The following is a 115,343-nucleotide window of genomic DNA, read 5'->3' on the forward strand; positions in this document are numbered from 1 at the left end:
CATTCTTATCAAATACCGCAGAGGCTACGAACAATGCAAACCCCACTGTAAGTAGAACGATAAATATTACGAACACAACGGTGTTGATAGTAGCCTTAAAAAATACCGGATCATTAAACAATGTGGTGTAATTGGCAAAACCCACAAACTTCTCGCTGTCATAATTAATCTGGTATAGACTCAGCCGCATCCCTTCTAAGATCGGATAGACAAGAAAGGCTAAGAATACTATCATCTGAGGTAAAATAAACAGATAACCTGTAATATTCTCTTTTAGGTAATTACTACGTAGTTTCATATCGTTTACCTTTCTAATTAACAGCCCTAGAGTCTCTTCAGACCCTAAAGGCTGTCAATCGTGTATTGTTTATCTGGTCTTAGATTATTGGAAAATTACAGAGCCAGCTTTATTGGTCTCAATCACCTTGTTGCCACTTGCCTGATAATCTTGCACAAACTGTTCCGGTGTCTTAGCTCCCATGTAAAGTGCTTGTAGCTCTGGATATAAGACCTCTCTTAATTGGCTGTATCCTGGAACGTTGCCTGTGAAGTTGAACAAATATTTAGAGTTGGCATCGTAAGCTGCAAACAGTGGATTCTCCGCTTTAAGCGCTTCGGCTACAGAACTTCTTACAGGAATACCATTCTTAGAGGATTTAACTAACTCAGGATCGCTTGAGAAGAACTTCACGAAATCCTTAGCTACTTCAGTCTTCTTAGCATCTTTGGACTTGAATACACTAGCGCCTACTACATAAGTAAAGGATAGAGGATCTCCGCTTTCCGACGGAATATTAGCAAGTCTCATATCGAATTTCGCTGCCGTACCGTCCGCCATATTAGCTTTCGTACCATTAAACAGAATTGGGTTAGTGAAACTGATCGCTAATTGCTGATTTTGGAACATAGCATTGGCATCATTAGAAGAAACAGATTCTGCGCCTGGATTTGTATATCCGCCGTCATATAGGTTTTTCAGCCAAGTTGCAGCTTTAACTCCGTTCTCATCATTCAGGACAATGTTGCCTTGATCATCAAAGAACTTATTGCCGAACATTCTCATATAGGCAAGGTTCCATGTATCGCCCTGATTATTTACAGCGAATAATGCCATTGGATATGCATTGGAATACTTATCCTTCGGCAGATTGTTTTTCAGACCCTCAAGAATTTGTTGATATTCATCCAAGTTCCAAGTTTTGATTTCGGATTCTTCACCCACAAACTTTTCTAAGCCTGCTGCTTTAAACATGTCCGCGTTGTAAACCAAGGTGCCTGGGTTGTGCTGGAATGGATAGAAATAAATATCTTCTCCGAACGTTACAGCGTCCCAGTAGTTTTGAGCAATATCGCTTTTCGCGTCTTCATCAATGATGTCAGTCAAAGGAACCAATGCTCCCCGGTGAACGTAATCCCCCATCGGGAATACACTCTCAAAGAACACATCTGGAGGTGTTCCTCCGCTTAAGTTAACATTAAGCAATTGATCGCGCTGATCTCCAGCAATGACCTCTATTTGAATATCTGCATCGTATTTATCATATTGTGCTTTGAATTTCTCAGCGGCGTGCTTTAGGAAGCTATCATAGTCCGCGCCTGCCTCCGTGGCATCCACAACACCCTTCCACTGTGGAGTCAGCCATACTCTGATCGCCACTTTTTCCTTCCCAGATGCAGAAGAATTATCGGATGTATTAGAACTCGCAGCATTGTTACCTGAGCAACCTGAAATTAAAGAAATAATCACCATTAGCGCAAGCATTGCCGAGAGTAAACGTTTTTTCTTCATTTATAAACCTCCCTAAAAGTTTTGTGAGCATTACCTTCTCTGAATCGCTACGTACAAAACTCGCTTCGAAAGCATAGAACCTTTAATTTAAAATCCGTTTGGCATGGTATTGCACTAAATCGGCCATGCTGCGATGTCCTTGCGGATCAAAATGCATATAATCAATTTCATTCATCGATACATGGTCTCTGGAATCTACAAAGTGGATACCAGTTCCCGTTAGCAAAGCTGCAAGATGCTCAGCGAGCTCCATAGACTTCTCACTACATCCGCTACCCATTGGTTTGCCAATAGGGGTATGAATATACTCTGCTCCAATCGGAGGGGGCGCGATTACTAGAACCTCTGGAGCCTTCCCCTCAGGTCCTGCACCGCTACCTTTAGCTTTAAGAGCCAGCCTAACAATACCTTGTGCGATGTTATAAGAAGTTAATCCAAACCTTTCTTTGGTATCATTGGTCCCAAGCATGATCACAACCAAGTCTAATGGCGAATGTGACATCAGGCAGGGATAGATATAGGAAATTCCAGAAAGTCCTTCAAATAGAGGGTCCTCACTGACACTTGTTCTGCCCGGAAGCCCTTCTTCGATCATACGGTAGGCGTCACCCAATTCTGTATGAAGAATTCCCGTCCAACGAATATCATCCTTAAATCTGCGGTCTGTCTCTGCGTCGTAGCCCCAAGTATTAGAATCGCCAAAGCATACGATGGATTTCTTCATTTGTCTTAACCGCAATATCTTTCAATAGCTTGATCAATCAATTTCATAATGTCTGCGATCGGACCAGCATCTTCAGCGGCTACTGCCTCAAGCGGTGCTCTTACGCTACCAATGTTTACGCCTCTTAATTTTAGAATCTCTTTTATTCCGGCATACATGGCACCTTTGAGCGAACAAAGGGCGATGATAATATCGTTGATATCGCTTTGAATTTGTCCAGCTTCTTCGAACTTACCAGCCTTAACAAATTCATTTGCTTGCAGGAACAGCTCAGGCATAACCGCATAGGTTCCACCGATTCCCGCATCCGCTCCCATGATTCTTCCCGCAACATATTGTTCATCCGGTCCATTAAATACCACTACATCTTTTCCACCCACTCTTTTGAATCTTTCAATATCCATAGTCGGCATGGAGGAGTTCTTCACACCAATCACCTTTTTGTTCGCAAGCAGCTTCTCAAATAGGGACGGAGTCAGTGTATATCCAGTAGTCTGAGGAATGTTGTAGATGATGAAGCTTAGAGGGGTTGCCTCCATAATCTCGCTCCAATATTTATAGACTGCACTATCAGGTAACTTGAAATATATAGGCGGGATTGCGGATAATGCATCGTATCCTAAGGTTGCAGCATGTTTCGCTAACTCAATACTATCTCTAGTGGAAGGGGCACCCACGTGGGCAATCAGTGTCATTTTACCTTTCAGGTTACTAGCTACGTAGCTTAGTACCGCTTTGCGTTCGTCGAGACTCTGGTAAATACATTCTCCTGAGCTGCCTCCCACATATACACCTTGAACTCCTTTTTCAAATAAGTAATCACATAAAGCATGCGTCCGGGATTCCGAAATATTTCCTTGATCGTCATAGCAGGCATAAAAGGCAGGTATAATTCCGTGGAACTTTGTGAGTGTCATTGTTAATCCCCCTTAAGTTGTGAGCGGTTTCTTTTCTACATAAACAAAATATCATTATATTTTGCTTTTGTAAATTATTTTCTCTATTTTTTGAAAAATAAAATTTATTTTCACCAATCTTATTTATGATTAGCAAAATAATGGTTTTCAGTGCAACTCGCAGCTAATAATCATTTATTTTTCCATATTCATTAGAAAATAATCCTGTAAATTCTCCACCCTAAATTTATTTCTTCAGGGCAGTATTTGTTGGATATACGGATGTAAAATAATTTAAAAAAGTGGTACTAATGAGTATCCTTTCAGCTTCGTTAAAAATGTCTCCTACAGGGAGACACTTCTCTCCAGATGAAGCACAAAACCTAAATAACACACAATGTTCACTGAAAAATCTGTGTTTTTCAGACGGACACACCTTTTAAAAAATGGAGTTTAGGATTATAATGAAAGCGTAAACAAAGAACAACAAAATCTATTTTGTTTCTTCGCCAAAGGAGGCTGGAGGAAATGCTAGCAGGACTTAAGGAACTTAAAAATTGGGTGACAGAAAACTGGAATCCAACATTGAATACAGGTAATGAGGACTACCGGAAAATGGAGTACTCCGTGGAGCGCCATCTGCACACTCCGCAATCTCCGAAACCACTTAGCTATGAAGAAGAGGCTCGCATCAAGACCGTTAAATTTCATTAACTAACCCTTCAGATAAAGATTGATTCATAACGAAGACATCAGACCGCCAGTTCTGGAAGCAATTTCAGTGGATGCGGTCTTTTATTATGCCTTGTAGTTGTATACCGAAAAAACCTCCTCCACCCTAAAGGGTGAAGAAGGCTAATAGGTTACTTTCAAGGACATGGCAGTAGGTTATCAATTCAAAGGCCTTGTTTAGTTCATCCTTCGATAAACCTCAGCGCGCGTTCCGATTGATAATCAGCTAGGCCTTGGGCGAATTGTTGATCAGGAAATCCTCTATGCAGCAGCTTTAATCCACCTGAAGTTAAGGAGACATGATGGTGGAATTGATAAAATAACAGCCTATCATGATCCAGAGCATCGTTCTTTAAGTACCGGTAGAAATCCCCAAATCTCATCTGCAAAAAACTATGCTCATGCTCAATATCATAAAACATTGCTCCTTCGATATCGATCAAGAAAGGTTCCAGTTTATCGTTAACCATAACATGGTCAGGACCCAGTTCCCCGTGAATAAACCCATATTGCTGTCTGGGTTGAATTTTTGATTCAAGCTCGTACAACTTATCGAGCAGTTTGCTTTGATTAGACCTGATCTTCTCAATATGTTGGGAGGCATAGGCTAGCTGTACTTTCGCATTTTCCATTTGTAATAAATGACATTGCCCCATGCTGCTCTCGTTAGCATTTGCTTTCCCAAAAACATGCCTCTCGTGGGTATGCATAGCAGTAAGCATCTCCCCCACACGCTGAAAAACTTTATCTTGAACACGTAACTCGGGATGATGAAAATAGGTTTCTGCCATTCTTCCATCTATATATTCAACCAGAGCATAATCGAAAGAGTAACGATCTCTTGCCTTATTCAGATCATAAAGAGCAGGGGTCTGAATTCCATGTTGTGTTAAGTACCTGTTATTTAATTCGAATAAATGACTTCCATAGGATTGTTCATTTATATCTTCATTTGCTTTTTCTTCTTTAAAATAATTCATGGAAAGATCCCACACATACAAAACGCAGGAAAATCCATTACTGCACTCAATCTTGTAGACCACCTTTTGTGCGCCGCCATGCATGCGCGAAACACGAGCAACGAAATAACTGCTGCCAAAAACCCTACTAATATAATCCTGTAAGTCAGCCTTATCGAGATGACAAGTAACGTCCATTAACAACACTCCATTTATTAGGTTTTGCCGGCTTCACAATAGTAAATAAAATCCAGCCGAAAGTATAGACTTATTCTTTCTGATCAATTATGATGTTGAATAAGGTCTTGAAAAAAACAAGCATACAAAAAGCCGTTGGAATTCATTTCAACGGCTTTTTTTTATGAAATATCTAAACAAATATAGAGGAGTACTTTCACAACATGTTCAAACGACTAACTGCACTATTTTCGATTCCCTCTTATGGCTTACTCTTTTTATGTATGTTACTGCAGGGGATGGGGATTTCACTCAGCGCACCCTTTTTATCCATTTATTTTACGGAACAGCTTGGAGTATCTGTCGGGCTGTTTGGTGTTTTTCTGGCCACCACGTTAATTGCCGGGATATGGATCAGTACACTAATCGGAAGACGCTCTGACCTCGGCTTAAATCGAAGAAACATTTACCTTGTCTCCACGCTCTGTAATGCTCTGGCTTATAGCGGATACTTGCTCTTTGGGGATTTTACGATCTTATTCATCTACATGATTGTGTTCACCGCCCTCGGTGCACCAGGGATGCCTCAATTGTTCGCCATAGCTAGAGAAGCAGTGAATAAGAGCGATTTTACGGATACTGCGTTTGCAAATTCTACCTTGCGTTCTGCTTTCTCTCTCGGCTTTATTACAGGTCCTTTAATCGGTACTCTGCTAATTGCTGCTGTTGGGTTTAAGGGGATTTTCTCGGGCACCATCGGAGTATTCCTGCTGGTTGCCTTACTTATTTCGCTATTCCTGAAATCAAATACAGAAGTGAAAAGCAGTACTGCAGAAGTAAAAGTAAAAAGTTTCCGGTTGGGTCAGAACCGTAATGTTCTGCTTCCTTTTCTGATTATGATACTCATGTATGTAGCCCACTGGACGAGTAGCATCAATACTGCCCTCTTTATTACCAACAATCTAGGGGGAACAACAAGCGATGTTGGTTTAGTCAGCAGTATTTGTGCTGCGCTGGAAATTCCTTTTATGATCATGCTGGGACTACTTAGTGCGAAATACAGTAACCGAATCCTGATGATGTGCGGAGCCATTTTCGGAGGAGCTTATTATCTCGTTGTCATTACTTCAGGCGCGATGTGGCAAATGCTTGCAGCCCAAATTTTGCTTGCCTTTTTTGTTGCCGTTATTTCAGCGATTGGCATTAGCTACATTCAGGATCTGCTTCCAAACATGCCTGGGTATGCATCCACGCTCTACTCTAATTCATCCACGATCGGCAGACTGATTGGCAGTCTTGTTGGCGGGTTATTAGCTAGTGTTGTTGGGTACCGGTATTCATTTGTGCTCTGTTTCATACTCGTCATTATTTCTACAATCATGCTTGCGGTAAGCGGACGTTACTCTGTAGATGATCCACAAAAACTAGCGATTTAATCCGCTTTTTCGGGCTTCATTCAGCCCTTGAAACTTCTCCATATTTTCTCGCGACTAACTAACATATCCTTAAAAAGGTGGGGTTAGATGTTAAAAACTATTGCAAGAATGCTCATGTTGATGTCTTTAATCTTTCTGGCAGCATGTGCAGGGGATGTTAAACCCATCGAGGAGCCGAGCACAGGAGCAAATACGCCAACTCATAGTCCAGCGATGAATACGCAAAAGCCGCAAAACACAGAACCCAAGCAGCCAAATGAAACCAGCTTTAAAGCAGAATTGTCAATAAATCTGAAATCATATTCAGATCAATTGACAGAGTATGATCTCCCCGCACTTGAAGTGCTGGAAAAAAACCTAACTGCTTTGGTTGAGCATGACCACACACTTTTCCAATCCGGGTTCGTAAACAAAAAACTAGCAGATGCTATGGAACCTTATTATGACGAACAATATCAGTACAAATTCACAGACATCGAAAGCATCGATTCCATGTTACCCAACGAACATCAGGTGAATATAACGGTGACCGGACAACGCTTGGATATGGCTGCAAAGACAGTTGAAAATGTAAAAATGCTATACGCTATTCGGCCAAACGATCAAGGGGAATGGGTCATTTATATCATTGATTGATTGATTGATTGATTGATTGATTGATTGATTGACTAACTGACTAGCTTATGAAAAATCGTCGTCCGATTCCTGACAGGGAATTTGAACGGCGATTTTTTTGTGAAAAAAACCAATTTCTCCCCTTGCTAGCATTGCGAGATGCGGAGAATGGAATCATGTTTGTGGTAACCTTCTAGCTACCTACCCGATCTAATATTTAAGTAACGTTACGAACATCCTAAGACTTCTAGTCAAGAAAGCAGGTAAATCTTTGCATATAGATCCTATTGTCGTCAAAGCCAAAGCTGGAGACCCTGAAGCATTCGTGCAGTTGATGCAGGAGATAGAGTTACCTTTATACAGAACTGCAAGGTCCATCGTCAACAAAGAAGAAGATTGTGCAGATGCCCTGCAGGAGACGATGCTTAAAGCCTTTAAGAACATCCATACACTCAGAGAGCCCGCTTTTTTTCAAAACGTGGATCTTCCGGATTCTGATTAATGAATGCAATAAAATGCTCAAAAACAACTCAAGAGCCCTCCCTTATGGAGAGCTTCCCGAAGTCCCTTCCACTTCCAAGGATTATGAGAAAATCGAATTATGGGATGCCGTTCAACATCTTGAGGAGAACCTCCGGATTGTCATTCACCTTCATTACCTACAGGACATGCCGATCCGTCAAATTTCCGACATTCTCGAAATTTCTACGGTTGCCGTGAAGACCCGGCTGCATCGCGCCCGCAAAAAGCTAAAGCATTCATCTCAATTCAATCAAGAAATGGAGTTGCGACATGGTAAACACTAAGTTAGAAGAACAGTTAAAGAACTGCCAAAGCCTACTTCCCGCTCAGTTATCGGATATTGCCCGCTCCAAACTGAATGAGACTTACCAAATCATCAGGGAGACCGATAATTCCACTTCCCCCATTCAGAGAAAGATGGATACATCAAGAACTTTTAATAAGTGGTTGATTTCCACTGCAGCCGCTGCAATTCTTGGAGTTACAGTCCTTGCTTCCGGCTTTGTATCGCCCGCAATGGCTGGTGCACTCAAGCAAATTCCGGTTTTGGGACAAATCTATTCATTATGGGGCGAAAAAAACTTAGATCCCGGTGTTCAACAAGCCGGGGATTTCATCACAAACGTAAACCAAAGCGTGACCCATAGCGAGGTGACCATGAATATCCCAACGTTGTTATTTGACGGAACCCGAATTCTTATGAACCTAACCACTCCTGGAAACCGTTTGGCTTCGGAGCCCAATTCGCCGCCTTCAGATGCCAATAAAGGCGCGGTGGATAAGTTTGAGGTTCTCTATAAAGGTCAACCTCTGCTCTGGAGTTACGAACACATGGATGGTGAGACTGCTTCCAGCATAATGGTTCAGGTTTTGAACACTTATTATGATCCGAGCACAACAACACAGACTGTCCAGTTCCCTGATCAGTTTGACTTGACTGTAAATGTAACGTTAAAGGGTTACGATGTCCCGTTCGAATTCGTTCTGCCTGTTACCAAATCAACGCCTGTTACCGCACTAACTTCAGAGGAGACCAAGCATCACGATAACATTAACTTGCAGATCAGTAAGGTAGAAATCACCCCAATCACAACGCAGGTATCCATTGAGTACAAAACCAAACCGGGCCAGAGCGTAGAAGAAATGCTCGCTTCTATCCCTTCGAAATATAAGGGTGCTAACGGGGGCGTCATCGCTCTTCAATTTGACATTGTCGATGAACGTGGCGTTCAACTGAAGCCCATCGGTGCTCACCCCTTAAGCGAATCTTATAATGTTCGTTTTGAACCCTTCAAGACTATACCGAATACCGTAACCATCAAACCGTACTTAGTCGTTTCCGAAGGTCAAGCCCCAGCTGGGACTAAAGGACTGTGGGAAGACAACAATATGGTCAAGGAATATATCCCTGAGCTGGAGACTGTACTTTCGGTCCAATAGTTCATTTGTAAAAGGGTATGCAAAACTACAAAAGACGAAGCCATAATAGGCTTCGTCTTTATATTTAGATGGCTTCAGGTAGGTTCAATCCAATAAGGTTATTTTGATGAAGCCAGCTTCGATAATTTGTCGGCAATATCTTCGGCTTGTAATAAGGAGGAGTATGAATCTGCTGCAAAATATTTTTCCATATCAATCTCAATCATTCGATTGTTTTTGACCGCATCCAACATCTTCCATGTCGCTGGCAACTTAGGCGGTTCTTTGTCCTTTACGGTAAGGACAATAACGTAGTCACTGAAGCTAGAATAAAAAGTGGACAGTAGTTAACAGACTGGCGATAATGAGTCCACGGAGGTGTGTTCACATGGGAGAACATCGACAACGGTATAACGAAGAATTTAAAAAACAGACAGTGCAGTTCATTCAAGAGCAAACAAAGACAGTGGGCGGCTTGGCGGAAGAGCTTAACATCCCAAAAAGTACCCTGCATCAATGGAGTATATGTTGCTGTTTACTCTGTCTACGTATCACATGTTGGCGAATATCCACCAGTTGAACCGTACATTTCACCGTTCCAGCCACTTCAGCTCTTTTCTACGGGATTTATACCGTACACTCTACCGTCCCAGCTATTCATGCAAAATAATTATGAAGTACGCTCGCAACTCCAGTTTTCGTTGCCCTATATAATAAATTCGGCCTCTTGAATGAGAGTCCATTCCCATAGATAACCTACGCAAATTATCTATATCGGCAAGATTTAGGGCCATCCTTTTACAGGATGGCCCTCTCATTGATTAAGTTGCAATTTTGCTAACCTTAATACTCTCCTTTAATTACAAAAAACGAACCCCGAATTGTTCCGGCTAGCTTGGACTTCTGCCTAGCAAACTTAAACTTCTCTTCTAGCTCCTTTGGGATCTCCATCCCCTCAGAAAGCTTAAAACCAACAGCCCGCTTCTTAGGGTCATCCACCGTATACATAACGTTCACCGCAAGACCATCCTCATAAAAGACATAAGCGAATTTAATATTTTCCACTTGAAAACGCGATGTTTCTAAAGGTTTGGCCGCAAACTCAATATCGCGTTCTTCTTTTAAAATTCGGTTCACATAATCAAGGGTCTCCTGACTTTCGCTGGCTCGTACAACCGTAAACTCATGTTTGTATTTGTTCATAAAGTAACGGGCCTCATTAGCACGCAGACCAGCAAGTGCATCTACTACAGGTGAAGATTCTAACCCAACCGTAGACACATTTTTAAAATCAACGATATAGGACATTTTCATCTCTCCTTTTCTCTCATTATTACCAAAAAAACTTATCGTTACTTAGGATACGGTTCGCGTATTGTCTGTAACGGCAAGTTTCTGTGTTAACTGCTGTGCTCTTTTTCTATTAAAGTGACCATCTCACGCTTCCACTTTTCTCGCTCCTCTGGCGGGATCGGCTCCCCTTTGTCATACAGAAATCTAATCATATAGAACCCATCCTTCGTAAGCAGGCTGGTAACAAGTTCATGTTCTAATACATTATTGTTCATCAACTGCGTCTCCACTATAGAGCTATTAACAGTCTGATGCAGTACTTGAGCAGTCAACAAGGTTTCTTGGGAGATATAATCCGCTGTATGCTTCTCTACAGAAGATGCCTCTATCTTATCAAAATAATTAATCGTGAACGTATGCGAAGGTTCGTACCGATGGTATTCTCCTAACGGATAATATCCGATAAATTGACTGTTACTGTAGACATGGAAGGTTGCAGGTACATAGCTATCAAGCTGAAAATACGGGATGAATCGCGCAATGCCTGAATTGATCTCTTCTCCAGGAGGAATGACCGCATCCACACCACTAAGGAAATCACCCTTCTTATCTACAAAAATCGTGCTATAAGAGCTGTACCTCGTAATCCAAATTGAACCATTCTCCTTCACAGCCTCAACGTAATAACTGATAATTTGATTTCTTTTTTCCTCACGTTCATCGGCGGGGTTGATACAGGTATGAATGTGCTTCCGAGTGTATGTAAAGACTGCTTTAGTGGCATCCATTGACAGCAATTCAAATTCGAGAATTTCAGATTTTATATTATAGATTTGAAATGTCATCATTAATTGAAAGTGATTTAAAAAGGACATTCCCCTTTTATCTGGATGAAATCTTTTGCTCAAACCTTCTTCATCCTTATCCATATAAGCCTGCTCCAAGCCTTCAACCAAGGCCTGTAGCTCCTCTTTTGTGATGCCTTTATTTTTTTTAAAGAAAAACATGTCTTCTCTCCCCTCATCATCAATCTACTTCCAATTACTTGCTCCTATTTATTATACGGGCATACCTGTGTACTTTTCTAGTTATGAAGAAACCATCCCTGACAAAGAAATGGTTTCTTTGAGTAGGTATACCTTTCGGTCATCCCTACATTTTTAAAATGTTCACGAACTAACCTAAATTGTTCTTCTACGCTCATGTTTGGTGTTCTTTCTATGGTTTTGATGCCCAGCTTAGTGCATTCTCTCTTCCGGGATAAACGGTAATATAAATTCAGGCATTATTCCTAAATCTATTAGGATTGGTTGGTCATCAGGTAACTTCAGCAAGTCAATAATAAGAATTCCATCATCTCTTCGACCACTTGAAATAACCATTGGCTAGAGATCATCCTGTAATGTTTGAAAACCTAATTCCTCTACAAACTTCTTGGTTTAATTGTTCTTTCAAATAATTATTATTTATCTTCATCCAACACACCCCATTTATATTTCAAAAAGCTTACTCTGACACGTTGGTTGTGAGGGGTTGGCAGATTCTTATCTTTCTAGATAAAAAAAGCCTTCCCCACCCAAAAGGGTGAAGAAAGCTTTAATGTGTATCCCCAAAATATGGGCAGCTATATTAGGTTTTCGTACCTGAGGGTGTCTTAGTCAATTGCTCCTCCAGCCACCTTATCGCCTCAGCCTCTCCAGAGAAGGCGCCTCCGGGGCAGCCGTAGGTTCTTTTAGTGGACAACGCTGTAACTGGCTTGTAGACAGCAAGCAACTTTGCATTCTGCATTACGACCGCGATGCCTGAACAATATTGGGCGATTTCCCGCTTGTTCATCTTGCACCAGTTCATATACAGCTGTGTGACCGCACGCTCTGGACGTGTGTTTTTCTCAGCAGAATGCACCATCAGCAGGCCGAAGGCAGATCGGCGCGCGAGCAGTTCTTCCCAATATGCGATATATTCTTCTACTGTCTCCTGATCAAACGCCTCCCCCAAACTAAGGCTTATGATCGGCCAAGCGGATTCATCCTTTGTTATAGCCATATGTTTCCCTCCTAAAATGTGCCGAGCATTGCCTAAGATGTCATGCGGAATCCAACGGATTGCTGTTGCAGCTTCCAGAGCCGGTCGTACAGTCCGCCGCGCAACAGTAAGGCTTCATGTCGTCCCTGCTCGACCAGCCGACCGTCTTCCAGTACGATAATGTTGTCCGCACCGCGTATGGTTTTCAACCGGTGGGCGATAACAATGACGGTTCTGCCCGTAATCAACGCATCAATTCCTTTCTGGATTTCGGCCTCATTCTGCGGGTCAAGCGATGCAGTAGCTTCATCCAACAGCACAATTGGAGCGTTCTTGAGAATCGCACGGGCAATGGAAATTCGCTGCTTCTCCCCTCCGGACAGCGTACTGCCGCCTTCGCCTACCGGCGTGTCATAACCAAGCGGTAATTTCATGATGAAATCATGGCAGTGAGCCATTTGCGCTGCCTGCTGAATATCCCGCTGCGACGCCCCCGGCCGCCCAAAAGCAATGTTGTTCCCGATGGTATCTTGGAATAGGTACACATCCTGAAACACCACCGATACAGATCCTAGCAGATGTTCTGGATCAATATCCTTGATGTTGCGCCCACCTAGCAGAACGCTCCCTTCTTCAGGATCATAGAAACGTGAGATCAGGCGCAGCACTGTACTCTTGCCGCTGCCTGACGGGCCCACAATTGCAGTCAGTGAACCTTGCGGCATTTCCAGACTTAAATTTTTGAGAACAGGCTCTCCTCCATAGCTAAAGGTTACATTGTCAAACCGAATGGTGCTGCTTTTAGGAAGAGGACTCGTATTACCTGTCATTACCGGCTGGCGTAGCAGGTCTACTATACGTTCACCCGCTTGTTCGTTATAGCGGAATTCGGCATAATTGGCTAGCGCTGTGGTCAATGGATCATAGATACGTGTGCCGACAATAAGGAATACTGCCAACTGCAAAATACCGAGCTCCCCCCCTAATAATAGATGAACACCTACGTATACCATTAAGGTCAGTCCCGCACGAAGAAGAGCCATAGCGGTTAGAATAACCGGACCGAACATCCCTTCCAGCTTCACACTTTCCTTCATCAAAGTTTTAAAAGAGTTATCCAGACGGACAAATCGTTCTCCCGTCAGGTTATAGGCCTTCATTACCCGTATACCATTCAAGTATTCTTGCAAGCGGTTCGCAGCGTTCAGCTTGGCCTTCATATGATCCGCTCCGAGTCTCCGCCGCAGCTTGCCCGATATATACATGATCAGAAGAGCAACCGGCAGCGCTACGAACATGGAAATCGCCATCCGCCAGTCCAAAAACAGTAAACCAGCAAGTGCAAATATCGGCAGGACAAAAGCCCCCGCAAGCTGTGGCAGCAGATGTGATATGCCCGTCTCAACGAGCGTGAAATCGCCCATCATCATATTGGCTAAATCACCTGGGTCCCGGCGAGTCAGGTAACCCAGCGGAAGCTTCCGCAGATGTTCTGCTAATTCCGCACGTCCCTGTGCAGCAACATTGTATGCCCCGCGGTAAGCGGTGCGATAGGCGGGAATCTCACTCAGGAACATCAGCACCATGACGGCGACAAGCCCTGCGCAGATCCACCAAAGGCGTTCTGTCTGAAGTTCTGCGCCTACAGTAATATAAGGAGCAAAAATCAACCGCACCGCCTCAATTACAAGCGCGAACGGAAGCACACTAACTAGATTAGCCAACAAGGAAAAAAGCACAGGCTTCAGCAACTGCTGCGGTTTACCGGCAGTAATATTATGCAATACCTTCATAGCTGATCCCCTCCTTTTTCCATATGCCAATCTCCGGCGTCAGTGTAGGCATGCCACATTTTTGCGTAAAGCCCGTCCGCCTCAATCAAACCTGCGTGCTCTCCACGTTCCACGATTTCTCCATCCCGCAGCACCAGAATTTGTGCAGCTTCACGTATAGAGGAGAGTCGGTGAGCAATGACAATAACCGTCTTGCCGCGCATAAGCTCCGTAAGTGCTAACTGCATATGAAACTCATTTTCCGGGTCGGCAAAAGCGGTCGCTTCGTCGAGCACGAGCACTGGTGCATTTTTGAGAATAGCCCGAGCTACCGCAATGCGCTGCTCCTCACCACCCGAGAGATAGACACCGCCTTCACCAATTAACGTATCGTATCCCTGCGGCAGCCGAGTAATGAACTCGTCGCATTGTGCCGCTCTGGCTGCAGTCTGGACTTCCTCCAAAGTCGCTCCCGGTTTTCCAACAGCAATATTCTCATACAAAGTGTCATAGAACAGGAAGGTTTCCTGAAATACAAAAGCAACTGTATTCATTAATTCATGGATCGCCATATGGCGAATATCGACTCCACCGATACGGATCGCACCCACTTGCGGGTCCCAGAACCGCGGCACCAAGCTGGCCACCGTCGATTTTCCCGAACCTGACGGGCCTACCAGTGCTGTAACCTTCCCTTGTTCCGCACGGAATGAGACTTCGCTGAGCGCCGCTGCAGTCCCTGCATCTTCACTGTAGGAGAAAGTTACATCCACAAATTCAACGTCAAAGGTATGCGGGGATAGCGGTTCTGCTATTTCCGGTACAGGCTGCTGTGCCAAGAGACGGTCCATCCGCTCCACGCCTTCGCCAATATCCCGAGTGCTTGAAGCCAGCAGAAGTAGCTTGTAGAGCGGAGATGAAACGCCGGGTGCCATAATCAGAAAGAACAACAGCACAAGCGCAAAGGACATGGAATCCGGCCGACCGCTTAGCATGAAGACGCCCACCGGCAAAATAAAGGTAAACGGTGACGCAAGCAATGTTTTGAATAAGATATAACCTGTTTGATAACGGTCCGTATACTCCAGACAATAATCGCGGTAGCTGGTCATATCACTGTAGAACTTTCTGAAAGAATGCACCGTCTGCCCGAACACCTTAACCGCGGGCATCCCCCGTACATACTGCACCGCCGAAGTATTGATCTGCTCCAACGAATCATGATACTGCTTCACACTGGCCTTGCCTCTGCTGCTCATCATAAGCGCTGACTGCACACCTAATCCTATAATTATCGGCAGCAGGCAAGCTACCGCCAACGGCGGACTAAGCCAAAACATCGCCACGATCATCAGCACTGTAGAAGCCAGCACGCTGACTAAATCGGGAAGCTGATGCGCTACGAAATTTTCCACCTTGTCGACATTCTGCTCTAGCGTCTTCTTGACCACGCCTGTTGAAGTCCCGTTCAGGAAACCGAGCGGCAATCTGCCCAAATGCTCGGTCATTCGCACACGCAAATTATATTGAATACGAAAAGCCGCAATATGCGAGCACATAATACCACAATACGAAGTCACCAGCCCTCCGATTAACCCTCCAAGTGCAATCCACCCCCAGCGGATCATATACGCACCGTCGACCTGTCCAGGCGATGAAGCATGGCGCAGCAGCTCTGCCAAAATGAAATAAACAGACAAAAACGGAATCAGCATTAATACAGCGCTGACAGATGACAATATTCCGGACAAGAGCAGCAAACCTCGCTTCTCTCCGGCGATCTCCAGCAGCCTTGGCATGCCGGTTTTGGTTTTACTCACAGCTGTTCCCCCACTCTTGGTAATTACGCACAAAAAAAGTGCACTGAGAATGATTCTCTGTGCACTAGTGTATAGGAACGTTGTTCACGATTGCTACCGTTTAAGGGATTATTATTAACCAAATCAGGAGCATCTGTGCAGGATACGGACTTACAACTTAATACCGAAGAGACGCTGCCTGCCGCTGATCAGATATTCTCCTGGACGCACACCGAACTTTTTGCGGAAGGCTGCCGAGAAATGACTCACATTACCGTATCCAACTCTGGAGGCTGCTTCACTTACAGTCATACTCCCTTGTTCCAGCAGCTGCTGTGCTCTCTGCATCCGTTGTTCGATAACGTAGGCATGCACGGTATAACCAAACATTTCCTTGAAGCCCTTTTTCAGCTTAAACTCATTGAGGCATATAATGCGAGAAAGGCCTGCAAGCGTCGGCGGGTGCAAATAATCACGCTGCAAAATCTCCTTAGCGAGCCGCAGGCTCTCCATATCCTCTCTGGACAGCTTGACCGAGCGTGGAATCCGGTCTGCTTCATATAAAGATTCATTGAGATAGACCGCCATAAGCTCCAGCATTTTGCCCTCCAGATAAAGTTCACGCATGCCATGGCTATAGGAACAATCCGCAATCTGCGATAGAATGAAGCGGATGGATGGTGTGATGTTATTTTTTCCAAAAAACAAACCCGCACCAGCTCCGATGCGAAGCCGTGTATCCTCAGTCAGACCACTGGTCATCCGCTCAAATTGTGCAGGGCTCATATCTATGCTGATGAATCGGTACCCCGCTCCACTCAGGTATGTGCAGTTTTCACTTCTTACTCCGCCATGAAACAGCGCAATTTCTCCTGTATCTATAACAAAATAGTCCGATTTCAGCGAGGTCCCCCACTCAATGCCATGCCCCATGCAGAATGCCAGCTCTGTACGCGGAGTGCTAAAATTGCCCTTCGCTTCGATATCCCGATTAAAACAGAGATTAAAATCTGTCATCTGGATATACCCATGGCTAAGCAGGCTACGGCAACTGCCTTCCCCTATTTCGACTGGAGGTTTAATCTCAAAATGAGCCCCATCAAAACGATAATTATAATCCACCCCTTCACATGTAAGCGTCTTATGGGCATCAATCGTTTCTGCTTCTTTCAGTCCATTGCTTCGCTCCATGCACATCCCTGCTTCCTCTTACTTTGGGTTAATTATATATGCAATGAGAATGATTATCAATTAAACATTACGATTTCCTCTTCGTTCAGACTGAGCAGTTGGGCAAATACACTGGATTATAATCAAAAAAACCTTTCCCACCCCGAAGGGTGAAAAAGGCTTATATGTCTCACTTCCGAAGCCGTATCTAGCCTTCATAGCTACTCTCGTTTCTTCCCAACTGCCCCAAGATAGATAACAAACTCTTCATCGCCGTCTAATTCTAAAATCTCATCTATCAACTTTTGATCATAGATTCCAATTGCGCAAGCACCTGCACCGATGGATTCGCTGGCTAAATAAAGGTTCTGGCAGACATGTCCAACATCGATGAGGATTTTTTTGTGAGCAGAAATATCATACTTCCATTCGGAGCGGTAGGGTGTGGTACTCCAGGCAAACAATACAGAAGCCTTTTTGGCAAAGTTAGGGACAAAGGGCTGATCCAAAGTAATAGCATCAATCTTTTGTTCAAGTTGATCTAATTCAAACATAAATAAGAGCTTATGTTCCACAGGCAGGTATCTATAGATCCCTTGCCCAATACCCTCTACACGCATAATCATTAAATAGGTTTCAAAGGTGTGCGTCGCCCCACTGCAGGGTACAGTCCGCAGCGTAAGTCCGTTCTTATTCATGCCGCTAATCCCTTGGGTAGCCCATAATAAATAGGATAACTCCTCCAGACTAACAGTATCCTCAGAATAGAACCGTGTACTTCTTCTTTGATCTATACAATCAAAAATATTATCTTTACTCACAACGTCTTTGCTGACCTTGGGCAAATCAATAATTAGTGAATCTGAATCAAATGGCTTAACAATTGGCGGTTGTGCAATTCCCTTGATCTTATCTGTTTTGATATGTTTGAATTCATGAAAATTGGATTTCAGAAAATTTCTTTGTTGTTCATATCTGGTCATAACAGATCCTCCTGAACTACCTTAATAGCTCTAATTTATCATGCCATAAAAATCATACGGTGATCTAACTCACTCTTCAGTTATTTTGGTGAGTAAACAAAAAACCTCCCTTTGCCCCGAAGGGCAAAAGAAGGCTTAAACGCGTCACTTCCGAAGACATGGCCAGCTATATTTTCAGCTCCCCAAGCTTGATCAGCTCGACAACCGCTTGTGAACGGCCTTTAACGTTTAGTTTTTGCATTACATTGGAAATGTGGTTTCGAACTGTTTTTTCGCTGATAAATAATAAGCCAGCGATATCACGAGTCGTTTTGTCCTGCACGAGAAGCTCAAAAACTTCGCGCTCACGATGAGTCAACAGAAATTTGCTGTGGTGTTCGTTCCCCTTCAATGGTGTCACCCCTCCTTGCCCTGGGTTTGTTTGGTATAACAAGGTAAAGGGATACAGTCAAAACATATTATGTAGTGTTGATGTTAATGGTGCTGTCACAATTATAAAATGGGCTTAGTTCATTCAAATGCAAAAGCCTGAAATTTTCATGAATAAGAACATCTTTTTTCAGGGCAAACTACGGTTTGTTGTTCCTTATTAAAGGAGGTGTATGTATGAGCCATTCAAAAAACAATCAACCTACCAAAGCAGAAGTACAAACAACGAAATTAAACAAATTACCACTCGTAGGTAAATTCGAACCTGAATTTTCTGCAGAGGAAGCTGCAGAAGTGTTCGAAAACCAACCCTCTGCAGATCATGAATCCCATAATGAACGATAAAAAGCGGATGACGCTTTGATCTTATTCTTAAGCAGATCAAACCTTCAAAGAATGGAACTGTCACATTAACAGCTTAATTAACTATAAATGAGACGGTTCCCTTCATTTAAACATCGTAAACGACTTAGAGCAGCGATTCGCCATTAATGGGAATCGCTGCTTTATGTTGTAGGCTGTTGGCTGCCCGCTCCAATAGTGTATTCACCAGCCCCAACTGAGGCTTTCGGACCCAGATGGCGTTATTAACAAATTTATCGCCTTTTGAGCGAAGTTTCGGACTCCAGTGACGCTATTCCTTAGAAACAGGCTCATATTCGGTACTTTTCAAGCCAATAGCGACTATGCGGTCCGATAGCGACTCAAATATCGAATAATGCTGCATGTAGTGTCATCTGGGTCCTTTAGTTACTGCTTATGCGCAAAAGTTTGCTGGGGCGGTTACTGCTGCGTGCGCGCAATGGTTCGCTGGGGCCGTTACTGCTGCGTGCGCGTAAAGGTTCGCTGGGGCTTTACTGCTGCATACACACACTGGTTCGCTAGGTAGGTTACTGCTGCGTGCGCGTAATGGTTCGCCGGGTTGGCTGCCCACTCCAATAGTGTATTCACCAGCCCCAACTGAGGCTTTCGGACCCAGATGGCGTTATTAACAAATTTATCGCCTTTTGAGCGAAGTTTCGGACTCCAGTGACGCTATTCCTTAGAAACAAGCTCATATAGGGTACTTTCTAAGCCAATAGCGACTATGCGGTCCGATAGCGGCTCAAATATCGAATAATGCTGCATTTAGTGTCATCTGGGTCCTTTAGTTACTGTTTATGCGCAAAAGTTTGCTGGGGCCGTTACTGCTGCGTCGCGCAATGGTTCGCCGGGTCGCCGGGTCGACTACCCGCTCCAATAGTGTATTCATCAGCCCCAATTGAGGCCTTCGGACCCAGATGGCGTTATTAACAAATTTATCGCCTTTTGAGCGAATTTTCGGACTCCAGTGACGCTATTCCTTAGAAACAAGCTCATATTCGGTACTTTTCAAGCCAATAGCGACTATGCGGTCCGATAGCGACTCAAATATCGAATAATGCTGCATGTAGTGTCTTCTGGGTCCTTTAGTTACTGGTTATGCGCAAAGATCAAAATATCGGTTACTGCTGCGTTCACGTAAAGCTTCGCTGGGGCGGTTATTGCTGCGTTCACGCAAAGGTTCGCTGAGACTAGAGCTGAGTTCGTTGTTGCTGAATATGCGAAGAGAATAGTTGGGCCCATTACATACTACTGTGTACGTTCACTGGTTTGCTGGCGCGGTTACTATTCTGCTTTTTCAATTGTAATCGGATACATTACTACAAAACACACTCCCGACCCTGGGAGTTTTTTGTCGTGCCATTATTACAATGAGATACATCACATTTTTATATTGACAGTAATTGTATACGGACTTATGATAAGTCCAGCATAATTGATAACGATTATCATTTAGATATAAAAAAAGGGGTGTTTTTTTAATGAAATTTACTTATGCTGTGCCTGCAAGTCTACTTGCGGCCTCCATACTGTTCACTGGATGTGCCAATAACAACAACTCTACAAATACTGCTGCCAACAGCACTACAGCCACCAACGCACCGACGACTGCAGCAGCTACCAACACACCGGAGACTGCCACCGCTGACTTCACGTCAGCTATAGATCAATATCGCACATACGTCATCCAGCAATGTGATGAATTTGTGAAGCAAACAGAGAGTTTCACCAACGCTGTAAAAGAGGACAAGATTGATGAGGCTAAGGCGCTCTATGCTCCTGCCCGCATGTATTATGAACGGATTGAGCCTATTGCAGAAGCCCTTGGTGACTTGGACCCAAATATCGATGCCCGGGAAAATGATGTAGATGCGGCAGATTGGCGCGGTTTCCACAAGCTTGAGAAAGCACTCTGGCAGGACAATACAACTAAAGACATGACAGAAGTTGCTGACCAATTGCTGAAGGATGCACAGCTGCTGCGTGCGAAAGTGGAGACCGTTGAGATCGACGCGAATCTGCTCGTAACTGGTGCTGTTGAGCTGTTAAATGAGGTCTCCTCCTCCAAAGTAACCGGAGAGGAAGAACGTTACTCGCACACAGACCTGTATGATTTCGTCGCAAACGTTGAGGGTGCGCAAAAGATATACGAGCTGTTAAAACCAGAACTAGCTAAAAAAGATGCCGATCTTGAAAAAACCATTGGTGAGCGATTCGCTGCCTTGCAAGCTGAGCTTGCCCCTTTCAAATCCGGAGATGGATATGTTTCCTATGAAGAGCTGAAAGAAGATGAAGTACGTAAACTGAGTCAGAATTTGGACGCCTTGGCTGAGCCATTGTCCAACATGGGAACTATTCTAGGAGTGTGACCCTCATGAATAAACATAACAAGTTCACTGGAGTACCAGGTAATCCTGAAAGTCCCCCTCTTAATGATCAATCGAAGAATGAGCCTATATTTGGTAAAAAATTAAGCCGCCGCGATATGCTGCGGCTTACTGGCGCCACTGGCCTTGGTCTTTTGTTAGGGGGCGGAGGTGTCGGTGGAATTATGGCTGCGCGTAATGCTGTAGCTGAGCCAACGAAATCCGCAGAAGGTGATTCCAGTTCCATTCCTTTTTATGGGAGCCATCAGGCAGGGATTTTGACACCTGCACAGAACTTTATTTATTTTGCTGCCTTTGATTTCACCACAACCAAACTGGCCGATGTGAAAAAACTAATGCAAGCATGGACCACTGCCGCTGCCGCTCTTACTACTGGCGAGCTTATTGGTGACGTAAATGACAACCCCAATCTTCCACCCTCAGACACCGGGGAAGCGGACGGGCTAAACCCTGCACGGTGTACGCTGACCTTTGGTGTTGGCCCTTCCTTTTTTGATGAAAGATTCGGCTTAGCTTCGAAACGCCCAGCCCTATTGACCGATCTTCCGGCATTTGCGGGTGACAATCTTGATCCGAAATGGTGTGGCGGGGATATTTGTGTGCAAGCCTGTGCGGATGATCTGCAGGTCGCATTCCATGCGATCCGTAATCTGGCGCGTATCGCCCGGGGGACTGCTGTACTGCGCTGGACACAGGAAGGTTTTCAACGCACTGGAGCAGCGGATCCCAAGGGGGCTACGCCACGCAATCTTTTGGGTTTCAAAGACGGCACGGGCAATCCCGATACAACCGATAACGCTGAAATGAACAAAGTGGTCTGGAACAGCAGCAGTGACGGTCCTTCTTGGATGAGCGGCGGCACTTATATGGCGGTACGCCGGGTACGTCTGCGTATTGAAGTCTGGGATCGGTCGTCGCTAAGTGATCAGGAGGCTACCTTCGGGCGTTATCGTCACACCGGAGCTCCACTCGGAGCTAAGGATGAATTCGATGATCTGGATCTTTCAGCTGCGGACGCTTCCGGGAAACCTGTCATTCCGGTGAATTCACATTCCGCATTGGCGCATGGTGACGGTACAGTCAAAATGCTGCGCCGCTCCTATTCTTTTTCCAGCGGTTTGGACGTCACCACGGGCCAGCTTGATGCAGGTTTGTTATTCATTAGCTTTCAACGTGATTTAATGAAACAATTCGTTGCCATTCAGCAGCGCCTCTCTAAGACTGATCTTTTGAACGAATATATGACTCACACCGGCAGCGCTGTATTTGCCTGCTTCCCCGGTGTCCGCAGAGGCGGCTTTATCGGGGAAACACTACTAAGCTAAATTTATGGCTGTCCATTATTGAAGGGGGATTATCCCGATGTTATCTCTTACGCATCCTAAACGGCAAATGCCAAAGGTTGCCTTGCTGATTCTGTTTGGCTTTTTGTGTATGCTTTTGCTCTCCAGCCCCGCGGGGGCGGAGGGCGATGGCACGGTCGACGAGCTCCTGCCGCCGGTCGGCAGCGCGCTCGTCGAAGCCGGCCAGAGCCGCTGGGACGCGGCCGCGGCCGATGTAGAAGTGTTCGCTGCGCTGTGGCGCACCGCGAACACAGGCACGCCGGACCCGGCACTCGCCGGTCCGGCTGCTGCCGTTGACGCCGCGCTTGCAGACGCGGCGAAAGCCCTTGCGGCGGGCGGCGGCGAGCCCGCCAAAACCGCACTGTCCACGCTCGCGAGAAGCGTGGACGCGTACGTCACCGCCGCCTCCGGCACGGTCGGCGGTGACACTGGAGCCGCCGGACGCGAGACGGCGGCGAAGCTTTTGCCCGCGGCGGAACGCACGCGGGATGCGGCGCGCAGCGCCGACTGGAGCGCGGCAGCGGCAGCGTACCGCGACATCGTCAGCGGATGGAAGCCGGCGGAGCGCAACATCCGGGCGGACGATTCCGCCGTCTACAGCCTGCTGGAGACGCGAATAAGCCTGCTGCGGATTGCGCTGCAGGCTGAACCGCTTCGCGAGGCATCGGCGAAATCGGAAGCAGAAGCTCTGTATCAACTGCTGGCTGATTACAGTGAAGGCAAAACCATTGACGCTGGGGATACTTCCAGTGAACCAGCTTCTATAGAGGGATTAATCAGCTACCTGAACAAAGCATCCTCCGCTGCCAAAGACAATAACAGCACAGAAGCCGCTAACATCATGGAGCAATTCATCGTAGCCTGGCCTTCTGCCGAAGGGCAAGTCCAGATCGCCTCACCAACAGTCTACAACAATATCGAAAATGAGAGTGCGGCTGTCACAGGTTACCTGCTCTCAAATCCGCCTAAACTGGATCAAGCTTTAACCATCATGGACAATATGCTTAGCGAACTAACGCCTTTGGCTGGTGAAACCACTTATAATGCTTGGGATGCCGCTTTGATTCTGTTGCGCGAAGGACTTGAGGCTATTCTCGTCTTGTCAGCTCTTCTTGCTTACCTGAAACGTGATGGCAACGCCAAAGCGCAAAAATGGATCTGGTCCGGTGCAGCTGTCGGCCTCATCGCAAGTATCGGATTGGCTGTTGTGCTCACTTATACCATTTCTCGGGCAGCTTCCGGGGGAGCACGGGAGATGATTGAAGGGATTACTAGTCTTGTCGCGGTAGTTATGATGCTCACAATCGGACGCTGGTTGCATAGCAAATCAAACACTGCGAATTGGAACAACTACGTGGGTAGGCAAGTTGATGGCGCGCTGGCCAAAGGAAATCTTTGGTCACTGTCCTCCGTTGCAGCGCTTGCGATTTTACGTGAAGGTGCAGAGACTACAATCTTTTATGTGGGCATGGCTCCATCCATCAAGCTGTCTCAATTACTGCTTGGGATTGGATGTGCTCTGATTATTCTTGGTATTGTAGGTTATGCAATTATTGCCTTGAGTGCAAAATTGCCGATTGCCGCCTTCTTCCGTACAGCTACAATTCTGATTTATTACCTAGTATTCCGCTTTCTTGGGGAGAGCATTCACTCGCTTCAGGTCGCCGGCAAACTTCCTGCACATGTACAAGAGGGCTTGCCTTCAATTAACTGGCTTGGCATGTATCCCACTTGGGAAACCTTGCTTCCACAGCTGCTTGTCCTGCTGTTTATTGTGTGGGAGCTGTTTCGGAACAGATCGCCAAAGGCTTCACGAACAGCTTAGTTTTATTAATACAATAGATATACCGGTCCGTCACGCCCTGGTGGTTACGCCGGTTTAGTCCGGTAATCTCTTGCATTTACAGTCTAATTTATGAAATGGATTCCATAGCAAGCTTTTTATTTGGGAGGTAATTTGCGGACAATATGATAAAATAAAATGACTATACACAAGCACCCAAGGGAGGCTGTTGTACTCTAATGGCTAATATTAAAGAAATTGCCCGTATGGCTGGTGTTTCCGTGACAACAGTCTCGCGGGTGCTCAATAATCACCCTTATGTAAGTGAAGTCAAACGAACCGCAGTCCTAAATACTATTGAAAAATTAAACTACACGCGTAATATGAACGCCGTGCATCTGATCACTGGGCGGACTCAAGCTATAGCTGTTATTATTCCGTATACCAACTTATTTTATTTCTCAGTCATTATTGCAGGCTTGGCTCAAGAAGCACTGCTGGCTCAATACCGGCTCGTTCTCTGCCAAACCGATTATCGTACGGAAGAAGAAATTAAGGTGCTTGAGATGCTGCGGAACAAAGAAATTGACGGTGTAGTTATGGTCTCTTCAACAATGAGCTCAGAAGCTATTGAAGAATATACAGCTTATGGTCCTATTGTGGTATGTCAGGATAGGGGAGAACGCCAATTTTCTTCTGTATATATTGAGCATTATTCTGCTTTTCGCAGTGGCCTTCAATATTTGAATGATAAAGGTTACCGCCATATTGGCTACTGTGAAGGAAGACCACACGGCAGCAGCAGCTCTATCCGCCAAATTGCCTTTAGAGACTTTCTAGAAGCTACAGATCAGCCTTACAATGATGAATGGATGATCTATAACTGTCTGACCGAAGAGGACGGTGCCCGCGTACTTCACCAACTGCTGCAGATGAAGAATCGTCCTGATGCCCTGATTATTTCAGCAGGCGATCATATAGCGGCTGGTTTAATCATCGAAGCTTGGAAAAAGGGTATCCGCATTCCTGAAGATTTGGCCGTCATTGGATTTGATGATCAGCCTATCGGCCGAACGTTAGGTCTGACCACTGTAGATAATCAGTTAACTGAAATGGGCATATCCGCTTTTCGGATTATCTATGATCAGATCCAGCGAAATGATGGACAACCCGTTCATCGCAAGCTTGAGTACCGTATTATAGAACGCAATACAGTATAGTATCCTTTTCATCTTATATCTCAGTAATTACATCATTTTAACGGTCCACTTTGCAGCCTTCTGCGAGTAGACCGTTTTTTATTTTTGCATATTCCCCTTTAGTATTCATTTTTATCCCTTGCTTCCGAATGGAATTTGTTTTATCCTAAATATGAAAATAATTTTCTGCATTTAGTTAATAATCATAAAAATAATTTCAATACCCCATTGAAACGAGGTGGATGAATGGATGTCCCCAATACTGCATGCACTCGAGCATGAGAAGGCCAAGCTCTCTCAAATGGAACGAAAGCTGGCTGAACGAATTCTCTCCTCACCAGGCGAAATCGTTCATATGGGCATTACAGAATTAGCAGAACAATGCGGAATAAGCCCGGCAACGATCACACGTTTCTGTAAGGTGCTTCATTTTAAAGGCTTTCCGGATTTCAAGGTGAAGCTGGCAGCAGAAATTGCTCATAGTGATGCCGCGCCGCAGGATGGTGGCTCTTCTTATCAAGATATTGTAGCCGGCAACCCACTCTCCGTGATTGTGGAAGCGATGCAGACGAACCATCTGACCTCCATCCGGGATACTACCTCACTGTTAGATCTGGAGCGATTGCAGGCAGCAGTTAATTTATTGTGCCAAGCACGCCGCGTTGATCTGTACGGGATGGCGACCTCTTCCATTGTCGCTCAGGATTTCTATCAGAAGCTGATCCGCATAGGCGTAAATTGTACTGCTTTTGCTGATTCCCATATGCAGATTACCTCTGCTTCATCACTCTCCGAAGGTGATGTCGTGTTCGCAGTATCCTATTCGGGAGAGACTCCCGAGACCATTGATGCCTTGATGTGTGCGAAGGCTAGCGGAGCAAGCACTATCGCACTAACCTCTTATGGCAGCAGCACCTTGGCTACTCTGGCGGATATCCCCCTATTCTCCTCATCTTTGGAGAAAGGCATGCGACGGGGAGACATGGCCTCACGCATAGCTCAGCTTCACATCATTGATATTTTGTTCACTGGAATGGTCAGCACCCGTTTTGGGGATTTTATTCCTAGACTGGAGCAATCTTATCTCAATGTCCAACAATACCGAAACAAACGAGGAGGACAATCCTAATGAATATTCTAAAGTTCCATAGTGATGAAGATTTCGTACAAACGGGTGCGAATCTTATTGCCAGCCTGTTGCAAAGCAATCCTAAAGCCGTGCTCGGTCTTGCGACCGGAAGCTCCCCAGTTGGGGTTTATGCCAAATTGGTTGAAATGCACCAAAAAGGACTTGTGAGTTTCTCTAAAGCAACTTCCTTTAATCTGGATGAGTATATCGGCTTGCCTGTCGACCATCCACAAAGCTATCGCAGTTTCATGAACGAGCAATTATTTAACCATATAGATATTGATCCAGGACAGACACATATCCCTAACGGAAACGCAGCGGATATGGAAGCAGAATGCCTTGCATACGATAAAATGCTGGAAGAAAACGGACCCGTTGACTTGCAGATTCTCGGTATTGGCAGCAACGGCCACATTGGATTCAACGAACCCGATGCTAACCTCAGCAGCAAAACCCATGTCGTCGACCTGCTTGAAGATACCCGGGAAGCAAATGCTAGATTCTTTGACAGTTTGGATGAGGTCCCTCGGCAAGCGATCACAATGGGCATTGGAGGCATCCTAAAAGCACGCCAAATCCTCTTATTGGTTCGTGGTGCCGGCAAAGCTGAAGCTATCCGCAATGCTGTGGAAGGCCCGATTACAACCCAATGCCCTGCATCCTTGCTGCAGAGCCATCCAAATGTAATCGTTCTCGTAGATGAAGGAGCAGGCAAATGGCTGAAATAAATAAAGAACTAGAACAGTTGCTGTTCGGTAAGGTACTGACTCCCCAAGGTTTAATTGAGCACGGTGTGATTGCCGTATCTGGAGAGCAGATCCACTATGCTGGCGATGCGGCTTGGCTTCCAGAGCGTTACGCGCATTGGCCTGCCAGTGGTCAAGCAACGGATCTCCTGATCCCCGGATTTGTAGATGTACATGTTCATGGTGGAGCTGGCCACGACTTTATGTACAGTGATACTGAATCGCTGAATGCCATCACTAAGTTCCATAGTTCCCAAGGAACAACAACAATGCTGGCTACAACCATGACCGCTTCCAAGTCTGCTATTGACCAAGTATTCTCCGAAGTCAGCGCTTATCGCGCTGCTGAAATGCCTTACACACAAATCGCAGGCATGCATTTGGAAGGACCCTTCATCAGCCCGAAATGGTCCGGCGCACAAAATCCAGAGCATATTGTTCCTGCCAATATTGAGTGGCTAGCACAATGGGAGAACGATTATCCAGGAATGATCCGGCAAGTCACGCTTGCTCCGGAACGTGAAGGTGCCCTCGAAGCTATTCTCTGGCTGCGCAAGCACGGTATAACTGCAGCGCTCGGGCATACGGATGCCTCCTTTGAAGAGGTTATTGCCGCAGCAGATGCTGGACTTAACCAAGCCGTGCATATGTTCAATGCGATGACACCCCTACATCACCGTAAGCCTGGAGCGGCTGGAGCTATTTTGTTCGATAAACGCATTCGCGCAGAGATTATAGCCGACGGGATTCATGTTCATCCCGCAGCCATTTCTATATTGACCCGTCTCAAGAAAGAGAACAATTTATTACTGATTACTGATGCCATGTCTGCAACTGGACTTAGTGATGGTGAATATACAATCGGTGATTTACCTGTACTCGTTCAAGATGGCATCGCTACCCTTAAAGATAATCCCGCTGCTCTAGCTGGAAGCACACTAACGATGATTCGCGGCTTCCGTTATCTGATCCAAGAGGTAGGACTCACCTTGGAAGAGGCCTCCCGCGCTGCAAGCCTTACGCCAGCGGCGTCCATTGGAATGGAACGAAGCATTGGCTCCTTGGAGGCTGGAAAACGCGGCGATATCCTACGCCTTGATGCTGAATTTAATATTCGCGGCGTATGGATCGGCGGACGTCCAATCACCACTTAATAAAATTAGCTCCAAACAAAAAAGCAACAATTCTCTCCAGATGGTGAGATTGTTGCTTTTTTATTTAGATCACAAAAATCATTAATAATTACGAGTTGGGAAAATTCGTTCAACCATGGTGCGGAATTCATCCACAAATCCTTTTATCGGATGACCGGCACGAGCCTCTTCAGCATAAACATTGGCGCGTTCCACGAAGTCAGGATTTGCTGATACGTATACATCCTTAATTCTCGCATCATGTTTTTTAACTTCTGCAGCAATTTTATCTTTAATTGCTTTGGTAACTGTTTCTGTTTCTCTTGTATTTATGGTGTTATTTGTGTTATTCGTGCTATTGGTGTTATACATATGCGTCGAATTACTTCTGTAATTCGTATCATGGGTACTAGGAGTGGTACTGCGCATGCCCATTCCCATTCCAGTTCCCATACCTTTTCCTATCCCCATATCTACATCATGTTTCGAGCCATTGCTGTTCAGCAGAGGACCATTATTATAAGTATGGTTTCTTATCGTACCTGTACCTGTTCCTGTTCCTGTTCCCAACATATCCGCTCCCAAATTACCCATGCCATTGATTCCATTTCTGGTTGCCGGTCCAGTACTTGTTGTACCAGGAACTGTATTTACAGTACCTTTTAAGGCTCCGTTCATACCATTGGTTACGGCTCCAGTATCATTCATTCCATCACGGCCAATTTTCACTCTTCCTGTACCAGACATTACGCCAGTCGGTCCATAATTGTGAGGAGTGGTTGAGGATTTTGCCCGATACGATGGAGTCCCTTTGGCACGCAGGCCAGCAGTTGCATCATTTAAAGTTACTGCTACATACGCGCTTTTTCCTGCAAGCATTACATTCGCTGAGCGGACTTCAGGCATTGCAGCAATCCGGTCTGCAAGCTCCTGACTAACTTCCATCTTAGTGATGTTATGTGTGCCACCGCGTACGGAATTCACACCAATACGCCCATCATTTACTCCCCGGACACTATTGGTTTGCACATTCGATTTTTCTGCCGTATTGGTTCCACACCCCGTAATACTCACCAAGCCGAGAAGCAATGCAGCTAAGACTGACATACTGATCTTGGATCGCAACATGAATTCATCCTCCATCTCTAATGTTGTATGTGTGCAGTGTACGATCGTTAGGATGACCTTCTGAAGAACAAGCTATCCTGAAAGGATTTGGAACTATGCCGCTTTGACCGTCACCCGCGAGTGCAGATCGGCGTATCTTATAAACAGTAAGCCATATCTCAACAAGTCGGTATTACTCCGCAAAAGTCAGGAGGCTTGTGCATGAAAGTTCTATTTACGTTTTATGTACCGAGTGGCGGGGTGGAGACATTAAATAAGCTGCGATGTGAAAGTCTCCAGCGAAGTGGGATCGAATGCCATGTTTTATATCTAATGCCGGGTTCAGGCCAGAATACGACCAATTTTCCGGTATTTGTCTCATCTTCAGATGAAGAAATTAAAAATTTGCTGGAGACCCATAATTACGATGCCATTATTGTTACATCTGATTATTTATTACTGAAACGTCTGCGTGAACTCGGTTACCGCGGTATTATGATATACGAATCTCAAGGCCTTGGAAAACGCAGTCATGCGGAAACTCTGATCAGAGATGCCGTCCCTTATTTACGTTCTTATTGTAATGCGGTACTAATCCCGCCAACCGATCATTTATTGGAGCTGTTTATTGAAATCTGTCCCTGGCTGCATCGTTATGTAATTCCGAATATTGTTGATGTCCAGTCCTTTCAGCATATCCCTGCTGAACCTCCCGCTAATCCGGTTATCGCTTGGGTAGGCCGGCTAGAGAGCAATAAAAATTGGCGGGAATATTTGAGAATCGCCCATGATATTCGCCTTTATAAACCAGATATTCATTTGTGGATGTTCCATGATCCTAATTTAGCCGCAGAGGATCAGAAACAATCCTTTCAGGAAGAGCTACACGCCCTAGGGCTGAATGATCGTCTAAGTACTTTTACCAATATTCCTAATCATGTAATGCCGATTTATTATTCCTCGATCGCTAATTCTGGTGGATTCCTGTTAGCCACCTCCATTACAGAAGGATTTGGATACGCTGTTGCCGAAGCGATTTGCTGCACTTGTCCAGTACTTAGTACAGATTCCGATGGTGTCAGATCCTTTATTGTTCATAATGTCACGGGTAAATTTTACCCGCTTGGCAATATTCCAACTGCTGTCAACGAAGGACTGGAGCTTATGAACAATTTTCCTCTGCGAGAGGGTCTCCGCCAGCAAGGAAGAGGATATATGGTCTCACGCTTCGGAACTGAGAAGTATGCGCAGTCTTTTCGTGAAATGATGAATTCCTATGCCATCTTCTAACCGAAATCATGCAAAAAAACCTTCAAGCCACTTCTCACGTGGTATTGAAGGTTTTTTATATTTTAGGGGTATATTATAAAGAGTTCCGTGATACAATCTCAAACAACGCATTCTGAAACAATTGTGTGCTTTTTTCCCAAGTGAAACGTTGTGAATCCTGTTCACCCCTACGAGCAAGCCGCTGGCGCAAATCAGGGTCTTTGATCAAGGTTATGATATCATCCGCAAGCCGATTCTCAAACCGGTAAGACATTAAGCAGTTGTGGCCATGCCTGCCATATTCCATATTCCCACCGGAGTAAACAGTAACGAGTGCTGCTCCACAACGCATAGCCTCGATGCCTGGTAGCGATCCCGTATCATACGTACTTGAGCTTACAAAAATATCGCTCTCACTATAATGGTAACAAAGCTCAGTATCATTTGCAGGAGTCCTTATATGATATCGTTCGTCCGCTAATAAAGTTTGCAGGGTAGTCGACTCAGCAAATTCACCAGGTGGAATAATCAAATAAAGTTCAACTTCTGGATGAAGTCTTCTGACCCGATTTAACTGTTCAAGCAAATAGTCTTGTTCACGATGGCCTGAGAATCCACCCTCTGGCTTTCGCATAACCGCGGAAACTACAAGCTTATTTTCAGGTTCACGAATGTTCAAATTTCTAAAAACAGGATTCACACCAATGGGCACGATTGTCCCCTTAATGCCATGATTCTTCTGGACGATTTCTTGCTGCCAGCGGGAAAGTACGAGCAGATTGCTAGTTAAACTATAAGATGCAAAAGAGCGGCTATTGTCGGGTAAAAAAGTGGGCTCGTAGCAAAGTGCTAAGCGAATATGAATCCCTTTCCCCTCATTACTTGCCTGCTGCGATACCTCGACTGTGGTATAAAAGTTGGAGACAATCACGTCTCCCACTGGAAAATCATTGGCCGTTAATTCACCATCTGCCGCATAACGCAATTCACAATTCATCTCGTATTCAACGACACCATCGCTGGGTAGGAGAATCGTAATTTCATGACCGATTTCTGACAGACGATTAGCCAGTTCTGCCAGCATCCGTTGTGCTCCGCCCCTAGATAGAGTTAGAACAGGAAATATTAACTTCATTCCCCTCTCTCCTTTAGCAGCAGATGCGATAGAACCCCGTGATGTTTTGCTTGTACCAGTTCTATCTCTCTTTTCTGCGCCTCACTATGAATCACTGAACCCATCTCTTGATGCACTCGATAATCAAGCTGCGGATGCTCAATATAAGACCAGCTAAAATGCGGTAAAATACGCAGCCATAAATCATAATCTTGAGTATATAACAACATCTCATCAAACGTTCCTACGGCACGAAATATATCCATATGAAGAAGAACTGTACTCCCATTCACCGGACACCCCAACATCATAGTCTCAATAAAATGGGCTCTGCTGCTAAAAAGCATACTTACCGTATCTGAGATCCGTTCTCCCTGCTCATTTATATAATAATAGGCTGTATAGTTAAACAAAGTACCCGTACTTTTGAGCTTTTCTATTTGGTTTTTGATTTTATCCGGGTGAAATTGATCATCTGCACTGAGCCAGGCAAAATACGTTCCGGTAGCCACTTCTATCCCTTTGTTCAAAGCAGAAGCCGTCCCTCCATTACTCTTTTGTATATAAATGATTCTGTCACGGAAGGGGGCCAACTTCTCCAGCCATAGGGTAGAACCGTCATCGACTACAATAAGTTCTATATTCGGATAGCTTTGATCCAAGACACTTTGGATGGCGAGATAAACATACGAACAGTTATAAAATGGGATGATCACCGATACTTTAGGTTCTTCACTCATACGCGCTCACCTCCTTCACCCGGAGCTCAACTTTTATACTGTTTTACAAGCAAGCAGGGCATCTACTGGTGCATGGCCCTCCCCGAATGCTTCACGAAACGATGGGTTTTGGGCATGATGGAAACCTTTAAGTACCGTTACCTCATACCCAAGTGCAATAAAATCCTCCGGCTCCCATCCGCTCCGATGCTTTTGAAAATACTCTCCCTGCAAATGATAATGATCCATACCCTCCTGTGGAAAAAAGCCCCGAGGGGTAAATACAACTACTCGGTTATTGGCGATTCTTTCGGCCATCCCTAGCAGAGTCTTCGCTTCATTTTTATTAAAGTGCTCTATTGAATCAATAAAGGTAACCGCTGAAAATGTTTTGGGGAGGAATAATTTATCCATATGACTGGCATCTGCATGTACCGGAATAATATGAGGTGACTTATATTGACGATGCAGCAGGTACGGCCTGTGAATTTCTAATCCAAGCACTACTGCGGCTTCATATCGTTCAAGCAGGGTACCGGTGCCGCTGCCGATATCCAGAATACTCTGGCAGAATTTCAACTGTTCCAGTAAGACTGGCAGAAAGTCATTCACTTCAATTTCCCGGTACATTACCTTCAGCCCCCCATAGAAGAAATCAAGTGCTGCAGCGAATTCTTGTAGCGGGCATTGGTCGCAGCTGCCTCTGCCATAATTACATCAAAATATTTGATCGTTCCCATGCCCTCATGCGTCCGGTAAGCTGTGAGGGATTGATTCAACATCACCGGTGGATATCCGTTCAGAATGGCGCGGAACCATAAGTCATAATCATGGGTGTAAGGAAGTGATTCATCAAAAAGTCCGATGGCTCCAAACACCTCTCGTTTAAACATCACCGTACAGCCATTAATGGGATTACCGTGTAAAAAACAACGTAAGTAATCCAGGTGACTAGGAAACAATGGCGCAGCATTCAGCTGAACCAGCTGCGATTGAGCGTTAATATAATTAAAGTTGGTATAGGAGATTAACAAGTGGTTCTGCTCCATGAACAGAACCTGATTGTTGATCTTATCCCGATAAAATAAATCATCCGAGCTAAGCCAGACCACATAGTCCCCCGTTGCATTCAATATGCCGTGATTCAGTGCGGAGGCGGTTCCCCCATTGCCTTTGCCCAGATAATGAATTCGGGAAAGATACGGTGTAATTAGATTGCTATGGGCATGCGAGCCGTCATCAACAACAATGATTTCGTAAGGTTCCCAAGACTGGGAGAACGCACTTTGCAGGGCGTGCTCAATATAAGGACAATTATAAAAAGGAATCACTACCGAAACCTTCGGTCTCATAACAACCTCCCCTCCCCGCTAACTCGGTAATAATTCAAAATATCCATTAACGATTGGTTAAGCCCAATTTCCGGAAGCCAGCCCAGTGAAGTCACATCAGCCTCAGGGGTTGATGCTTCTGAATGAACCTGCTTATCCGCTGTGGCTGCGATCTCTGAAATAGCCCGTTCAGCATCTGCAGGTCCCCAGTCCATTGGCACTGGACCTACAGAATGACTGAGCAGCTGCTCCGCGATCTCCCCGAGTTCCCGCTGCTTCCCCGAATCGATGCGATAGATGGTTCCATTTGTACCTTTACGCAAAATGTAATCATAAGCTCTAACGGCATCTCTTACATCTAAAAAATCACGCAGCGCATAACGAGAAGAGAGCTTAAATGGAGGTATTTCCTCTTCTGGCTGGCCTTCACTTCGGACAATGTGCTGTGCTAATAAAGAGCAGAAGCCGGTGGAAGGACCGGGACCAATCAGATTACAGGGCTCAGCCAGCAGAACCGGCTGTTTAAATAAGGTGCCCCAAGCGAGGGACACCAGCTCTTCTATTGTTTTGCTAAGACTGTACGGGTGTGGTGGCCCAGCCACCACACCCGGTTTGAACTTAAGTCTGGAGCCTGCCACTAGAATCCGACTGCTCGGCAGGCTTCGCATGGCCTCCAGTAAATATAAGGTGGCCATCACATTGGTCTCCATATAAAGCAAGGGATTAAGCCATGACTCGGGTACGGAGTTCTTCCCAGCCAAATGAAGGACAGCGTCCGGTGCAGTTTGCTTGATCATCTCAGCTACTGCTTTCCGGTCACTTAAATCACAAACATAAATCTTTACTCCTTCTGGAAAAAGAGTGGAGGCAGCTGTCGATTGCGGCCGCAATACAGCGATAACCTCAGCCCCTCCTGCCGAAAATAATCGAACCGCATGTTGCCCGGTAAATCCACCGGCTCCGGTAATCAGAAGTCTTTGACCTGTCATAAATACATCTCTGACTGTTTCATCCAGTCAGCCAGTTCCTGCAGCATTAAAGGATATGAAGGCAGCGGCAAGAGGACATCCGCTCTTGTATTCACTAGTGTACGATCCTGAATATGTTCATCCTCAGGGATGATCTCCACATTTTCTTTATGAAAAGCCGCCTGAATATACTGAAGCAGCTCATATTTACTTACCGGCTCTGGATGCGCTAAATGGATCAGCCCCGATACGGGGGAATCCAGCATTACATCCACTGCTTTGGCTAATTGGAGCGTTGTGACCCCGTTCCACATCACCCGCCGGTATCCTGAAACTTTACCACTCTGCGCCAGGAACCAATCCATCAGACCAATACCGCCTGAGCGGATTTCGGGACCAATAATGGAAGTGCGAATCGTAAGATGCCCGGGTTTTTGCACCTCACCGAGACTTTTCGAAATTGCATATACAGAGGTTCCATCAGGAGCATCCTCTTCGGTGTACCCTCCGCGTGTTCCTTCGAACACGCAGTCGGTACTGATATGGATGAGCCTTGCCTGAACATCCTCCGCCTTTCGCCACAAGTGATGAGGGAGAAAGCCATTCACGTGGTAAGCCCCAATTTTGTCACGCTCCGCGAATTGATTGAGAACCCCCATTGCATTGATAATGCAATGAGGGGAAACGATATCGACCAGCTTCTCAACTCCGGCTATATCGTTCGCATCTACATACAGCCCGCCAAGATCGCTCTTATCCCGGGTTGTATGGAAGACGTGATGCTTGCCCTGGCGGCGAAAATAATCCGCCAGCATATGCCCCGCCATACCGTTTCCACCTAGGATAAGCAGCTTCATTGCAGGAACCCTCCCCGGATCAAGATGCTTTTGATCTCTTCCCGATCCATCAGATTCGTCTCTGAACTGAAGCTATTGAAAGAGACATGAGGATAAGCGCTATAATGTGCCTTTAATTCCGGCATGTTCAGCGTAGGGAGAATTACTAAATACTGTTCATCGTAGACAACGGTAGTTAAGCTTTCGAAATCGCTCATCAGAATCTCGTGGATTTTCTCCCCCGGACGAATCCCGGTCTCAACAATACTCACATTGGACTCTCCGGAAGCCTCAATCAGCACCTCAGCAAGATCGATAATTCGGCAGGTAGGCATAGTCATGACGAAGATTTCTCCACCCAAGCTAACCTCAGAAGCTTTAAATAATAACGTAATAGCATCGCGTAGGGTAAAAAAGAAGCGGGTCATTTTCATATCCGTAATGCGTACCTGACCCTTATCTTTAATCTGCTTCATGAACAAATGCACTACGCTGCCGTTCGTTCCGAGCACATTACCTCCGCGTACAGTAACGAACCGGGTGTTTGAGCCAATCAGATTGGCATAAACGAACAATTTTTCCCCGATCGCTTTGGTCATTCCATAGAAGTTGGATGGGTTCGCAGCCTTATCGGTAGAGATGTAAATTGCTTTCTCAACGCCATTTACAATGGCAGCTTCGATCACATTTTGAGTTCCCACTACATTGGTTTTGAGTGCTTCATAAGGCTGATCTTCACAGACTGGAACATGTTTGAGCGCCGCCAGATGAAAGATATAATCAACGCCACGGCAGGCTGCAATCAGCGCATCCTTGTCACGGATATCGCCAATGATAAAGCTGAGACGTTGATCTTCAAACTCCCGGCTCATCGCCACTTGAGCGGATTCACTGCGGGAGAATACGATGATTTCCTTAGGATTTTGTGGCAGAAGTTGCCTAATCAGCTCATGCCCCCAGGAACCAGTTCCGCCTGTGACCACAATCCTTTTATTATTGAACATGCAGGTTCCCTCCAAGCAAGAATTTAACTACCTTGACCGAAACATCCGGAGTCATGTATCCTTCCGGTGCCTCCCAATCCCGATTGAGCGCCGTCATCAGCTTGACGCTGCGCAGAATACTTTTCTGATCTACACCTGAGACTACATTGCTGCCACAATCTACTGTTTCTGGACGTTCCGTCGTTCTGCGAATCGTAACTGTTGGCACTTTCATCAAGCAGCATTCCTCCTGTACAGTCCCGCTGTCGGTGATGGCACATAAGGCGTGCTGTTCCAAATAGACAAAATCAAAAAATCCGAAAGGTTCATGAAATTCAACTAGTGGGTTCATTGGAAGGGAAAATTGCTCGGTAAGTTTGGAGCGAGTGCGAGGATGAATGCTGCATATTAAACGAATTCCAAAATGCTCAGCCACTGCGTTAAGACCCGACATAATTTGTACAAGGGACTCTGGATCATCTACATTCTCAGCACGGTGGGCCGTGACTAGGAAATACTGTCCTGAGGTAAGCTTCAGCTGCTCCAGAATGTCGCTGGTCTGGATTTTGTGCTCAAAATGGGTCATGACCTCATGGATCGGATTTCCTGTTAACACGATACGCCTGCTGGGGAAACCTTCGCTGATTAGATGTCTTTTGCTCTGCTGCGTATAAGGCATATTAATGGTCGAAACGGCGTCGATGACACGGCGGTTTTTCTCTTCTGGTACTTGGAGGTCATAGCAGCGGTTGCCCGCTTCCATATGCACCACCGGAATTCCCATACGTTCAGCCAAAATCGCGCATAACGCGCTGTTCGTATCGCCCAGAAGCAAAACGCGATCTGGCTGTTCTTTTAGTAAAATACTTTCTAACCCTCCGAACATGGCGGCAAGCTGGCCGCCTAGTCCTGCTTGTTTATCCTGCAGCACATAATCCGGTGCCCGCAGTCCCAGCTCAGCAAAGAAAATGCCGCTGAGACTGGCGGTGAAGTTCTGGCCTGTATGCACCAGGATGTGCCGCTCAGCATGTTCGTCGAGAAGCGGAATGATTACACTGAGGCGAATGATTTCAGGCCTCGTGCCTAAAATCGTCATGATCTTCATGAGTTCACTCCCCTGCCTGTTTAATTATGGTCTGACTTGGCTCAATCAGCGGACTGTGCTCTGGTTGCTGGATTGAGATCATTGAGCGGGAAATGTACCGTTCATTTGGCTCAGGTTGCTGGAATGAGCTCTTTTTGCGGGAAATGTACTGTTCATTGGGCCCAGGTTGCTGGATTGAGCTCATTTAGCGGGATTTATACCGCTCATTGGGCTCAGGTTGCTGGAATGAGCTCTTTTTGCGGGAAATGTACTGTTCATTTGGCTCCGGTTGCTGGAATGAGCTCAATGAAGGGCATTTTTGCCTCTCTTTGCGCTCAGCTAGCTGAATTCGACGTATTCGAGGGCAGATATGCCTCTCTTTGCGCTCAGCTTGCCGAATTCGACGCATTCGAGGGCAAATATGCCTCTCTTTGCGCTCAGCTTGCCGAATTCGACGCATTCGAGGGCAAATATGCCTCTCTTTGCGCTCAGCTTGCCGCTTCGCTGCAATCGAGGCATTTACGCCGCGCGCCGCCGTCCACCGCGGCGGGCCCGGCGGCGCTTACCCCCGGCAGTGCTGCGCCGCCGGGCAGAACCTTTACGCCGCTTGCGAGCAACGCGGCGTAAAACCAACGGGCGCCCGCTTCGCCGGCGCGCCCGGGCTTTGCCGCGCCGCTTGCGGGCGACGCGGCTTGGCAGGCCCTTGCTTCGCGGCGGCAAAGCCGGCGACGCTGCGGGTAAATCAGGCTGGACAGCGGGTGGTTCCACCACCACCACGCTGTCAGCCTCGCGCACCGCAGGTGCGCTGCAATAGCGGAGGTTCCACATCTCCGCAAGGCCCTGCAGGCGGCTCCGATAAGCCGCCGGACCATAGACGGCGTCGACGCGCTCCCGCGCTTGACTGCCTAGAGTCAACGCCAATCCCGGCTGCGCCAGCATGACGTTGACTCTTTCTGCCAGCGCGGAAATGTCCGATGCTGGCACGAGATTTTCGCCGCAGCCCGCTGCGTGCAGAATTTCCCGCAAGCCCCCAGAGTCGTAAGCGATCACGGGCTTTCCAAAAGCCATTCCTTCCAAAGCAGTCATACCGAAGCCTTCGCGGATCAGACTAGGAACCACTAGCACATCCATGGCGCAATAGGCAGATGGAAGACATTCAGCATAACCAACAAATTTAAACCGGGTGTACAGTCCCTCAAGCTTTACCTTGCGGACACAACGCTCATAATAGCTTTTATCGCCAGCTGACCCAATGACAACAAATTTCGAGCTTGGATGAACCGCGTGCACAAGCACAGCCATTTTCACAAAATGTTCTAGACCTTTTTCTTTGTTGATAAAAGAAGAAATATAACCGATCAGCTGTTCATGCGGTTTAACCCGCAATTCCCGCCGCCGTTCGCTCCGAAGCTTGCTCCAAGCCTCAATCATCATCTCTTTATCATTCCAAGAGGGAGGCAGCTGGATCACTTTTTCCGCTCTCACGTCCTCTGGAAAGCAAGCTGCAGCTGTTTGTGAAATAGCTAGTATCTCATCACTATTCCGATGAATCAGCCCTACACTAATAGGTGTATATTCATTGTCTGTTATCGTCTCTGATATTTTCCATATCACCGGAATGCCCAGTGACTTTGCAGCCATTGCTGGCAGAGCATGCACACAGGTACTTGTAATAACAAACGCCGGGCGCAGGGAATTCAGCCAGTCTGTTAATTCGTGATACTCCCTGCTTTCCTGGAATTTCTGAGCATCTGCCTCCAACCCTGCATAAGGAGTGTACATTCCATATAAAAGAGGAATCGAAAGCAACTGTACACTTATTCCACAGCTTCGAGCCTGAGAAGTCAGCTTGCCGTCCTGAGGCGCAACGAGAATACAATTAAAGTACGGAGAAAGCTCCTGAGCGAAAAACAACAATAGCTTCTCCGCTCCCGTAATACTGCGTGTATTGGATACATGTGAAAAGAGGACGATTGTAGCTTTGTCAGCCATGGCGTTTCGGCGCTCCCTAACGAGGGGCCTGGAGCAGCCATTCACCTCCTTAAAAAATTTACAAACTTTGCGCTAAGTTCTATCCTTCGCAGTAAAACTCTCTTTGAAAATGGTCGCTCCTGTGACTCGCAACATCGCTTCCGCTTCGCTCTAGAATCTCGTCAGTCAATTTCAATTCGCTCCCGAGCTTCGCCCCTTCACTTCCACTCTGCTCTCGAATCTAGCCAGTCGCTTCCGCTCCGCTATACAAGCCCGCTCCAGACGTTGCTTCTTTTCATCAGGCCACAGGCATAAGCTGAGGTTCGGTTCTACAGTATATCGAGGAAAAACAGATGCCGGCACGACACCTGTCCCCTGGTAAGCGCACATTTCCGTTCCATTTCCGGGCATATGACCTAGCCATAAATTACTGTTAACAGCTGGTGTATACGTTTGGTGTAGGTGTGATCCTTAAGCGTCCGTTCAAAAGCGCGCAGGGCAATCGCACGGCGTTCTTCCTCATGAGTCAGGTAATAACGGATTTTATCCATCATTTCTTGAGGGCTTGCAAAAGTCTCAATTTCTTCACCAGGTTTGTAGAAAGATCCCATATCATCTCTGGCATCCACTAATTGCAGCGTACCCGTAGCCGCGATTTCAAAAGTACGCGGATTAGGAGATACCGCCGGAATCGAAAGCGTATTGTTGTTCACTACTTCATCAATGTGCGAGCGGTGGAGGTTAATGACGATTTTGGATCCGCTGTAAGCTACCGCTGTTTCCTGTGGTGACATCCACTTGCCAATCTCAATTCGATCTCCATAGAGTGCCGCCTCAGGCAGACGGTCCCACCAGATGCCGTTAATCACCGTGTTATAGTTCATCAAATCCGGAAGAATCTCACGGAAGAAATTAACCCGGTTCCAATAGGCAGAGCCAATAAAACTAACTTCGCGATTCAATGGTGAACGTGTTGTAGTTGGACGGTAATGCTCGCGGTGAGCGGCAAAAGGAAGATAATGAACTTCAGGGCAGCCAAGTCCCTTATAAAAATCAATACAATTACGCTCAAGCGTGAACACAAAATCGTAATGCGCCACAATTTTAACTGTAAAATCAGTGTAATAAGGATCATCTGTAAGCCAAATGGCTGTCTTAATTCCGCTAGCCCGAAGAACGGAGATCTGCTCAAGCGGTAAATCCATACCATCCAGCACAAGTACCAGATCCGGTCTTTGAGCGGCGGCTAACTCCACTAAGTTTTGACGCACATCTGTTATCGTGACTTGTGTGGTTAATTTTTGCAGCGCGTAGAGGACTGCATCGTCTAATGGAGAGTAGGGATATCCTTTACCAGAAGCCACATACATTACATGAATATTCCGTACAGGAAATACTTCTTCTGGCCGACCATCTAAAATCGCAAGCCGTCCCCGTAAATATCCCTCATCATATCCGCCCTTAAAACCACTCAGACGACCACGAAGCTTTTCTTCCTCTGGAGGTGTCAGTGGTAGCGGTGGTGCAGGCATAATAAATTCATTGTTGTTCATCATCATCCTCGCTCCTTTATCCCGTTATAGATTTCATACACTTGAAGCAATCACATTCAGCAAATGAGGCAAACGCGCAGTGAATGTATGGTTCCGCATGGTTGTCTGTAGTCCCCGTAAAGCGTAAATTCGGCGCTCTTTTTCATGCTTCAGATAGTACTCAATCTTCTCCTGCAATTCCTTAGCAGAGCCAAAAGTATCCAAGTCATAACCTGGCCGATAATAATTGCCCAGATCCTCACGAACATCCGTAAGCTGCATAGTACCGCAGGCACTGATCTCATAAGTACGTGGGTTGATAGAGCGTGATGGTAAACGGAAGCTATTCCGGTTATCCTGCCCCTCCTCCCACGGACGGTGAATATTAATGACTAGCTTTGCACCACTGTAATAGTTCGCAGTTTCCTCAGGTGGGATAAAGCCATTGCTAATAAAAGGGGCAAGCTGGTCATAAGTCGCAAGCCGTTCCCAGAAGCCGCCAGCGATCAGCACCTTCTTATCCTTTAAATAGGGGGCAAGTTCATCAAACAGCGCTGTCCGATTATGAAATGCATTGCCAATAAACACAATGTCGTACTTATACTGCGGTGCCGTACGGCGCGGATAGAACATCTTTGGATTGACGCAAAGCGGTAAATAATGAACGGATGGAACTCCAAAGGATTGATAAAACTCCACACAACCGAGCTCATGCGTAAAGACGTGATCATAATGCCGGCAAATCACTGAAGTATCCTCTGTAAAATAAGGATCATCCACAAACCAGATCGCAGTCCGAATGCCCAGCTTTCTGATTTCTGTAATCTGTTCTAAATGATTTTCCGGAAAAACATGCAGTCCATTCATAACCAGCACTGCCCCGGGCATCTCCCGAGCTGCGGTCTCCAGCATAGTTTCTGGAGTGCTTATCACAAGCTCACTTACAAGCTGCTGAAGCGCCTCAATTACCCCAGTATCGATTGCATGGAACCCTTGAGGAACATACATTAGCTTAAATGGCCGACAGGCTTCGACCTCTACAGTACTCCGACGCTGCACAGCCTCACACATGCCAAGACGATATCCTTCGTGATAACCGTCGCGATAATCTCGCGGACGCTTGTGTTTTCTCCTTTTCGCTTTCACGGCCTTCACCCTGCCCCGTTGTATTCTCAAGACAGTATAACTATATGCGGAGTCAGCACTCGCCTCATGGACATCTGTCATTACTAAAACTAAATTGGCAGATGTACCCTGTCTTTTGCCCGGCTTGCCCGAACCCCGTCAGATTTCATCCACTCGCTGGATGCTGTTATACTATAAAGGTCTAGCTAGAGGCACTAAACTTGTCATCTCTGTCCAATCTGTCCGAAGATGATTACTTTTTGAAATTCACAAGGGGGGGAACTATGAATAACACCACGTTGTATTTGCGACACGCGGAGCTGCTGCGTGATCTGGTGCCATCCTTTCAAACCTATCCATTTCATCTGCCTGCTGTTCGAACGCTGGATCGCCTGACTTTTCAAAAACCAGTGACCTTTCTTGTTGGAGAGAACGGCACGGGCAAATCAACCTTGTTAGAGGGAATTGCTGCTGCTTGGGGCTTTAACCCTGAGGGTGGAACGCTAAACTTTTCTTTTAACACTCGTTCCTCGCATTCGAATCTTTATGAGTATTTTAGAATTGCTAGAGGGGTTAGACGGCCGAAGGACGGCTTTTTTCTGCGTGCGGAGAGTTACTATAATGTGGCTTCTTATATTGATGAGTTGGATGAACAACCCGGTGGCCCACCGATCAAAGACTCCTACGGAGGCAAATCTCTGCATGAGCAGTCCCACGGAGAGTCTTTTTTAGCTACATTCGTTCACCGTTTCGGCGGTCGCGGCCTTTATATCCTCGACGAGCCTGAAGCAGCGCTTTCCCCCTTACGTCAAATGTCTCTGCTGGTGCGTATGCATGAGCTGGTCGGACAGGATTCACAGTTCATTATCGCAACTCATTCCCCCATTCTGATGTCCTATCCCGGTGCTGAAATTTTTCTCTTGGAGGGGGAGGGAATACGGTCCGTCGCCTTGGAGGAAACCGAACATTATACCGTGACCAAAGCGTTTATGAACGATCGTCAAGGGATGTTGCGTGAGTTATTTGAAGATGAATAAGCATACACGACTTCGACGTCCCTTTAAGGACGGTAAGCGTTTAAGCGAGAAATATAAGGATAATTTACAACATGGAACATATAAATTCTTATATTATAGGCTATGTTAAATTCTAATGTTGATATTTGACCATAAGAAAACCGCCTTCGTTGAAAAGGCGGTTTATTGCTATCGTGTCCCGTTAGCGCAACGACTTACTCTGTTGAATTTCGTGTTCCTCAACATAAAGCGGCATCAGAGAAGGCGGATCGTACCTTATCGCGGCCTTTAAACGACAAAATGGTGCCGATAGCCATAGCCCCATAGCCGCAACGAAATAATAAGCCTAATCCGACAGTGCCCGCATGATGTTGGATTTCGCCTCTGCCGCAATTGCTTCATTCCCGTCATCGACCGCTTGCATTAAGATCAGTATGGGGATGTATACCGCGATTAGCCGCGCCAGCAGCTTCGTTTCCTCGTCCGCTCCTCCGTACGTTTCGAAAAACACGCCGCGAGCGTAAGGTGGTAAAAAGCTATAAGCAACGCTCAAATCGCAAGCCGGATGGCCTACGCTCAGATCGCCCCAATCAATGATGCCGGAAACGATCCCGTTCTCATTCACAAGCATATTTTTGAAATGAAGATCGCCATGTAGCAGTGCATTCACCGCCTCGACACGGTCCTTTTGCAGCCTGCTAATATACGCTTCGATCACACCGGACTCCTCCGGCGACAAGTGTTCAACCACCTTCGATAGAAAGCCCTCCAATTTCACTTTGCGCGATGCTATGTCCGTCAAGTTTCGATGATCTTGCTGAACTCCGCACTCCAGCGCCGCCTGCACCGGAAACTCATGCAATCTCCGCAAAAATTTCGCCAGCGTCTCTGCCGATAAAGCCCGGCGTTCTTCCGTCAAACCGATTGGGAAATCTCCTAGCACGTAGTCATAGCCAAGAAATGGTGCCGGGTATTCGTCACTTGCTTCGCCATAAAACAACGGTTTCGGATAGGGGATGGTTATATATGTCTCCAGCTTTGGCAGCAGCTTCCCTTCCATACGAATCGAGCCAACTGCAATCGTTCTTCTTGGAAACCGGAACACGTACTCGTCACCGATGAGAAAAACCGTATTGTCCCAGCCCCAGCCCAATCGCTTCACTTGCTTCGATGACAGCTGAGGGAATTGTCTGCCGATCAGCGTCCGCGCCTGCTCTTCGTTAACCTCCCACTCCGCATCCCATACATTCGTTCCTCCCATGAATTGTCTGCCTCCTCGTTCCTTACGTTATTTAGATGTTTACATTCCCTAAAAGTGAAGCGATCCATCCATTTCTTCAAGCGGCTGTGGGTGCTGTTTACGTTTTGGATATGGTACACGCCTTTCACACGTTGTTTTCCGTCGGTCTTGAATCGGTAATGAGTCATGCCTTTTGAATTCGCATAGGAGCTAAATGCCCTCCATGAATCAGTGCATAACACGTTTGAGTCAGATAGATGACCACCAATCGCTTCGTCTAATTTTGTAATCCGAATACGTCCACGCCCAAGTACGCCAGAGTAAGTCATTTTCTGACGGTCACGGGCAACCAGCACGCACACTTGATCGTGGCTTATACCACGATATTTCGCTTTGCCGCCACGTTTACGTGGCTTGCGTTCGGTAATATTCCGCTTGCCCTTTTCCGAGTAAAGAAAGTAGGTCTCGTCCATTTCAACAATATCTTGAAATGCTTCGGTTGGAATCTGCTTCAGAGCGGAAAGAATCTTATGCCGCCAGTAAAACAAGGTGACATGCGTGACTTCATCGTTTAACTGCTCTGCACATTTTCTCAGAGAAAAGCCCTCAATCATGCATTCGATAAACCGAACCCACATATGAGGTCGCCTCATTCGTTGCAGAGGGGTGTTCGTAAGGTCATTGAATGTTTGGCGACAGGACTTACAACGGTAACGTTGACGTTTAACCTCTCCAGTGCGTGTTCTTACAGCCTACTTTCCAAATCGAACAACAGAATGGTTTTTGCAATGCGGGCAAACAAGTCCATCTTTATGCTTCTGCTCTTGAATTTCATCAATCGCTCGAACTGGAAGTGCCACTCCCTTGGTTCGGGACTGCAAAAAGTAGATAAGTTCTCGCTTACCATTATCGTCCAACGTATCAGCAAGCTTTTTCAGTTCCTTTAAATCCATAGGCAAATCATCTCCGAACAGTTATATCGCCCTTATTATAGAACACTTGTTCGTAATTATGAAATATCAACAACAAAGTTTAACATAGCCATATTTTTAAAAAAACAGCAGGTCTCCAAATCGGAAACTTGCTGTTTGCTTTGTGTTATTTTGTGTTTGATAGGTTCTTGAAATTAGCGTCTCGCAATCCCCGTCAGCTTGTGAACAATCCATCCAAACATGACTACAACCATCATATCGAAGCACACATTAAACAAGAATAAATGCTTACCGATGTCAGCCCTTCCGTCCCCAAGAATCGGAACCAAGAAGGAGAAAATCCCTATTAGCCCTAGCAGCATCAGCAGCTCGCCGGCAACTTTGCCACGAATATCTCTGCTGCGGAAATACTGGAACAAAGCTCCCGCAAAATACACCAGATAGAATATGGAGAGAAATCCGAGCGTGTGCGGAATATGTTTGTTTTTGAATTGGCTCCATGCACTGTAAGTATAGGATAATGCACCTGCTGGTTTATTCTCGCTTTTCTCGTAGTTTCCTAGATAATACGGGCGAATCGCCATGCTGTTACTCGCAGCATATTTCATATTATCTATCAACCGGTCCGGATGCTTCAGATAGAAGAACAATACATCTTTATGAGATACACGGTCATAGAAGTCCGGAACCAGCGAAGGATCATCCTGCTTAATCACTGTATCGGTCTGAAAATAATTTGTACCCGCCAGTACCTCCAGCCGCTCCGGCAATCCGAGATCCTGCAAGTCTCCCTTCACATCCGGCGATTCGTTTAAGATCCCAAAAAACACCGTTTGATACAGATTAATATGCTTCAGATCTTTTGGCGCTGCCACATACAAAACGATGGATACAAGAAAGATGGCAATCGAAAAACGTAAAGCCAGCTTCCTCCATTTGCCCTCTCCGTCAAGCATCATAAACCGCAAAAAAATCAGAGCAAAGGCAATCCCAATGGGTGCATTCTGGATTTTGGAGGTGACCAGAAACAGAATTGCGATAAAAAACAAAGTTAATCCTTTAGTGGTTGGCTTCTCTTGGCTGGTTAATCTTAATCCTAATGCAAATGTCAGCAGCATAAACACCATCGACACTGGTTCTCCAAACAAGGAGTTGAAATAGGCCACATACCCGATATCGTAAAACACAAATAAGATAGCTGCTCCCAACAGCAGCCCTGTAACATAAGAGCCACGAGCATTATACTTCACCAGCAGCCAAGTTGCCGCCAGTAAAAGAAGCCCATAAACTGCACCCAGCAAACGAACATCAAAAAAGCTGTCATGGATGAGCCCGCCGATCAATCTCGGCAAAAGTACTATAAAAATCTGTGAGGAAGGATAAAAACCTCTAAATAAATTTTCATAAGCAAAACTGGAATGACTAAAATTGAAAAACTGGTCGGCATACGATGCTCCAGTGTCATAGTAGTTCAGACCGATGGTATTCATCATACGCAAAAAATCTCCGTTATCGGCAACACCAATAAAAGGCCCTACGAATAGCAAATAAATAATGATACCGCAGCCGGCAAGGCCTACGAGATACTCCGGTTTCCAGAACTTTTTCATGATTCCCCCTATCTCTGTGGTAACAGCTTCACATATTCGTCGGACAAATTCATTAGCTTCAAAATATACTCATAATCAGTCTGATATTTTGTGAAATCCGATACTGGCTTAAGCGTATCCAGCGACACAGCTTTACCATCAGCAAAATCTTTACCAGGCACATAGAGAATATCATCATTAAAGAAAGAACCAGAAGGCAAATAATACCGCATCCCTATCACATTACGATCAATGTTCAAGAGATCATGACCAAATGCTGTATAACCTTCTTCTTTTAAAGAAACCCCCAATAGGTTAGCTATTGTTGGGAGAATATCCAACTGTCCACCGGTTCTCTCTACTACCTTCCCTTGCTCCATTCCTGGTACATGTATAATCAATGGAATATTAAAGCGACTGATCCGGGAATCGTATGGAATCCCCAACGCACTTTCTACTTGCTCCGGTGGCACATCCTGCGGCTGCAAGCCAAAATGATCGCCATACATCACCAGCACAGTGTTATCCCACATTCCATTTTTCTTCAAACCCTCTATTAAAGTTCCAATGGCATAATCAGTATAGTTAATAGCAGTCAAATAATCGCCAAGCATCGTGTTTTTTAACTCATCAGGCACTGATATCTTCTTAAAAGAGTCCGGAATTTGGAAGGGATGATGGCTGGACGCCGTCACCATTTGTGCGTAGAAAGGAGTTCCTTTCTTCTGCAGCTCTGCCAATTTCTCGACACCCGTAATATAAAGCTGTTCATCGGAAGCACCAAACGCATTAAAATGATCATTGGTAAAATAATCTTTATCATAATAGCCGTTAAATCCAAGTGCAGGATATAGCTCATTCCGATTCCAAAAGCCCACTTGATTCACGTGAAAGGTGTACGCCTCATATCCTTTATCTCTCAGCAGACGTGGTAGGCTCGGCAGTTCTCTGTCCCCGAATCCAGTGGACATTGCCAAGGTCCCGATTGGATAAATCGACGTGTTGCTCATAAATTCAGCGTCAGAAGTATTGCCCGGACCAATCTGCTGGTAGACATGGGGAAAGTAAAATCCCTCATCTGCCAACTTGTTCAACACTGGAGTCAGCTCTTGACCCTTCAGGGATTGATGCAGCGGGAAGTTTTGGAAAGCTTCCATTTGGATGACAATTACATTTTTGCCCTTTTGCGAGCCAAAATAATCAGGTGCTGTGCCCGCGGCCTTACTACTATAAGGATAGGAAGCTTGCAGTTCATCAATCTTCGCGATGGTATCCTTAATATCTCCGGTTCCAATGAGATTGTTATCTTCCTTGACCTTAATTGCGGCAACGACCTCATAATTCAGGAATCCGGCACTTTCTGCCTGCACAAGCTCATTTGTAATTCCCCGCGCAGAATTGACAGAATTGGCCGATAAAGCAAAACCTCCAAGAATAGCCACCAGAATCACCATCATATGTGCCAATCGTGTGTTCCGGGAGCTGAATCGCTCACGCTCACGCGGATAGGCTTTTCCATGCTTCCATCTGCGGATCAAGACATAGATTGCCATGATCACAAAATCAGCGAAAAATAAATAATCAATAGTCTGTATCGTTGATTCTACGCTTGCCTTCACTTGAAACACCTGATTCAGTTCATATAAAGCCAGATACGTAGGAACAGAACCAAAGTGATTGAAATATACACTGGCTGCGAACAGCAGCAGCGATAATATCCCGTTAAATGTCCAATAGACAGCTGTTCTCACCCGCGAAGGAGTAATGACTGTCAGTATCCCCATGATGAAGAGGACTGGAGCAACATCTGCTGCAATCCACTCCCAAGCAATTCTATCAAAGAACAGCACTCTCAGCAGGAGCAGCTTCAACCATAGCAGCAGGACAACAATATAGAACTGAGCTCGATTCGGCCCGTGCTTTTTCACGTTTTAATCCCCTCTTACCTTTTCATTTGTTCTGATTATGAACTCTATTCATCTTTTCTGTAAAATATCAGATTGTTCTAGTATAACAATACTTACTTTTTTTATCAAAAATGTGCACCTTTCGCTCCCACTACAAATAGGGAAATCCCACGCCTTTTCGGCTGTGGAACCTCCCTATTTAAGCCTATTATGTTATGCCTTTCAATCTAAGACTGGCTTGCTGGCAAATCCTCTTTTACCTTCCAGATCGTTAAATCACTATCATAATATACAGTGATCTCAGGACTGCCAAGCTTATGAAAGGTGAGATTCCCGGGCTCCTGATCTCTTTTAAGCAAGCTATATTCGCTCACATCAGCAACGCTAAATATCTTAGTCAGCAGAGGTGCTGCCTTCTCACGTAGGCGATCCCCATCAATTAGAGACAGCTCCCGGTCTAATACCGTTAGTTGTTTGGGATCTGTTTTATCACTAGCACGAGGATTTGTATCACTAATCTGCTCAATCCTTCTAGTAACAGTATCGAACGTAACCGAAACCTTTGATCCGTATTGCAGCGTAAGCGTATCCTGATCCTTGTCCATAGCCCGAAATACTAAACTAAGCTCTTCACCTCCGTTACCTCTCAACACCTTCAAGGCCTGTTCCCCAGCTTGACGCATCTCTTCTGATACCGCCGAGGCCTCAAGCGTGGCTGATGCGTAATCGAATTCACCATTTACAAATCCGATACGCCATTTCTCCGCCCTAAAGTTATTCTCAATTTTCACGCCAGAATGTTGTGTAACATCATATTCAACGTATCTGAGCACTTCATAAGCTGAATCATTCGCATAACCCAGTTTGCCCTTGATCTCTTCCGCACGGGTATTCATTTCAGCGTCGATCTCCGCAGCTGTCAGAATCCTACTCATCTTCGTTTGCACCAGTTCTCCTGTCTCATAATTGATCCAGATATATGCGGAGTCCTCACCTTTCTGGTAAGAGTAAAATATCTGCTGTTGCTCCTTAAGCCATTCCCGGTGATCTAGCGGATAAGTCTTTCCAAGTAAACTCTGCATCACCTGATCTGCGTTCCGCTGTAGCTCAGCCTCCGTGAAATGCGACGAAACCTCAGTTTGCGCAGGGTTGCTTGATTCATTACCGAGGAACCTTCCGTTCAGAAAGAATACACCTAAGCCCAACAATACAATAAAACTCGCCACAGCCAACAATTGCACAGGCAGTCTTTTTCCTGAGTAAGATTTCGCTCCCTGTTGATCTTCTTGAATTCGGCGAATGACGTTGTCTGCATGCCTCATAGTAAACTTTTCATTTCCAAAAGGTCCTTTTCGGGCCTGAGCATACCATTCCGGTTTATGATCCTCCATCATTCTACCCCCTTTAATTTGTTCTGAATTTTTTGCCGCGCTCGGTGCAATCTTGATTTTACCGTTCCGTGACTCAAGTTCATCAGTTCAGCTATTTCTTTTATAGAGAGCTCATATTTCAAATCCAGGACCAATATTTCGCGCAGCTTTGGAGACAATGCCATAATTAGATCCCATATCTCACCAATGGACTGATTACCCAAATACTCCATCTCCGCAGATCGGGCTACGCCAAGAGGTTCGACAGTTTTTTCCCGCTGCTTCACATCAACCGTGGACAATGGCTGTACACCACCCCATAAGCCCGAACGAAAAAAGCGCGATTTCCGGTGCGAAAAAACAGTATTCCTGGCAATCGTAAGCAACCATGCTTTAAATGAAGAATTCCCCCGGTACGTTCCAATCCGGTAATAACATTTAATGAATACTTCTTGAGCCAGATCATCGGCTTGTTCAGAATTTTTGGTAAGATAATAGATATAATTCCATATATCCTCTCCGTAACGGCTCATGATTTCTCTTAGTTGCTGTTCATTCATCGTCTCGCTATGCTGAAGACCTTCCAGTTCCAATTAGCTTCACCTCACTTAATACGACCTCACAAAAGGCACTTTAGTTCCCTTATGTTCATATTTTCTCATAAAAAAACAGGGGGTCCAGTGATGATCCCCTGCGAATGATAAGATATCCGAATCCGAATCGACCTCTCCCCTCAAACGATCGAGGTATGCGTGAGTAATCTTTTAATAGAACGGTTAGCTTCATTTAGTACAATTTCTTTATCCACAGTCTTTAGCAAACCTCTTTCCATCACGATCTCCCCGTCGATTATCGTTGTCTCCACATCTGCCCGCGTAGCGGAATATACAATTCTAGAGATGGGATCTACGTCGTAAGAGGGGAAGGTATGAAAATTGTAGAGATTAAGGAGCACTAGATCTGCTTTTTTGCCTACCTCGATACTCCCGATCTTATCCTCCATCCCTACGGCCTTCGCCCCACCAATAGTAGCCATACGGAATACACTGCGGGCATCCATGGTTGTGGGTCCGTGATGAGGCTTTTGAATAATCGCCGCCAATCGCATCTCATTTAACATATCCAGATTGTTATTGCATGGAGCGCCATCCGCTCCCAGACTAAGAGAAACATGCTCATGAAGCATCCCTGGTGTGTCGGCAATTCCGGAGGCCAATTTCAGATTGGAACCCGGGCAATGACTTACATGCACTCCTCGATCCCGCAAAATCCGCCGCTCCTCAGCATCCAGCCACACGCAATGCGCCAGTATAAGCCGTTCATTGGCTAATCCTAGATGGTCCAGATAGACGATGTTACGCATGCCAGTCATGGCCTGCACAATCTCAATTTCCCCTAAATTCTCAGACGCATGAGTATGCACCTTCACATCGTATCTTGCGGACAGATCTCGCACCTCGGTTAATAAAGGCTCTGTACAGGAAATCACAAAACGTGGAGAAAATGCATACTGAATCCGGCCGTTTCCATAACCATTCCATTTTTCCAGTAGATCGACACTTTCCTGCAAAGAAGATGCGGTATCCTCCTGCAGCGCCTCAGGCACATCTCCCCCTTTTTGATCCATCATCACCTTGCCGGACAAGGCCCGGATTCCACTTTTAGCTATAGCCTGAAACGCAAAATCCGTATGATGGACAGTCTCCATATCCACAATCGTCGTCGTGCCGCTGGTGATCAGTTCGCCGATGCCAAGCATAGCCGAATAATAAAGGGATTCTTCATCATGCGCGGCCTCTAATGGCCAGATTCGTTTGCGCAGCCAATCCATCAGCTCCAGATCGTCCCCTTTACCTCGGAATAACGTCTGGCATAAATGAATATGAGTCTGGATAAAACCCGGAATCAATGTACGGTTCGTAGCATCAATGATCTGCTCGTCGCCCTGCGGGATAAGGCCAGTGCCGATTTCAACAATGAGATCATCCTTAATCCGGACATCCCCGTGTATAATTTCCTCTTGCTTGTTCATCGTAATGATTTCGGCATTTTTGATCAAAATATTTCCCATAGCCCTTCTCCCCCTCATTGAGTTAATTCCAGTACAACCTCACGCATGTAGCACAAAAAGGCCACAAAAATATGCCTGAGCATATTTTCGTAGCCAGAAATTTACGGTTCCCGGTAGAGACCCTTAAACCAATTATTAAGGATATACGAAAAAAAAGACTATTCATTTGTAATTTGAATAGTCCAATAATAATCTAAAGACAGGTTACATGTCAATATATATTACATATAAAATCGATTTTGTTTTATTAATACTGTTATATAAAAGTGATTTAGTATTTTATGTTATGTTAAATAACATAATTCGATTTATGATCACGATTATTCTGTTTGAAGAAAATTTCGATCACGATACCCTGTACTTTGCGTCAGATTTACTGTCAGGAAAACATAAAAAAAAAGCTATCCGAGAGCTATTTCATGGCTTAAGAGACAGCCGTTTCGTTCGATTAGGTCGACCATTTCGCACGATTAGGTCGACCATTTCGGACAGTATCTCTGCTTACTCTAACGCGTTGTGCTAAACCGCTGCCTGCATATAGCACGGTACGGTGGACTGGTCAGAGCCCGAAAGTGTACGTCTAGCTCTATTCATCTAACTGACCTATGCCGACCCTACTGCTACTCAACTGCTACTTCTGCACTGCTTCGGCTTCTACACTACTCCTACTTCTGCACTTCTACTTCTGCTACTACTACAACTACAACTACAGCTCCTACACTACTCCTACTTCTGCACCACCACTTTCCCCTTGCGCCTATTACACTGCTACGTCTACTGCTTCTGCTACAACAACTACAACTCCAGCTCTACACTACTCTTATTTCTGCACTTCTACTTTCTCCTTGCGCCTATTACACTGCTACGTCTACTGCTTCTGCTTCTACTACTGCCCCTACACTACTCTTATTTCTGCACTTCTACGTTCCCCTTGCGCCTATTACACTACTCCTTCTTCTTCACCGCTACTTTCCCCATGCGCCTACTCCACTGCTACATCTACTTCTGCTTCTACTGCTCTCGCTACGTCTACACCACAGGTGAGTCATAATCCTCCATACTTTCGGACCCAGATGACGCTATTTGCACATTTATCGCCTTTTGAGCATGGTTTCGGACTCCAGTGACGCTATTCCCTCGTTACAGGCCCATATGCAATGTGTTTTATAGCAATAGCTGCGCTGGAGTCCGATAGCATCCCAAATGTGGGAAAATTCCACGTTTAAGGTCATCTGGGTCCGTTACTATCGAGTCATACTCAACTGCTGATGCTTATGGACCCAGATGACGCTATTTGCATATTTTCGCTTATTGATCAGGGTTTCGGACTCCAATGACGCTATTTGCACATTTATCGCCTTTTGAGCAAGATTTCGGACTCCAGTGACGCTATTCCCTCGGAACAGGTCCATATGTAGTGTGTTTTATACCAATAGCTGCGCTGGAGTCCGATAGCATCCCAAATGTGGGAAAATTCCACGTTTAAGGTCATCTGGGTCCGTTACTGGCGAGTCACACTCAGCCACTGATGCTTTCGGACCCAGATGACGCTATTTGCACATTTATCACCTTTTGAGCAGGGTTTCGGACTCCTGTGACGCTATTCCCTCGAAACAGTTCCATATGCGGTGTGTTTTATACCAATAGCTGCGCTGGAGTCCTATAGCATTCCAAATGTGGGGGAATTCCGCGTTTAAGGTCATCTGGGTCCGTTACTGTCGAGTCATACTCAGCCGCTGATGCTTATGGACCCAGATGACGCTATTTGCACATTTATCGCCTTTTGAGCAGGGTTTCGGACTTCAGTGACGCTATTCCCTCGAAACAGGTCCATATGCAGTGTGTTTTATACCAATAGCTGCGCTGGAGTCCGATAGCATCCCAAATGTGGGAAAATTCCACGTTTAAGGTCATCTGGGTCCGTTACTATCGAGTCATACTCAACTGCTGATGCTTATGGACCCAGATGACGCTATTTGCATATTTTCGCTTATTGATCAGGGTTTCGGACTCCAATGACGCTATTTGCACATTTATCGCCTTTTGAGCAAAATTTCGGACTCCAGTGACGCTATTCCCTCGTTACAGGTCCATATGTAGTGTGTTTTATATCAATAGCTGCGCTGGAGTCCGATAGCATCCCAAATGTGGGAAAATTCCACGTTTAAGGTCATCTGGGTCCGTTACTGGCGAGTCATACTCAGCCACTGATGCTTTCGGACTCCAATGACGCTATTTGCACACTTATCGCTTTTTGAGCATGGTTTCGGACTCATATGACGCTATTTGCAAATTCATCACCTTTTGAGCAGGGTTTTCGTAAGCGCAAATGCTACATAATCAAACAAAGTTTTTGTTTAGAGAAAGGTGTTATTTTCACGAAAAAAGAGGATATCCCAGCAGCCATTTGATGGCTCTGAGATATCCTCCGGTTCTCTTGCTATGTTAAGCTTCCGAATTTCCGTGCTTTTCTAGAACCTTCTCGAACACCGGAAAATTAGCGGTGCGCCCCGGAAAAGTTACTTCACCCCTGCGATCATAACCTAACTTGGGATATAGGGCGAGTGCCCCAGTGTTCTTAGCATATGTATCCAGACGGATACTGGAATAACCATTCTGGCGAGCATATTCTTCTGCATAAGTGCTAAGACGGCGCGCAATTCCCTTCCCTTGCACTTCGGGATGCACAGCCAATCTATGCATAATTAAATGAGGCCCTTGCGTTTCAGTCCAGTCAATCTTCCCATACTGCTCAGATTGGTGCTCGTCCAACACTAGAATGCCGGCCACCGCATTGTTCTCCTCACATATCCATAGATTGCCACGTTCAATATCAAGGGAGATGATCTCCCGGTTCGGATAATGCTCGTCCCACTGATCGCTGCCACCTGCTTGCATCACCTGTACGCATTTGGCAATCAGCTCCATAATTTCATCAATCTCATCTTTGCGTGCTCTGCGAATCTCAGTACCCATGAATCATCCCTGCCTTCATCTTAACCTCATATTATTTTCACTTTCATTATGAAGTTTATCACATCGGCAGCGCAGCAAACCAGTCCGCACGAAAACCCCAAGACCCGCTCACGGACGGAGCGGATCTTGTCATCTGTGTCTCCTAGCTGAATTCCAGCTTATGCCCGTCCTCGAAGCCCTTGGCGAAACCGGCGTCGAACCCCACGTTGTATGCTTCGGTGTAGCCCTGTTGAAAGGCGTCTGCCGGAGGCGTTTCCGGCGAAACGCCCAGCTCCGGGGGGAGCGGAATTACCTGTGGAGCAGGCGGAGCCTCGCTCACGGGTACCACAATCACCGGTGGCTGCGCAACCCTTACTTTACGAACAAGCTTGCGACGAAGTCTTCTTTTCTTGCGTAGCAATAGGCCTTTCTTTGACTTCCCATAACGAGCAGTTTTCCGGGCAAGAACTCTGCGGGATTTACGGGCTAGCCCTTTACGAACTTTTGCTTTCCGCGAGAGCAGCAATGTGCGTCTACGGGTTCTGCCTGAACGTAGCGTTCTGCGGCTTTTTTTCTTCATGCTTCTACTCCTCCTGTGCTCCATGTTCTCTGGAGGTTCCTACGGCGTATGCCTTGCTCAGCCATGGCGCAGCAGGAATTCCCCGTTTAGGACGATGTAATGAAATCCCGGACATCATCCGGCACATCGCACTCTGATACCCACTTAAAATCCTGATATTGTCGCTCAATTTGCGGGCCGTCAACTCAGATTGCTCCGTCAATTCGGCGATGCTCTCCAAGATGGCCGCCAAAGCAGCCTGACTGCGCGAAATGGAGCGAATCATCTCCAGCTTGACGGCATGTTCAGAGAGACGGTCCCCGCTCATTTGCTGTCTTCTCCAAAACTAAAGCCATCACCTGACATGTCTCCAAAACCTTCCCCGCCACCATCGTCTTCACCACTGCCCAGCACTGCTTTTAAATTGCTGTAGAGTCCGTTCTCCAGTTTGGTCAGCCCTTCGACCATCTCCACGATGACCTCGTGTATAGAGAGGGACTCCTTCAGTTGCTCACTGTGGGAATCAAAGGCTCTAGCGTGGATATGATGCTGTGCCCACTGCTTTACCTTTTCAGCTTCAACCGCCTTAGCTTCCAGAATCAACGCAACGTTCCACTGGATGGCGGCGGTGGACTCCAGCATTTGCAGATAAGCCTTTTCTCTGCTCATCTTCCGCCTCCTGCTCCTATAGCGTTACTCTTCTTCTTGACCGTTCAATTCCTTAATCACTCTGCCTACCCCATCAGCCATCGCTTCTTCCAGATCTGCAAGTGCATTCAAGTAAGCAATAATGTTCTTGTTTACCTGAGTTGAGCTTTCGATCATCCCGCTGATCCCATCAAAATCAGGCTCCGCATCTGGCAGATCGTGGACAATTTGCGACATACGGACAGCCACATGGCGCTCAGCATCTAGAATCCGCGCCATCTGTTCGTGCGTATGGGCCATGTGCTGCAGGACTTTAGTTATTTTACTCTGCACCTTCATGTCTCCTTTGCTCAAACGCCCTGCTACAGCATATGCGGCAGGAGCCGGGACGGTGCCGGGATCCTCGACAAGTTAAGGCTCTATTCGTGACTGGAATGACATAAAAATTACGTTATTGCTAAGTACATTTAAAAGGATTAAAATGTGAAATGCACAATCCTGAGTTTACCAAAGGTTGGTGGGGAATATATGAAGCTTGAAAGCAAGCGTATCGATCTAATACCTTTAACTGCCCCAGAGCTCACGCTAGCAATAGATAACTATTCGGAGCTACAGCAGCAATTAGGCTTAGCTGCCATCAGTGCGGCGCTTGATGATGAAATGCAATATGCTATGCAGATCAGGCTAAAAAAGGTGCAGCAGGACCCCGACCATTACCTATGGTTAACGAACTGGGCCATCATCCATCGGGAAGATCAATGTATTATAGGATTCATTATCCTTAAAGGTTACCCGAATGAGAAAAGCGAGGTTATTCTAGGGTATGGGATTGATGAGAAATATAGAAGAAAAGGGTATGCAACAGAGGCACTACACACAATTAATGCATGGATCTTCTCCCATCCCCAAGCTGTCTATGTAATCGCTGACACTGAAAAAGATAATACAGCCTCCCACAAAGTATTGGAGCGTCTAGGCTCTGAGAGATACAAAGAAACTGAGGATTTAATCTGGTGGAGGATTTCTAACCCCCGAGCTCTCTGAGTAACGTGTGATTTCAAAGCCCTTGCGGCTATCTATAGCAGGATTACAACAAAAAAAGCACTGCCTTATGGCAGTGCATCTTTTAACTTTTCCCCCGCCTCGTGTAAAGACTGGAACGTCCCCGCATCACTCCACCAATCCTTAAGCACATCATAACTAAGTCTGCGATCAGCGGCGTATATATTATTTACATCGGTAATCTCCAGCTCCCCCCTCTTGGAAGGCGATACCTGCCGGATGATATCAAATACAGCTTCATCATACATATAAATACCAGTTACACAATAATTGGTCTTCGGATGCTCAGGCTTTTCTTCGATATAGGCAATCCATGCCGCATCTTGACTATCAAATACAGGTACACCGTATCTGCGCGCGTCCTCCACCGGCTTCAGCAACACCTTTGCAGTGCCCGCTGGCTGACGAAGATAACTCTCCACATAAGGCTTCAGATCATCCATAAAAAGATTATCCCCGAGCAATACAACAAATCGTTCCCCTGGGAAAATGAACCCTTCTGCTAAATCAAGCGCCTCGGCAATGCCTCCGGCAGCTTCCTGAATTTTATAGGTCAGAGATACACCAAATGCAGCACCGCTACCTAAAAAATCCGTGTACAGGCCAGCAGACTGCTTGCTTATGACCAGAAGAATGTCGGTAATTCCTCCCCGGCGAAGCCGGTCTATGCCGTAACAGACCATAGGATATTTGCCGACCGGAAGCAAATGTTTGTTCATAAGCCGGGTCAGCGGTTGAAGTCTAGATCCTGTTCCGCCCGCCAGTATGACTCCTTTCACTTACTTTCCTCCTCTTTATCTACGTCCTTTGCCTTCGGATCTGCACTTCATATAAAATTAATAGGATCTACATTCCATTTATCTATAAAGATCTTGCGATTTCGTTCCACCAGTTCTTGCAGTCCGGTATTGTAAACTTGCTTGAAACTTGCACTTCCTTCATGGTGCACCAAGCAATCCCCGGCGATAAGCAGCCGATATCCCTTTATCCTGGCGCGATAACAATAATCATCATCTTCGTAATGTCCAGGTGAGAATCTCTCATCCAGTAGACCTACGGAAGTTAGCAGCTCTCTTTTGAATAAAAAACATAATCCTACCAGCCGTCTCGTCTCCAGCCATTTCTGGGGATTTGGAAGGTTCGCCCTCTCAGCAGCCTGATGAAAACCTATCAGACCTTCATAATCGGTCTTCACCTGTTGACGTCCACTGGCATAGTTTGTGACTGGTCCAACAATACCTACATCAGGAGCACTATATAGAGCCCTCTTCAGATTAGTTAACCATCCTTGAGACACCACTACATCGTTATTCAGCAGCAGGACTTCATCACCTGACGCTAGCTGTAGCCCCAAATTGCATGCAGTTGGAAAGCCGCGATTGTCTGGCAATGAAATAAACGTTATATGATTCGCACGGCAATAGGTGTCTGTTCCGTCCGTTGAAGCATTGTCCACTACGATAATCTCATAAGGCGGCGGAGTGTAGGCACGAATAGATTCCACACAGGCCCGCAGCAAGGGCAGCGCATTGTAGGTTGGAATAATAATACTCGTCAGCGTCATATCCGATTCCTCCAAGCGGCTACCTGTCTGCGGTACTCACGCTGTGTTTCACTACTTAGCAAACCGCCAGCTTTTCGCCGGGAAAGAACCTCATGTAGAGCCTCAGCATGATCTCCTATGATCAGTTTTTCCACAGCATTTCCAACCCCTGTATTTGCCTTGCGCAGCCGATTATGTTTAATAACATTTACCGTTCCTACCTTCTCCACCCGTAACTTTTCTAATACAGAGCGAGCTTGGGCTTTAGGTGGAACCATTAATTCACGGTAGCCTATGGTCTCAAGCGCATGCCGCGAAAGCGCATGAGGAACAGCTGTCATAGAGCTAACCCCGAGATCGTACCTATCCAGAGCATAATTCAAAAACAGTTTGCTGCGGGTGACATCATCACATAATCCAAAGGAAGGCATCAGTGAGTCTAAATCATTAAGAGCTACATCAATTCCGCGATCTACAGCCGCCGTGAATGAAACAAGCTGAGAGGCCGGAATGACCATATCTCCATCCAGAAAAAGCAATATATCCCCGCGACTCAGCTTTGCACCGATAGCCCGGCCCACATCATGTCCGACAGACTCTGGGCAGTGTACTACAATGGCTTGACGATGTTGTCTAGAAATAGGAAAAGAGTTATCACTGCAGCCATTAAGTACGACGATAATTTCTGCAGGTTCAAGCCGTGCAACCTGATGCAGCAGACGGGACAAGGTCTGCTCCTCATTACGCGCGGAGATAATGACTGACAAAGTCCCGCGTAACTTCGGTAATTTCAGAGTCTCCTTGCCTGCCTTCGATTGCCGAGACAGAAGCGGGCGAGTAGCAGCGTTGGCTTTTACAGAGCGATTGGCTGACCTGTGACGGATTGGGCGTTTCTTTGCCGTTCGAGCTGCTGTGCCTCGTAAAGTTGCAACCATCATCTCACCATCTCTCTGCGCCGGGCTCCGTCGCCAAAGCCCGCTCTGTTCCCCCGATGTTCCAGCAAGAGGGATACAGCCTCCATATGATCTGCTGTAATCAACTGCTGCAATGGATCTATGCCGTCTTCCTTGCGCCTCACCGCATTTAACTTCCCTACAGGTACTTTGTGAGCGGCTACCACATGCAGTCCACTAAGAATTGCCTGGGCATGCGCCAGTGGAGGACGTGATAATGAATCGCTCCCTAAAATATCAAGTGCTCTGCGGCTGATTGCGTGCGGAACTGCCGTCATCGAACATCCCTTCAGATCTGGACGGCCCAGCAGAATATTCAGTGCATGTTTAGACAGCACCACCGGATGGGGGGACAGCTTCCGGACCGGACCGGAATAATCATTAAGCGCTATGTCCACTCCACCACTAACAGCAGTAACGTAAGGACGCAGCCCCGAAGCAGGTATCACCAAATCTCCATCTGTAAACAATAGGATTTCTCCCTTGGCTGCCTCAGCTCCCACACTACGGCCAGCGTCGTGTCCAAGCGGCAACTCATAGGAAATAACACGCGCACCTAGCGATTGTGCAATCCCTGCCGTTTGATCAGTGGATCCATTCACGACCACAATTACCTCGCAGCGCGGATGGACCCCTCTGGCTCCAGATATCACTCCCGCAATGGTCTGAGCTTCATTCATGGCTGGAATAATAACCGAAACATAGGGATTAGGATGGTTAACTATAGGGACTACAGCGACTTGCCGCACTGGGCGTGAAGTCCGCCGCTTCATCCGAGAGACCCGCCGCCCTGTGCGGCGGGCAGAAGTTCGTTTGGGCTTCATGCTCATCCACCTTCCTTACAGAGCCAATTCTTCAGGCTGAGGGTTACATCACAGTTTATGTACTATAACGCACAGGGTAACGGCAATTGTCTCCTGTCGTTCTGAAAACAGGACAAATGTACTCCCCACCAAACTTCGGCTTAGATACATTGCGCATAGCCAGCTGCCGCGGACACAACCTGCGGCGGTAACGAACGCAGTAACACAGCAGGGGGATTAGGTTAGGACGCTATCGGACACAACCCAATCCACAACGGATGATTATACTTTGGCACTATCGGACACAGCCGAATCCGCAACGGATGATTATAATTTTGCACTATCGGACACAGCCGAATCTGCAGCGGATGATTATACTTTGGCGCTATCGGACACAGTTGCTCCTATTCGCCGCATTATCACACTTTTAGATTATTAACGGACTCCATAGCAGCTATTGGCATCAAAAGAACCCAATAAGGCTCTATTTCTATACAATAGCGTCACTAGAGTCCGAAACCAGCCTCAAAAGACAACAAACCTGCAAATAACGCCATTTGGGTCCGTAAGTAGTAGCAGATGTTTAGAGTACCAGGCTATCGGACAGAACCGCAGCCACAGCGATTGATTAAACCCGGCGATGCTGACAAGTACCGTTCCCCACCAAAAAAACAGAGCAGCGATCTCCAATAAGGAGATTCGCTGCTCTGCTGTTTTTAAGAGGAATTGCTTAAGGTTCAATCAAATACACGATCATCTGCTGCCGGTTTAGCTAAGGGAGCACCTATAGCAATCCAAGAGATAACCCCATAGAAATGCGGAGTTTCGCGCAACCGCACCACTTGAATCACTGCTTCTCCATTGGCTCTGCTCTTTAAGGAAGCATAGAAGTAAGGCTGATTGGTCATGGCAACAAGCACATAACCCGTATGCCCAAAGCTCTCATCAAACGATACGGTCACCTCTACACTCTCTGCATCCCCATTGAACATAAATGCTGTCATTCCAAACTGTTGTAGTGCTTCTCGCTTCCCAGCTGTCTGAATCGGACTGAAGGACAGATGATCTGTATTTACAGAGTTCGGTGCCAGATGAGTCCCGTTTACTGCACCTGGGGAAATATGATATTCCTGAACACTTTCTTCTTCCAGATGGCGGGCTTGAATCGCAAACGAAGAGATTTTGGATGCTACTACTGCTTCATCCTGAAGCTCTGTTGTCCCTACTGCACCTTCTGTCAGATGAGCGGACTCGATACTGCCTTCCTTCAGCTTAGCTCCGTTGATACTGCCATCCGGGAGCAGGGCTGAGCTGCGTGTTTCATCCGCAAGATGCTCTAATTTGATGATGCCAGGCTGCAAATGCCGATCTGCCACGATCTTGTCAGCAAGATGCTCTCCGTAAACACTCCATGGTTGTAAATGTGAAGAACTCACGGAGCCTTCAGCGAGTTTTTCTTCCGTAATGCTGCCATCCGGCAACAAATCCGCACTGCGTACCTCTTCTGCCAAATGATTCAGGGTGATGCTGTCCGATCGAATATGGCGGCCATCCACCGCATCCCCGGCCAAATGACCTCCAGAGACGCTGCCTTGGGCTAAATGGAAAGACTGAATCGTCGCGACTTCAATCTTCTCGCCTGTAATACTGCCTTCCGGTAATAAATCAGCACTGCGCACTTCTTCTGCCAAATGATTCAGAGTAATGCTTCCAGCACGGATATGGCGGCTATCTACCGCATTCCCCCCTAAGTGTCCCCCATAGACACTGCCAGGAGCCAAGTGGTAGGCAGTAATAGATCCACCCTCCAACTTTTTACCGGTAATGCTGCCATCCGGCAGTAACTCGGTGCTGCGTACCTCATCCGCTAGATGTGCTAGCTTGATCTCACCTTTTCCAATATGGAGACCTTCTACTGCAGACGGACTCAGATGAGTTCTATCCACACTTCCAGGCACTAGATGAATTGCTTCTACGGAGGCTTCCGCCAGCTTCTCCCCAGTAATGCTTCCGTCTGGCAGCAGCTCGGAGCTGCGTACCTCATCCGCCAGATGCGCTAGCTTGATCTCACCTTTTCCAATATGGCGTCCTTCTATTGCAGACGGACTCAGATGAGTTCCCTCCACGCTTTCAGGTACAATGTGATTTGAATTTATGGATGCTTCCGCCAGTTTCTCCCCAGTAATGCTACCGTCTGGCAGCAAATTGGAGCTGCGTGTTTCTTCGGCCAAATGAGCCAGCGTGATCTCACCATATCGGATATGACGTCCTTCTATTGTGTCTGGACTCAAATGACTGCCATCTACGCTTCCAGGCACCAGATGATTAGAATTTACGGATTCTTCCGCCAACTTCTCTCGAGTGATGCTACCGTCTGGCAGCAAGTCAGCGCTACGTGTTTCTTCGGCCAGATGAGCTAACGTAATCTCACCTTTTCCAATATGGCGCCCTTCGACAGAACCTGAACTTAGATGAACGCCTTCCACACTGCCAGGTACTAGATGATTTGAATTTACGGAAGCATGTGCCAGCTTTACTCCAGAAATACTACCGTCTGGCAGCAATTTGGAGCTGCGTGTTTCTTTTGCCAAATGAGCCAGCGTGATCTCACCGTATCGGATATGACGTCCTTCAACTGTGTCTGGTCCTAAATGGCTGCCATCCACACTGCCAGGCACTAGATGTATAGAACTTACGGATTCTTCCGCCAACTTCTCTCTAGTAATACTACCGTCTGGCAGCAGATCAGCGCTTCGGGTTTCATCGGCGAGATGAGCTAGGGTAATCTCACCTTTTCCAATATGACGTCCTTCGACGGAACCTGAACTCAGATGTCCGCCTTCCACACTTCCAAACACTAAATGAAAAGAATCCACAGATGCTCCCGCCAGCTTCTTCCCGGTAATACTGCCTTCAGGCAGCAAGTCGGAGGTATATGCATCTGCAGCCAGATGAGCAAGCGTGACCTCACCCGGTAGGATATGTCGACCTTCTACAGAACCCGAGTTCAAATGGCTTCCGTTCACACTTCCAGGCAGGAGATGATTGGAATCTACCGATCCTTCTGCCAGCTTCTCCCCAGTTATGCAGCCGTCTGGCAGCAATTCAGAGCTACGTACCTCTTCCGCCAGATGAGCCAGCGTGATCTCACCCGGTAGGATATGACGGCCTTCAATCGTATCGATACACAGATGGCTGCCGTCCACACTACCAGGTGAAAGATGCTGAGAATCCACGGCACCTTTTACCAGCTTAGAGCTATTAATACTGCCCTCTTGGATTTGAACTGCAGAAATAGAATTCGGAAGGATATGACCATTCCCGATAGACAACGGCCGGATATGCGCCCCACTGACACTGCCAGGATTCAAATGTCTACTTTGAACAGCACTTTCGCTTATGGTTTTCGAACTCACAGCATTTACCGACAAATGCTCCGCTTGAACTGCTGACGCCGCCAGTTTACTGGATTCTATGCTGCCGTCTGCAAGCTTAGCCGAAGTGACTGCTAAATCACTGATTTTATCCGTTGAGACACTTTCCGGTGAAAGCTTCAACGAGGTCACTGCATGATCGGCCAGATGATGAGGCTGCACGGCTCCTGCTGCCAGGTGAATTTCTCTCACCGCAGCGGAAGCCAGCTTATCTCCTGAAACTGAGCCCGACTGAATCGCAGCGGAAGTCACACTATTTTCACCAAGATGTCTTCGTTCCACGGCTCCCGTGGCCAAATGATCCTTATTTACCACAGCATCCTGCAATACACGGCCGCTCACACTGGCATCCGCCAGATGTTTTTCCTCCACTGTACAAAAAGCGATATGTTCACCACTGACTACTTCACGCGCAATCGTGCTGCCAATCACTGCACCCGCTGCCAGCTTAGCTGCATTTACACTTCCATCTGCCAACTTGGCTGAAGTAACGCTCTGTGCACGAAGATGCTCCCCACCCACAGATTCTGAAGCCAGCTGTTCTCCAGTCACAGCACCGGAAGATAAATGTTGAGTCTGAATAGCTTCTTCCTTGAGCTGCTCCGAGCCGACCGCTTCCGCAGCTATATGCGAATGATTCACTGCTTCGCGTTCCAGATGAATAGAAGTTATGGCTTGCATAGCAATTTGCGGTCCGCGAATGGCGGATTTAGCAATATGTCTTGTGGTCACTGCTTCGTCTGCCAGCTTATGTGGGAGAATGCTTTGGTCAGCAATTTTGGACGAGGTTACCGCTTGCTCCACTAACTGCGCAGTCCCTACTGCACCCTCAGCCAGCTTTAAAAAAGAGATGCTGCGGTCAGCCAAATGCCGACTTGATATTTCGCCATCACCGATATGATTACCATTCACACTTTCTGGGCTTAAATGTACGCTTCTTACGACATCTGCACCAAGTTGCTTAGAACCTATAGCTCCATCAGCTAAATGCCCGCCTTCGATAATACCCGACTGCAGCTGTTCCTTACCGATCAATTTGCTGGCAAGCTGATCAGAACCAATCGCTCCCGGGGCCAGGTGTCTGGCGGTTATCAAAGCGTCGCTAAGATGGCGGCCTTCAATGACAGCATCCGCTAGCTTTGAGCTGCTGATTTCACCATCAGCTATTTTATCGCCAGATACCGCTGCATCGGCCAGCTTGGAACGGTCAACACTGCCGTTTGCTAGGTGGCGGCTTGTGATGCTACTGCTTCCTATTTTGTCACTAGTAACGGCTCCATCTTCCAGTAAATCCGCAGTAATAATCAAATCGCTTAAATGGCGGCTCTCAATAGCTTTATCTGCAATTTGACCGCCGCCTATAATCCGATCAGCCAGCTTCTCTGGACTAATACTGCCATTTTTCAGCTTCTCTCCACTGATCGAATGATCCAGCAGCTTACCGCCACTAACGCTTCCTTCTGCTAAATGCTCGCCCACTATCGATTCTGGTGCGATTTTTGCAGAAGTGACTGCCTTGTCCGCGATATTGATACTCTGTACAGCGTAATCTTGCAGCCAAGGTGTACCAATAATGCCGAACTTTAGCTTAGAACCGTCAATGGTACGTGGAGCGATTTTGGCTCCGGTCACCGCTGCATCCGAAAGATCATCTGTATAAACGGGCTGAAAACGTTCTTTCTCTGGAGGAGCGAACCATACGGTTTCAGGAAGATTATCCGCCTGTTTCTGAAGCTGCGCTTCCTCTATAAGCTCCGGCTCCAATTGTAGAACTGGAGCAGAAGTTGGCTCCTCTAGAACGACTTCAGCTATTGCTCCCCCACTTACCTGAACTTCCGCGATCTCTGCTTCACTGACTCCGTCACTGTTATTCCCCGAGCTTCTAGAGCTGCTTTTGGTATCCAGCATACTCAGTTCCTCTTTATTGGGATTATCTACAAAATAGAGTCGTTTCTGTGGACTGCGCGGCTGCTTTTTTTTGGAACCCCTCACAAGCAGTCTCCTCCTTCCATCTAATGTTTCTCCTAGGCATCATATGCAGCGGTATGGGCTTATGACACCCTTTTGCGATGAGGCCTTCATAAGATTATGTATAAAAAAAGGCATCTGCCTTCGCGCATTCGTCCACCCTGACACGCGGGTACAAACATACTATGACAAGAGTAGAAAAAGCAGGGATCATGTAACCGATGAAACAGGAGGAACAAACATGGGGCATAAGCTCGTTGGAATATTACTAAATGCCGATATGCACCGGGGCGTTCCCCGGCTAAAAACAGGACAGGAGTCTCTATCCAACTATGAAGAGGCCGCGGCGGCATACGGTTTAGTCCCTTGCTTCCTGAAGCTCGCGGACATCGATACGGACACAGGATTTAGTGCCGCCTATATAAAGGGAGCTAATGGATATAAAAGCGTAGTTGTTCCTACGCCTGCTGTTATCCATAACCGGGCAATATACAGCAAAAACAGCCCTGGGATGCAGCGTCTGCTGAAGCACTATCCCCTGATTTTCAATACATGTAATCGATACGGCAAAGATGTGATCCATCAGCTGCTTGAAAAAAATACGGAGTTTCGCGAATATTTACCCGTAACAACGAGAGTCTCAGGCCTAAAAGAAATGATGAATCTTTATCCCGATCTAATTCTTAAACCTTGCCGGGGAAGTATAGGGAATGGGGTCATGCGGCTGGTCCGCAAGGGAGCTCAGCGTTGGACCTTGAGCTACCTCTCCCCTTCGATGCAGCGCTGGAGAAGTATTCCCGTCAATCAGGCGGCGTTGCCACAAGCGCTCCGCGCACGCCTAACCTCCGTGCCTTATCTTGTACAAGAACGTATTCCCCTTGCTGAGATTGGAGGACGTCCCTTTGATCTACGCGTCACCGTTCAGCGCGGCTGGGGAGGAGATTGGCAGGTCACTGGGCTCTTCGCCAAACTGGCTGCCCCAGGGGGCTTTGTCTCCAATATAGCCCGCGGAGGAGAAGCGTTAAGCTCCTCCCTCGCGCTCGAAAAGGCCTTTTCAAGATCCACAGCGGCCCACATCCGTATGTCTGTCGAAATACTTAGCCTTGCAATCGCACGGTGTCTGGAGCAAGACCTTCCCGGACTGGCCGATATCGGACTGGATATAGGCATTACTAAGGACGGACGACTCTTCTTCATAGAATGTAACGGTCGCGACCAACGCTACGGATTTCATAAAGCCGGCCTTACGGAAATTTGGAAAGACAGCTATCGCAGACCTATGGGATACGCGCGTTTTTTAATAGAAACGAACAGTACGGTATATAACAGTTATTGATTTGTCTCCTATTCTATGTCAATATAATGCAGAGCAGAGACGACCCGTATACAACCGTACTGCTGCATTATGGAAGGGAGATGGGCATGGTAAAACAATTGCTACGGCTGATGACCGAGCTATCCTCACACCGGTGGCTTTCACGGTTAATGGGATCTTTTTCTCATAGTAGAATCAGCCGTTTTCTTATCCCGGCATTTATTAAGACTTATCAAATCCCCTCCGCTCAAGCGGAGAAAAATCCTGGAGAATATCTCACTCTTAATGAGTTTTTCAGCCGCCGGCTGAAGCCGGGCATGCGGCCTATTGCAACCGACGCTGACGCTTTGGTTAGTCCCGTAGACGCAACGATTACTGCTATGGGTGACATTAACGCCGGTACGATTATGAATGTAAAAGGGCAGGATTATAAGATCGAGGATCTCCTTAATCACTCCCCGCATCTGGAGCTGTACAAGAAGGGTTTTTTCTTCGTTCTTTATTTGAGTCCTACCGATTATCACCGGATACACTCTCCCCTTACCGGACAAAAGGTGGAGAGCGATTATATTCGCGGACGGGCCTATCCTGTCAACGATTTCGGAATGCGACATATGAAGGGTGTCCTGAACCGCAACGAACGTCTCATTACGTATATTGCCGGGAGTCACGGAGAAACCGCGGTAGTAAAGGTAGGCGCAATGAACGTCAGCAGTATTCGTTATACGGATGATACCGCTGCCGAGTGGCAAATTGGCGATGATCTGGCTTATTTTGAGTTTGGCTCCACCGTAGTGCTGCTCACGGAAAGCGGTACCTTTACCCCGAGACCCAAGCTTGAGGTCAACTCAAAGGTAAAAATGGGCGAACTACTGGGAACGTTGCATCGACCTTTGTAGGGAGATTTAGGCGAATTCCCAGAAAAATTAGAGGGTGCCTCAAAAGCCATGAAATGGCTGCTGGGGTGCCCTCTAATTTTGGGGACTTCGTGTGGAGCACAGTTGCGGAGGCGAACGCTCTAGCTATCGTCCAGCTATCATCTACCTATCGCTAGCCAACGTATACATATCGTCTAGCCATCGTACACCTATCGCTAGCCAACGTACACCTATCGCTAGCTATCGGACCCAGCTGACCTTATACGCGGCTTTTTCGCACATTTGCAAATCTATCGGACTCCACCGCAGCTATTGGCATGAAAAACACCCTATTTGTGCGAGATCTTAGGCAATAGCGGCGCTGGAGTCCGAAACTCCGCCCAAATGTCGATAAATGGGCAGATAGCGGCGGCTGAGTCCGTAAGCATTTGCAGAGCTTTGGTCGAGGCTGGTCGAGCGTTAGTGTAGACTAGTCGAGTGTTAGTTGAGGGCTGGTTGAGGCTGGTCAAGAGCTGGTCGAGAGCTGGTCGAGAGCTGGTGGAAGGTGTGTGCTCGCCGCTATCGGACCCAGATGACCTTATACGCGGTTTTTTCACACATTTGCGATTCTATCGGACTCCACCGCAGCTATTGGCATGAAAAACGCCATATTAGAGTCGATTCTTGGGCAATAGCGACGCTGGAGTCCGAAACTCCGCTCCAATAGCGATAAATGGGCAGATAGCGGCTGCTGAGTCCGTAAGCATTTGCAGAGCGTTGGTGGAGGTTGGTCGAGCGTTAGTTGAGGGCTAGTCGAGAGCTGGTGGAAGGTGGTCGAGCGTTAGTTGAGGGCTGGTCGAGAGTTGGTCGAGAATCAACGGAAAGTTGGTGAAAGGTTAGCCTCAGCGCTATCGGACCCAGATGACCTTATACGCGGCTTTTTCACACATTTGCAATTCTATCGGACTCCACCGCAGCTATTGGCATGAAAAACGCCATATTAGAGTCGATTCTTGGGCAATAGCGACGCTGGAGTCCGAAACTCCGCTCAAATAGCGATAAATGGGCAAATAGCGACGGCTGAGTCCGTAAGCATTTGCAGAGCGTTGGTGGAGGTTGGTCGAGTGTTAGTTGAGGGCTGGTCGAGCGTTAGTGGAGGGCTGGTCGAGCGTTAGTGGAGGGCTGGTCGAGCGGTAGTTGAGGGCTGGTCGAGCGTTAGTGGAGGGCTGGTCGAGCGTTAGTGGAGGGCTGGTCGAGCGGTAGTTGAGGGCTGGTCGAGCGTTAGTGGAGGGCTGGTCGAGCGTTAGTGGAGGGCTGGTCGAGCGTTGGTCGAGAATCAACGGAAAGTTGGTGAAAGGTTAGCATTCAACGCCATCGGACCCAACTGACCTTAAACGCGCCATTTTCGCACATTTAATTGGTCACAAACACACTAATAACAAAAAGGACAGCCCCAAGGCTGTCCTTTTATCTTTTCATGTAACCCACCTATTACACCTGTTGCGCCTATTTAACCTACTACACCTGTTATGCTTATTCAACCTGCTACGCCCTAATATGCTTATTACACCTAATACGCCTGTTACGCTTATATAACCTATTACGCCTGATGCGCTTATTTAACCTTTACGCCCCGTTTTGCTTATTACTGTACATCCGTCATACTCAATACACCTGGTACGCCTATACGCTTATTACACGCCAATTACACATGTCCCTGCTTAGCAACATCAAGCGCCTTGGCCGCTACCTGTTCCGGATCGCCTAGATAAAAGCGACTGATAGGATTCATGTCCTCATCCAGTTTGTACACGAGTGGTACTCCGGTAGGGATATTGAGCTCCAGTAATGCCGCTTCATCAATATCCTCCATAAATTTAATCAATGCACGCAGCGTATTGCCGTGGGCTGAGATAAGCACCCGTTCTTTTTTACGCAAAAGAGGTACGATCCGGTTTCCCCAGAAATCGCCTACACGATGTACAGTGTCCTCCAGGCTCTCTCCACGCGGGATATCTCCCGGACGAACACTGCTGTAGCGAATATCGTTTCTGGCATACCTAGGATCATCAAGCTCCAGCAACGGGGGTCTCACCGATAAACTCCGCCGCCAGATATGCAGCTGCTCATCTCCATATTTTAGTGCTGTCTCGCTTTTACTTAATCCCTGCAATGCCCCGTAATGGCGTTCATTCAATTTCCAAGACTTTTGCACGGGAATCCACAGCAAATCCATCTCATCCAGTACATAGTTAAGAGTTTTAATCGAGCGTCTGAGTACCGAAGCAAAAGCCAGATCAAATGTATACCCAGCGTCCTTCAACAGCTTACCAGCAGTCTTTGCCTCTTGGATACCCTTCTCAGTTAAATCCGGGTCACTCCAGCCTGTGAACAAATTCTGTACATTGTACTGGCTCTCACCATGACGTATAAGTACGATTTCGTACATTTTCTCTCTCTCCTTCCAACTATGAACCTTATATATTCTACCGACGAACAACATTATGCGAAACGTATCGCAGAAAGCTCTCACCTTAGTAATAACCCAATCGTAGAAATAAATATCTACCGCTACCTCATAGTTAGGCCAATTAAACATCCTCAAAGGTACGTGAATGAGGCGTGCATGGAGCGTGAATGGTGTGTGGATATTGCGGTAAATGAGCGTACGCTTCATTGCAGAATGTGCAACAGAAAATCTTAACTTTCACTTGAAGATACATTACATTGTACTTCGTGCAATAGATTATCGTGATAATCTCTAGAAAGGCTGTTTATCCTGAATTTGAATGTAAGATGTGCTTCAGAATTCAAATTCGACTGCTATTAGAGTCAATCTATTGTACAAAATACAACGTGAGGCACGATGAAATGCCCATCAGTTACTCTAATCTTCGACTTAAGTTCATTATATATATCATTTTCTAACAACACAAAAAAACCGGATGCCTCACGGCCCCGGCTATTTATATTTTTAGTCATATCATGCGATTCTATGCTTGCTTGTTCAATTAGAACCAGCTATCCACGACAAAAGCATTCGCCTGCTTTAACCGTTTTAAGCGGTTTCTAAAAATACCTCCGCCTCCACTCTTACAATCCGTGTTGCAAATTCTGCGTCTGATGATCATGCCAAGAGTCTCCTTCCAAGAAGTTATGTAAATTCTCTGTAAACTAAACTGCAAAGTATTTACCCTTGGTTGAACAAACTGAAACAAAAAAAGTGAATCAGCGGATCTCAGATGGACTTTTTCCGGTATATTGCTTGAACTGGCGGCTGAAAAAGAAAATGTCACGATACCCAAGCGCATCTGCTACCTCAGTAACATTCATTCCCGCGTACAGCAGTAAATGCTGAGCACGCTCAATCCGGGCTCGGATGACATAAGACTGCACAGAAGAACCCGTAAGCTCCTTGAACTTAATTGAAAAATACCGCGGTGAAAGCCCCGCACGAGCAGCAAGATCCTCTACACGATGTGCAATCCCCGGATGCTGGCTCACATAGTTCGCTATTTCGTGAATGATTTCTGTCAAATGGTTGCTAACATAACGTTCTACTGGCTTCACACGGTCCTCCCTCAGCAGATGAATCATCAGCTGCTTCAGTACAAGCTGCCCTTCTTCCTCAGCGGCGTAAGTATCCACCAGAAATAGTCGAACGTACCGAGCAAGCAGATGTTCAAATTCAACGGTTTCTGTAAGCTCACGATAGGGCAGCGGAATATCCTTCACCTCTTCGGAGACATCAAAATGAATATATGTAAGTACAAGTGGCTTTTGCGGATTATGTGTAGCACTTGTATGGTCACCCGGACGAAAAAGGAAGCAGCTTCCCTTGCCTACTTGAAAGGGTTCATCGTTACGCACAACCGTCCCTTCCCCGCTCCATACATAAAATAAATCATAATTTTGCAGCGACTTCTCTCTTTTTTGCCATTTCCAGCCCGGCTCGCATACAATCTTAGCCAGAGCCGGCAAAATAACAAAAGAGGACGGCGATGCATGCAGCATAACGTTCCCTCCTAAAAGTTTTGTTAGCATAACCTACTTTAAACTTCTTCGCAAAACTTGCTTCGTAAGCATTTCACTTTGTTTTGTGAGCAAACCTACTTTAAACCTCTTCGCAAAACTTGCTTCGTAAGCATTCGCTTTGTTTTGTTAGCAAAACCCACCTCGTAAGCATCCGCTTTGTTTTGTTAGCAAATCTGCTCTTTCTGACTTCGCAGTGTCTATATAGTTTTGTTTAGCTTAATCTACTCCGAGTTTCTTCGTCAAAATTCGTAAGCATTCGCTTAGTTTTGCATTTCATCTTCTTTATCATACCTTGTCATGTTGCATTTTGTACATCTTCCCACGCCAGATGCAGGCTTGTTATCCCTTCCTCCAGCTCCGCGGCATTCAGATGGGCAAAAGAAAAACAAGCGGCCGGCGCTCCCGGTGATAGCTGATATAACGCGGCATCTCTAAAATCCGTGCCGCGCCTAAGCGCTGCCGCTCGGAAAGCTACAAACTCTTCGCTGCTGCGCAGCCAGCGGGCATATACATGCAAGCCTGCATCACCAGGCAGCAGCTCGAAGAGCTCCTTAAGCCGTTCCGACAGCAGCGTCCTGAGGATGCGTCCGCGTTCACCATAGATGCGTGTCATCCGGCGCAGATGACGGCCATAGCCGCCTGTATTCATGAACCTCGCCAAGGCTCGCTGCTCCAGCAGCCCTACCGGCAAGGGCTCATATAGCGCCTTGGCGGCGATAGTCGGCTTTACTAAAGAGGGCGGAAGCACTGCAAAGCCGAGCCGCAGGCCTGAAAACATCGTGTTTGAAAAGGAGCCCACATATACGACCCGCTCTTCACGATCCAGTGCTTTTAAGGGCTCGATAGGACGCCCAGCCCAACGGAACTCACTGTCATAATCATCTTCAATGATTACTGCATGATGCCGCTGCGCCCATTCCAACAAGGTTCGGCGTCGTTCCAAAGGCAGTACCACACCCGTAGGAAATTGACGGCTCGGCGTAACAAACAACAGCCGGGCATCCCAATCCTCCGGAATAAGACCGTTGCCATCCAGCTCCCCTGCCAGCAATCGGCCTCCGGTGATCTCTACGGCTCGGCGAATCCCGTGAAAGCCCGGGTTCTCAACGACCGCTGAGCCTCCTGCATCCAGCAGCAGCTGCGTCAAAATAACGATGCCTTGCATCGAGCCGCTGAACAATACGATATGCTCTGCATCCGCGCGAATCCCGCGGGTAATCCGCAGATGTGCAGCGATAGCTTTCCGAAGCCCTTCATCGCCTTGAGGTGGACAAGTGCTTTGCAGCAACCCACCTTCCTTCCCTCCAGCATAAGAGAGCGCACTGCGCCATTCGGAGTAAGGAAAATGTTCCATCCGCATACCACTACTCTGGAAGCTCACTACTTTCTTGTTACTCTTTTCATAAAAGGGTATCGGGCGCGCAAGCAGCCGCTTTCCCCACGCCGAGATCGGAATCGTAGTCTCGCTTGCACAATCTCCTCCAGCAGCATCTGCGGCTTCACCCAAAGCCCGGTTCTCACCGTCACTGCCACTGGTAGCTGAAGCAAAGCTATCTTCCGATACGAATGTCCCCCGCCCCGTTTCAGTCCTTACATAACCATCAGCGAGCAACATTTCATACACCTGCGAGACCGATCCGCGCGACAGCTCATAGTGCTTAGCAAGACTTCGTGTAGACGGCAGCGGAGTGCCTCCCGGAAGTGTTCCTTCCAGTATTCCTGCACGGAGCGCGTGATATAACGCTAAATATTTGTAACGGTGTATCGCCAGATATTGATCGTATGCCAGCGTGATATTCATCGTTATCCTCCTTGACCAGCAAGTGGTCCATTAAAAACTATCTTAATTGGTCCTTTTTAATTGTCAACCACTCTACTATTCTTTAAAGAACATTTACATTGGAGCAGACGCTCTAGACTAAAAAAGAAAGAGGACGTGATCCCTATGCGCAGAAAAGAATTCAAAGTAGATCGGGAGGAAGAATTGGTCTCTTTTCTTAACGGAATGAGTTTTGGTTTTCTCGGTACAAGCGATGAACAGGGGCAACCGCGGGTGACACCGCTGAATTTTGTATATACAGATGGTTGTTTCTATTTCCATGGCAGTCATGCTGGTGGCAAAATGAAGTCGATCCGCAATCAGCAGAAGGTCTGCTTTACGGTAGCGGATGAGTATGCCCTTATCCCGTCTTATTTTAGCGATCCCGAGCTGGCCTGCCCAGCAACCGCCTATTTTAAAAGTGTGACCGCCTACGGCACAGCCGAACCTGTTGAAGACATTAGTGAAAAAGCCAGTGTACTCTCCTTATTTATGAAAAAGCTCCAGCCCGAGGGGGGTTATGATTCCATCGATGCAGAGGACCCTAAATATCGTCCCCGTCTAAAGGGTGTTGCCGTTGTGCGCATTACCCCCGATGAGATCACTGCGAAGTTTAAGTTTGGGCAAAACCTAAAAGAAGAAGAGCGCTCCGGCATCATTTCCGGCCTGTCTGAAAGAAATAATCCGCGTGATGAAGAAACGATAGAAATGATGAAAAAATACTGCCCTTTCCACGCCGAATGATATTTTTTAAAAATCGTATCTTTCCAAGTGACGGTTGCAATTGGCGGTGATATAATGTTAGGCAATGTTAACAGTATGTTATCCCCAAAGAACCCTGGAAGGATGAAACTGATGAATCCACTAGCTGGACAATTAAACGAAAGTATCAAAGCAGGAAATGAACATGTGTATGATATGCTCTCTACGCTTGGCAAAGAGATTTACTTCCCAAAAGAGGGCATCCTGAGCCAATCCGCTGAAGCAGGAGCTCACGCCAAGAAATACAACGCAACCATCGGTATTGCTACTGAAGGTGGCGTACCTATGCACCTCGGCGTCATTCAGGATAAACTCTCCGCTTACAGTCCTAAGGATCTTTATAGTTACGCCCCTCCGGCAGGTAAACCAGAGCTGCGTACTGTATGGCGTGAAAAGATGCTGCGCGAAAATCCATCGCTAGAAGGTAAAACCATCAGCAATCCCGTTGTAACCAATGCCCTGACTCACGGGCTTAGCATTGTCGCTGACCTCTTCGCAGAGCCAGGTGACGCGATTATTTACCCGGACAAGAACTGGGAGAACTACGAATTAACCTTCGGAATCCGCCGCCATGGGGAGACCGTTAACTATCCGCTGTTCACAGAAGAAATGACTTTTAACAGTGCAGGTCTGGAAGACGCGCTGCTTGCTCAAAAAGAACGCGGCAAAGCAATTGTGCTGCTGAACTTCCCTAACAATCCTACCGGATATACTCCAGGGATTAAGGAAGGCGATGAGATCGTTGCAGCTATCCTCCGTGCGGCTGAGGAAGGCATCAACGTTGTTGTTGTAAGTGATGATGCATACTTCGGGCTATTCTTTGAGGATTCACTGAAAGAATCGCTGTTCGGCAAACTGGCTCATCTGCATCCTCGTGTGCTTCCAATCAAGATTGACGGTGCGACCAAAGAAGAATTTGTCTGGGGCTTCCGTGTGGGTTTCATCACTTATGCCTCGGAGGACAAAGACCTGCTGGCAGCATTGGAGCAAAAAACACTAGGCATCATCCGTGCCACCATTTCCAGCGGTGCGCATCCTTCGCAGACCTTCGTACTAGACGCCTTGAAATCTCCGGAATTCGAAGCACAGAAGGAAGAGAAGTTCCAGATCATGAAAGGCCGTGCGAATAAAGTAAAAGCACTGCTGGATAGCGGCAAATACGGCGAGGATGTGTGGACGTATTATCCTTTTAACTCCGGTTACTTTATGTGTCTGAAGCTGCACACAGTTGCGGCTGAAGATCTCCGGCTTCACCTGATTCATAATTACGGACTAGGCACTATTGCTTTGGGTGAAACTGACCTACGTATTGCTTTCTCATGTATCGAAGAGGAACAGCTCGAAGATCTTTTCGATCTTGTATACGCAGGTGTTCGCGATTTAGAAAAAGCCTAACTGAACTTTATATAGCTTACAATCAGCTCCGTTTTCATGGAGCTGATTTTTTTTGTACACGAATCCGACATTGGCCTATACACGCCCCTCTCTCCGCACATACAATACGATGTACTCAAGTACAACACACACACCGAAAGGGGAATGAACATGAGCGAAGAAGTTAGAGGCGGATATGGATGTTGTGGAGGTGGCCCATTCACTAGCACTGGCGCCATCCTGGTTCTCTTTATCTTGCTGGTTATCATCAGCCGTTCACTTTTTGTCTAACCATTAATGACAGTCTCGGGAGAGAGCTTTAAGCTCTTTCCTATTTTCAATCCCTTTTTTTACAATAGACGTGGGTGTCCAGTAGGTCATGATAATGGCTGCTGTGACGTCCGCGTCTTTTTTTAAAATCCCACCTTGTTTTTAGCACCAACCGCACCAACCTTCGTTACCTCAGATCACATTTGCCCGCACAAAAGCAGCTATCGGACACCGCAGACCCTAAAGGCAGTATAATCCCATATTTTACTCACTTACGGACCCCAAAGCCGTTATTGGCATGCCAAACCCCAAATATGAACCTCTTCATAGGGAATAACGCCACTGGTGTCCGAACTTCCCCGATAAAGGTTATATATTTGCAAATAACGTCAACTGGGTCCGTAAGCCTCAGGGGATAATTATGATCGGCGGCGGAGGTGCGGGCTTAATGTAGATCCAACAACCACACCTAAAAAAGGCTGTCGCAAACGTAGAAAATCTACGGATGCGACAGCCCAAAAGCTAAAAGTATCTTTACAGCTGATGTATTACAGATTGTACAGGTTGTAGATCAAAACCGCTGCCTCTGCACGGGTGGTAACACCTTGTGGATGAATCCGCAAGCCGTCTCCCTTGATCAGGCCAGCACGTATTAGTGCTGCCACACTGTCACGTGCAAACGCTGATACTTGCTGGCTATCCGTGAAACGGGTCATTGAAGCTCCGTTGCCGGCTGGAAGCTGTCTGCCGGCTGCTGCAATCGCTTTTGCAGCCAATGTCATCATTTCCTGCCGCGTAACAGAAGCGTTAGGATCAAAGCTTCCATCTGGACGACCAGTGGCGATCCCCAACTGCTTCGCTATAGCCAACGCTTCATATCTGTAATCGCCAGGCTGCACATCTGTGAAGCTTTCTGCACTAACGCCTTCCAAGCCAAGCGCTTTTATAAGCAGGAGCACAAAATCTCCCCGCTTCACTTCCGCTTGAGGCACAAATTGATCCTCTGTCATTCCGTTGATGATGCCTTTGGAGCCAAGCACCTCAATCGCATTGCGGGCCCACTCAAATTTACCGATATCCCGGAATGTCTTCTCCGTAAAGGTGATACTGTACGTACCAGAGAGAATTCCTGTAAAGGAAACCATCCCTGTAGCAGCGATATATCTGCCACTTGGAACAACCGTTGGAATCCCCAACGGATTCAGACTATGAATCGTTATATGTCCTTCTTTACCACGTTCTTCTGATCGTGGAATATACGGTAGGGACACCTTAACCCGCATGTCAGGACTGTTCCATACGGCTTCCTGGCCATTGATAGTTACGCTCAGTTTAAATTCTGGACGAGAATCTGAATCCACCTTGGTTATCGTAATTACCCAAGGGGTTCCTGCCTCTTTTGCCGCTTGTTTCAGCAGACTACCTGGCAGCTCCAGCACACCAAATTCAGTATGAACGACCAATGAAGTCTTATCATCTGCAAAGATTATACCGTTTGGCAATTGCAGCTCATAACCCTTAGCTTTAGCTACTGCCGGTATATCAACAGTAACGGCTGAAGTTGCTCCACTTAAGCCTGCTGTAGCAGCCTTTTTCAAGCTCTCCAGGTCTACACTTGCTCTCGCCGCACCGGTATTACTGTTCAGCACTGGTGTTGCTGTAAGGATGGTGCTGCCGGTTACACTGCCAGCATTTCCGCTTGAATTCCCCCCTGTTGTTCCGCTGTTGCCACCCCCTGTGGTACCCCCGCTTCCGGAAGTTGGTGCTGTCGTTGGCCGAGTAGTCGGTTCAATGGTTGGACTTGGGGTTGGTTCAGGCGTTGTTGGTGTAGGTGTTGGATCAGGTTTATCCGCAGAAACAATATATTCAAAACTGGAAATATCACTTGGCTTCCAGCCCTCTTTTACAGCAATCGCCTTAATCGTCTTGCTCTTGCCTACATAAATCACTCCACTATACAGTTCGCTGGCTGCTGTAGGTACAGTGCCATCCAACGTATAATGAATAGACGCTCCAGCTGTAGCTGTAGTTAACTTCACGGCAACCTGCCCTGAATAAGTTCCCCCGGCAGGATCAGCCTGCGGTGCAGACACCGTTTTCATATCAACCACTCCGCTGATCACATACGTGAATGGAGCTACAAAACTGTTCTCCATGCCCTCTTTTACCGCTATCGTACGAAGAACTGTGACTCCTGTTGCGTCAATAGTTCCGGTATAAAGTGGACTGTCTGCTGTAGGCAACGACCCATCGGTTGTGTAATGAATCTCTGCTCCTAATGTCGCTGTAGTAAGGCTGATCGTTTCTAATCCGCTGTAAGCTCCCGGTTTCAAAGAAGAAACGGGTAAGGAAACCTTTGAATGAATCGGCTGCTCTCCTTCTTCCGTCCGTTCCAGCGTAAACCAATCTAGATTGGCACCGTCATTATTGAAGCTCATCCGTACTACCTGTTTTCCTTGCGCAAGTTGTACGACACCACTCGCCAGCGTGTAATTCGACCATCCACCTGTAGTAGGCATAGGCACTGTTGAGAGTTTTGTACCCTTTACAGATATCGTAGTGCTTACTCCGCCTTGTGCTGTAGCATACCGATATACGATTTTATAAAATCCGGCTTCAGTAATATCAAGGACATAATCCATGGAACCCCCTGCAACGGTAAACCCGACATTTCTAAAATCCAGCACACCGCCAGTCATGGTACTCTGAATTCCATTGGGTGTAGCATCGTAATAATTCTCGGCTTCCACCTTTAAAGAACCAGCGCCATCCATGATTTCTTCAGTATAAGGTTCTATTTGAATACCACTTAGCTCGTATCCTGCTGATCCAGCTTGCAGGCGCAGCTTCTGTTCACCCGCCTTCAATTGAAGAACGGTGCGTATGCCAACGGTTTGCGAGTAAAGATTCGGCACATCAACGGTTCTTAATGTCTTCCCATCCTCCGTTTTATAAATAATGCCCTTAGGAGCACCATTCGCGGAAGTCGCGGTAAGCGTAAAAGCATAGTTTCCATCCTGCGGCACATTTACCCAGTAATCGATGCTGTCTCCAGCATCAATGCCGGTCAGCTTCGCTCCGCTGCCTTGACCGCTGACTGTGATCCCTTGCAGCTGGTAGAATTGATCCAGTGCGTTCAAGCTTGTGACTTCTATAGGTGCTGTAGCACTAGTTGTTCCTAAGAGCTTAACCTCCGCACGCAGCACGCCGCCACCACTTGAATCGGCATAAGCATTTGCTGGCACATTTACGGTAAGCTGCAAATCACTATAATACGGGGTATGATCATTCCATGCCAGCGTCAGCTTCACATGGGTAGGGTCAAGTAAGGCAGCTGCCCCAATACTTACATGCCCCTGATCCTTACCTGGGCCCGAGACAGAAATGCTCTGAATGGCATCAGGATTAAATGTTCCTCCTGAAAGGCTGACTACCAATTCATTCCCGTTCACTTGATAAGGCAGAGTACTCGGAGAAAGACTGATGCTCTCTTCGTCGTTGATTGCTGTAACTATAAGAGGCAATTTCAGAACACGTACGCTGCCAAAAGACTGATTTGATTCTGTCTGATACACATCAGCGGTAACCGTAAGAATACGATCCGTGTCGAAATCAATAATTCGCGTACCCGCTAATACGACCTTCGCTGTATAATCATCCACCCGGTATACGCTAACGACAACTGTACCTTCGTAACCTTCAATAGACCAATAAGCGGTGTCCAGTTCAGGTGCATATTTGTCATTTACTAGCTTGACGATAACTTCTGCACCCTCCTCATTTCCTTCTAGCAGAGCAGTCTCCGATTGAAGCGCGGGGCCGATCGTAAGCGACTGCAGATGAAATCCTGCTCCATTTACTTTCATGGTCAGCGTCTGCTCCCCGGCAGGCAAGATTACCGTTCCATTAGCTATTTGCCAATTGGACCATCCCCCCGTCTTCGTCAAAGCATAAGTCGCTGCCGTTACTGTTGCTCCATCCTCTCCCGTCAGCAGTTCCAGCTCTGCATCATCCTGATTAGTAGCATAGGAGATCAGGAGTGGGTAGGTACCGCTGGCAGGTACATTAATCTTGTACTTCACCCAATCGCCGGGGTCAGTATAACCCACTGCATCACCCGTTACTAATACACCTGCAGCTGTCGTGTAGTCTTGCCCTTGAAGCACACCAGGAAGCTCATGTGATCCGGAAGGCGCTTGGCGTAAAGCTAATGAACGGATATTATAACCGTTCCCGTTCGTCTTCAAGGTGAGCTTGTGAATGCCCTTATTCAGAGAGATCAAGGATTGATAATCTGCAAAATCCGCCATACTCTCCGTCTGCTGCACAATTGGAAGCGTAGCAATGACCTTACCATCTTCACTAATCTCCACCGATTTTCCGGCGCCATCGCTGAATTGAGCGGCATGCTTAAATTGAAGTGAATATTCACCGCTCTCTTTAACATCAATTACATAGTCGAAGGTGGACGAGGCGTCTGGCGAGAACCCGCCAATATAACCCTGCTCATTCACAGTGTAAACCCCTTGCGCTTCTTCAAAATCAACAGCACTCACTACACCCGGCACCGTCTGTATACCATTCAGACGTTCCCAGCTATAAGTGCCCACTGATTTCGCCGGCAGCACAGCACTAATTTGCGCACCGTCCACTAGCAATTTGAACGGCTGTGGATCCGACGTCTGGTTGATTACTACCGTCACAATCTCTTTTCCATCCGGACTAGCAAAAGCTACGTTCGTTACAGTACTGCTTGAGCCGTAGTCACTATCAATCCGCACGTACCCCGGTTTAACGAATTTTGTATATTGGCCCATCAGATAATATTCTGGCAGCAGCCAGTAATGGTTACGGTCTCCCGAATCCTGCACAATCGGGGTTGGGTCTGGCGTTCCGGTCCACTGATGGGAGGCAATATCACTGTCCAGCATCGCTACCCAGGAGTTATAGCTGCGGGCCCAATTACGGAAATATTGAGCAATGCGGTCTGCGCCTGAGGTACCCCAGACTGCGCGTTCGGTCAAATATACATTTTTGTCAGGATAGAGATTATGGAGTTGGGTCATCAGACCAAGGTCACCGCCATAATCATGAAAAGCAGTTCCGTCCACCGCATCGTAGGCACCTAATTCAGGATTGCCTAGGATTTGTGCTGGATAGGCCATCGTGTCACCAGGATTATGATCAAATGTCCACAGCTTCACGTCTTTGAAACCATGTTCATCTAATTCCTTCCGCAGCAGTTTAGCCAGCTGGGCTTCTTGCTCCCACGGCATTTTGGTGCTTGGATATTCAATTTCCAGCAAAGGTTCATTCTGCAAGGTCAGACCTTCAAAGGTAATTCCCAGCTTCTCGTACTCCTGTACGAATTTAAGATAATATTTGGCCAGTACAGGCAGATATTCATCCTTCACTTGGCCTTTGATCATACTGTCTGTAGTCTTCATCCAACCGGGAGGGCTCCAAGGTGAGGCAAAAAACTTAATATCCGGGTTGATGTTTTGAATTTTTTTAACCGTGCTGATGATATGGTAGTCAATGTCCTTTTGGATGGAGAAATGCTCCAAATTAATGTCGATTTGTCCTGGAGGCATATCATCGTAGGTATAAAATTGTTTATCTGTAAAGTCAGCCGTCCCAATCGTCAACCTGAGCATACTCATTCCGATCCCCGATACAGGATCAATCATTTTCCGCAGCAATTCCTCCTGCTTCGCCTCAGACATCTTCGCCAGATTATTGACCGTCGATTCCTCCATGGAGGTACCGATCCCTAGAATAGATTGATATTTCCGGTCAGGATCAATATGGAGCTCTGTACCTGCCTTCACGTCGGGAACCACAATATCCAGCTTCGCCTGCTCTTCCAGCTTCAAATCACCCTCTTGATAACGGTCAGCATAATACCACTTCCGATCGGAAGGATCTCGCTCACTCGATACCCAAGAGCTAACTACATCTGACTTAATAACATGTTTAGTGCTTTCCCCGCCATCTCCGGGATTCGATGGATCTACAGGCACATCACCTGTTCGAGTGAAGCTTACCCAGTTCAGGTTGATATCCCCACCGGTAAATTCCAGACGGATCTTTTGCAATCCTCCCTTCTTAAACACAACATTTTCTACAGCTTTCGTCTGCCAATTCTGCCAGCCACCTGTTGAGGTCACGCTTAATGTTCCTAGCTTAGTTCCCTCTGCTGATTTGATGTTGACGCCTGTAGTGCCACTATTAACGGAATAGCGGAAATCGGCTTGATACGTACCTGCTTGCGACACATTCACGTTATATTCGAGCCACTGTCCAGCCGAGGTATAGCCGACATTGAGACCGCCACCTATATCCTGCGTATTTTCAGTTTGCAGTCCTGCGCTTTTGTTCAAAAAATCCTCTGCTTCAATTTTGCCGGGAATCGGCAGGGAAGGAATCTCTGGAGCTTCCGGATCGACAGGAGCGGTTGGAAGCTTTGGTGTTTTCTCATTTTTGGTCAAGCCATATCCCGTTTTGAATAACACATTTGTACTGTTATTGTCTGCCGGATAATTGTTCAAAGTGAATGGCCAACGAATCGGATTTTTGCCTACAAAATCCTTAGTACCAAATAACACATCAGCTACTCCAGCACCCTCTGTGCCTGGTAGCCAAGCTGCCACAAGCCCATCCCAATCTTCCAATTGGCTGGCTATCGTCATTGGACGTCCAGACACCAGTACAACGATAAGCGGAATATTAGGATCAGCAGCACGTATATTCGCAAGTGTCGCCAGATCCTGCTCATCCAGATTCAAGCTGGTCCGGTCGCCATCGGTCTCGGCGTAAGGTGTCTCACCGATAACAGCGATCGCCGCATCATAACCCGCAGCCCCACGCCCATTAAGGTTATATGTGACCGTTGTAGAAGCAGGAACAGCCTCCTTTATCCCTTCGAGGATCGTCGTGCCTTCAGTTATATTGCCCGACTTCCCTTGCCAAGTGATCGACCAGCCGCCGGCTTGGTTACCGATATTATTAGCGTTTTTACCCGCTACGAATATTTTATCCATCCCGCTTAATTGCGATAGAATTGGACTTCCATTTACCTCATCGTTCTTCAAAAGAACAAGCGACTCCGCCACAGCTTGGCGGGCTAATTTGCGGCTTTCTGCTGAGCCAAAAGCACTCAACAGCTCCGGTTCGCTTTTGGGATGCTCGAACAATCCTGAAGCGATTTTGACCTGCAGGATACGTTCTGCCGCATCATCTATGCGCTCAGTAGAGATTTTACCTTCGCCTACAAGTTCTGTGATGTACTTAATCGTATCCTTCCAAACGGTCGGCATCATGAACATATCGACTCCGGCGTTTACGGACACATTCAGCTGGTTCTTCAACCCGCTAACAGCTTTGCCCTCGCTATCCACTGTGATTTGCTGCACAGCGTTATAATCTGAAATAACGAAACCGGTAAAGCCAAGTCCGCCATTTTTCTTGTCACCCTTCAAAACATCGGTCAGCAAATGTTTATGGGCATGCATTTTAAGACCTTGGATGCTGTGATAGGAGGCCATAACCGTCTGCACCCCTGCGTCTACAGCTGCTTTATAAATTTTCAAATCCTTATCCATGATCTCTTGCTCGGTATATTTAGTGATGTTGCCTTGATTTACACCATTATCCGTATAACCTTCACCTAGATAATGTTTTGCAGTTGCCGTGATTGTATCTGTCCCTGCCAATGCAGCAGCAGTCCGTCCTTGCAGACCAAACACATAAGCCGCACCTAGTTCTGCTGAAATATCCTGATTATCACTAAAACCTTCATAGGTTCTACCCCATCTTGCATTATGAGGGGAGGCTATCGTTGGGGCAAACGTCCAGTTCGCTCCTGTTGCGGCTACTTCCTTAGCAGCAGCTGCACCAATAAGCTCAGTCAATGCGGGATCATTAGCAGCCCCTAGGCCAATATTATGCGGAAAAAGCGTCGCGCCTTTGACATTGTTATGTCCATGCACCGCATCCACCCCATAGAGCAGCGGAATGCCTAATCTGGTAGACAATGCACCATCCTGATAACTATCAATCAAACTTCTCCAGTTATCGCGAGTGCTGTCACTTTCTTTTCCGTTAGGGAATGAGCCTCCCCCGCTGAGTACAGAGCCAAGAGCATATTTCTGTACCTCCTCAGGTGTGACGGCAGCTCTTTCTGCTTGAACCATCTGCCCAATCTTCTCTTCCAGCGTCATTCGGGATAATAGATCCGCAGTGCGCTCCTCCACACTTTTTGTGGGATCATAGTACACTGGAACTCCTGAGGCATCCGCTGCGGCCCGAGGTATACCCGCCTCAAGCACATTCAAGAATAAGGATGATAGTAAAAGCGCCACCATGAATATTGATAATCTTCTTTTCACGCCTGAATCCTCCCCCAATACTGTTTTGTTGGTACGGATGACTACGCCTATGAATGGAAGCGTATACACGATGTAAGATACAGGCTTATTATGCTGGAGCCATCTGGTAAAAGACATACAGCATTTTTTAAATACTCTGTTCCGTTTTTGCAAATTTAAGGACTTGCCCGGCTCAAATTATGCTTCCAGCAAAAAAAGGCTCTCTCATTCGTAGAATTTCTCTACTGTGAGACAGCCTTTTTATTGTGAATATGAAATTGCCTTACAGATCGTCGTCATCCAATCGTGCCACTTTGCGGGACAAGTATCCTTTAAACAGAAAGACTACCACAATACCTGCCGCTAAGGTAAAGATCACTGGCATCAGACGGTCACCTATGGAAGCTAAGAAAGGTAATCCAAGAACCAATGCCACAACCAGATGCGCACGGAATACAAATTGTGTTGTGTTGTCCGCCTTACTGCCTTCAGGAAAAGGATATACTGTCAGCCAAAAAGACTCGCTATGCAATTTGCGGAGTGCCGACAATTGAACACCAATGATAAACAGGAAGAACAAATAAATTCCGGTACCAAAGTAACTATCACGGTTCCACCAATTCAGCAGCAGAGCCAGCACCGATATCCGCATAATGATTCCAAAGATATCGCCCCGGGCAAAGCTTTTGGTCAGCAGATACCGATAAGCAGTATCCTTGCGCCAAGGCAGCTTAGCGCCCCATTTGGAAAGATAACGGCGGGAATACACCCGTTGCTCACGGCCCGGCACATCCACGAACCAGCCCAGAACCATCAGCGCACGTGCACCTTGATTGTTTTCCATGGCGATCAGTCTTTCCCATGGCACAGCGTGACGTCCGGGCACAGACAGTGCAGCAAGATAGGCTGCTGCCAATAACACCATAAATATCAGGCTCGGGCCGGCAGGCTGCCACAACCAAGCGGCAATAATCAAACCTCCAACTGCCCAGCGCAAGAAAGCATACACACCTGCCATCGGACGTGACAGCATAGCTATCTCTTTCCATAATCCATAACTCGCGATCAGCTTCACAGCAATCAGGATCAACACTGTAAATAAAAGTCGCTTGGGAGAATCATCTGTACGTATGTACAACGGCCAAAGGGTGATCAGTACAAATAACAAGCGAATGATCTTCCACACGTTTCCACTGACCCAGGATGGTGCAAAATATTCCTTCATGCGGTGACCCTGAGGCAGCAGAAAGATCGTATCCGGGGTCTGCAAATAGGTTCGGAAGCCGCTATGCACTGTCGCAGGCAACAGTAATGCTAACATAATCCAGCGAATGGGAATGCCTTCAGGTACATTTTGTAGCAGCGATGTATACCAAGCAGAGAAGACAATCAACACGAACAGGAAGACCATGGCTACGCCGCTTTGAATGATATATCCCACATAAGGAAGCATACTTCCCATGAATCTACCGCGCCGCGTGCGCCGCAGCTCTTTCAAATCCATATTATTTCCCTCCCTGAACCAGCTCGTAGAACAGCTGCTCCAAAGTCAGCCCCTGATGCCCGGCAGTTGCCGCTATTTCCGCCAGCGTGCCCTGTGCAATCACCTTACCTTTATGCAATACAATAAAACGGTCGCAATAATTCTCTATTGTGGAAAGAATATGAGAGCTTAACAGAATCGACGATCCAGAGTTCTTCAGATCCATCATGAAATCAAGCAAGGAACGGATCCCTAGCGGATCCAATCCTAAAAAAGGCTCATCGATGACATATAACGCAGGTCGTGCAACGAAAGCGCACATGATCATAACCTTCTGTTTCATCCCTTTGGATAGATGGGTCGACAGGGTGTCCATCTTATCCTCCATATGGAACAGCTTGGCAAGATGCGAGGTGCGGGATTCATAATCCTTTTGATCTACCCCATAAGCTCTGGCAGTAAATTCAACATGCTCACGAACCGTCATTTCGTCATACAGTAGCGGCGATTCCGGTACAAAAGACAACGCATTATTGTATCCAACGGGATCTTCAGCACGCGTCTTGCCCTGTACGGTGATATCGCCCTTATGGGGCGACATCAATCCTAGAATATGCTTCATCGTCGTACTTTTTCCTGCTCCGTTTAAACCAATCAATCCAACCATTTCGCCAGGCTGCACCTGAAGTGCAATATCATGCAGCACTGGCTTATTCAGGCTGTACCCACCACTGAGACCCGTAATTTGCAATACGGGAGCATTATTCATTGACCGTCACCTCTCGGAGTTTTGTCTTTCAACCACTTTGGAGCTCCTTTATTTTTACGGTTCTTCTCACGTTCCGCATTGCTGCTGCGTTTACTCCGTGCAGGAGTCGCATCTCCGCGTGCTCCCGCAGAAGGATTCGCGCTGCGCTGTGGATCGCGTTGTTGTTCTCCGCTTGTTGTTTCACTTGTGTTAATCGTAGCCATTCTTTTGGCAGGCGGTGTACCTGCTCCAACGGATGGCGACTGAACATTGAAGGCTCCAGATGTGCTTACAGGTGGCTTGCCGCTGCGTGGAGCGGATCCATCACGGCGTTGCCCACTGCCTTCATTACTCCGTCCCCGTCCATTGTGCAAAGCGCTGCGTGCTTCATCTGCTGCAAGCACCTTACCACCGACCATCTCCCGCTCCTCAAGCGCAATATCCAATTCGCGGGCGAATTTCCGCATGATAAAGGTCTGTTGCTCTGTAACAATTGTTACAGATAAGCCGCGGCGTCCCATCCGTCCGGTACGGCCTGCACGGTGTACATAATGTTCAGAATCAAAAGCCGGATCGTAACTAACTACCAAAGAAAGATTCTCAATATCCAGTCCTCTGGCAGCTACGTCACTGGCAACAAGCACACGAAATTTGCCTTCCCGGAAACCTTTTAATACATTGCTGCGCGTTACCTTATCGGCATCTCCGTAAAGTGCTGCCGCAGTAAGCCCAAGATGATTCAGCTTAGCCTCAACCTCGGCAATATCATCTGTAGCATTCACGAACACAATCGCTTTATCGGGATTGTAATGGCGAATCACCCGGCGCAGCATGTCCATTTTGTTACGCTCTTCAGCAACAACATAATGATGCTCCAAGCTTTCAGCAGTCATTACACCTGGAGCAATCCCAACCTCTGCCGGATTCTTCATTTCACGATTAGCCAGCGCTTTCGTCTCTGGTCCGATCGTTGCCGACAGCATAACAAGCTGGCGTGAACGCAGCGCACTGCTGACAATTTTTGTGACTTCGCCGGCTCCGCTAAGCTGGAACATTTGGTCCGCCTCATCCAGAACAATAGTACTGACTTCATGCATCTTCAATTTACGAAGTCCAATCAGCTCGCGGATCCGCCCAGGTGTTCCCACAACTAGCTGTGGATGCTCACGCAGCTTGTCAATCTGGCGTTTGATTGCGGCCCCGCCAATAAGACCCATAACTCGGATTCCGCGCTGTTCACCATAACGTTCCGCCTCGCGTAAGATTTGCATCGCCAGCTCCTGTGTAGGGGCGAGCACCAGCTTTTGGACCACCTTCTGCTCCGGATTAATCGTTTGAAGCAGCGGCAATAGATAGGCCAGCGTCTTACCCGTTCCAGTCTGGGAAGCTGCAATAACATCTCTTCCCTCTAGTAGAAGCGGTATTGTCTGCTCTTGTACCGGGGATGGAGCGTTAATGCCGAATTCCGACAACCGGGCAATGAGGTCTTCCTGAATGCCGATAGCCGCAAAAGAAGCTTTATTCATAAGTGTAATTCATCCTTTTCGCTTGAGATAATATCTTCATTATATGCCAAAAAGGCCTCTCCACCAAATGGAAGGCCAATAAAGCTGACAACAGGGTCTATTTTCTGTTCATCGCATTATAAGTAAGCTTGTCCGCCAGGCGAGGAAACAGCCCGTAAAGCCGTATGCCAAACCCTGCCAGACCCGGAAGATCGAGCTCTTCTTTGCCAGTCTCCATAACCTTAACGATCTTGGAAGATACATGCTCTGGGGTCATCATCATCCGGGCTACACTCTTCTCATAATTGCCAGACGGGTCAGCCGTTTTGAAAAAATCGGTGGCAATCGGCCCCGGGTTCACAGCCGAGACGATAATTCCACTCTTCCGCAGCTCCTGACGGAGCGCATTTGTGAATCCGAGTGCAGCATGTTTGGTAGCCGTATAGGCTACGGACTTGGCTGTGCCTATCTTCCCTGCCATGGAAGCCACATTTACAATCTGGCCGCTTCCCCGCTCCAGCATATGTGGAATAACAGCCTTCGTGCACCGGACAATCCCCATGTAGTTAACATCCATCATATCGTCAAATTCATGAGGCTCCATCTCCGTAAAAGCAGCAAATTTGCCGTACCCTGCGTTATTTAGCAAAATATCAATTCTGCCATATGCCTCCAAAATTTGTGCGAAGGTCTTCTGAACACCCTCAGCATCTGTTACGTCACAGGTGTACAGTCCAAAAACGCCCGGGATACCGGCCGCTGTTTCTTTCAGCTTCGCTTCGGAACGTGCTACCAGGACAGGGATTGCCCCCTTTTTACTAAGCATCTGTGCCGTTAATGCACCAATGCCGCTGGACGCTCCTGTAATCACAACAACCTTATCTTTGAGTACCATGAATAGTATTTCAGCTCCTAACTCTTGCCTAAGAGATCATCACCTGAATATCCATCTCTCCAACCCCATCCATCAACAACGGAATACTAAGCGCTTTACGAGGCATAAAAGACATGCTTTCCATCTTCATAATCTGAGGAGGACTTATATCCACCGAAACACCTTGATTATATAGAATGGTACTGGCATTCCCACTGATCATATTGCTCAGCTCTGAAATCGCACTTTGACCCATCTCATCCATCTCGGTGATCACAAAGCCACCCATCATAATCGATACCATTCGCAAGGCTACCTGCTCCGCGATACCAAATATAATATTTCCGCTCAGTTGGCCTGTCATCCCTACTTGAATCCATATATGATTATCGATCAGTTCAATTTCTTTAATGCCTAAACTCCCCGTAGAAGGCGAGACCTGAATTACTTGTTCTATAACAGTCCGTGCAGACTCTAGAAACGGATTAATTACTTCTGCTTTCATGAATGTCTAGTCTCCCCCTTTATCGTGCTTTGGTCATATACCAAAAGTCCCAAGCAATATGGATATATTATACTTTATATATCGGCACAATTCAGCAAAAATTAATGCATATGTCGAATTCAAACCCAAGATAGTTTACGCAGCAACATTGCTCTGCCGGGTATTATCTCCTATAATTTAAACAAATGCCAACGTGGAACGTAAGATATTAACGCAATTACACATCCAATTCGATGGTCCAAAGGAGGTATTCCATGAACATCAGCCAGCTGGAGACACTAATAACAATTTCCAAAACGATGAGCTTTCGCAAGGCCGGAGAACTGCTTAATCTGACCCAACCAGCGGTTTCAGCACAGATTAAGAGCCTTGAAGAAGAGTTCAAGACTCAGCTGGTTGACCGAAACCAGCCTGTTACATTAACGGATAGAGGGACTGTCTTTCTGGAGCATGCGGAACAAATAGTGAGGATTGTCGAGGAACTTAAGGAACGGCTTGCAGATCTTGATGAAAATCCCCAAGGTCATATAGTTTTAGGCACAACTACCTCAATCGCTATTCAAATTTTACCGCGTATTCTATCTTATTTTAAAGACCAGTTCCCCCATATCAAAACATCAATTTCCTCTATGTCCTCATCACAAATTTATCAGCATGTCGAAAACGGCATTGTTGATGTCGGCATCGGTTATTTAATTGGACGTAGCCCGGGCATGTCTACTTCCATTTTGTATTATGATACCTTCGAACTGGTGGTCTCTCCCAGACACCCTCTCGCTCAAGTGAAGACCGCTGGGATAGAAGCCTTAAGCAAAACCCCGCTGATTCTGCTCTCACCAGACACAGTGGGCCGTAAATTTGCGGATGAGGTTCTGAACAAACATGGCATTCAACCTCAGGTCATTATGGAGCTGACCAGCAGCGAGGAAGTGAAACGGATGGTCGAGCTCGATTTGGGCGCCGCCATTATTTCCAAGCAGTCAGTTACCGCTGAGGTTCGAGCCGGCACTCTCAAAATTGTGCCAATTATTGAGCTGGAGGTCACGCATCCTGTTGGTGTGATCACGAAATCAGGAAAATACGTAAACTCTGCTATGAGGCAGTTCCTAAGCGATCTTAAAGGCATGCCAGAAACCCAATTTATCGGGTCTGAATAAATCCCACCCACAAAGTGGAACCGATTACTTCTGAGCTGATTGCATAACCTTGTTTAAAGGAGATGTTCTTGATGAAATTTGATTTACACACCCATCATTTCCGCTGTGGCCATGCTGACGGAACGATTAGAGATTATATCGAAGCTGGGATTGCCGCTGGATTGGGCGTTATAGGTATTTCCGATCATACTCCCTATTTCGGAGATCCATCCGATCAGGCTTTTCCCAAAATCGCAATGGCTAAATCCGAATTTGCTAATTATGTAGATGATGTTCTCTCCCTCAAAAAAGAGTACGAAGGCGTTATCGACGTCCTGTTAGGCATCGAATCAGATTACTTCCCCGAACATGCTGAGATATACCGCAAGACATTATCCTCCTACCCTTTTGATTATGTGATTGGATCGGTACATAGTGTTGGTGGAGTCAGCATTTTTAACAAAGGGCGCTGGAAAAACCTTAGCAAAAATGAGAAGATCCGCGTGAAGTCTGAATATTACCGGTTGATTGCTGATTCCGCGCGCAGTGGTATGTTCCAAATACTCGGGCATATTGATGCGATGAAGGGGAATTATCCTGCATTTTCCGAAATTCCTGCACCTCAGCCGATTGACGATTGTCTGCGTGTAATTAGTGAATGTGACGTGGCCATCGAAATCAATACCTCAGGCGGAACTAAGCTGGTCGGCGGCTGGTATCCCTCTGAAGATATTCTGGAGCGGGCACTACATTTTGGCGTAGAGGTTAGTTTCGGTTCGGATGCACATAAGCCGTCCCGGGTCGCTGAGGATCGTGATGCGGTAGCTGCACAGCTCAAAGCAATAGGCTTTACACACTGGGTTTATTACAAGCAGCGCCAAAAAGTCAAAGTTTCTCTGTAATCAAGCCTAAACGCCTTCAACGTCCCTATAAGGACGGTAAGCGTTAAAGCGAGAAATTAAATAATGCACCAAGCGTTATTGGTTTAGGGGCAGGGTTCACCCTCCGTTAAACCAATCTCAGCTTGGTGCATTTTTTTGTTTATTTACAGATTATCACAGCTAAAACCTTGTTGTTTCAGCGTACGTTTCGCATCTCCATATTCCGGGTTGATCTCATAAAAATGAGCAATCGTACTGGTCCAGTCTCTCTCCGTCATCCCCTGCTGCTGCAAGTATTCACGGTGGGTTTGATTATATGCCTCCAGGAGGCCTTGTACATCCGGATTGTATTGCTCCTCATGAAATATAGCTTCCAGCGGCAGCCGCGGCTTCTGAGAAACCTCCTCCGCTGGGTATCCCACGCAGAGACCGACGACAGGGAATACGTACTCCGGCAGCTTCAGCAGTTCAATCACACCCGCTGTGTTGCGGCGTACACCTCCAATAGGAATGATGCCCAGTCCCATGGATTCCGCCGCTGCAATCGCGTTAGACAATGAGATTCCCACATCTGTAGCTCCAACCAAAAGTGCATCCACATCTTTTACGGCTTCAAAAGACTTGCCTTCCAGCTCACTAGCTACTTTAGCTCTATAAAAATCCATGCAAAACACCAAAAAAACCGGTGCTGCCGCTACATGCTTCTGATTTCCGCACAAAACTGAAAGCTGCTGCTTACGCGCAGGATCTTTGATGGCGATTATCGATACCTGCTGTCCATGAACCCATGACGGTGCGGCTTGAGCCGATTCAATCATTGTTTGTAGCTTCTCTGGCTCCACAGGCTGGTTTGAATATTGCCGGAAAGAACGATGATTTTTTAATGTTTGTACCACTTCATTCAAAATGTTACGCCTCCTTGGTCATTCCACTCCATAGTATGTTAATCATAAACGATCGGATTCGGTACTGCCAATCACTTACGCTACTCTTTTCAAACAAAAAAAATGGACCCGAATCATCGGGTCCCAAAGCAGTATATTTTTAAAAGGGGGTCATGTACTTAGTTTAACCGCACACTGTTAGAGTTTGATAACGGCATTATTTCATTTGTGTAACAATGTGAATACTTTCATTACATCGTCCAAGGAGCCGACTTTGGGCATCACCCGCTCCAGCTTCATACCGTTCTTGAGCATCACACGTTCCGATCTAATATTATCTCCTGTGCAGCGTCCTTCGATCCTTGTTATCCCAAGGGTATGAACACTATAGTTCAAAAACAAACCCACGGCCTCCGTCGCCAGCCCGCATCCCCACCATGCCGGGTCCAGCATATATCCTAAGGTAGCTGTGCCCTCACGGCGGTTCCAATTCTGCAAAGCCACTATACCGATCAACCGCTGCTGCCCCTTTAAATAGATCCCGGCATGCAGCGCACAAGGATCGAAGGCAAATAACATCCGGTTTACCAGCTTCTCCACCTGGGCAGATACTGATCCAGGGCCGGAGCGTACTAGAATATGGCGCTGCACATCTGGATGGGAGAGTAGCTGCCGCAAAGCTAAAACATCCTCAGGCATGATCAGCCTCAGATCTACCGCTAAACCATGTTGTGTCTCTAACAACACTGCTCCATAGGTGCTCATCTTCTCTCCCCTTCCGTGCAGCTAAAATTCCAGCCTAATCAGCTCATGGACCGATGCAGCGTCAGAACCGTTAATTCTGGCCTACACAATAACCGAAAAGGCATGTATGTCTCTCCAAACCCTCTATTCACATACACAGGCATGGCTTTGTCTTCTGTATAATACAATCCATTTATGTATTTAAGTGATCCATAAGGTGTAAATGGCGCACCTATAAAGGGCAGGCGAATTTGTCCGCCATGACTGTGCCCGGAAAGCTGTAGATCAAATGAATAGGCCTGTGCGGTATCCGCATAATCCGGCTCATGCATCAAAAGAACGTTAAAGGTTCCTTCAGGAACACCAGCAATTGCTTTCGCTGGGTCGGGTTTACCGTGTAACAGATCATCCAGACCCGTAACCGCCATAACTGCCCCGCCTCTTTTTAGAAGGTAGGATTTATTCCTTAGCACCCGGAAGCCCGCAGACTCCAGCAGCTCGGTAACCAGCTGGGTATTCTTGTAATCATGATTGCCTAATATCGCAAATTTACCCAATGGCGCACTTAACGCTGCCAGCACCGGTACGGCTTCAACAAGATCCTCAGGATTGCTGTCCACAATGTCACCCGTGAAGCAAATAAGATCCGGTTCAGCTTTACTTATATGTTTAGCGAGCCGGGCGAGATCCCTGGCATCCTTATTAAATCCGAGATGCGTATCACTGAAATGAACAAGCTTCATCCCTGAAAAAGCGGAAGGAAGCTCCTTAAAGCGCAAGTCCAGCTTAGTGACCTCAATCCAGTTCGGCTCCCCCTGCCATGCATATCCGCTTGTAAGCAATCCTGCGCCGATTACAGCAGCCGCACCCCGAGTCAGGAACTGCCGGCGGGTAATTGTTGACTCGCCACCAGAACGCCCCTTAGAGGTGTCCTTGTGGATCTTATCGCCATTCTTATTGGGAGAAGCCCCAGACGATTGTATCTTCATAGGGAGATTCTCCTTTCTTTACCTTTTCCCCGAAAAACAGATGGTCCAAATAATAACTTATATATTATTTCGGGCAGTTAGAACAATCCGGCATTCTTTCTCCGGAGTTTCGCTGTAAGCGCGTGCAATCCCTTTTTTTGCGATTTCTGATTTTTGAACTCGTCTCAGCATAAATGCTACTTCCAGCGTTTTTTCAAAAGGAAACGGTTCAAGCATTAACGTTGACTTATCCTGCCACTCCGCTGTGATAACACGACCTGACGTAAAACTGAAATCTTCAGTACCTGAGAACCCTTCACGCCACCATGGATGCTCCTCTGATTTCGGACACCCTGGCTCATTTAAGGCCAAATACAAGGACAGATCATCGCAGAATTCTAAAAGGCGGGCATCATAATACAGCTCATCTTCCCCAATAGGCTTGGAAGCTTCAAGTTCCCGATGGATACGTGCTCTGCGTTCCTCTTCATGTTCTTGATACAATGTAAGTTCTGGATAATCGAGTCCCGCAATCTTAATAAGCCGCTCAAAATGCAAGCTGCACAGCAACGCTCCGTACGGTGTGTGTTCCTCGATCTCATCTAATCCACGCTTATAAAAGGTCAACTTAGGCACTACAGGAAAATCAATAAAGGTGTAGGGTGCTTGCTCCGCATCATTCCAGAAAGGGGTCTCATCGAGATCAATCCAACCCCTATCATGCTGGGCTACTGCCCACAGTACCTCTTCCCGGCGTCCTTCAGTTGGCACATGCTGCTCTTTGAACCCAATGGCCAGCTCTCCGGCAAGTTTCCCGTGATCATGCTGCTTAACCATTACAATTGCTCCATCTTGCTCCCGACAAATCACGATTATTCCTCCTTGTTCCACAGCTAACATTACGTTAACAATGGATATTATAGCATAAATTGGTCAATGTTCTGAACCTGCTCCAGCCCTGCAAGACTTTCCCGCCACAAGCAGATAAGAGAGTCATAACAACATAAAAAAAGCTACCCCCCAGCGAATGGAATCCACTTTGAGGATAGCTCAATAGATAAACATTTGGCGGTACTATTAATTACACACCTAACCAACGTTTGAACATATGCTTCGTTGTTTGCTTGTTAATTTCTGCAATGGATGTCGTAAGAGGTATTCCCTTTGGACAAGCGCGTACACAGTTCTGTGAGTTACCACAGCCATCGATCCCGCCATCCTCCATCAGAGCATCCAATCTTTCGTCAGCGTTCATTTCACCTGTAGGATGAGCATTGAACAGACGTACTTGAGAAATGGCTGCCGGTCCGATGAAATCCGTCTTTTCGTTGACATTCGGGCAAGCCTCCAAACATACGCCACAGGTCATACATTTGGATAATTCATAGGCCCACTGCCGTTTTTTCTCCGGCATCCGCGGTCCCGGTCCAAGATCGTACGTACCGTCAATCGGAATCCATGCTTTCACCCTTTTTAGTGCATTGAACATCCGGGTACGGTCAATGACTAAGTCACGCACCACCGGAAATGTCTTTATAGGCTCAATTCGTACAGGCTGCTCCAGATTGTCTATAAGTGCAGCGCAGGCTTGGCGGGGTTTGCCATTAATCACCATGGAGCAAGCTCCGCACACTTCTTCTAAACAGTTGGAATCCCAGCATACGGGAACTGTGCTGTCACCTTTGGCATTCACAGGGTTACGCTGAATTTCCATCAAAGCACTGATCACATTCATACCTGGACGATAAGGAAGTTCAAATTCCTCGACATACGATGAACTTTGTGGATCGTCCTGGCGGGTGATGATAAACTTTACGTTTTTGGGAGCTGCAGCTGTTTCCGCCATAATGGTTCCCTCCTAAAATTGCCTGATTTTATTTCATGAAGCTTGCCTCGCAAGCTATTCTGTTTCTGGAAAGCATTAATCCTTCGAATAATCGCGTACCCGTGGAGGAATCAGCGAGACATCCACTTCGTCGTAGGAGATTTGTGGACCCTCTGCAGTCCAGGCTGCTTTTGTGGTCTTCAAGAACTCCTCATCATTACGATTCGGGAATTCCGGTTTGTAATGTGCACCACGGCTCTCATTGCGCATAAGCGCTCCAAGTGTCATCGCTTCGGACAGCTCCAGCATATTCCAGAGCTGGCGAGTGAAGGCCACACCTTGGTTATTCCAGCGCGATGCATCATTCATATTGATCTTGCGATAACGCTCCTTAAGCTCTTTGATTTTGCCAATGGTCGCTTCCAGCTTCGGATTGTGCCGCACCACGGTCATATTAGCGGTCATCCATTCGCCCAGTTCCTTGTGGATCACATAAGCATTCTCTGTCCCTGACATTGCCAATAGAGACTCATATTTGTCCGTTTGCTTTTTGTGGAAGCTATCGAATACGGAAGAAGAGATATCCTGCGATGATTTCTTCAGGCCTTTAATGTATTCAACAGCCTTTGGTCCTGCGACCATACCGCCGTAAATAGCAGATACCAGAGAGTTGGCGCCTAGACGGTTCGCTCCGTGATATTGATATTCACATTCTCCGGCTGCAAAAAGACCCGGAACGTTCGTCATTTGATTGTAATCAACCCACATGCCGCCCATAGAATAGTGCACAGCCGGGAAGATCTTCATTGGTATTTTACGGGGATCATCCCCCATGAATTTTTCGTAAATTTCAATAATCCCGCCAAGCTTCACGTCCAGCTCTTTCGGATCCTTGTGAGAGAGGTCCAAATACACCATGTTCTCGCCATTAATGCCCAGCCCTTGATCCACACACACATTAAAAATTTCACGTGTAGCAATATCGCGCGGCACCAAGTTACCGTAGGACGGATATTTTTCTTCGAGGAAATACCACGGTTTCCCGTCTTTATAAGTCCAGATACGGCCGCCCTCGCCACGTGCCGATTCCGACATCAGGCGGAGCTTGTCATCTCCCGGAATAGCCGTTGGGTGAATCTGGATAAATTCTCCGTTGGCATAATGTACGCCCTGTTGGTATACCGCACTTGCGGCTGTCCCTGTATTAATTACGGAGTTCGTTGTTTTGCCAAAAATAATACCCGGCCCGCCGCTTGCCAAAATAACAGCATCCGCAGGAAAAGTCTCAATCTCCATCGTCTTAAGATTCTGGGCACTGATGCCTCGGCATACACCTTCGTCGTCGATGATAGCTGAAAGGAACTCCCAGTTCTCGCGTTTAGTTACGAGACCTTCAGCTTCCCAGCGGCGCACCTGCTCATCCAACGCGTACAGCAGCTGTTGGCCTGTAGTCGCGCCGGCAAAAGCTGTACGGTGCCGCTTCGTTCCGCCGAAACGCCGGAAGTCGAGCAGGCCTTCCGGCGTACGGTTGAACATAACGCCCATCCGGTCCATAAGGTGAATGATACCTGGCGCAGCTTCACACATCGCCTTAACCGGCGGCTGATTCGCCAAAAAGTCACCGCCATAGACGGTGTCATCAAAATGCTCCCAAGGGGAGTCGCCCTCACCTTTGGTATTTACAGCGCCATTGATGCCGCCTTGCGCACATACGGAGTGTGATCTTTTTACAGGAACTAATGAGAATAAATGGACATGCGCACCAGCTTCCGCTGCCTTGATGGTAGCCATCAGGCCGGCCAGGCCGCCGCCCACGATAATGATATCGGATGTTGCCATGATAGTTCACTCCTTTTATCGAAAATATCAGAAAGGATTCTTAAATTAAATGAAGGTCTTTATGGACTGGGCAATGGTTGCTGCAGTTTGAAATTCACTGTCACGGAAAGTAACCAGCGAAATCAGGAACATGAAAGTTACTAATACAAATATGCCAAGACAGAGGTAAGAAGATACCCGCTGTGCACGTGGACCTACGGTAATTCCCCAGCTGATCAAGAAAGACCAGAGACCGTTCGAGAAGTGGAAGCATGCAGCAACGATACCGATAATATACAGTGTCAGCAGAAGTGGCTGAGTCACGATATCATGCATCAGACCGCCTAATTCTTCGTGCTCCACATTACCCACCGCCACCTGAACCCGTGTTTGGAACAAGTGCCAGACGATAAAGATGAAGGTAACAATACCTGTAATCCGTTGCAGGGTATAACGCCAGTTTCTTTCAATGTTGAAACGGTTCAAGTTCGGCTTGGATTGATACGCAATATAAAGTCCGTATACCCCATGGTACAGCAGAGGAAGCCATATACCGAACAATTCCAGGAAGAAAACGAGCGGCAGGCTGTTCAGCCATAACACGCTGTCAGTGAAACCGGAAGCGCCACCCTCTACAGCCGCAAAATTCGTCATCATGTGCTCAATGAAGAAGGCTCCAAGTGGGATAACGCCTAGCAAGGAATGAATCTTTCTGGAATAAAATCCTTTCATACAAAGTAACCCCTTTCCGATTAAAACAGCGTTTTCATTAATGGGTATTCACCGCCGGAACTACATTTGACACAGGATAACGTTGACAATCCAATGACATAATTCCTTAATTTACCGTTATCCTAGAGTTTACCGGACTTAGTTTTATTTTTCACAAAATGTGAATATCTTGTGTCACTTTTCATGTTACTCTTTTTTCGCTTATAAGGGAATTGCAATCTAATTATTAAACGTTATACAATAAACGCATAAGAATAGATTTTATATGATAATAATTCTCATTTAGCAAAACAACATTTTCCGACATAACCTGATTTTCCTTATGTAATAAGAACAGTTACTCTTACGGCTATGAATTTCATCACTACTGATCGTACATCGCATTAGGAGAGGAACTCAATTATGTTTGACGATTTAGATGTTTTTGCAGCAGTTGTGGAACATTCCAGCTTAAACCGGGCCTCACGCCAGCTCAATCTATCCCAGCCCGCCTTGTCTCGCAAAATTTCTAAACTCGAGGAACGTCTGGGGGTCGCACTGTTTAATCGTTATGGCAAACGACTGGAATTAACCGAGGTTGGGCGTCTCACTTATTCCTATGCGCTTGAACAACGGCAGCAGCGTTCCAAGTTTCTGGAAGCCCTTTCCAAATTTAAAGAGGGGGAGCCAAGGCTTGTCACCTTGGGGGCTAGTCTTACCTCACTGCAGACCACGCTTCCGCCGCTGGTAAACGCTTATATGGATAAATATCCGACCGCAGAGCTGAAGCTGATCACAGGCCGAACGCATGAGATCGTATCCTCAGTTAGTGAGGGAAAATCAGATGTAGGTCTGATCGCTTCCTCTATTCAAGAACCCGGGTTACGCTGCATTTCTCTGTTTGAGGATCAACTGCGACTGGTCGTCTCAGAGCAGCATCCTTTAAATTTATCTTCCAAGCTAACCATGGATAATCTATCCCGGCTGCCTATGATTCTCTTCTCAAAGGGGACCTGGTACCGGCGTCTGACGGACGATCTATTCCAGCGCTGCGGGATTGATCCCGATGTGCGCATGGAGATTGACTCCTTCGAAGCCATCGTACGGCTGCTTCCGACTGTCAAAGCGGCTGCGTTGCTGCCAAAGTCTTATCTGCGTCCAGAACTGCTGAACGGCGGCGGGCTGGTGTCCTTACATATCAAGGAGCTGGAGCAGACTCAACGGACCACCTGCCTGATCTACCGTGACGATGGAAGCATGAGCACGGCGGCTCGCAGTCTGGTGCAAGTTACCGAAGAGATGTTTCTGACAGAACGTGAGCAGTAAAGCCGGACCAAATGAATCAAGGGCGCACCTAGTGATCTCCAAATGAGGTAATAAGTGAAGTACTTATAGCGTAATTAGGGAATTTCTCCCTGAAATTTAGAGATTTTTGTTCAGCAGACTTAAAATTAGGGAAAACTTCCCTAATTTTCGGCTGATTCAGTAACTAATAAAGGAATCCCACTGTTTATTAGGGAGGAATTCCCTGATGTCGTTCATTTAGAGCGAATAGCGGCTATTTTTAGGGAGGTTTTCCCTAATTAGTTCACACCCACTCTGTACATCGTACAAACAAAGAACGCATATCGCCCATATTCCACCGTCACAGATACCACAAATCATCTACTACAGCCGTACGAATATCACACCTAACAACTCGTCCACCGCACAAACCAATATATTAGAACACTACGCGTGGTCTATAGCCATATGGCATAGTGAAATCCATTACTTTTCCTACTCTTTACTCCATAAAAAAGAAGCTGCCCCCAAGTAGAATTCACTACTTTTGAGTCAGCTTCTTTTCCTATGATTCTTGGTTCACAACTTCACTCTCAAAACGGTCAATACTTTCATTAGGACCAATGAGTACCATAACATCGCCTTCACTTAAATAATCATGGGCAGTTGGAGCGACGATTATTCCACTTTCCCTATTTAGGGCAACAATACTGCAGCCATATTTAGCTCTTGTATTTAAATCAGACAAGCTTCTGCCGTTCATGCAGGACGGTACGGTCAGCTCGACAATTTTATAATCCTTGGACAGTTCAATATAATCCAGCAAATTGGGCGTCACCAGCTGATGTGCCACACGAATCCCCATATCCCGCTCCGGAAAAATAACCCGATCAACCCCCAGCCGCGACAGTGCGCGGCCATGAAGGATAGAGATTGCCTTAGCCACCACTTGCTTGACTCCAATCTCCTTCAACAAAATGGCCGCCAGAATGCTTCTCTCCATATTGTCACCAATCGCAACAATCCCACAATCAAAGTTCCGTACACCAAGCGAGCGCATAATTCCCTCATCTGTAGCATCTGCTACTACCGTATGCGTCAGCTGATCGCTCATTTCCTCCACGCGTTCTTCATGGTGGTCAATGCCGAGCACCTCGTAGCCCATTTCCATCAGCTCAAGCGCCAGGCTTGAACCGAAGCGACCTAAGCCGATTACTACAAATTGCTGTGCTTTCATTTCTAATTAACTCCTATCCAATAATTATTTTACCTTCCGGATACTTATACAGTGGTTTACCCTGTTTGGGACCGAGTGCATACGCTAAGGTTAGTGGACCTAGCCGACCTGCAAACATCGTCAGACAGAGTAGAATCTTACCGATCGCTGACAGTTCCGGAGTTAGCCCCATAGTCAGTCCTACCGTAGCAAAGGCGGAGGTCGTCTCAAACAAGATTGCCAAGAAATTACTGTCTTCAGTTGTGGAGAGTATCATCGACACAGAGGCGATTAACAACAAAGCCAGCAGCGTGATCGTTAATGCCTTGTAGATGCGCTCTTGAGCCAGCCGATAACGGAACAACACAACATCTTCCCGTCCACGCAGCATAGCAATTACAGCACCAATCATCATCGTAAAGGTTGTTGTCTTAATCCCCCCGCCCGTTGAGCCCGGAGAAGCACCAATAAACATAAGAATCACTATAAAAAATTGTGTAGCCTGCCGAAGTCCAGCAATATCTACTGTGTTCGCGCCAGCCGTACGGGGAGACACGGATTGAAAGAAGGCCGATAATATTTTACCGCCGAAATTCAGTGAACCCAGGGTACGAGTGTTAGTAAACTCAAATATAAAAATAACCAAAGCTCCGATCAGAATCAGCCCTGTACTGGTGGACAGGACAACTTTACTATGTAGAGACAGCCTGCGGGTTACCCGAAACTCCACCAGATCTGACATTACAATAAAACCAATCCCGCCGGAGACAATCAGAAACATCACAATAATATTCACAAGCGGATCATATACATAATCAGTTAAACTGCGAAAATCCCCAAAAATATCGAACCCCGCATTATTAAACATAGACACCGCATGAAATATGCCATAATAAATCGCTTTTCCCAACGGCATATCAAAAGCCCAGCGAATAGACAGCAGCACAGCGGCACAGCCTTCTATGACAAGAGAATATATGAGGACTCTCCGGATCAGTCGCACAATTCCTTCCATAGAGCCTTGATTCATGGCTTCCTGTAGGATTAGCCTGTCCCGCAAAGATATTTTACGCTTTAACACCAGTGAAAATAGAGTGGCCATGGTCATAAAACCTAAGCCGCCGATCTGGATCAGAATCATAATTACGGTTTTCCCAAAAATGGTGAACGAAGTTCCGGTATCCAGCACAACAAGCCCTGTAACACAGGTTGCCGACGTTGAAGTAAATAATGCATCAATAAATTCCACGGAATTCCCGCTTGTGCTTGAGATGGGCAGCATAAGCAGCAAGGCCCCTATCAGAATGATCGATGCAAAACCAAGCACCAGTATCTGCGGCGGCGAGAGCTTCAGAAACTTAAATTCAGAAATCCTGCGAAACTGTGAAGCCACTTTGCTCACCTTCTTATCAAAAATTCCAACAAAAAAAGCACTGGAAAACCAATGCTGACTTGGTTCCTGCAGTAAATTAGCCTACGAGGTTAGCTGTCGGATTCGGACTGTGCAGGCTGCCCTATTCGTTCCCAGAACGAAATTCACCCCTGATGAAAGTGCCATTTATCGTGTACACTCCACTTTTCATCACTTCTTATGGTTCCCCCGTTTTCACCAGAAATTCGGCTACTATACAATTGCATACAAATTATATACGTTATTTAGTGAATTCACAAAGACACAATTAATGCTCATTCACATGAAAAAATGCGGTTTAAAGAGACTGCATCAAAAGGAGTGCCTTTTCTCATCACTTTTCCGTGTTTTCCCTGCAATTACACCGATTCTCATCATTCGTGCAGAAATGAACACGATAAAATTCATGGTATAAATTCACATGACTATTCTATACTATCTCTATTACCCATAAAAAGAACATATAATGTTTTTTGTAACCAACCAGGCACTAATACTATAATGGAACATAACATTGTCACAGTACATAACAAGGAGGCGTTACATGAATCCCGTCGGCCAGCCCTTACAGCAACGTGCCCTCTCCAAGAGGCTCATCATCTCGGGCATTATCGGTCTTATTCTATTTATTATGTTTCAGATTTCCCCTTCACTGCTTAGTAGCCCTACAGGTGAAGATACCACCGTCATTAGCAAGGCAGAAGCCCGTGACCAAGCCATATTATTTGCAGAACAAAAGCTCAACTACACCGAAGCACCAAACGATCAATGGAATGTACTTTACCAGACGGACTCTTCCTTTTATGGTTATATGTCTCGCGAGAAGCTTGTGGAGGACTACACCAAGAAAAAATTGGATCAAAAATATCCTTTTGATGTCTTTCGGGCAACGCTTACTCCTTCAGCGGAGCAAGAGCCGCAAATCATCGTTGACCTCAATATGTATAACGGTAAGATTGTCGCTTTCTCAAAGGCTGCAAAAGTTACCTCCGAAGAGGGGCCAGGCATCGCTTCCGTTGGTGCAAAAGAGGACAAGGGAGCTGACCTCACTCTAGCGCAGAAGGAGAATCTTGCTCGTCCTTGGCTTCAGGAATGGGAAGTAAATCCTGCCAAGCTACAAATTGAATCGAATACAGGAAGCCATGGGCTAGTGTATACGGATAGTACTGTTCAGGTCGGCGAATCCTTATTGCACTATTATTTTGATTTCAGTGGAGAGCAGGTATCCAGCTTTAATGCCGGATTCACTGCACCAGCTTGGCATACCTCCTACGTACAAGGACAGACCTCTTTAGCGGAAAAGCTAACATTATTCGGTTACGGTATACCCACACTGATTTTAGGAATTCTGGCACTCGTCTACAGTATTCTTAGAAGAGAGCATACTTCCTTTAAACGTGGAGTATTCCTAAGCTCAGCCTATTTTGTAATCATGATGATCAGCACCTATAATATGCTTCCTGAATCAACGGGCGAAGGGCTAGAAGCACAGATTACCTCTGTCATTATGTTTATCATTTATGCTTTGTACAGCCTGCTGATGTCCTCCTTGCTCTACTTCTCTTTAGTGGGCGGCAATGGCCTATGGCGAAAAGAGGAAGGCATGAACCCTTGGCCCCGCGCCAAAGAGCCCGGCTATGGACAATATGTGTTGGACAGTATCCGGGCTGGATACATCTGGGCTTTCGTTCTGCTAGGGGTGCAGACGGTTATGTTCATCATATTATCGTTTACCTTGCACAATTGGTCTACTACAGACGCCACCCAATCTCCCTATAACATGAGATATGCTTGGCTTCTGCCTATCGTCGCATGGCTCGCTGGTTTATCTGAGGAAGCCATTTATCGCTTTTTCGGAATTCCTATGCTGAAAAAGGTGTTCCGGAACACTTTTATCGCTTGCTTGATCACCACACTGGTTTGGGCGTTTGGCCATACGTTATATCCGATCTATCCCATCAGCTCCCGTCCCATTGAGCTGACTGTAATCGGGCTGCTGTTCAGCTATATTTTCCTTCGTTACGGGTTTATTGCTGTCATGTTCAGCCACGTCGTGTTTGACAGCATCCTGATGGGCGCTACGCTGATCTTTATGAAGGAGAGCGTAAATGTAGGCGCGGGTATCTTCGCGATTATTATGCCGTTCATAGTCGCTTACATCGTCTATCGATTTAATCCACCACAGAAGCCTAAGCCGGTGGAGCCTTCTTCTTTGATTTAAACTAATGTGAAGACGTAATGAAATTAAAAAAGGGCATCAAAGCCGCTTTAGTCGCTGCTTTGATACCCTTTTTCTTTTGTCACCATTGCTATGAGGTTGGCTCTTCATCCTTGAGCGCATCAAGAATTTGTTTTGCCAGCTTTTCTCCAATAGAAAGTGTACGGAAATCATCCACGGAGGCTTCTTTAATTTTCTTAAGCGATCCGAAATGCTTTAGCAGCGCTTTACGGCGCTTCTCACCTATACCAGGTATAGAGTCCAGCTTGGAGGTAACCATGGACTTCCCGCGCTGTTCACGGTGGAAGGTGATCGCGAACCTATGGACCTCATCCTGAATCCGCTGCAAAAGGTAAAATTCCTGACTGTCCCGGGCTAGCGCGACAGGCTCTGGCGGATCTCCAACCAAAAGCTGAGCCGTCTTATGCTTATCATCCTTAACAAGGCCGCAGACCGGAATGAATAATCCCAGCTCATTCTCCAGAATATCAATAGCAGAGGAGATTTGCCCTTTCCCTCCATCGACCACGATAAGATCCGGTATCGGAAGATTCTCCTTCAATACCCGCTCATATCGCCGCCGAATGACCTCGCGCATCGTTCCATAATCATCCGCACCCACCACCGTACGAACCTTATATTTACGGTACTCTTTTCGTGCAGGCTTACCATCAATGAAGACAACCATCGCTGAGACCGGATTAGTCCCCTGAATGTTCGAGTTATCGAACGCCTCAATACGGCTCAAGCGTTCAAGCCCCAAGCTCTCGCCTAAGCTGATCGCTGCTCCAGAGGTACGCTCTTCATCCCGTTCAATCAGCCGGAATTTCTCGTCGATAGCCACTCTTGCATTTTGGCAAGCCATGCCAACCATCTGCTTCTTAAGACCGCGTTGTGGCACAAGCACCTTAATGCCCAGCCACTCCTGCAGAATGGAGGCGCCGCCAGCGGCATCCACGATCCCAGCTGCCGCAGCTTCCTCCGCCGCCGTCGCACGTACCTCAGCCTCTTCAGCCGATTCAGGAGTATCTTCACCCTGTTGTAAATCCGCTTCTGCTGGAGCAGCTATGGCGATCTCGGGTTTAGTCTCTTTATTAGCCAGAGACTCCTCATCGAGCACATCCGGCAGCAGGATCTCCTGCGGCAAAGCGGGATTATCACTATAATACTGCGTCACATAAGACATAAAGTCACTGTAGGCTTCACCATAGAACGGGAACACGGAGGAATGGCGCTGAATCATCTTCCCTTGTCTCATGTACAGAATCTGTACACACATCCATCCCTTGTCTACAGCATAACCAAATACGTCCCGGTCCTTAGTATCTGTAGTGTTGATCTTCTGCTTCTCCATTAATGCATCGATATGGATAATCTGATCCCGCAGTTCCTTCGCCCGCTCAAAATATAATTCCTCAGCAGCTTCCTGCATTTTTTGCTGTAAATCCTTTTTGACCGCCTCATGACCTCCGCCTAGAAAAGCAGCGATGTCCTGCGTAATCTGCTCATACTCGGATTTCTGAACCTCCTTCTCACACGGTGCCAAACACTGGCCCATGTGATAGTAAAGACAGACCTCCTTTGGCATCACGCCGCATTTACGAAGCGGGTACATACGATCTAGGAGCTTTTTAGTCTGCTGAGCAGCATAAGCATTAGGATAAGGGCCAAAATATTTTGCTTTATCTTTAATCACCCGGCGTGTAACCTCAAGGCGCGGGTGAGTTTCATTCGTTATTTTTATATAAGGAAACGTCTTGTCGTCTTTCAAAAGCACATTATAACGCGGCATATGTTTCTTAATCAGATTACACTCTAGAATGAGCGCTTCCATGTTACTGGACGTAACGATGTATTCGAAATCAGCAATATTAGCGACAAGCCGCTGCGTTTTACCATTATGACTGCCTGTAAAATAAGAGCGTACCCGATTCTTAAGTACCTTCGCTTTGCCCACATAAATAATAGTGCCTTCCTGATTCTTCATCAGATAGCAGCCAGGCAGATCGGGTAGTAGTGCCAGTTTATTGCGGATATTGTCCAAAATGATCCCCTCCAGCTAAATTGGACCCATGATTAGTTGGCATTCAGCACACAAAACGCCTCCGGAATGAACCGAAGGCGCTGAGTGGCAGGGCCGAGGCCCGAACAGTAGCATCTATCAATTATTGATGTTTTGCTACGATATTTTTCAGGGATTCTTTGGAGTTCAGTCCCACAACTTTATCTACCGGTTGACCATCTTTGAAGAAGATCAGAGTTGGGATACTCATAACACCAAAACGGGAAGCCGTTTCCGGATTCTCATCCACATTCAATTTTGCAATTTTCACGTCGTCTCCGAGCTCTGTGGACAATTCATCCAAGATTGGAGCGAGCATTTTACAAGGACCACACCAAGGAGCCCAGAAGTCTACTACTACAGTACCTTGACCTTCCACTTCGTTACTGAAGGATTGGTCAGACACGTTCACGATAGCCATGATATTGTTCCTCCTTTAAGTTTTGCGAAGCATTACGCACATCTTAAGCCAAAGCTTAGTTCATGGAAGCTGCTCCGAAATATGAGTTAATAAATTGTTTCATGTAATATGATAACCAAATTACCACTTACCGACACATTACAAGTATAACATATCTTTATGGGATATGTGAAATATCACTCGCAATTATATTGCCTTCAATGTATTTTTTTGCGTACTCTTTTCTTTACAACCTCCCCAGCATTTCGGTATACTTAAAGAAAGCGCATTAATTGTCAATGACTTATTTCATAAACAAATGTCAATTTGCATCTAATAATACAGGGCTTGTCCCTGTAAGGAGGCAGAAACTATGGATATTAACGCGCAAGTACGGGACCCACGAGAACATATCAACGAAGAACCCCGCAATGATCTTGGGGATTTAATGACCGGATTTTTCGGAATGACCACGTTTATGACGGTTGTCTTTTTCGGAATGGTCATCCTTAAATTCATTCTCTCGGAATAAAGGAATCATCGCACAATAAAAAGAAGCTGTCTCAAAAGTAGTGAATGCTACTTATGGGGCGGCTTCTTTTTTTGGAATAATGAGGGAAAACCTCCCTGATTATAGCCGATATTTGCTATAAATGAACGGAATCAGGGAATTCCTCCCTAATAATCGGGAGAATATCTGTTTTCGCTGACGAATCAGTTCATTTTTAGGGAGACTTTCCCTAATTATCGATCAGATTCAGTATGCCCGCCAGATGCTGCAACCCGAAAGTGTGTTTGAACAAGTGAAAAACAATCAGGACTTAAGGCGATCCTGCTTCGTAGCAGGGAAAAAGCGGCGTTTGAGTTCGAATAACTAAAAAAAACGAAGAGCAGCGATCCTCCAATAAAAGAGGAATCACTGCTCTTTTGAATTTTACATTATGAATATTCCAGGCTTATCTATTGGCCCCTCGTTGATTTTCCCCATGCAGTGGAAGAACATCCACAAAAGGAGCAATGCGATCCATTAGTCGTTGGCCTTTATAGACCTCTTCACCATCTTTGCTCGTAAAGCTAAGATGTTTCTCCAAGCCATCCAACGGATAATTCGAGGTGTAGAAGGTTGGTTTGCGGTTCATCCGATAATTCAAGATCGCCCCAAGTACATGATCACGAGCCCAAGGATTCAAATTTTCCGCACCAATGTCATCAAAAATAAGTAAATCGCAGTTTTTCATCGTATCAACAGTTTCCTTCATCTTCTGGCCATCCATCATGATCGATTTCAAGTCCTCTATAAAGTCCGGCATGTATACGATCACTCCGGTATATCCAGTAACAGCAAGCTCATGCAGTAAATAACACATCAAAAAAGTTTTGCCTGTTCCGAAAGAGCCATGTAAATAAATGCCGCGTGAAGTCAGGCCTTCCTCTTTAACATTCGTGATATAATCAAATATTTTATTCACAGCCGAGACCCGGCGCGGGTCTTTGCCCATAATATCTATCTCATCATAACCGCCGTTAAGTACACGCTCGTCCACATAAAAGCTACGAATACGTTTGCGGATGTTATCCTGATTATCTTGTGCCACTTTAAGCCGGCATGCCGTCTTGCGTTCATATAGATCCACTGAACCATTCACAGTTTCTACCGTTAGTTTACTATAATGGCCAGGAAAATCATTTGGACACTTCTCTAGTCCTGGGCAGTTCGCACAGTTTCGGCTTTCCTCTACATATTGATACAGGCGACTCATATGAAGCCGCAGTCGTGATTCGTCCAGTTCAGGATGTTCGGACTGTAATGCCTTCACAAGTGGATGATTGAATAACCCCTGTTCAAGATCGCGTTGACGCTGCCGTAGAGTTGGATTGTTGATCGAACGAAGTACATCGCCCATAGACTCCATTGTTCCACCTCTCTTTCATTAAGGCGTTTGCGATACGCCTTTTTTCTTACTGGCCTTAATTTCTGCCGCTTTCTTCATCATCGCCGCGAATTCCTCTTCCGATACTGTTCCGGCACTTCCATCATCCAGCACAATCGGAATTTCCGGTTTATTGGAGCGGCCTGTATTTTTGGCATAAGAACGTGATCGTGTTCCTCCAGCCGTATTAGCCGTTGTCCCCTTGCCCTTCACTTTGGACTGATCTCTAATATATCTTACAGCCTTCTCGTAGGTGTTCACTTGTTTAACCAGCATATTGGAGGCGATAGCCTCTACAAAATTGCGGTTCATCCGCTGTTCTCCACCCGAGGCTACCATAGTCATTAAATAATGAATGAGTACATTAATTACTTCACCGCTCAGCTTATAGTTCAGATCTATTTTCTCGAACATATCCATCAGATGGCTGGGTACTGCACCCGGGAAAAAGGTTTGTAGCAGTCTTGTATAAGGTTCGTTTCGCAGCATCATATTATATTGGTGAATGTCACACTTGGACAAAAATTGTGGCGGTACTTCTACATAAAACTCCATCTCTACTGATTGCTCTGGTGGTGCTATAGAATCATCATTCTCTTCGGTCGCACTGGACCGGATAGAAACAACTTTCGCAGCTGCAATTTCACGTTTTTCCTGTCGTTTCATATCTTGCCTGAAATGTTGGCTCGCTTTATATTGCAACGCATCCAGCATGACCTCGCCCTCCGGTGAGAACACTCCATCCTCATCCAGCAAACGACATAAATCCTGCGGACTCAGTTCGTATTTATGAGCAACATAGTTAATTACACCCATTTGAGTATGGTCAAAGCGCAGTTTTTCTACATGAGCCCGATTCACAGATTCCCGTGGAAAACGCAAAATAATGTCACTATATCCGATTGCCTGCTCTCCGGATTCAAGCGTGCCGGGCTGTCGAACAGAGGCTACCTCTGCCAAAGCTTGCTCCAGCTCATAATCAATGACATGTGTATTAAGTTGAAAAATATCATAAAAAGGCACGGAAATATTCTCTTTGCCTATAGATCTGCGACTCCACTCTTCCGGTTCGCGATTCCAGAACTGTTCCCGTAAGGACAGCACAGCAAATTTGCCAATCTTATCACGTAACAGCAAGGTTAAATGCTGAGTGGCAAAAAAGTCGGCTGGCGATAGCGGCGGCATTAGCTCATATTCATATAAATAATCATCTGTTTCCGGCACATAGATTCGACAGGTCTGCAACAGACCCACTGCTTCTAACCGGGAAGCCTGATCAATTAAATATTTGCGGCCTTTCTCATTGGGTTCAACACCCAAAGTCATAAATAGCCTGCGCTGTTGCTCCACTCCAGAATAGCCAATGCTATCTGCTGGCACATGTTCAACCAGCAAGCGATAGAAACTGATTGCAAAGGCTCCTACCATAGGTTGATATACAGAGCTAAGCATACGTCCATCTATAACACTAAGACCAAATTCGCGGGAAACGCAGTACCGATGATGTTCGGTGAAATGATGTAAGTTACTCATCCGCATCTACGGATACCCCCTTGTTTACACGAATTCATACAGGATTCTATTCTATCACAAATTAACATAGCGAAAATGTAAATAAAATCCCAATTTCGACTCTTTTCGCAATATAATCAACTTCTTCTTACGAATATCTACCTCTATTAAACAAGAAGAAACGGCTTCGCCGTCCTCTAAAGAGGAAGGTATCCCGTTTCTCGCAGAAATATAAGACTGATTCATAACATAGGCTCTTTCAAATCTTTAAAACATCTTGTAACCGCCAAAGCGCAGCTTTTGAATGGTCCATCCACTAAGTATAGCACCTGCAAGACCAGCGACACCTGTAAGATAATCAACAAAGTGGAAACTGGAGAGATGCTCCCAGAGCGACATCGCGTTTCTATCCCAAATAGAATAGATTACGACGGGTAGAATAATAAGTACGAATAGATAAGCGGGAAACCAGGTTGTCTTCATTAACATGTTAAGAATAAAGCCGATACCAAACATCATCACAAAGAATAAAACGGCTAGGATAAACACTGGAATAAATCCCATCTTACCGTCTCCACCCCTTTCTATAAAGAAGCGCACATCTTTTACAAGCTAGTAGTAAGTTTACTAGAAAAAATGTCACGAAGCAATGAACTTTATTCAAATCCACGCACTAATTCGCACACTTAGAGGATGCCTCCGTTTGCTCTTGGCGGCTTGATTGCGATACAATGCAAGTAGATTAATCAGATCATACATAGCCTATGAAGCAGATGCTTCGTAAGACTAAGTTTATGCTTCAATTGCGAGTTTTACGCGATGTTATTTTGGGCGAGGCTTATGCTTCGTAAAACTAAGCGTATGCTTTCGAAGCAAGTTTTACGCGATGTTATTTCAGCGAGGCTTATGCTTCGTAAAACTTTTAAGGAGTGAGATCATGATCGAAGCCGCTTTGACACTGGAAGGCTGGTATGCACTGCATGACTTCCGCTCTCTGAACTGGACCGCTTGGACGGCAGCAGATGATGAAGAACGTGCCGTTGCCCTGGAAGAACTACATGCTTTTATGCAGGAATGGAGCCCTGTTGAGGAAGCTAAAGAAGGCAGCACCGCAGTATACTCCATAGTGGGCCAAAAGGCTGATTTTGTAATGATGTTTTTGCGCGAAAGCCTAGAAGCTTTGAACCAGCTTGAGACCGCCTTTAACAAAATCGCTTTTGCTCAATATACAACCAAAGCTTATTCATATGTAAGTATTGTTGAATTAAGCAACTACGCTGCTGGTGGCAGTGGCAGCGACGGCAGCGACCCTATGCAGAATCCGCATGTTGCCGCACGTTTAAAGCCTATTTTACCGCAAGCGAAACACATTTGTTTCTATCCTATGAACAAAAAACGCGAGCTTGCCGATAACTGGTACATGCTTGATATGGACAAACGCCGGGAGCTCATGGCTTCACACGGGTTAATTGGACGTTCATATGCAGGTAAAGTGAAGCAAATTATTACCGGCTCCGTCGGTTTTGATGACTGGGAATGGGGCGTGACTCTGTTCGCTGAAGATGCACTGCAATTCAAAAAGCTGGTATACGAAATGCGTTTTGACGAAGTAAGTGCTCGCTACGGCCAATTCGGACCTTTTTATGTCGGTAATCTGCTGACTGAAGAATCTTTTGAAGAAATGCTCAAGCTGTAACAACAAAAAAAGGGTGTGTCTCCAGTTCGCATGGAGACACACCCTTTTTAACTGCCATATGATTAGATTAAGACACCGAAGTTCCTGAATCCTCATCTTCGTTATCCTCATCATCTTCACGTAAACTTTCCAGATATTCAGCCGTGGCCCGATCCCGAGCGCGCCCTTTATCCTTCAGGCGTTCGATACCAGGGAGAATGAGCAGATCAATTTCCTTCTGAACGATATAAGCCAGATCATACTGGTTCTGATCCTCCAGATAAGATCCAACCTCTATCAGTCCGTTATAACGGTCCAATTCTTCACGAGTCAGCAGTCCGCGTACCTGTACGCTGCAATGGCGCATCTTATAAGAATCTTCCTTTTTTCAGAACCAGCGGAATTCCGCCGATAATGAACAAGTAGCGCATATCTACAACTTTTTTCAACTGAGCTGCAGTCCAGCCCTTGTAAGTTTTGCTGCCTACTACAGCGATTCCTTGGCCTTTGCCTAGGGAAGCTACGGTTCCTTTATTGCTGAATGCGAATTTCTTCGGCTGTTGATTGCGGATTGCCGCCACCAAATTATGCGCACAGCATTCACCCTGCTGCATAGCAATTTGAGCGGTTGGCGGGTAAGGGCGTCCTTCCGGATTAATCATAAGGGAGCCATCACCAATAATGAAGATATTCTCTTGGCCCGGTGCACGTAGATATTCATCTACCTTCACGCGCCCACGCATAGCTTCAAATCCGGCAGCCTCAATAAGACGATTGCCACGGATTCCGCCTGTCCAAATAATTGTGGAGGCTTTGATTTCTTCGCCTGATGCCAGAATTACCCCGTTTGGCAGACACTCCTTGATCGCAACACCCATCTTGAAGGTAACTCCCTTTTTGGTGAGCAAGTCCATCGCATACTCGACAAGCTCAGGAGCAAAACCAGGCAGTGCTGTCGGAGCAGCCTCTACGTTATATATATTAACCATACTTGGATCAACGTCATATTCTTTACACAGTCCAGGGATACGGTCAGCTAATTCAGCTACAAATTCGATACCGCTAAAGCCGGCACCACCGACAACAAAATTAATATGCTCCTGAGCATTGTTCTCGTTCTTGTACTTAGCGAATTGATATTCAATATGCTCGCGAATTAAACGAACGGAATTGATGCTCCGGATTGTCAGTGCGTATTTATCAAGTCCAGGAATACCAAATGTTTCAGGCTCTCCACCTAAAGCAATGACAAGATAATCGTACGATAGGGTACCATCCTCCAAAATAATCTTTTTCTGCTGAGTACGAATTTCCTGAACAGATGACTTCACGAGGTCGATCTTGAATTCATCGATTAGTTTCGAAATGGACACCCGAGTGTGTTCAATACTGTCCGTACCCGCCGCAGGCATATGTAGATGGGTAGTAAAATAGTGGTACTCGTGACGGTTTACAAGCGTGACATCCGCTTCATTATAATTCAAAGCCTTCTGCAAGCGCTGTGCGGTCAAAATACCCCCATAGCCCGCGCCTAAGATAACGATTTTGGGAATACTACTCATGTTCCGGCTCCTTCCAAGAGGTAAATCTGTCTTTGTATTTTTTATTGAAACAATGTACGGTCCTTTTTGTGAATTTATACACTTATATTTAGAAGAAATTCCAATCAAACTTGAAGCATTTCTAAATTGACCATATCCATTGTAAACCTTAGTGTAGCATTAATCAAACATTAAAATACTAAAAAACGTCACACTTTTATTGACTTCTAAAGTCTTTCTTTGCAGGTATGTGTCACAATGATTATAATAAGTAGGTACACAAGTATGGCAAAATGAA

Annotated in this window: 98 protein-coding genes, 1 pseudogene and 2 riboswitches (1 of these 101 running past the window's edge); of the genes and pseudogenes, 30 read left to right on the forward strand and 69 right to left on the reverse strand. The window is 46.5% G+C overall.

Annotation, left to right across the window (positions count from 1 at the left end; all coding sequences use genetic code 11):
- From NSQ91_RS26275 to NSQ91_RS26290, 4 genes are all read right to left on the reverse strand, one after another.
- Window positions 1–298: the start of a carbohydrate ABC transporter permease gene (locus NSQ91_RS26275; protein ID WP_076129168.1), read on the reverse strand. Its footprint begins 578 nt before the window's first position; 298 of the gene's 876 nt are visible here — the first part of the coding sequence; the start codon lies at window positions 296–298; the stop codon falls past the left edge of the window.
- Window positions 299–382: 84 nt separating this feature from the next.
- Window positions 383–1,789: an ABC transporter substrate-binding protein gene (locus NSQ91_RS26280; RefSeq protein WP_076129167.1), complete on the reverse strand. Its 1,407-nt coding sequence runs from the start codon at window positions 1,787–1,789 to the stop codon at window positions 383–385.
- A gap of 82 nt (window positions 1,790–1,871) precedes the next feature.
- Window positions 1,872–2,513 (reverse strand): SGNH/GDSL hydrolase family protein, encoded by a 642-nt coding sequence (locus tag NSQ91_RS26285; protein WP_340920542.1) that lies wholly within the window; start codon window positions 2,511–2,513, stop codon window positions 1,872–1,874.
- Between the two features lie 5 nt (window positions 2,514–2,518).
- Complete coding sequence (locus NSQ91_RS26290) at window positions 2,519–3,430, reverse strand: dihydrodipicolinate synthase family protein (RefSeq protein WP_038573110.1); 912 nt, start codon at window positions 3,428–3,430, stop codon at window positions 2,519–2,521.
- Between the two features lie 507 nt (window positions 3,431–3,937).
- On the opposite strand from NSQ91_RS26290, the gene NSQ91_RS26295 reads away from it, so the two are divergent.
- Window positions 3,938–4,123 carry a hypothetical protein gene (locus tag NSQ91_RS26295; RefSeq protein ID WP_036679656.1) on the forward strand — a complete coding sequence of 62 codons (186 nt, stop codon included), beginning with the start codon at window positions 3,938–3,940 and terminating at the stop codon, window positions 4,121–4,123.
- Between the two features lie 200 nt (window positions 4,124–4,323).
- Here NSQ91_RS26295 and NSQ91_RS26300 read toward each other — a convergent pair whose 3' ends face one another.
- Window positions 4,324–5,253, reverse strand: a complete 930-nt coding sequence (locus tag NSQ91_RS26300; protein ID WP_076305171.1) for a phosphotransferase — start codon at window positions 5,251–5,253, stop codon at window positions 4,324–4,326.
- Between the two features lie 248 nt (window positions 5,254–5,501).
- On the opposite strand from NSQ91_RS26300, the gene NSQ91_RS26305 reads away from it, so the two are divergent.
- The 5 genes from NSQ91_RS26305 (at window position 5,502) to NSQ91_RS26325 (ending at window position 9,290) form a co-directional block, all read left to right on the forward strand.
- Window positions 5,502–6,713 carry a sugar efflux transporter gene (locus tag NSQ91_RS26305; RefSeq protein WP_076305163.1) on the forward strand — a complete coding sequence of 404 codons (1,212 nt, stop codon included), beginning with the start codon at window positions 5,502–5,504 and terminating at the stop codon, window positions 6,711–6,713.
- Between the two features lie 87 nt (window positions 6,714–6,800).
- The gene (locus tag NSQ91_RS26310; protein ID WP_076305164.1) at window positions 6,801–7,349 is read left to right on the forward strand and encodes a hypothetical protein; all 549 of its coding nucleotides are present in this window, start codon (window positions 6,801–6,803) and stop codon (window positions 7,347–7,349) included.
- A 250-nt stretch (window positions 7,350–7,599) separates the two neighbouring features.
- The gene (locus NSQ91_RS26315) at window positions 7,600–7,830 is read left to right on the forward strand and encodes an RNA polymerase sigma factor (RefSeq protein ID WP_256716594.1); all 231 of its coding nucleotides are present in this window, start codon (window positions 7,600–7,602) and stop codon (window positions 7,828–7,830) included.
- 13 nt (window positions 7,831–7,843) lie between these two features.
- The gene (locus tag NSQ91_RS26320; RefSeq protein WP_256716595.1) at window positions 7,844–8,134 is read left to right on the forward strand and encodes an RNA polymerase sigma factor; all 291 of its coding nucleotides are present in this window, start codon (window positions 7,844–7,846) and stop codon (window positions 8,132–8,134) included.
- A complete protein-coding gene (locus tag NSQ91_RS26325; protein WP_076194583.1) occupies window positions 8,121–9,290 on the forward strand; it encodes a DUF4179 domain-containing protein in 1,170 nt (389 codons plus the stop codon). Before NSQ91_RS26320 ends, NSQ91_RS26325 begins: the two co-directional genes overlap by 14 nt.
- 98 nt (window positions 9,291–9,388) lie before the next feature.
- On the opposite strand, the gene NSQ91_RS26330 is transcribed toward NSQ91_RS26325, so the two are convergent.
- The gene (locus NSQ91_RS26330) at window positions 9,389–9,541 is read right to left on the reverse strand and encodes a hypothetical protein (RefSeq protein WP_175619009.1); all 153 of its coding nucleotides are present in this window, start codon (window positions 9,539–9,541) and stop codon (window positions 9,389–9,391) included.
- A gap of 116 nt (window positions 9,542–9,657) precedes the next feature.
- Between NSQ91_RS26330 and NSQ91_RS32120 the strand changes: the two genes are divergently transcribed.
- Window positions 9,658–9,849: a transposase gene (locus NSQ91_RS32120; RefSeq protein ID WP_076305165.1), complete on the forward strand. Its 192-nt coding sequence runs from the start codon at window positions 9,658–9,660 to the stop codon at window positions 9,847–9,849.
- 263 nt (window positions 9,850–10,112) lie between these two features.
- On the opposite strand, the gene NSQ91_RS26335 is transcribed toward NSQ91_RS32120, so the two are convergent.
- The 8 genes from NSQ91_RS26335 to NSQ91_RS26370 all read right to left on the reverse strand — a co-directional run bounded on the left by NSQ91_RS26335 (window position 10,113) and on the right by NSQ91_RS26370 (window position 18,702).
- Window positions 10,113–10,577: a phage tail protein gene (locus NSQ91_RS26335; RefSeq protein ID WP_076194578.1), complete on the reverse strand. Its 465-nt coding sequence runs from the start codon at window positions 10,575–10,577 to the stop codon at window positions 10,113–10,115.
- 92 nt (window positions 10,578–10,669) lie between these two features.
- On the reverse strand, window positions 10,670–11,569 hold the full coding sequence (locus tag NSQ91_RS26340; RefSeq protein ID WP_076303267.1) for a hypothetical protein: 900 nt from the start codon (window positions 11,567–11,569) through the stop codon (window positions 10,670–10,672).
- Between the two features lie 622 nt (window positions 11,570–12,191).
- Window positions 12,192–12,608 (reverse strand): hypothetical protein, encoded by a 417-nt coding sequence (locus NSQ91_RS26345; RefSeq protein ID WP_081386447.1) that lies wholly within the window; start codon window positions 12,606–12,608, stop codon window positions 12,192–12,194.
- A gap of 32 nt (window positions 12,609–12,640) precedes the next feature.
- On the reverse strand, window positions 12,641–14,380 hold the full coding sequence (locus NSQ91_RS26350) for an ABC transporter ATP-binding protein (RefSeq protein WP_076130857.1): 1,740 nt from the start codon (window positions 14,378–14,380) through the stop codon (window positions 12,641–12,643).
- A complete protein-coding gene (locus tag NSQ91_RS26355) occupies window positions 14,377–16,158 on the reverse strand; it encodes an ABC transporter ATP-binding protein (protein WP_076130862.1) in 1,782 nt (593 codons plus the stop codon). The genes NSQ91_RS26350 and NSQ91_RS26355 overlap by 4 nt, the downstream gene beginning before the upstream one ends.
- A 171-nt stretch (window positions 16,159–16,329) precedes the next feature.
- The gene (locus tag NSQ91_RS26360) at window positions 16,330–17,349 is read right to left on the reverse strand and encodes a helix-turn-helix transcriptional regulator (protein WP_179086330.1); all 1,020 of its coding nucleotides are present in this window, start codon (window positions 17,347–17,349) and stop codon (window positions 16,330–16,332) included.
- A 200-nt stretch (window positions 17,350–17,549) separates the two neighbouring features.
- Complete coding sequence (locus NSQ91_RS26365) at window positions 17,550–18,311, reverse strand: SagB/ThcOx family dehydrogenase (protein ID WP_076130854.1); 762 nt, start codon at window positions 18,309–18,311, stop codon at window positions 17,550–17,552.
- Between the two features lie 166 nt (window positions 18,312–18,477).
- Complete coding sequence (locus NSQ91_RS26370) at window positions 18,478–18,702, reverse strand: helix-turn-helix domain-containing protein (protein ID WP_019908812.1); 225 nt, start codon at window positions 18,700–18,702, stop codon at window positions 18,478–18,480.
- Window positions 18,703–18,917: 215 nt separating this feature from the next.
- Here NSQ91_RS26370 and NSQ91_RS26375 point away from each other — a divergent pair, with 215 nt between their 5' ends.
- The 8 genes from NSQ91_RS26375 (at window position 18,918) to nagA (ending at window position 28,844) form a co-directional block, all read left to right on the forward strand.
- A complete protein-coding gene (locus NSQ91_RS26375; protein WP_169744806.1) occupies window positions 18,918–19,085 on the forward strand; it encodes a hypothetical protein in 168 nt (55 codons plus the stop codon).
- Window positions 19,086–20,584: 1,499 nt separating this feature from the next.
- Window positions 20,585–21,472 carry an iron uptake system protein EfeO gene (gene efeO / locus NSQ91_RS26380; RefSeq protein WP_076305600.1) on the forward strand — a complete coding sequence of 296 codons (888 nt, stop codon included), beginning with the start codon at window positions 20,585–20,587 and terminating at the stop codon, window positions 21,470–21,472.
- 5 nt (window positions 21,473–21,477) lie between these two features.
- A complete protein-coding gene (gene efeB, locus NSQ91_RS26385) occupies window positions 21,478–22,815 on the forward strand; it encodes an iron uptake transporter deferrochelatase/peroxidase subunit (RefSeq protein ID WP_076305601.1) in 1,338 nt (445 codons plus the stop codon).
- 238 nt (window positions 22,816–23,053) lie between these two features.
- Window positions 23,054–24,658: an FTR1 family iron permease gene (locus NSQ91_RS26390; RefSeq protein WP_256716661.1), complete on the forward strand. Its 1,605-nt coding sequence runs from the start codon at window positions 23,054–23,056 to the stop codon at window positions 24,656–24,658.
- Window positions 24,659–24,855: 197 nt separating this feature from the next.
- The gene (locus tag NSQ91_RS26395; protein WP_076130419.1) at window positions 24,856–25,836 is read left to right on the forward strand and encodes a LacI family DNA-binding transcriptional regulator; all 981 of its coding nucleotides are present in this window, start codon (window positions 24,856–24,858) and stop codon (window positions 25,834–25,836) included.
- A gap of 229 nt (window positions 25,837–26,065) precedes the next feature.
- On the forward strand, window positions 26,066–26,944 hold the full coding sequence (locus NSQ91_RS26400) for a MurR/RpiR family transcriptional regulator (RefSeq protein ID WP_036679688.1): 879 nt from the start codon (window positions 26,066–26,068) through the stop codon (window positions 26,942–26,944).
- On the forward strand, window positions 26,944–27,672 hold the full coding sequence (gene nagB, locus NSQ91_RS26405) for a glucosamine-6-phosphate deaminase (protein ID WP_076130421.1): 729 nt from the start codon (window positions 26,944–26,946) through the stop codon (window positions 27,670–27,672). Before NSQ91_RS26400 ends, nagB begins: the two co-directional genes overlap by 1 nt.
- Entirely contained in the window at window positions 27,660–28,844 is a 1,185-nt protein-coding gene (gene nagA, locus NSQ91_RS26410) for an N-acetylglucosamine-6-phosphate deacetylase (RefSeq protein ID WP_076130422.1), read from the forward strand. The genes nagB and nagA overlap by 13 nt, the downstream gene beginning before the upstream one ends.
- Before the next feature lie 81 nt (window positions 28,845–28,925).
- On the opposite strand, the gene NSQ91_RS26415 is transcribed toward nagA, so the two are convergent.
- Entirely contained in the window at window positions 28,926–29,951 is a 1,026-nt protein-coding gene (locus NSQ91_RS26415) for a YhcN/YlaJ family sporulation lipoprotein (protein WP_076305602.1), read from the reverse strand.
- Between the two features lie 201 nt (window positions 29,952–30,152).
- On the opposite strand from NSQ91_RS26415, the gene NSQ91_RS26420 reads away from it, so the two are divergent.
- A complete protein-coding gene (locus NSQ91_RS26420) occupies window positions 30,153–31,220 on the forward strand; it encodes a glycosyltransferase family 4 protein (protein ID WP_076305603.1) in 1,068 nt (355 codons plus the stop codon).
- Between the two features lie 73 nt (window positions 31,221–31,293).
- On the opposite strand, the gene NSQ91_RS26425 is transcribed toward NSQ91_RS26420, so the two are convergent.
- The 12 genes from NSQ91_RS26425 to NSQ91_RS26480 all read right to left on the reverse strand — a co-directional run bounded on the left by NSQ91_RS26425 (window position 31,294) and on the right by NSQ91_RS26480 (window position 42,892).
- Entirely contained in the window at window positions 31,294–32,334 is a 1,041-nt protein-coding gene (locus NSQ91_RS26425) for a glycosyltransferase family 4 protein (RefSeq protein WP_076305604.1), read from the reverse strand.
- Complete coding sequence (locus NSQ91_RS26430) at window positions 32,331–33,053, reverse strand: glycosyltransferase family 2 protein (RefSeq protein WP_076305605.1); 723 nt, start codon at window positions 33,051–33,053, stop codon at window positions 32,331–32,333. Before NSQ91_RS26430 ends, NSQ91_RS26425 begins: the two co-directional genes overlap by 4 nt.
- 33 nt (window positions 33,054–33,086) lie before the next feature.
- On the reverse strand, window positions 33,087–33,662 hold the full coding sequence (locus NSQ91_RS26435; protein ID WP_076141519.1) for a class I SAM-dependent methyltransferase: 576 nt from the start codon (window positions 33,660–33,662) through the stop codon (window positions 33,087–33,089).
- A 5-nt stretch (window positions 33,663–33,667) separates the two neighbouring features.
- Window positions 33,668–34,384 (reverse strand): glycosyltransferase, encoded by a 717-nt coding sequence (locus NSQ91_RS26440; RefSeq protein WP_076130428.1) that lies wholly within the window; start codon window positions 34,382–34,384, stop codon window positions 33,668–33,670.
- Complete coding sequence (locus NSQ91_RS26445; RefSeq protein ID WP_076305606.1) at window positions 34,381–35,352, reverse strand: NAD-dependent epimerase/dehydratase family protein; 972 nt, start codon at window positions 35,350–35,352, stop codon at window positions 34,381–34,383. The genes NSQ91_RS26440 and NSQ91_RS26445 overlap by 4 nt, the downstream gene beginning before the upstream one ends.
- Window positions 35,349–36,188: a dTDP-4-dehydrorhamnose reductase family protein gene (locus NSQ91_RS26450; protein ID WP_076305607.1), complete on the reverse strand. Its 840-nt coding sequence runs from the start codon at window positions 36,186–36,188 to the stop codon at window positions 35,349–35,351. The genes NSQ91_RS26445 and NSQ91_RS26450 overlap by 4 nt, the downstream gene beginning before the upstream one ends.
- Window positions 36,185–37,171: a polysaccharide biosynthesis protein gene (locus NSQ91_RS26455; RefSeq protein ID WP_036679704.1), complete on the reverse strand. Its 987-nt coding sequence runs from the start codon at window positions 37,169–37,171 to the stop codon at window positions 36,185–36,187. Before NSQ91_RS26455 ends, NSQ91_RS26450 begins: the two co-directional genes overlap by 4 nt.
- A complete protein-coding gene (gene wecB, locus NSQ91_RS26460; protein ID WP_076103696.1) occupies window positions 37,161–38,255 on the reverse strand; it encodes a non-hydrolyzing UDP-N-acetylglucosamine 2-epimerase in 1,095 nt (364 codons plus the stop codon). Before wecB ends, NSQ91_RS26455 begins: the two co-directional genes overlap by 11 nt.
- Window positions 38,256–38,753: 498 nt before the next feature.
- The gene (locus tag NSQ91_RS26465) at window positions 38,754–40,226 is read right to left on the reverse strand and encodes a glycosyltransferase family 4 protein (RefSeq protein ID WP_076280493.1); all 1,473 of its coding nucleotides are present in this window, start codon (window positions 40,224–40,226) and stop codon (window positions 38,754–38,756) included.
- 171 nt (window positions 40,227–40,397) lie between these two features.
- Window positions 40,398–40,568, reverse strand: a complete 171-nt coding sequence (locus tag NSQ91_RS26470; RefSeq protein WP_175619029.1) for a hypothetical protein — start codon at window positions 40,566–40,568, stop codon at window positions 40,398–40,400.
- 53 nt (window positions 40,569–40,621) lie between these two features.
- Window positions 40,622–41,737: a CgeB family protein gene (locus tag NSQ91_RS26475; RefSeq protein ID WP_076134266.1), complete on the reverse strand. Its 1,116-nt coding sequence runs from the start codon at window positions 41,735–41,737 to the stop codon at window positions 40,622–40,624.
- Window positions 41,738–41,791: 54 nt separating this feature from the next.
- The gene (locus NSQ91_RS26480) at window positions 41,792–42,892 is read right to left on the reverse strand and encodes a CgeB family protein (protein ID WP_076098583.1); all 1,101 of its coding nucleotides are present in this window, start codon (window positions 42,890–42,892) and stop codon (window positions 41,792–41,794) included.
- Between the two features lie 254 nt (window positions 42,893–43,146).
- Between NSQ91_RS26480 and NSQ91_RS26485 the strand changes: the two genes are divergently transcribed.
- Window positions 43,147–43,899, forward strand: coding sequence for an AAA family ATPase (locus NSQ91_RS26485; RefSeq protein ID WP_076130435.1), 753 nt, complete (start codon window positions 43,147–43,149; stop codon window positions 43,897–43,899).
- Window positions 43,900–44,224: 325 nt separating this feature from the next.
- Here the strand turns inward: NSQ91_RS26485 and NSQ91_RS26490 are convergent, their stop codons facing one another.
- From NSQ91_RS26490 to NSQ91_RS26545, 12 genes and pseudogenes are all read right to left on the reverse strand, one after another.
- Window positions 44,225–45,139 (reverse strand): phosphotransferase, encoded by a 915-nt coding sequence (locus NSQ91_RS26490; RefSeq protein ID WP_076280494.1) that lies wholly within the window; start codon window positions 45,137–45,139, stop codon window positions 44,225–44,227.
- A gap of 26 nt (window positions 45,140–45,165) precedes the next feature.
- Window positions 45,166–46,071: pseudogene (locus NSQ91_RS26495) on the reverse strand (IS1595 family transposase); the annotation flags it as partial.
- A 173-nt stretch (window positions 46,072–46,244) separates the two neighbouring features.
- On the reverse strand, window positions 46,245–47,660 hold the full coding sequence (wsfD, locus tag NSQ91_RS26500; RefSeq protein ID WP_076307421.1) for a glycan biosynthesis hexose transferase WsfD: 1,416 nt from the start codon (window positions 47,658–47,660) through the stop codon (window positions 46,245–46,247).
- A gap of 8 nt (window positions 47,661–47,668) precedes the next feature.
- Window positions 47,669–49,567, reverse strand: coding sequence for an LTA synthase family protein (locus tag NSQ91_RS26505; RefSeq protein WP_340920574.1), 1,899 nt, complete (start codon window positions 49,565–49,567; stop codon window positions 47,669–47,671).
- Window positions 49,568–49,773: 206 nt separating this feature from the next.
- Complete coding sequence (locus tag NSQ91_RS26510; protein WP_175623585.1) at window positions 49,774–50,940, reverse strand: hypothetical protein; 1,167 nt, start codon at window positions 50,938–50,940, stop codon at window positions 49,774–49,776.
- Window positions 50,937–51,509: an RNA polymerase sigma factor gene (locus NSQ91_RS26515; RefSeq protein WP_076302429.1), complete on the reverse strand. Its 573-nt coding sequence runs from the start codon at window positions 51,507–51,509 to the stop codon at window positions 50,937–50,939. The genes NSQ91_RS26510 and NSQ91_RS26515 overlap by 4 nt, the downstream gene beginning before the upstream one ends.
- 140 nt (window positions 51,510–51,649) lie before the next feature.
- Window positions 51,650–52,987: a 5'-deoxyadenosine deaminase gene (locus NSQ91_RS26520; protein WP_076305611.1), complete on the reverse strand. Its 1,338-nt coding sequence runs from the start codon at window positions 52,985–52,987 to the stop codon at window positions 51,650–51,652.
- A 70-nt stretch (window positions 52,988–53,057) separates the two neighbouring features.
- Window positions 53,058–53,156, reverse strand: a riboswitch (purine riboswitch).
- Window positions 53,157–55,432: 2,276 nt separating this feature from the next.
- Window positions 55,433–55,963: a GNAT family N-acetyltransferase gene (locus tag NSQ91_RS26525; protein ID WP_076130442.1), complete on the reverse strand. Its 531-nt coding sequence runs from the start codon at window positions 55,961–55,963 to the stop codon at window positions 55,433–55,435.
- A 142-nt stretch (window positions 55,964–56,105) separates the two neighbouring features.
- Window positions 56,106–56,546 (reverse strand): hypothetical protein, encoded by a 441-nt coding sequence (locus NSQ91_RS26530; RefSeq protein WP_139330222.1) that lies wholly within the window; start codon window positions 56,544–56,546, stop codon window positions 56,106–56,108.
- On the reverse strand, window positions 56,527–56,829 hold the full coding sequence (locus NSQ91_RS26535) for a hypothetical protein (RefSeq protein ID WP_051491084.1): 303 nt from the start codon (window positions 56,827–56,829) through the stop codon (window positions 56,527–56,529). Before NSQ91_RS26535 ends, NSQ91_RS26530 begins: the two co-directional genes overlap by 20 nt.
- The gene (locus NSQ91_RS26540) at window positions 56,826–57,170 is read right to left on the reverse strand and encodes a hypothetical protein (RefSeq protein ID WP_036679724.1); all 345 of its coding nucleotides are present in this window, start codon (window positions 57,168–57,170) and stop codon (window positions 56,826–56,828) included. The genes NSQ91_RS26535 and NSQ91_RS26540 overlap by 4 nt, the downstream gene beginning before the upstream one ends.
- A 24-nt stretch (window positions 57,171–57,194) precedes the next feature.
- The gene (locus NSQ91_RS26545) at window positions 57,195–57,482 is read right to left on the reverse strand and encodes a hypothetical protein (RefSeq protein WP_036679726.1); all 288 of its coding nucleotides are present in this window, start codon (window positions 57,480–57,482) and stop codon (window positions 57,195–57,197) included.
- Window positions 57,483–57,677: 195 nt separating this feature from the next.
- Here NSQ91_RS26545 and NSQ91_RS26550 point away from each other — a divergent pair, with 195 nt between their 5' ends.
- Window positions 57,678–58,193 carry a GNAT family N-acetyltransferase gene (locus NSQ91_RS26550; protein ID WP_076305681.1) on the forward strand — a complete coding sequence of 172 codons (516 nt, stop codon included), beginning with the start codon at window positions 57,678–57,680 and terminating at the stop codon, window positions 58,191–58,193.
- 65 nt (window positions 58,194–58,258) lie between these two features.
- Here the strand turns inward: NSQ91_RS26550 and NSQ91_RS26555 are convergent, their stop codons facing one another.
- From NSQ91_RS26555 to NSQ91_RS26570, 4 genes are read right to left on the reverse strand one after another with little or no spacing between them, the layout of a single operon-like run.
- Entirely contained in the window at window positions 58,259–58,990 is a 732-nt protein-coding gene (locus NSQ91_RS26555) for a sugar phosphate nucleotidyltransferase (RefSeq protein ID WP_076208710.1), read from the reverse strand.
- A 47-nt stretch (window positions 58,991–59,037) separates the two neighbouring features.
- Complete coding sequence (locus NSQ91_RS26560) at window positions 59,038–59,775, reverse strand: glycosyltransferase family 2 protein (RefSeq protein WP_076142551.1); 738 nt, start codon at window positions 59,773–59,775, stop codon at window positions 59,038–59,040.
- Entirely contained in the window at window positions 59,772–60,692 is a 921-nt protein-coding gene (locus NSQ91_RS26565) for a glycosyltransferase family 2 protein (RefSeq protein WP_143763963.1), read from the reverse strand. The genes NSQ91_RS26560 and NSQ91_RS26565 overlap by 4 nt, the downstream gene beginning before the upstream one ends.
- The gene (locus NSQ91_RS26570; protein ID WP_249267796.1) at window positions 60,689–61,531 is read right to left on the reverse strand and encodes a glycosyltransferase family 2 protein; all 843 of its coding nucleotides are present in this window, start codon (window positions 61,529–61,531) and stop codon (window positions 60,689–60,691) included. Before NSQ91_RS26570 ends, NSQ91_RS26565 begins: the two co-directional genes overlap by 4 nt.
- A gap of 268 nt (window positions 61,532–61,799) precedes the next feature.
- Here NSQ91_RS26570 and NSQ91_RS26575 point away from each other — a divergent pair, with 268 nt between their 5' ends.
- Entirely contained in the window at window positions 61,800–61,949 is a 150-nt protein-coding gene (locus tag NSQ91_RS26575; RefSeq protein WP_179088269.1) for a hypothetical protein, read from the forward strand.
- Window positions 61,950–62,247: 298 nt separating this feature from the next.
- Here NSQ91_RS26575 and NSQ91_RS26580 read toward each other — a convergent pair whose 3' ends face one another.
- The gene (locus NSQ91_RS26580; protein ID WP_076305680.1) at window positions 62,248–66,936 is read right to left on the reverse strand and encodes a WIAG-tail domain; all 4,689 of its coding nucleotides are present in this window, start codon (window positions 66,934–66,936) and stop codon (window positions 62,248–62,250) included.
- Between the two features lie 217 nt (window positions 66,937–67,153).
- Between NSQ91_RS26580 and NSQ91_RS26585 the strand changes: the two genes are divergently transcribed.
- Window positions 67,154–68,248 carry a YheC/YheD family endospore coat-associated protein gene (locus NSQ91_RS26585; protein ID WP_076305679.1) on the forward strand — a complete coding sequence of 365 codons (1,095 nt, stop codon included), beginning with the start codon at window positions 67,154–67,156 and terminating at the stop codon, window positions 68,246–68,248.
- An 86-nt stretch (window positions 68,249–68,334) separates the two neighbouring features.
- Complete coding sequence (asd, locus tag NSQ91_RS26590; RefSeq protein WP_076130450.1) at window positions 68,335–69,126, forward strand: archaetidylserine decarboxylase; 792 nt, start codon at window positions 68,335–68,337, stop codon at window positions 69,124–69,126.
- A gap of 1,663 nt (window positions 69,127–70,789) precedes the next feature.
- Here the strand turns inward: asd and gpmA are convergent.
- The 3 genes from gpmA to pdxR form a co-directional block, all read right to left on the reverse strand.
- Window positions 70,790–71,533, reverse strand: a complete 744-nt coding sequence (gpmA, locus tag NSQ91_RS26595) for a 2,3-diphosphoglycerate-dependent phosphoglycerate mutase (protein WP_076141983.1) — start codon at window positions 71,531–71,533, stop codon at window positions 70,790–70,792.
- Between the two features lie 779 nt (window positions 71,534–72,312).
- Window positions 72,313–73,098 carry a helix-turn-helix domain-containing protein gene (locus NSQ91_RS26600; protein WP_076304897.1) on the reverse strand — a complete coding sequence of 262 codons (786 nt, stop codon included), beginning with the start codon at window positions 73,096–73,098 and terminating at the stop codon, window positions 72,313–72,315.
- Window positions 73,099–73,414: 316 nt separating this feature from the next.
- Window positions 73,415–74,920, reverse strand: coding sequence for a MocR-like pyridoxine biosynthesis transcription factor PdxR (gene pdxR, locus NSQ91_RS26605; RefSeq protein ID WP_076184749.1), 1,506 nt, complete (start codon window positions 74,918–74,920; stop codon window positions 73,415–73,417).
- A gap of 144 nt (window positions 74,921–75,064) precedes the next feature.
- Here pdxR and NSQ91_RS26610 point away from each other — a divergent pair, with 144 nt between their 5' ends.
- From NSQ91_RS26610 to NSQ91_RS26620, 3 genes are all read left to right on the forward strand, one after another.
- The gene (locus NSQ91_RS26610; protein WP_076304898.1) at window positions 75,065–75,682 is read left to right on the forward strand and encodes a pyridoxamine 5'-phosphate oxidase family protein; all 618 of its coding nucleotides are present in this window, start codon (window positions 75,065–75,067) and stop codon (window positions 75,680–75,682) included.
- Window positions 75,683–75,793: 111 nt separating this feature from the next.
- Window positions 75,794–77,095, forward strand: a complete 1,302-nt coding sequence (locus NSQ91_RS26615) for an aminotransferase class I/II-fold pyridoxal phosphate-dependent enzyme (RefSeq protein ID WP_036679816.1) — start codon at window positions 75,794–75,796, stop codon at window positions 77,093–77,095.
- Window positions 77,096–77,245: 150 nt separating this feature from the next.
- Window positions 77,246–77,365: a YjcZ family sporulation protein gene (locus NSQ91_RS26620; RefSeq protein ID WP_212592220.1), complete on the forward strand. Its 120-nt coding sequence runs from the start codon at window positions 77,246–77,248 to the stop codon at window positions 77,363–77,365.
- Window positions 77,366–77,892: 527 nt separating this feature from the next.
- Here NSQ91_RS26620 and NSQ91_RS26625 read toward each other — a convergent pair.
- The 6 genes from NSQ91_RS26625 to NSQ91_RS26650 form a co-directional block, all read right to left on the reverse strand.
- Window positions 77,893–85,734: a glycoside hydrolase family 3 N-terminal domain-containing protein gene (locus NSQ91_RS26625; protein ID WP_340920590.1), complete on the reverse strand. Its 7,842-nt coding sequence runs from the start codon at window positions 85,732–85,734 to the stop codon at window positions 77,893–77,895.
- Window positions 85,735–85,996: 262 nt separating this feature from the next.
- Entirely contained in the window at window positions 85,997–87,217 is a 1,221-nt protein-coding gene (locus NSQ91_RS26630) for an ABC transporter permease (RefSeq protein WP_340920593.1), read from the reverse strand.
- Between the two features lies 1 nt (window position 87,218).
- Window positions 87,219–87,965 carry an ABC transporter ATP-binding protein gene (locus tag NSQ91_RS26635; RefSeq protein ID WP_036679788.1) on the reverse strand — a complete coding sequence of 249 codons (747 nt, stop codon included), beginning with the start codon at window positions 87,963–87,965 and terminating at the stop codon, window positions 87,219–87,221.
- On the reverse strand, window positions 87,962–89,470 hold the full coding sequence (locus tag NSQ91_RS26640) for a DEAD/DEAH box helicase (RefSeq protein WP_076212745.1): 1,509 nt from the start codon (window positions 89,468–89,470) through the stop codon (window positions 87,962–87,964). The genes NSQ91_RS26635 and NSQ91_RS26640 overlap by 4 nt, the downstream gene beginning before the upstream one ends.
- Window positions 89,471–89,567: 97 nt before the next feature.
- Window positions 89,568–90,344: an SDR family NAD(P)-dependent oxidoreductase gene (locus NSQ91_RS26645; protein WP_340920596.1), complete on the reverse strand. Its 777-nt coding sequence runs from the start codon at window positions 90,342–90,344 to the stop codon at window positions 89,568–89,570.
- 28 nt (window positions 90,345–90,372) lie between these two features.
- Window positions 90,373–90,828: a chemotaxis protein CheX gene (locus tag NSQ91_RS26650; protein WP_036679793.1), complete on the reverse strand. Its 456-nt coding sequence runs from the start codon at window positions 90,826–90,828 to the stop codon at window positions 90,373–90,375.
- 254 nt (window positions 90,829–91,082) lie between these two features.
- On the opposite strand from NSQ91_RS26650, the gene NSQ91_RS26655 reads away from it, so the two are divergent.
- Both NSQ91_RS26655 and NSQ91_RS26660 read left to right on the forward strand, forming a co-directional pair.
- Window positions 91,083–91,985, forward strand: a complete 903-nt coding sequence (locus NSQ91_RS26655; protein WP_038573173.1) for a LysR family transcriptional regulator — start codon at window positions 91,083–91,085, stop codon at window positions 91,983–91,985.
- Window positions 91,986–92,056: 71 nt separating this feature from the next.
- Complete coding sequence (locus NSQ91_RS26660; RefSeq protein ID WP_340920599.1) at window positions 92,057–92,866, forward strand: histidinol-phosphatase; 810 nt, start codon at window positions 92,057–92,059, stop codon at window positions 92,864–92,866.
- Window positions 92,867–93,009: 143 nt separating this feature from the next.
- Here NSQ91_RS26660 and NSQ91_RS26665 read toward each other — a convergent pair whose 3' ends face one another.
- From NSQ91_RS26665 to NSQ91_RS26695, 7 genes are all read right to left on the reverse strand, one after another.
- On the reverse strand, window positions 93,010–93,741 hold the full coding sequence (locus tag NSQ91_RS26665; protein WP_254847707.1) for an NADPH-dependent oxidoreductase: 732 nt from the start codon (window positions 93,739–93,741) through the stop codon (window positions 93,010–93,012).
- A gap of 210 nt (window positions 93,742–93,951) precedes the next feature.
- On the reverse strand, window positions 93,952–94,494 hold the full coding sequence (locus NSQ91_RS26670; protein WP_076184756.1) for a GNAT family N-acetyltransferase: 543 nt from the start codon (window positions 94,492–94,494) through the stop codon (window positions 93,952–93,954).
- A gap of 38 nt (window positions 94,495–94,532) precedes the next feature.
- Window positions 94,533–95,462 carry a metallophosphoesterase gene (locus NSQ91_RS26675; RefSeq protein WP_081386412.1) on the reverse strand — a complete coding sequence of 310 codons (930 nt, stop codon included), beginning with the start codon at window positions 95,460–95,462 and terminating at the stop codon, window positions 94,533–94,535.
- 57 nt (window positions 95,463–95,519) lie between these two features.
- Entirely contained in the window at window positions 95,520–96,311 is a 792-nt protein-coding gene (locus NSQ91_RS26680) for a DUF3891 family protein (RefSeq protein ID WP_076127959.1), read from the reverse strand.
- Window positions 96,312–96,522: 211 nt separating this feature from the next.
- Complete coding sequence (gene sdhB, locus NSQ91_RS26685) at window positions 96,523–97,287, reverse strand: succinate dehydrogenase iron-sulfur subunit (protein WP_340920603.1); 765 nt, start codon at window positions 97,285–97,287, stop codon at window positions 96,523–96,525.
- A gap of 75 nt (window positions 97,288–97,362) precedes the next feature.
- Complete coding sequence (sdhA, locus tag NSQ91_RS26690; protein ID WP_076127961.1) at window positions 97,363–99,105, reverse strand: succinate dehydrogenase flavoprotein subunit; 1,743 nt, start codon at window positions 99,103–99,105, stop codon at window positions 97,363–97,365.
- 45 nt (window positions 99,106–99,150) lie between these two features.
- The gene (locus NSQ91_RS26695) at window positions 99,151–99,816 is read right to left on the reverse strand and encodes a succinate dehydrogenase cytochrome b558 subunit (protein WP_036679804.1); all 666 of its coding nucleotides are present in this window, start codon (window positions 99,814–99,816) and stop codon (window positions 99,151–99,153) included.
- 402 nt (window positions 99,817–100,218) lie between these two features.
- Between NSQ91_RS26695 and NSQ91_RS26700 the strand changes: the two genes are divergently transcribed.
- Window positions 100,219–101,121, forward strand: a complete 903-nt coding sequence (locus tag NSQ91_RS26700; protein WP_036679806.1) for a LysR family transcriptional regulator — start codon at window positions 100,219–100,221, stop codon at window positions 101,119–101,121.
- Between the two features lie 523 nt (window positions 101,122–101,644).
- Here NSQ91_RS26700 and NSQ91_RS26705 read toward each other — a convergent pair.
- Window positions 101,645–102,316, reverse strand: coding sequence for a potassium channel family protein (locus NSQ91_RS26705; RefSeq protein ID WP_036679808.1), 672 nt, complete (start codon window positions 102,314–102,316; stop codon window positions 101,645–101,647).
- A 13-nt stretch (window positions 102,317–102,329) separates the two neighbouring features.
- A complete protein-coding gene (locus tag NSQ91_RS26710) occupies window positions 102,330–103,688 on the reverse strand; it encodes a TrkH family potassium uptake protein (RefSeq protein ID WP_249267754.1) in 1,359 nt (452 codons plus the stop codon).
- Between the two features lie 62 nt (window positions 103,689–103,750).
- Window positions 103,751–103,928, reverse strand: a riboswitch (cyclic di-AMP (ydaO/yuaA leader).
- 322 nt (window positions 103,929–104,250) lie between these two features.
- Here NSQ91_RS26710 and NSQ91_RS26715 point away from each other — a divergent pair.
- The gene (locus NSQ91_RS26715; RefSeq protein WP_340920606.1) at window positions 104,251–105,927 is read left to right on the forward strand and encodes a CPBP family intramembrane glutamic endopeptidase; all 1,677 of its coding nucleotides are present in this window, start codon (window positions 104,251–104,253) and stop codon (window positions 105,925–105,927) included.
- A gap of 88 nt (window positions 105,928–106,015) precedes the next feature.
- On the opposite strand, the gene uvrC is transcribed toward NSQ91_RS26715, so the two are convergent.
- The gene (gene uvrC, locus NSQ91_RS26720) at window positions 106,016–107,968 is read right to left on the reverse strand and encodes an excinuclease ABC subunit UvrC (protein ID WP_340920609.1); all 1,953 of its coding nucleotides are present in this window, start codon (window positions 107,966–107,968) and stop codon (window positions 106,016–106,018) included.
- A gap of 121 nt (window positions 107,969–108,089) precedes the next feature.
- Entirely contained in the window at window positions 108,090–108,407 is a 318-nt protein-coding gene (gene trxA, locus NSQ91_RS26725; RefSeq protein WP_036679814.1) for a thioredoxin, read from the reverse strand.
- Between the two features lie 352 nt (window positions 108,408–108,759).
- Between trxA and NSQ91_RS26730 the strand changes: the two genes are divergently transcribed.
- Window positions 108,760–108,918, forward strand: a complete 159-nt coding sequence (locus NSQ91_RS26730) for a YqzM family protein (protein ID WP_143767977.1) — start codon at window positions 108,760–108,762, stop codon at window positions 108,916–108,918.
- A 424-nt stretch (window positions 108,919–109,342) separates the two neighbouring features.
- On the opposite strand, the gene dnaI is transcribed toward NSQ91_RS26730, so the two are convergent.
- The 3 genes from dnaI to NSQ91_RS26745 all read right to left on the reverse strand — a co-directional run bounded on the left by dnaI (window position 109,343) and on the right by NSQ91_RS26745 (window position 112,393).
- A complete protein-coding gene (gene dnaI, locus NSQ91_RS26735; protein WP_076304903.1) occupies window positions 109,343–110,299 on the reverse strand; it encodes a primosomal protein DnaI in 957 nt (318 codons plus the stop codon).
- A gap of 18 nt (window positions 110,300–110,317) precedes the next feature.
- Entirely contained in the window at window positions 110,318–111,856 is a 1,539-nt protein-coding gene (locus NSQ91_RS26740) for a DnaD domain protein (protein WP_076184760.1), read from the reverse strand.
- Window positions 111,857–112,096: 240 nt separating this feature from the next.
- On the reverse strand, window positions 112,097–112,393 hold the full coding sequence (locus NSQ91_RS26745; protein WP_036685224.1) for a YuiB family protein: 297 nt from the start codon (window positions 112,391–112,393) through the stop codon (window positions 112,097–112,099).
- A 373-nt stretch (window positions 112,394–112,766) separates the two neighbouring features.
- On the opposite strand from NSQ91_RS26745, the gene hemQ reads away from it, so the two are divergent.
- On the forward strand, window positions 112,767–113,525 hold the full coding sequence (gene hemQ / locus NSQ91_RS26750) for a hydrogen peroxide-dependent heme synthase (RefSeq protein WP_312148999.1): 759 nt from the start codon (window positions 112,767–112,769) through the stop codon (window positions 113,523–113,525).
- Window positions 113,526–113,592: 67 nt separating this feature from the next.
- Here the strand turns inward: hemQ and NSQ91_RS26755 are convergent, their stop codons facing one another.
- Both NSQ91_RS26755 and NSQ91_RS26760 read right to left on the reverse strand, forming a co-directional pair.
- A complete protein-coding gene (locus NSQ91_RS26755) occupies window positions 113,593–113,871 on the reverse strand; it encodes a hypothetical protein (protein WP_036685228.1) in 279 nt (92 codons plus the stop codon).
- Between the two features lies 1 nt (window position 113,872).
- Window positions 113,873–115,066 (reverse strand): NAD(P)/FAD-dependent oxidoreductase, encoded by a 1,194-nt coding sequence (locus NSQ91_RS26760; protein ID WP_036685230.1) that lies wholly within the window; start codon window positions 115,064–115,066, stop codon window positions 113,873–113,875.
- Window positions 115,067–115,343 lie beyond the last annotated feature (277 nt).

The sequence above is a fragment of the Paenibacillus sp. FSL R7-0048 genome (assembly GCF_038004505.1).
GTDB lineage: Bacteria > Bacillota > Bacilli > Paenibacillales > Paenibacillaceae > Paenibacillus_AQ > Paenibacillus_AQ odorifer.

What these genes read in the sequence shown, in the direction of transcription:
- hemQ (WP_312148999.1), top strand. Translation starts at nt 112,767, where the DNA reads ATGATCGAAGCCGCTTTGACACTGGAAGGCTGGTATGCACTGCATGAC.
- nagB (WP_076130421.1), top strand. Translation starts at nt 26,944, where the DNA reads ATGAATATTCTAAAGTTCCATAGTGATGAAGATTTCGTACAAACGGGT.
- NSQ91_RS26570 (WP_249267796.1), bottom strand. Translation starts at nt 61,531, where the DNA reads ATGAAGCCCAAACGAACTTCTGCCCGCCGCACAGGGCGGCGGGTCTCT.
- NSQ91_RS26445 (WP_076305606.1), bottom strand. Translation starts at nt 35,352, where the DNA reads ATGACAGGTCAAAGACTTCTGATTACCGGAGCCGGTGGATTTACCGGG.
- NSQ91_RS26435 (WP_076141519.1), bottom strand. Translation starts at nt 33,662, where the DNA reads ATGTACCGGGAAATTGAAGTGAATGACTTTCTGCCAGTCTTACTGGAA.
- NSQ91_RS26640 (WP_076212745.1), bottom strand. Translation starts at nt 89,470, where the DNA reads ATGAATAAAGCTTCTTTTGCGGCTATCGGCATTCAGGAAGACCTCATT.
- sdhA (WP_076127961.1), bottom strand. Translation starts at nt 99,105, where the DNA reads ATGGCAACATCCGATATCATTATCGTGGGCGGCGGCCTGGCCGGCCTG.
- NSQ91_RS26440 (WP_076130428.1), bottom strand. Translation starts at nt 34,384, where the DNA reads ATGAGACCGAAGGTTTCGGTAGTGATTCCTTTTTATAATTGTCCTTAT.
- NSQ91_RS26355 (WP_076130862.1), bottom strand. Translation starts at nt 16,158, where the DNA reads ATGCCAAGGCTGCTGGAGATCGCCGGAGAGAAGCGAGGTTTGCTGCTC.
- NSQ91_RS26670 (WP_076184756.1), bottom strand. Translation starts at nt 94,494, where the DNA reads ATGAGCACCTATGGAGCAGTGTTGTTAGAGACACAACATGGTTTAGCG.
- efeO (WP_076305600.1), top strand. Translation starts at nt 20,585, where the DNA reads ATGAAATTTACTTATGCTGTGCCTGCAAGTCTACTTGCGGCCTCCATA.
- NSQ91_RS26730 (WP_143767977.1), top strand. Translation starts at nt 108,760, where the DNA reads ATGGATATTAACGCGCAAGTACGGGACCCACGAGAACATATCAACGAA.
- wecB (WP_076103696.1), bottom strand. Translation starts at nt 38,255, where the DNA reads ATGAAGATCATGACGATTTTAGGCACGAGGCCTGAAATCATTCGCCTC.
- NSQ91_RS26420 (WP_076305603.1), top strand. Translation starts at nt 30,153, where the DNA reads ATGAAAGTTCTATTTACGTTTTATGTACCGAGTGGCGGGGTGGAGACA.
- NSQ91_RS26340 (WP_076303267.1), bottom strand. Translation starts at nt 11,569, where the DNA reads ATGTTTTTCTTTAAAAAAAATAAAGGCATCACAAAAGAGGAGCTACAG.
- NSQ91_RS26450 (WP_076305607.1), bottom strand. Translation starts at nt 36,188, where the DNA reads ATGAAGCTGCTTATCCTAGGTGGAAACGGTATGGCGGGGCATATGCTG.
- NSQ91_RS26350 (WP_076130857.1), bottom strand. Translation starts at nt 14,380, where the DNA reads ATGAAGGTATTGCATAATATTACTGCCGGTAAACCGCAGCAGTTGCTG.
- NSQ91_RS26715 (WP_340920606.1), top strand. Translation starts at nt 104,251, where the DNA reads ATGAATCCCGTCGGCCAGCCCTTACAGCAACGTGCCCTCTCCAAGAGG.
- NSQ91_RS26530 (WP_139330222.1), bottom strand. Translation starts at nt 56,546, where the DNA reads ATGGAGCACAGGAGGAGTAGAAGCATGAAGAAAAAAAGCCGCAGAACG.
- NSQ91_RS26535 (WP_051491084.1), bottom strand. Translation starts at nt 56,829, where the DNA reads ATGAGCGGGGACCGTCTCTCTGAACATGCCGTCAAGCTGGAGATGATT.
- sdhB (WP_340920603.1), bottom strand. Translation starts at nt 97,287, where the DNA reads ATGGCGGAAACAGCTGCAGCTCCCAAAAACGTAAAGTTTATCATCACC.
- NSQ91_RS26280 (WP_076129167.1), bottom strand. Translation starts at nt 1,789, where the DNA reads ATGAAGAAAAAACGTTTACTCTCGGCAATGCTTGCGCTAATGGTGATT.
- NSQ91_RS26635 (WP_036679788.1), bottom strand. Translation starts at nt 87,965, where the DNA reads ATGAATAATGCTCCCGTATTGCAAATTACGGGTCTCAGTGGTGGGTAC.
- NSQ91_RS26610 (WP_076304898.1), top strand. Translation starts at nt 75,065, where the DNA reads ATGCGCAGAAAAGAATTCAAAGTAGATCGGGAGGAAGAATTGGTCTCT.
- NSQ91_RS26585 (WP_076305679.1), top strand. Translation starts at nt 67,154, where the DNA reads ATGGGGCATAAGCTCGTTGGAATATTACTAAATGCCGATATGCACCGG.
- NSQ91_RS26550 (WP_076305681.1), top strand. Translation starts at nt 57,678, where the DNA reads ATGAAGCTTGAAAGCAAGCGTATCGATCTAATACCTTTAACTGCCCCA.
- NSQ91_RS26430 (WP_076305605.1), bottom strand. Translation starts at nt 33,053, where the DNA reads ATGAGTGAAGAACCTAAAGTATCGGTGATCATCCCATTTTATAACTGT.
- NSQ91_RS26520 (WP_076305611.1), bottom strand. Translation starts at nt 52,987, where the DNA reads ATGGGAAATATTTTGATCAAAAATGCCGAAATCATTACGATGAACAAG.
- NSQ91_RS26345 (WP_081386447.1), bottom strand. Translation starts at nt 12,608, where the DNA reads ATGGCTATAACAAAGGATGAATCCGCTTGGCCGATCATAAGCCTTAGT.
- NSQ91_RS26600 (WP_076304897.1), bottom strand. Translation starts at nt 73,098, where the DNA reads ATGCTGCATGCATCGCCGTCCTCTTTTGTTATTTTGCCGGCTCTGGCT.
- NSQ91_RS26415 (WP_076305602.1), bottom strand. Translation starts at nt 29,951, where the DNA reads ATGTTGCGATCCAAGATCAGTATGTCAGTCTTAGCTGCATTGCTTCTC.
- NSQ91_RS26290 (WP_038573110.1), bottom strand. Translation starts at nt 3,430, where the DNA reads ATGACACTCACAAAGTTCCACGGAATTATACCTGCCTTTTATGCCTGC.
- NSQ91_RS26700 (WP_036679806.1), top strand. Translation starts at nt 100,219, where the DNA reads ATGTTTGACGATTTAGATGTTTTTGCAGCAGTTGTGGAACATTCCAGC.
- NSQ91_RS26465 (WP_076280493.1), bottom strand. Translation starts at nt 40,226, where the DNA reads ATGGCTGACAAAGCTACAATCGTCCTCTTTTCACATGTATCCAATACA.
- NSQ91_RS26655 (WP_038573173.1), top strand. Translation starts at nt 91,083, where the DNA reads ATGAACATCAGCCAGCTGGAGACACTAATAACAATTTCCAAAACGATG.
- NSQ91_RS26305 (WP_076305163.1), top strand. Translation starts at nt 5,502, where the DNA reads ATGTTCAAACGACTAACTGCACTATTTTCGATTCCCTCTTATGGCTTA.
- NSQ91_RS26335 (WP_076194578.1), bottom strand. Translation starts at nt 10,577, where the DNA reads ATGTCCTATATCGTTGATTTTAAAAATGTGTCTACGGTTGGGTTAGAA.
- NSQ91_RS26645 (WP_340920596.1), bottom strand. Translation starts at nt 90,344, where the DNA reads ATGGTACTCAAAGATAAGGTTGTTGTGATTACAGGAGCGTCCAGCGGC.
- trxA (WP_036679814.1), bottom strand. Translation starts at nt 108,407, where the DNA reads ATGGCTATCGTGAACGTGTCTGACCAATCCTTCAGTAACGAAGTGGAA.
- NSQ91_RS26560 (WP_076142551.1), bottom strand. Translation starts at nt 59,775, where the DNA reads ATGACGCTGACGAGTATTATTATTCCAACCTACAATGCGCTGCCCTTG.
- NSQ91_RS26485 (WP_076130435.1), top strand. Translation starts at nt 43,147, where the DNA reads ATGAATAACACCACGTTGTATTTGCGACACGCGGAGCTGCTGCGTGAT.
- NSQ91_RS26705 (WP_036679808.1), bottom strand. Translation starts at nt 102,316, where the DNA reads ATGAAAGCACAGCAATTTGTAGTAATCGGCTTAGGTCGCTTCGGTTCA.
- NSQ91_RS26395 (WP_076130419.1), top strand. Translation starts at nt 24,856, where the DNA reads ATGGCTAATATTAAAGAAATTGCCCGTATGGCTGGTGTTTCCGTGACA.
- NSQ91_RS26310 (WP_076305164.1), top strand. Translation starts at nt 6,801, where the DNA reads ATGTTAAAAACTATTGCAAGAATGCTCATGTTGATGTCTTTAATCTTT.
- NSQ91_RS26745 (WP_036685224.1), bottom strand. Translation starts at nt 112,393, where the DNA reads ATGGGATTTATTCCAGTGTTTATCCTAGCCGTTTTATTCTTTGTGATG.
- efeB (WP_076305601.1), top strand. Translation starts at nt 21,478, where the DNA reads ATGAATAAACATAACAAGTTCACTGGAGTACCAGGTAATCCTGAAAGT.
- NSQ91_RS26660 (WP_340920599.1), top strand. Translation starts at nt 92,057, where the DNA reads ATGAAATTTGATTTACACACCCATCATTTCCGCTGTGGCCATGCTGAC.
- NSQ91_RS26565 (WP_143763963.1), bottom strand. Translation starts at nt 60,692, where the DNA reads ATGATGGTTGCAACTTTACGAGGCACAGCAGCTCGAACGGCAAAGAAA.
- nagA (WP_076130422.1), top strand. Translation starts at nt 27,660, where the DNA reads ATGGCTGAAATAAATAAAGAACTAGAACAGTTGCTGTTCGGTAAGGTA.
- NSQ91_RS26760 (WP_036685230.1), bottom strand. Translation starts at nt 115,066, where the DNA reads ATGAGTAGTATTCCCAAAATCGTTATCTTAGGCGCGGGCTATGGGGGT.
- NSQ91_RS26365 (WP_076130854.1), bottom strand. Translation starts at nt 18,311, where the DNA reads ATGACCAGATATGAACAACAAAGAAATTTTCTGAAATCCAATTTTCAT.
- NSQ91_RS26525 (WP_076130442.1), bottom strand. Translation starts at nt 55,963, where the DNA reads ATGGGTACTGAGATTCGCAGAGCACGCAAAGATGAGATTGATGAAATT.
- NSQ91_RS26455 (WP_036679704.1), bottom strand. Translation starts at nt 37,171, where the DNA reads ATGTTCAATAATAAAAGGATTGTGGTCACAGGCGGAACTGGTTCCTGG.
- NSQ91_RS26375 (WP_169744806.1), top strand. Translation starts at nt 18,918, where the DNA reads ATGAGCCATTCAAAAAACAATCAACCTACCAAAGCAGAAGTACAAACA.
- NSQ91_RS26695 (WP_036679804.1), bottom strand. Translation starts at nt 99,816, where the DNA reads ATGAAAGGATTTTATTCCAGAAAGATTCATTCCTTGCTAGGCGTTATC.
- NSQ91_RS26675 (WP_081386412.1), bottom strand. Translation starts at nt 95,462, where the DNA reads ATGAAGATACAATCGTCTGGGGCTTCTCCCAATAAGAATGGCGATAAG.
- NSQ91_RS26630 (WP_340920593.1), bottom strand. Translation starts at nt 87,217, where the DNA reads ATGGATTTGAAAGAGCTGCGGCGCACGCGGCGCGGTAGATTCATGGGA.
- NSQ91_RS26475 (WP_076134266.1), bottom strand. Translation starts at nt 41,737, where the DNA reads ATGCCTGCACCACCGCTACCACTGACACCTCCAGAGGAAGAAAAGCTT.
- NSQ91_RS32120 (WP_076305165.1), top strand. Translation starts at nt 9,658, where the DNA reads ATGGGAGAACATCGACAACGGTATAACGAAGAATTTAAAAAACAGACA.
- NSQ91_RS26740 (WP_076184760.1), bottom strand. Translation starts at nt 111,856, where the DNA reads ATGCGGATGAGTAACTTACATCATTTCACCGAACATCATCGGTACTGC.
- wsfD (WP_076307421.1), bottom strand. Translation starts at nt 47,660, where the DNA reads ATGAAAAAGTTCTGGAAACCGGAGTATCTCGTAGGCCTTGCCGGCTGC.
- NSQ91_RS26285 (WP_340920542.1), bottom strand. Translation starts at nt 2,513, where the DNA reads ATGAAGAAATCCATCGTATGCTTTGGCGATTCTAATACTTGGGGCTAC.
- NSQ91_RS26400 (WP_036679688.1), top strand. Translation starts at nt 26,066, where the DNA reads ATGTCCCCAATACTGCATGCACTCGAGCATGAGAAGGCCAAGCTCTCT.
- NSQ91_RS26755 (WP_036685228.1), bottom strand. Translation starts at nt 113,871, where the DNA reads ATGCGCCATTGCAGCGTACAGGTACGCGGACTGCTGACTCGTGAAGAA.
- NSQ91_RS26615 (WP_036679816.1), top strand. Translation starts at nt 75,794, where the DNA reads ATGAATCCACTAGCTGGACAATTAAACGAAAGTATCAAAGCAGGAAAT.
- NSQ91_RS26295 (WP_036679656.1), top strand. Translation starts at nt 3,938, where the DNA reads ATGCTAGCAGGACTTAAGGAACTTAAAAATTGGGTGACAGAAAACTGG.
- pdxR (WP_076184749.1), bottom strand. Translation starts at nt 74,920, where the DNA reads ATGAATATCACGCTGGCATACGATCAATATCTGGCGATACACCGTTAC.
- NSQ91_RS26650 (WP_036679793.1), bottom strand. Translation starts at nt 90,828, where the DNA reads ATGAAAGCAGAAGTAATTAATCCGTTTCTAGAGTCTGCACGGACTGTT.
- NSQ91_RS26360 (WP_179086330.1), bottom strand. Translation starts at nt 17,349, where the DNA reads ATGGAGCGAAGCAATGGACTGAAAGAAGCAGAAACGATTGATGCCCAT.
- NSQ91_RS26540 (WP_036679724.1), bottom strand. Translation starts at nt 57,170, where the DNA reads ATGAGCAGAGAAAAGGCTTATCTGCAAATGCTGGAGTCCACCGCCGCC.
- NSQ91_RS26490 (WP_076280494.1), bottom strand. Translation starts at nt 45,139, where the DNA reads ATGGGAGGAACGAATGTATGGGATGCGGAGTGGGAGGTTAACGAAGAG.
- NSQ91_RS26320 (WP_256716595.1), top strand. Translation starts at nt 7,844, where the DNA reads ATGCTCAAAAACAACTCAAGAGCCCTCCCTTATGGAGAGCTTCCCGAA.
- NSQ91_RS26620 (WP_212592220.1), top strand. Translation starts at nt 77,246, where the DNA reads ATGAGCGAAGAAGTTAGAGGCGGATATGGATGTTGTGGAGGTGGCCCA.
- NSQ91_RS26325 (WP_076194583.1), top strand. Translation starts at nt 8,121, where the DNA reads ATGGTAAACACTAAGTTAGAAGAACAGTTAAAGAACTGCCAAAGCCTA.
- NSQ91_RS26425 (WP_076305604.1), bottom strand. Translation starts at nt 32,334, where the DNA reads ATGAAGTTAATATTTCCTGTTCTAACTCTATCTAGGGGCGGAGCACAA.
- dnaI (WP_076304903.1), bottom strand. Translation starts at nt 110,299, where the DNA reads ATGGAGTCTATGGGCGATGTACTTCGTTCGATCAACAATCCAACTCTA.
- asd (WP_076130450.1), top strand. Translation starts at nt 68,335, where the DNA reads ATGGTAAAACAATTGCTACGGCTGATGACCGAGCTATCCTCACACCGG.
- gpmA (WP_076141983.1), bottom strand. Translation starts at nt 71,533, where the DNA reads ATGTACGAAATCGTACTTATACGTCATGGTGAGAGCCAGTACAATGTA.
- NSQ91_RS26510 (WP_175623585.1), bottom strand. Translation starts at nt 50,940, where the DNA reads ATGATGGAGGATCATAAACCGGAATGGTATGCTCAGGCCCGAAAAGGA.